The 115,343-nt window shown below is 30.3% G+C and carries 94 protein-coding genes and 1 other annotated feature (2 of these 95 running past the window's edge); of the genes, 76 read left to right on the top strand and 18 right to left on the bottom strand.

Translation table 11 applies throughout. From position 1 onward, the window contains the following. From CLPA_RS14325 to CLPA_RS14315, 3 genes are all read left to right on the top strand, one after another. Window positions 1-294, top strand: the 3' portion of a protein-coding gene (locus CLPA_RS14325; protein ID WP_003443280.1) for a nitroreductase family protein. It extends 225 nt beyond the left edge of the window; the window shows 294 of its 519 coding nt (coding positions 226-519); its start codon lies off the left edge, out of view; it ends in the stop codon at window positions 292-294. 92 nt (window positions 295-386) lie between these two features. Further along, the gene (locus CLPA_RS14320; RefSeq protein ID WP_003443278.1) at window positions 387-1,247 is read left to right on the top strand and encodes a Cof-type HAD-IIB family hydrolase; all 861 of its coding nucleotides are present in this window, start codon (window positions 387-389) and stop codon (window positions 1,245-1,247) included. 188 nt (window positions 1,248-1,435) lie between these two features. Then, window positions 1,436-2,491: an AI-2E family transporter gene (locus tag CLPA_RS14315; protein ID WP_003443273.1), complete on the top strand. Its 1,056-nt coding sequence runs from the start codon at window positions 1,436-1,438 to the stop codon at window positions 2,489-2,491. A gap of 39 nt (window positions 2,492-2,530) precedes the next feature. Here CLPA_RS14315 and CLPA_RS14310 read toward each other — a convergent pair whose 3' ends face one another. After that, on the bottom strand, window positions 2,531-3,286 hold the full coding sequence (locus CLPA_RS14310) for a BclA C-terminal domain-containing protein (RefSeq protein ID WP_003443271.1): 756 nt from the start codon (window positions 3,284-3,286) through the stop codon (window positions 2,531-2,533). Window positions 3,287-3,417: 131 nt separating this feature from the next. Here CLPA_RS14310 and CLPA_RS14305 point away from each other — a divergent pair, with 131 nt between their 5' ends. The 4 genes from CLPA_RS14305 (at window position 3,418) to ilvN (ending at window position 7,892) form a co-directional block, all read left to right on the top strand. Next, window positions 3,418-3,879 carry a hypothetical protein gene (locus CLPA_RS14305; RefSeq protein ID WP_003443270.1) on the top strand — a complete coding sequence of 154 codons (462 nt, stop codon included), beginning with the start codon at window positions 3,418-3,420 and terminating at the stop codon, window positions 3,877-3,879. Window positions 3,880-4,092: 213 nt separating this feature from the next. Beyond that, window positions 4,093-5,457, top strand: a complete 1,365-nt coding sequence (locus CLPA_RS14300; RefSeq protein WP_003443269.1) for an ATP-binding protein — start codon at window positions 4,093-4,095, stop codon at window positions 5,455-5,457. A gap of 183 nt (window positions 5,458-5,640) precedes the next feature. Next, window positions 5,641-5,885: a binding site (T-box leader), on the top strand. 54 nt (window positions 5,886-5,939) lie between these two features. Beyond that, entirely contained in the window at window positions 5,940-7,613 is a 1,674-nt protein-coding gene (ilvB, locus tag CLPA_RS14295) for a biosynthetic-type acetolactate synthase large subunit (RefSeq protein WP_003443265.1), read from the top strand. 3 nt (window positions 7,614-7,616) lie between these two features. Then, a complete protein-coding gene (gene ilvN, locus CLPA_RS14290) occupies window positions 7,617-7,892 on the top strand; it encodes an acetolactate synthase small subunit (protein ID WP_003443264.1) in 276 nt (91 codons plus the stop codon). 104 nt (window positions 7,893-7,996) lie between these two features. On the opposite strand, the gene CLPA_RS14285 is transcribed toward ilvN, so the two are convergent. After that, window positions 7,997-8,419, bottom strand: coding sequence for a universal stress protein (locus CLPA_RS14285; RefSeq protein WP_003443262.1), 423 nt, complete (start codon window positions 8,417-8,419; stop codon window positions 7,997-7,999). Window positions 8,420-8,939: 520 nt separating this feature from the next. Between CLPA_RS14285 and CLPA_RS14280 the strand changes: the two genes are divergently transcribed. The 6 genes from CLPA_RS14280 (at window position 8,940) to CLPA_RS14255 (ending at window position 29,004) form a co-directional block, all read left to right on the top strand. After that, window positions 8,940-9,647, top strand: coding sequence for a thioesterase II family protein (locus CLPA_RS14280; protein WP_003443260.1), 708 nt, complete (start codon window positions 8,940-8,942; stop codon window positions 9,645-9,647). Window positions 9,648-9,728: 81 nt separating this feature from the next. Continuing rightward, window positions 9,729-15,602, top strand: a complete 5,874-nt coding sequence (locus CLPA_RS14275) for a non-ribosomal peptide synthetase (protein WP_003443258.1) — start codon at window positions 9,729-9,731, stop codon at window positions 15,600-15,602. A gap of 95 nt (window positions 15,603-15,697) precedes the next feature. Then, on the top strand, window positions 15,698-16,858 hold the full coding sequence (locus tag CLPA_RS14270) for an MFS transporter (RefSeq protein WP_003443256.1): 1,161 nt from the start codon (window positions 15,698-15,700) through the stop codon (window positions 16,856-16,858). Between the two features lie 73 nt (window positions 16,859-16,931). Continuing rightward, window positions 16,932-26,255: a type I polyketide synthase gene (locus tag CLPA_RS14265; RefSeq protein ID WP_003443254.1), complete on the top strand. Its 9,324-nt coding sequence runs from the start codon at window positions 16,932-16,934 to the stop codon at window positions 26,253-26,255. 124 nt (window positions 26,256-26,379) lie between these two features. After that, a complete protein-coding gene (locus CLPA_RS14260) occupies window positions 26,380-28,131 on the top strand; it encodes an AMP-binding protein (protein ID WP_003443252.1) in 1,752 nt (583 codons plus the stop codon). 168 nt (window positions 28,132-28,299) lie between these two features. Further along, on the top strand, window positions 28,300-29,004 hold the full coding sequence (locus CLPA_RS14255) for a 4'-phosphopantetheinyl transferase family protein (RefSeq protein WP_003443250.1): 705 nt from the start codon (window positions 28,300-28,302) through the stop codon (window positions 29,002-29,004). A gap of 135 nt (window positions 29,005-29,139) precedes the next feature. On the opposite strand, the gene CLPA_RS14250 is transcribed toward CLPA_RS14255, so the two are convergent. From CLPA_RS14250 to CLPA_RS14240, 3 genes are all read right to left on the bottom strand, one after another. After that, window positions 29,140-30,666: a sensor histidine kinase gene (locus tag CLPA_RS14250; protein WP_003443248.1), complete on the bottom strand. Its 1,527-nt coding sequence runs from the start codon at window positions 30,664-30,666 to the stop codon at window positions 29,140-29,142. A gap of 2 nt (window positions 30,667-30,668) precedes the next feature. Beyond that, a complete protein-coding gene (locus CLPA_RS14245; protein WP_003443247.1) occupies window positions 30,669-31,352 on the bottom strand; it encodes a response regulator transcription factor in 684 nt (227 codons plus the stop codon). A gap of 131 nt (window positions 31,353-31,483) precedes the next feature. Next, window positions 31,484-31,942 carry a DUF4342 domain-containing protein gene (locus tag CLPA_RS14240; protein ID WP_003443245.1) on the bottom strand — a complete coding sequence of 153 codons (459 nt, stop codon included), beginning with the start codon at window positions 31,940-31,942 and terminating at the stop codon, window positions 31,484-31,486. 192 nt (window positions 31,943-32,134) lie between these two features. On the opposite strand from CLPA_RS14240, the gene CLPA_RS14235 reads away from it, so the two are divergent. The 7 genes from CLPA_RS14235 (at window position 32,135) to CLPA_RS14205 (ending at window position 38,422) form a co-directional block, all read left to right on the top strand. Next, window positions 32,135-32,545 carry a DUF1284 domain-containing protein gene (locus CLPA_RS14235; protein WP_003443242.1) on the top strand — a complete coding sequence of 137 codons (411 nt, stop codon included), beginning with the start codon at window positions 32,135-32,137 and terminating at the stop codon, window positions 32,543-32,545. 47 nt (window positions 32,546-32,592) lie between these two features. Continuing rightward, window positions 32,593-33,696, top strand: coding sequence for a sensor histidine kinase (locus CLPA_RS14230; RefSeq protein WP_003443240.1), 1,104 nt, complete (start codon window positions 32,593-32,595; stop codon window positions 33,694-33,696). A 37-nt stretch (window positions 33,697-33,733) separates the two neighbouring features. Then, on the top strand, window positions 33,734-34,354 hold the full coding sequence (locus tag CLPA_RS14225; RefSeq protein ID WP_003443239.1) for a response regulator transcription factor: 621 nt from the start codon (window positions 33,734-33,736) through the stop codon (window positions 34,352-34,354). Between the two features lie 271 nt (window positions 34,355-34,625). Beyond that, window positions 34,626-35,144 carry a hypothetical protein gene (locus tag CLPA_RS14220; RefSeq protein ID WP_003443238.1) on the top strand — a complete coding sequence of 173 codons (519 nt, stop codon included), beginning with the start codon at window positions 34,626-34,628 and terminating at the stop codon, window positions 35,142-35,144. A gap of 65 nt (window positions 35,145-35,209) precedes the next feature. Continuing rightward, window positions 35,210-36,145: an ABC transporter ATP-binding protein gene (locus CLPA_RS14215; protein ID WP_003443235.1), complete on the top strand. Its 936-nt coding sequence runs from the start codon at window positions 35,210-35,212 to the stop codon at window positions 36,143-36,145. Window positions 36,146-36,156: 11 nt separating this feature from the next. Next, window positions 36,157-37,275, top strand: coding sequence for an ABC transporter permease (locus CLPA_RS14210; RefSeq protein ID WP_003443233.1), 1,119 nt, complete (start codon window positions 36,157-36,159; stop codon window positions 37,273-37,275). A 1-nt stretch (window position 37,276) separates the two neighbouring features. Next, window positions 37,277-38,422 carry an ABC transporter permease gene (locus CLPA_RS14205; RefSeq protein ID WP_003443231.1) on the top strand — a complete coding sequence of 382 codons (1,146 nt, stop codon included), beginning with the start codon at window positions 37,277-37,279 and terminating at the stop codon, window positions 38,420-38,422. Window positions 38,423-38,705: 283 nt separating this feature from the next. Here CLPA_RS14205 and gpmA read toward each other — a convergent pair whose 3' ends face one another. Continuing rightward, window positions 38,706-39,521 carry a 2,3-diphosphoglycerate-dependent phosphoglycerate mutase gene (gpmA, locus tag CLPA_RS14200; RefSeq protein ID WP_003443229.1) on the bottom strand — a complete coding sequence of 272 codons (816 nt, stop codon included), beginning with the start codon at window positions 39,519-39,521 and terminating at the stop codon, window positions 38,706-38,708. A gap of 815 nt (window positions 39,522-40,336) precedes the next feature. Here gpmA and CLPA_RS14195 point away from each other — a divergent pair. The 3 genes from CLPA_RS14195 (at window position 40,337) to CLPA_RS14185 (ending at window position 48,075) form a co-directional block, all read left to right on the top strand. Beyond that, window positions 40,337-41,554: a DNA polymerase Y family protein gene (locus CLPA_RS14195; protein WP_003443227.1), complete on the top strand. Its 1,218-nt coding sequence runs from the start codon at window positions 40,337-40,339 to the stop codon at window positions 41,552-41,554. Window positions 41,555-41,644: 90 nt separating this feature from the next. Continuing rightward, on the top strand, window positions 41,645-46,924 hold the full coding sequence (locus CLPA_RS14190; protein WP_003443226.1) for a lamin tail domain-containing protein: 5,280 nt from the start codon (window positions 41,645-41,647) through the stop codon (window positions 46,922-46,924). Window positions 46,925-47,019: 95 nt separating this feature from the next. Beyond that, the gene (locus tag CLPA_RS14185) at window positions 47,020-48,075 is read left to right on the top strand and encodes a cohesin domain-containing protein (RefSeq protein WP_003443224.1); all 1,056 of its coding nucleotides are present in this window, start codon (window positions 47,020-47,022) and stop codon (window positions 48,073-48,075) included. A gap of 118 nt (window positions 48,076-48,193) precedes the next feature. Here CLPA_RS14185 and cls read toward each other — a convergent pair whose 3' ends face one another. Then, window positions 48,194-49,660 (bottom strand): cardiolipin synthase, encoded by a 1,467-nt coding sequence (cls, locus tag CLPA_RS14180; RefSeq protein ID WP_003443221.1) that lies wholly within the window; start codon window positions 49,658-49,660, stop codon window positions 48,194-48,196. Window positions 49,661-50,096: 436 nt separating this feature from the next. Beyond that, on the bottom strand, window positions 50,097-50,777 hold the full coding sequence (locus CLPA_RS14175) for a Crp/Fnr family transcriptional regulator (protein WP_003443219.1): 681 nt from the start codon (window positions 50,775-50,777) through the stop codon (window positions 50,097-50,099). 274 nt (window positions 50,778-51,051) lie between these two features. Between CLPA_RS14175 and CLPA_RS14170 the strand changes: the two genes are divergently transcribed. Beyond that, window positions 51,052-51,798 (top strand): ATP-binding protein, encoded by a 747-nt coding sequence (locus tag CLPA_RS14170; RefSeq protein WP_003443217.1) that lies wholly within the window; start codon window positions 51,052-51,054, stop codon window positions 51,796-51,798. A 158-nt stretch (window positions 51,799-51,956) separates the two neighbouring features. Here CLPA_RS14170 and CLPA_RS14165 read toward each other — a convergent pair whose 3' ends face one another. Continuing rightward, a complete protein-coding gene (locus CLPA_RS14165; RefSeq protein ID WP_003443215.1) occupies window positions 51,957-52,244 on the bottom strand; it encodes a hypothetical protein in 288 nt (95 codons plus the stop codon). A gap of 28 nt (window positions 52,245-52,272) precedes the next feature. Then, a complete protein-coding gene (locus tag CLPA_RS14160; RefSeq protein ID WP_003443213.1) occupies window positions 52,273-53,022 on the bottom strand; it encodes a YdcF family protein in 750 nt (249 codons plus the stop codon). Between the two features lie 289 nt (window positions 53,023-53,311). Here CLPA_RS14160 and CLPA_RS14155 point away from each other — a divergent pair, with 289 nt between their 5' ends. The 21 genes from CLPA_RS14155 to CLPA_RS14055 all read left to right on the top strand — a co-directional run bounded on the left by CLPA_RS14155 (window position 53,312) and on the right by CLPA_RS14055 (window position 72,562). After that, window positions 53,312-53,638, top strand: a complete 327-nt coding sequence (locus tag CLPA_RS14155; RefSeq protein ID WP_003443211.1) for a hypothetical protein — start codon at window positions 53,312-53,314, stop codon at window positions 53,636-53,638. A gap of 172 nt (window positions 53,639-53,810) precedes the next feature. After that, the gene (locus CLPA_RS14150) at window positions 53,811-53,999 is read left to right on the top strand and encodes a hypothetical protein (RefSeq protein ID WP_003443210.1); all 189 of its coding nucleotides are present in this window, start codon (window positions 53,811-53,813) and stop codon (window positions 53,997-53,999) included. Between the two features lie 45 nt (window positions 54,000-54,044). Beyond that, the gene (locus CLPA_RS14145) at window positions 54,045-54,401 is read left to right on the top strand and encodes a hypothetical protein (protein ID WP_003443209.1); all 357 of its coding nucleotides are present in this window, start codon (window positions 54,045-54,047) and stop codon (window positions 54,399-54,401) included. Window positions 54,402-54,593: 192 nt separating this feature from the next. Beyond that, window positions 54,594-54,953 (top strand): hypothetical protein, encoded by a 360-nt coding sequence (locus tag CLPA_RS14140; RefSeq protein ID WP_003443208.1) that lies wholly within the window; start codon window positions 54,594-54,596, stop codon window positions 54,951-54,953. Between the two features lie 42 nt (window positions 54,954-54,995). Then, window positions 54,996-55,382, top strand: coding sequence for a hypothetical protein (locus tag CLPA_RS14135; RefSeq protein ID WP_003443207.1), 387 nt, complete (start codon window positions 54,996-54,998; stop codon window positions 55,380-55,382). 121 nt (window positions 55,383-55,503) lie between these two features. Next, complete coding sequence (locus CLPA_RS14130; protein ID WP_003443206.1) at window positions 55,504-55,800, top strand: hypothetical protein; 297 nt, start codon at window positions 55,504-55,506, stop codon at window positions 55,798-55,800. A gap of 51 nt (window positions 55,801-55,851) precedes the next feature. After that, window positions 55,852-56,085 (top strand): hypothetical protein, encoded by a 234-nt coding sequence (locus CLPA_RS14125; RefSeq protein WP_003443205.1) that lies wholly within the window; start codon window positions 55,852-55,854, stop codon window positions 56,083-56,085. 98 nt (window positions 56,086-56,183) lie between these two features. Beyond that, complete coding sequence (locus CLPA_RS14120) at window positions 56,184-56,408, top strand: hypothetical protein (RefSeq protein ID WP_003443203.1); 225 nt, start codon at window positions 56,184-56,186, stop codon at window positions 56,406-56,408. Window positions 56,409-56,702: 294 nt separating this feature from the next. After that, the gene (locus tag CLPA_RS14115) at window positions 56,703-57,368 is read left to right on the top strand and encodes an HAD family hydrolase (protein WP_003443201.1); all 666 of its coding nucleotides are present in this window, start codon (window positions 56,703-56,705) and stop codon (window positions 57,366-57,368) included. A 124-nt stretch (window positions 57,369-57,492) separates the two neighbouring features. Next, window positions 57,493-57,774 carry a DUF503 domain-containing protein gene (locus CLPA_RS14110; RefSeq protein WP_003443200.1) on the top strand — a complete coding sequence of 94 codons (282 nt, stop codon included), beginning with the start codon at window positions 57,493-57,495 and terminating at the stop codon, window positions 57,772-57,774. A 408-nt stretch (window positions 57,775-58,182) separates the two neighbouring features. Then, the gene (locus tag CLPA_RS14105) at window positions 58,183-59,004 is read left to right on the top strand and encodes an SDR family oxidoreductase (RefSeq protein WP_003443199.1); all 822 of its coding nucleotides are present in this window, start codon (window positions 58,183-58,185) and stop codon (window positions 59,002-59,004) included. 31 nt (window positions 59,005-59,035) lie between these two features. Beyond that, window positions 59,036-59,461, top strand: coding sequence for a PTS sugar transporter subunit IIA (locus CLPA_RS14100; RefSeq protein WP_003443198.1), 426 nt, complete (start codon window positions 59,036-59,038; stop codon window positions 59,459-59,461). A 1-nt stretch (window position 59,462) separates the two neighbouring features. Beyond that, window positions 59,463-59,936: a mannose/fructose/sorbose PTS transporter subunit IIB gene (locus tag CLPA_RS14095; RefSeq protein WP_003443197.1), complete on the top strand. Its 474-nt coding sequence runs from the start codon at window positions 59,463-59,465 to the stop codon at window positions 59,934-59,936. 29 nt (window positions 59,937-59,965) lie between these two features. Continuing rightward, window positions 59,966-60,799 carry a PTS mannose/fructose/sorbose transporter subunit IIC gene (locus CLPA_RS14090; protein ID WP_003443196.1) on the top strand — a complete coding sequence of 278 codons (834 nt, stop codon included), beginning with the start codon at window positions 59,966-59,968 and terminating at the stop codon, window positions 60,797-60,799. A 29-nt stretch (window positions 60,800-60,828) separates the two neighbouring features. Continuing rightward, window positions 60,829-61,668 (top strand): PTS system mannose/fructose/sorbose family transporter subunit IID, encoded by an 840-nt coding sequence (locus CLPA_RS14085; protein ID WP_003443195.1) that lies wholly within the window; start codon window positions 60,829-60,831, stop codon window positions 61,666-61,668. Between the two features lie 196 nt (window positions 61,669-61,864). Beyond that, the gene (locus tag CLPA_RS14080) at window positions 61,865-63,127 is read left to right on the top strand and encodes a zinc-binding dehydrogenase (protein WP_003443194.1); all 1,263 of its coding nucleotides are present in this window, start codon (window positions 61,865-61,867) and stop codon (window positions 63,125-63,127) included. A gap of 203 nt (window positions 63,128-63,330) precedes the next feature. Next, the gene (locus CLPA_RS14075; protein WP_003443193.1) at window positions 63,331-64,182 is read left to right on the top strand and encodes a MurR/RpiR family transcriptional regulator; all 852 of its coding nucleotides are present in this window, start codon (window positions 63,331-63,333) and stop codon (window positions 64,180-64,182) included. Between the two features lie 239 nt (window positions 64,183-64,421). Beyond that, complete coding sequence (locus CLPA_RS14070; RefSeq protein WP_003443192.1) at window positions 64,422-65,396, top strand: sugar-binding transcriptional regulator; 975 nt, start codon at window positions 64,422-64,424, stop codon at window positions 65,394-65,396. A gap of 436 nt (window positions 65,397-65,832) precedes the next feature. Continuing rightward, the gene (gene adhE / locus CLPA_RS14065) at window positions 65,833-68,439 is read left to right on the top strand and encodes a bifunctional acetaldehyde-CoA/alcohol dehydrogenase (RefSeq protein WP_003443191.1); all 2,607 of its coding nucleotides are present in this window, start codon (window positions 65,833-65,835) and stop codon (window positions 68,437-68,439) included. A 508-nt stretch (window positions 68,440-68,947) separates the two neighbouring features. After that, a complete protein-coding gene (glmS, locus tag CLPA_RS14060; RefSeq protein ID WP_003443189.1) occupies window positions 68,948-70,777 on the top strand; it encodes a glutamine--fructose-6-phosphate transaminase (isomerizing) in 1,830 nt (609 codons plus the stop codon). Between the two features lie 444 nt (window positions 70,778-71,221). Then, window positions 71,222-72,562 carry a WD40/YVTN/BNR-like repeat-containing protein gene (locus CLPA_RS14055; protein WP_236900346.1) on the top strand — a complete coding sequence of 447 codons (1,341 nt, stop codon included), beginning with the start codon at window positions 71,222-71,224 and terminating at the stop codon, window positions 72,560-72,562. A 186-nt stretch (window positions 72,563-72,748) separates the two neighbouring features. Here CLPA_RS14055 and gatB read toward each other — a convergent pair whose 3' ends face one another. The 3 genes from gatB to gatC form a co-directional block, all read right to left on the bottom strand. Then, on the bottom strand, window positions 72,749-74,179 hold the full coding sequence (gene gatB / locus CLPA_RS14050) for an Asp-tRNA(Asn)/Glu-tRNA(Gln) amidotransferase subunit GatB (protein ID WP_003443175.1): 1,431 nt from the start codon (window positions 74,177-74,179) through the stop codon (window positions 72,749-72,751). 155 nt (window positions 74,180-74,334) lie between these two features. Beyond that, window positions 74,335-75,792 carry an Asp-tRNA(Asn)/Glu-tRNA(Gln) amidotransferase subunit GatA gene (gene gatA / locus CLPA_RS14045; RefSeq protein ID WP_003443173.1) on the bottom strand — a complete coding sequence of 486 codons (1,458 nt, stop codon included), beginning with the start codon at window positions 75,790-75,792 and terminating at the stop codon, window positions 74,335-74,337. Between the two features lie 26 nt (window positions 75,793-75,818). Then, window positions 75,819-76,106, bottom strand: a complete 288-nt coding sequence (gatC, locus tag CLPA_RS14040) for an Asp-tRNA(Asn)/Glu-tRNA(Gln) amidotransferase subunit GatC (protein WP_003443172.1) — start codon at window positions 76,104-76,106, stop codon at window positions 75,819-75,821. Window positions 76,107-76,334: 228 nt separating this feature from the next. Here gatC and CLPA_RS14035 point away from each other — a divergent pair, with 228 nt between their 5' ends. The 13 genes from CLPA_RS14035 to CLPA_RS13975 all read left to right on the top strand — a co-directional run bounded on the left by CLPA_RS14035 (window position 76,335) and on the right by CLPA_RS13975 (window position 90,778). Then, window positions 76,335-77,006, top strand: coding sequence for a TetR/AcrR family transcriptional regulator (locus CLPA_RS14035; protein WP_236900345.1), 672 nt, complete (start codon window positions 76,335-76,337; stop codon window positions 77,004-77,006). Window positions 77,007-77,160: 154 nt separating this feature from the next. Next, a complete protein-coding gene (locus CLPA_RS14030; protein ID WP_143756586.1) occupies window positions 77,161-78,642 on the top strand; it encodes an SMI1/KNR4 family protein in 1,482 nt (493 codons plus the stop codon). Between the two features lie 92 nt (window positions 78,643-78,734). Continuing rightward, a complete protein-coding gene (locus CLPA_RS14025; protein WP_003443158.1) occupies window positions 78,735-79,268 on the top strand; it encodes an AEC family transporter in 534 nt (177 codons plus the stop codon). 394 nt (window positions 79,269-79,662) lie between these two features. Continuing rightward, on the top strand, window positions 79,663-81,477 hold the full coding sequence (locus CLPA_RS14020; protein ID WP_003443133.1) for a PTS mannitol transporter subunit IIBC: 1,815 nt from the start codon (window positions 79,663-79,665) through the stop codon (window positions 81,475-81,477). A gap of 90 nt (window positions 81,478-81,567) precedes the next feature. Further along, window positions 81,568-83,619 carry a BglG family transcription antiterminator gene (locus CLPA_RS14015; protein WP_003443132.1) on the top strand — a complete coding sequence of 684 codons (2,052 nt, stop codon included), beginning with the start codon at window positions 81,568-81,570 and terminating at the stop codon, window positions 83,617-83,619. Next, window positions 83,616-84,056, top strand: a complete 441-nt coding sequence (locus tag CLPA_RS14010; protein ID WP_003443131.1) for a PTS mannitol transporter subunit IIA — start codon at window positions 83,616-83,618, stop codon at window positions 84,054-84,056. Before CLPA_RS14015 ends, CLPA_RS14010 begins: the two co-directional genes overlap by 4 nt. Window position 84,057: 1 nt before the next feature. Next, complete coding sequence (locus tag CLPA_RS14005) at window positions 84,058-85,212, top strand: mannitol-1-phosphate 5-dehydrogenase (protein ID WP_003443130.1); 1,155 nt, start codon at window positions 84,058-84,060, stop codon at window positions 85,210-85,212. 258 nt (window positions 85,213-85,470) lie between these two features. Continuing rightward, window positions 85,471-86,826 (top strand): glucose-6-phosphate isomerase, encoded by a 1,356-nt coding sequence (locus tag CLPA_RS14000; RefSeq protein WP_003443129.1) that lies wholly within the window; start codon window positions 85,471-85,473, stop codon window positions 86,824-86,826. A 401-nt stretch (window positions 86,827-87,227) separates the two neighbouring features. Beyond that, window positions 87,228-88,049: an SDR family oxidoreductase gene (locus tag CLPA_RS13995; protein ID WP_003443128.1), complete on the top strand. Its 822-nt coding sequence runs from the start codon at window positions 87,228-87,230 to the stop codon at window positions 88,047-88,049. A 249-nt stretch (window positions 88,050-88,298) separates the two neighbouring features. Next, window positions 88,299-88,676: a transcriptional regulator GutM gene (locus tag CLPA_RS13990; RefSeq protein ID WP_003443127.1), complete on the top strand. Its 378-nt coding sequence runs from the start codon at window positions 88,299-88,301 to the stop codon at window positions 88,674-88,676. Between the two features lie 44 nt (window positions 88,677-88,720). Next, window positions 88,721-89,266 (top strand): PTS glucitol/sorbitol transporter subunit IIC, encoded by a 546-nt coding sequence (gene srlA / locus CLPA_RS13985; RefSeq protein ID WP_003443126.1) that lies wholly within the window; start codon window positions 88,721-88,723, stop codon window positions 89,264-89,266. A gap of 23 nt (window positions 89,267-89,289) precedes the next feature. Then, window positions 89,290-90,300: a PTS glucitol/sorbitol transporter subunit IIB gene (gene srlE / locus CLPA_RS13980; RefSeq protein ID WP_003443125.1), complete on the top strand. Its 1,011-nt coding sequence runs from the start codon at window positions 89,290-89,292 to the stop codon at window positions 90,298-90,300. 115 nt (window positions 90,301-90,415) lie between these two features. Next, window positions 90,416-90,778: a PTS glucitol/sorbitol transporter subunit IIA gene (locus CLPA_RS13975; protein ID WP_003443124.1), complete on the top strand. Its 363-nt coding sequence runs from the start codon at window positions 90,416-90,418 to the stop codon at window positions 90,776-90,778. Between the two features lie 75 nt (window positions 90,779-90,853). On the opposite strand, the gene CLPA_RS13970 is transcribed toward CLPA_RS13975, so the two are convergent. Both CLPA_RS13970 and CLPA_RS13965 read right to left on the bottom strand, forming a co-directional pair. Next, a complete protein-coding gene (locus CLPA_RS13970) occupies window positions 90,854-92,659 on the bottom strand; it encodes a MutS family DNA mismatch repair protein (protein WP_003443122.1) in 1,806 nt (601 codons plus the stop codon). 13 nt (window positions 92,660-92,672) lie between these two features. Beyond that, on the bottom strand, window positions 92,673-93,299 hold the full coding sequence (locus CLPA_RS13965) for a RusA family crossover junction endodeoxyribonuclease (protein ID WP_003443121.1): 627 nt from the start codon (window positions 93,297-93,299) through the stop codon (window positions 92,673-92,675). A 327-nt stretch (window positions 93,300-93,626) separates the two neighbouring features. Between CLPA_RS13965 and CLPA_RS13960 the strand changes: the two genes are divergently transcribed. The 4 genes from CLPA_RS13960 (at window position 93,627) to CLPA_RS13945 (ending at window position 96,724) form a co-directional block, all read left to right on the top strand. Continuing rightward, on the top strand, window positions 93,627-94,340 hold the full coding sequence (locus tag CLPA_RS13960) for a nuclease-related domain-containing protein (RefSeq protein ID WP_003443120.1): 714 nt from the start codon (window positions 93,627-93,629) through the stop codon (window positions 94,338-94,340). Between the two features lies 1 nt (window position 94,341). Then, complete coding sequence (tsaD, locus tag CLPA_RS13955) at window positions 94,342-95,364, top strand: tRNA (adenosine(37)-N6)-threonylcarbamoyltransferase complex transferase subunit TsaD (protein WP_003443119.1); 1,023 nt, start codon at window positions 94,342-94,344, stop codon at window positions 95,362-95,364. Next, window positions 95,361-96,242 carry a YitT family protein gene (locus tag CLPA_RS13950; protein ID WP_003443118.1) on the top strand — a complete coding sequence of 294 codons (882 nt, stop codon included), beginning with the start codon at window positions 95,361-95,363 and terminating at the stop codon, window positions 96,240-96,242. Before tsaD ends, CLPA_RS13950 begins: the two co-directional genes overlap by 4 nt. Before the next feature lie 146 nt (window positions 96,243-96,388). After that, complete coding sequence (locus CLPA_RS13945) at window positions 96,389-96,724, top strand: single-stranded DNA-binding protein (RefSeq protein ID WP_003443117.1); 336 nt, start codon at window positions 96,389-96,391, stop codon at window positions 96,722-96,724. Window positions 96,725-96,845: 121 nt separating this feature from the next. Here CLPA_RS13945 and CLPA_RS13940 read toward each other — a convergent pair whose 3' ends face one another. Then, entirely contained in the window at window positions 96,846-98,672 is a 1,827-nt protein-coding gene (locus tag CLPA_RS13940) for a carbon starvation CstA family protein (RefSeq protein WP_003443116.1), read from the bottom strand. Window positions 98,673-98,914: 242 nt separating this feature from the next. Between CLPA_RS13940 and CLPA_RS13935 the strand changes: the two genes are divergently transcribed. Next, a complete protein-coding gene (locus CLPA_RS13935; RefSeq protein WP_003443114.1) occupies window positions 98,915-100,600 on the top strand; it encodes a LytS/YhcK type 5TM receptor domain-containing protein in 1,686 nt (561 codons plus the stop codon). Continuing rightward, window positions 100,593-101,363: a LytR/AlgR family response regulator transcription factor gene (locus CLPA_RS13930; RefSeq protein ID WP_003443112.1), complete on the top strand. Its 771-nt coding sequence runs from the start codon at window positions 100,593-100,595 to the stop codon at window positions 101,361-101,363. Before CLPA_RS13935 ends, CLPA_RS13930 begins: the two co-directional genes overlap by 8 nt. A gap of 24 nt (window positions 101,364-101,387) precedes the next feature. Here the strand turns inward: CLPA_RS13930 and abc-f are convergent, their stop codons facing one another. Further along, window positions 101,388-103,301 carry a ribosomal protection-like ABC-F family protein gene (gene abc-f, locus CLPA_RS13925; RefSeq protein ID WP_003443110.1) on the bottom strand — a complete coding sequence of 638 codons (1,914 nt, stop codon included), beginning with the start codon at window positions 103,299-103,301 and terminating at the stop codon, window positions 101,388-101,390. 183 nt (window positions 103,302-103,484) lie between these two features. On the opposite strand from abc-f, the gene CLPA_RS13920 reads away from it, so the two are divergent. The 10 genes from CLPA_RS13920 (at window position 103,485) to CLPA_RS13875 (ending at window position 113,737) form a co-directional block, all read left to right on the top strand. Then, complete coding sequence (locus CLPA_RS13920) at window positions 103,485-104,117, top strand: redox-sensing transcriptional repressor Rex (protein WP_003443108.1); 633 nt, start codon at window positions 103,485-103,487, stop codon at window positions 104,115-104,117. A 399-nt stretch (window positions 104,118-104,516) separates the two neighbouring features. Further along, complete coding sequence (locus CLPA_RS13915; RefSeq protein WP_003443106.1) at window positions 104,517-105,305, top strand: short-chain-enoyl-CoA hydratase; 789 nt, start codon at window positions 104,517-104,519, stop codon at window positions 105,303-105,305. A 15-nt stretch (window positions 105,306-105,320) separates the two neighbouring features. Then, entirely contained in the window at window positions 105,321-106,460 is a 1,140-nt protein-coding gene (locus CLPA_RS13910) for an acyl-CoA dehydrogenase (protein ID WP_003443104.1), read from the top strand. Between the two features lie 18 nt (window positions 106,461-106,478). After that, complete coding sequence (locus CLPA_RS13905) at window positions 106,479-107,261, top strand: electron transfer flavoprotein subunit beta/FixA family protein (protein ID WP_003443102.1); 783 nt, start codon at window positions 106,479-106,481, stop codon at window positions 107,259-107,261. 22 nt (window positions 107,262-107,283) lie between these two features. Further along, window positions 107,284-108,297 carry an electron transfer flavoprotein subunit alpha/FixB family protein gene (locus CLPA_RS13900; RefSeq protein ID WP_003443099.1) on the top strand — a complete coding sequence of 338 codons (1,014 nt, stop codon included), beginning with the start codon at window positions 107,284-107,286 and terminating at the stop codon, window positions 108,295-108,297. Window positions 108,298-108,428: 131 nt separating this feature from the next. Further along, window positions 108,429-109,277, top strand: a complete 849-nt coding sequence (locus CLPA_RS13895) for a 3-hydroxybutyryl-CoA dehydrogenase (RefSeq protein WP_003443095.1) — start codon at window positions 108,429-108,431, stop codon at window positions 109,275-109,277. A 442-nt stretch (window positions 109,278-109,719) separates the two neighbouring features. Beyond that, on the top strand, window positions 109,720-110,625 hold the full coding sequence (locus CLPA_RS13890; protein ID WP_003443093.1) for a sulfide/dihydroorotate dehydrogenase-like FAD/NAD-binding protein: 906 nt from the start codon (window positions 109,720-109,722) through the stop codon (window positions 110,623-110,625). Then, the gene (gltA, locus tag CLPA_RS13885; protein WP_003443091.1) at window positions 110,618-112,000 is read left to right on the top strand and encodes an NADPH-dependent glutamate synthase; all 1,383 of its coding nucleotides are present in this window, start codon (window positions 110,618-110,620) and stop codon (window positions 111,998-112,000) included. The genes CLPA_RS13890 and gltA overlap by 8 nt, the downstream gene beginning before the upstream one ends. Window positions 112,001-112,403: 403 nt before the next feature. Then, the gene (locus CLPA_RS13880) at window positions 112,404-112,817 is read left to right on the top strand and encodes a C-GCAxxG-C-C family (seleno)protein (protein WP_034829926.1); all 414 of its coding nucleotides are present in this window, start codon (window positions 112,404-112,406) and stop codon (window positions 112,815-112,817) included. A 41-nt stretch (window positions 112,818-112,858) separates the two neighbouring features. Beyond that, window positions 112,859-113,737 carry a DNA-3-methyladenine glycosylase family protein gene (locus tag CLPA_RS13875; RefSeq protein WP_003443086.1) on the top strand — a complete coding sequence of 293 codons (879 nt, stop codon included), beginning with the start codon at window positions 112,859-112,861 and terminating at the stop codon, window positions 113,735-113,737. A gap of 82 nt (window positions 113,738-113,819) precedes the next feature. On the opposite strand, the gene CLPA_RS13870 is transcribed toward CLPA_RS13875, so the two are convergent. Then, window positions 113,820-114,488, bottom strand: a complete 669-nt coding sequence (locus tag CLPA_RS13870; protein WP_003443084.1) for a TIGR01906 family membrane protein — start codon at window positions 114,486-114,488, stop codon at window positions 113,820-113,822. A gap of 371 nt (window positions 114,489-114,859) precedes the next feature. Between CLPA_RS13870 and CLPA_RS13865 the strand changes: the two genes are divergently transcribed. Together CLPA_RS13865 and groL are read left to right on the top strand one after the other, a co-directional pair. Continuing rightward, window positions 114,860-115,147, top strand: coding sequence for a co-chaperone GroES (locus tag CLPA_RS13865; protein WP_003443081.1), 288 nt, complete (start codon window positions 114,860-114,862; stop codon window positions 115,145-115,147). Between the two features lie 46 nt (window positions 115,148-115,193). Beyond that, window positions 115,194-115,343 carry the beginning of a chaperonin GroEL gene (gene groL / locus CLPA_RS13860; RefSeq protein WP_003443077.1) on the top strand. It continues 1,482 nt past the right edge of the window, so only the first 150 of its 1,632 coding nucleotides appear in the window; its start codon is at window positions 115,194-115,196; its stop codon lies beyond the right edge, outside the window.

The raw sequence follows: 115,343 nt of genomic DNA, 5'->3' as shown, positions 1-115,343 counted from the left end.
GAAGATCATGATGTAAGCTGGAAAAGACCTTATGATAATAAGGATGTTGCAGAAACGGACGTTGCCATAGTTTCAACTCATTTGGTTCTTCAAGCTACCGAATTAGGATTGGGTACCATATGGGTATGCTATTTTGATCCTAAAATAATAAGAGAAGAGTTTAATATACCAAATAATGTAGAAGCAGTAAATATAATAGGTATTGGTTATGCAGATGAGGAGCCTGCTTCTCCAGAAAGACATAAAGCAGCTAGAAAACCTTTAGAGAAAACTATAATTAAAGAGTCTTTTTAAAAAATGTAACCAGTGGTTTCAATTAAATCGCTGGTTATAATAAAATTTATAACATAATTTTATTATTTTCTAAAATAAAGTACATATGAAAAATGAGATTATCTCATGAAATTTATTTTGAATTAATAGATAGAAATGGAGAATTTATGGATACAAGATTTAAAAATTATTTATTGATTTCAGATATGGATGGAACACTTATAAATACCAGAGGAGAAATATCAAGGGAAAATATTTCCGCTATAAATAATTTTGTAAAAAAGGGTGGAATATTTACTATTGCTACAGGAAGAACTATGGAATCTGCAGGAAGGTATTTAAAACAACTGCAGGTGAATGCACCAATAGTACTATATAATGGAGCAAAGATTTATGATTATAAAAAAGAAAAGACTCTATGTGAAATATCTTTGGAGGAACCTGTAAAGGAGATAATCAGAAAAGTTAAATATGATGATAGCTCTCTTGGACTTGAAATTTACTGTGAAGAAAATGTTTATATATATAACCCCTGTAGATTTACTGAGAGATTTTCTAAAAAAGGCTATGAGATATACTACAATATTGAAGATATATGGGATAAAAACTGGACCAAGATATTAATACTGGGAGAAGAAAATCAATTGGATGTTATGGAGATAGACTTTATAGATACTTTTGGTGATGTGAACCTTATAAGAAGTGGAGAAAATTTTTTAGAGATAATTCCTAAAAATACATCTAAAGGACATGGACTAATTGAGCTCTGTAAAATATTAAGGACTGACTTAAGTAATACTATTGCAGTAGGGGATAATATGAATGATGCAGAGCTACTTAAAGAGGCTGGTTATGGTTTCTGCGTTGCCAACGGGAATAAAAAACTTAGGGATATAGTCAAATACAAATGCCCATCTAATGATGAAGCTCCTATAAAATATATAGTAGAATGGATCGAAAGAACTTTATTGTAAATCACTTGGATAGATGAAAGCTTTTCTCAGATCTAAATATAATAGGAATTATTTTTTCCTAAATGTTTAAAATAAGATTATGTATATCAGCTAAGGCATATTCAAATAAATAACTAGTCAGTATGTAGCCTATTTGACTTACTATTTATTTTCACATGCCTTATTTTAAGCTTTTAGGGAGTGATAAGATGAAGAAAAAGATAATTTATTATTTGATAATTATAAATCTTACATTATTAGCCTTTAATTCTCTGGGAAAGATAAGTTTTATAAAAAGATTTATAGGAATTATAGATAAAGCTTTTTTAATACCATTATTTATTTCTGTGCTTATATATTATATTATAAGACCTTTAAATAATGTATTTATTAAGAAAGGATTAAATAATGGAAAAGCAAGTCTTTTGACTTTAGTTATTTTTGTATTTATTTTAAGCGGAATATTCTATTATTTTACTAATTATGCCTATATTCAATTTCAACAGGTTACAAATTACCTATGGACCATAATAAATGACAGAAAAAGTATAAATGGAGTTATAAAATGGCTTAATAACTTTATAAATGTAAGTGAAATATATAACTTGCTTACTCTTATGGTTAAACATTATGTTCAGGGAATAGGACATAATTTTAAAAAAATTGTGAGTTACTTTATGAATGCTTTTTCCATGGTTTTTCTCATAATTATCATAGTGTTTTATATGCTTAAAGATGGACACAAGATTAAGGAAAATATAATAAAGTTTATTCCAGAGAAATATAAGTCTATTTCGGATAAACTATGTAATGATTGTGATGATATATTGAGTCATTATGTCACAGGTCAGGCAAAGGTGGCTGCAGCACTGTCAACAATGATATTTATAGGGTATATATTTATAAAAATGCCCAACGCTTCTCTTCTTTCAGGTATAACTTTTATTCTTGCATTTATACCCTTTGTTGGATTTTTTATATCTATGATAATTCCTATAGTAATAGCTTTAAGCATGGGATTTTCTATGCTCTTAAAGCTTCTGATTGTATTTGTAGTAGTTCAAACCTTAAAGGGTAGAGTAGTAGTTCCAGCTATAATGGCAAGGAGTATGAAGATACATCCGTTAACGGATATATTTTTGGTTATTGCAGCTATTACTATGCTTGGACCTTTTGCAGCATTTGCAATAGTTCCCGTTTATGCCATAATAAAAAATATAGTTATTGTAATAAAAACAAATAGAAGAACTCTGAAAAAAAGATAAACAGAGTTCTTTGTTTCAGAGTTGTATTCAATACTATATTTATTGATTTAATTTCTCTATAATTATACTTGCATTTTTACCAGCATTTAAATGTAAATCTAAATGGGAAACTTCTATTTTAACTGTATGATTATCATTTTTTAAGTTAAGAATTTCATGGCTTATAAGGGGAGTACCAGGTTTTGTTAAGGTAACGGGAATCACAACGGGATTATCATCCATAATTATACCTGCACTTCCAAGCGGTGAGGAGTCAGATGTATATAGTATAAATTCTATTTTATAGATTCCAGATGAATTTATTTTAAATTCATCATTTTTAATCTGAGTAATATTGTGTCCAAAGTTTATGGATAAGTTATTAAAAGGTATTGAACTGCCAACAGGTATTTTAAGTTCTTCTTCACTAGTGTTATTATATGCAAATACAGTAGTAGAATCCAAATGCCTAGGCAATAATGCGGTATTGGAATTACTTGCTTTAGATGTTGAATTATCATTAGATAATGGATTATTTATAACATAAGTATCTGAATTTTCTCTAGTAGAAAAATTAATTTTTTTATTATTAACTTTATTTAAAGCATATACATTATCAGTTGTCTTATTTTTTTCTGAAGTACTATGTCTTGTCACAAAGGTATTAGTACTTTTCCTATAAATATTATCAAAATATATATAATTTTTTTTAGTTTTATCTCTATTTATTACTAGGTGAGATTCTGCATTAAGAGATTTATTTAAATTTGGTCTTACAGATCTCCTTAAATGCCTAAATTGTCTATAAAGTCTCATAGGATAATTCCTCCTAATTTTACAATGCTTATTTTATACTTAATATATTTTATGTTATTTTTTAAAAGGGTGTTACCTTTTTATTTAATATGCATATACTGTAGTGTAATCAAAAAAACAGGAGTGTAGTTATGTATTATACCTATAACAGATATCAGGAACCGGAGGAGCCAGATGATATAAATGGTGAACAGTTCAATGATGCTTATGATGATTCTTTTCAGTACATTGAAGAACCAGTATATTATCCTTATAGAGATATACCACCTGAGCCTTTCGATTATTACCAATATGATTCAAGACAATTTAATCCAAGTGCACCTCCAGGACCACCACCATCTTCTATTCCAGCACAGCCACAGCAATTTTCAACTGGCGGCCCTGGGGGACCACAGACTTTTGCGGTAGATCCTGGTGCAATAAGACCTTGTCTTTTCAGATTTGTATATATTTGGCCTAGAAGGGGACCGGGTTTTTGGGCATGGCTTACCTTTATAGGAAGAAGGTCTGCTTCTGGTTTTAGATGGAATGGACGTCGATGGATATATTTTGGAATAGACTTAAGGGATATAAGAAGTTTTCAATGCTTCTAATAAGTAAACACATAATTATATAGAAGTAATTTTTTTTACAAATCAAAGGGGCTGTATTCAATACGCTTTACGTATTGAGGAAGCCCTTTAATTTTACATATATACTGTATTTGATTTTTTTATTTATATGGAGTATCATATAAAATAGGCTAAAATAGGTACTATTTATTGGGATTATTTAAATTATAATTATATTTGCCTAGGAGGACTTTTATGGAAAACACAACTTTTTCAGTAGATTTCGAAATGAAAAGTGCAAAATTGGCACTGGATTCTATTTGTATTTACAGGAAATTATTAGATGATGATGTTATAAGCAGCTTAAGATTACTTCTTGATTATATAAATATGGGTAAAGGTGAATTATCCTGTTTCACTAATTTGTACAGTAATTTCTTTTTTTATTTAGCAAAAAATGGTGCAAACTCTTTAGAGGAATATGTAGTTGATAAAATTATTTTTGATGAAAATTCTTTTTCATTGAAAGCACAAATTAAAATTGCAGAAAAAGATGAAAATTTAATGGAAAGAGCAGCTGCAAATGATTTGGCAAATCTTCAGCTTATTGCCAGATTAAATCCCTGTAGCATCAAGAATGAAATTATAAGATGTTTTGAAAATAGTGATTTTAAATACATAGTAGAAAGACTTCCAGAGTGGAAGGTTGAGGGGGATACTTCCTTAGATAATTCTCCTGAACATGTAAAAAAAATAAAGAACGTATTTTATTCAAGCAGTAAATGGAAAGAGTGTATAGTAGAACTTAGAAAATTCCATGAAAATTATGGCTGTGGCATTTTTGCAATGTATAGGGCCTTTGTTTGGGAAAGAGAAAATAATATTGGCTATTGTAAGGGAATTGAACATCCAGATCCTATTTCTCTTTCTGATCTTATTGGATATGAGAAGGAACGTTCTCTTGTACTCGAAAATACGGAACAGTTTTTAAAGGGATTTTCTGCTAACAATGCATTGCTTCATGGAGATAGGGGGACTGGAAAGTCTTCTACAGTGAAAGCTGTATTAAACAAATACTATACAGAAGGATTGCGTATGATTGAAGTGCCTAAAGCCTATCTTACAGATTTTCCTTATATAATAAGGGATTTAAAGGATAGACCTCAAAAATTTATCATATTTGTAGATGATTTGGTATTTGCAGATGATGAGCAAAGCTATACTGCACTTAAAGCTATGCTGGAAGGCGGACTTGAAAATAAATCGTCAAACATGATAATATATGCAACTTCTAATAGACGACATCTTGTAAAAGAATATTTTGATGAAAGACCAGGAATACAGGCATCTTCTTCAGAAGTTCATGCTAGTGACAGTGTACAGGAAAAGCTTTCTCTTGCAGATAGATTTGGTATAAATATTGTGTTCTCATCTCCAACTAAAAATGAATATCTTAATATTGTTGATGGAATAGCTGAAAAGAGAAAGCTTAAAATTGATAAAGAATTGCTGCATAGTGAAGCTTTAAAATGGGAAATTTGGTATAATGGACGTTCAGCTAGAACTGCAAGACAGTTTATAGACTGGATAGAAGGAAAGTTAGCTATGAATGAAATTTAACAATTTCATTATAATTTAAGAATTATATAAATTTTTTTTAATATAGTATCATCTATATAATATTTATATAAAAATTTTATTGTATTTATTATGAAAATAACATACTATTAATTTTAACTTTAATGAAAAGTACTTGACATTATTAAAATTAAGTAATAAAATTTGTAACAATACAAAATATACTTAAAAGCATTGAAGGGGAAGAGTATATATTATTCTTACATTAAAGAGAGGGAATTTAGGTGAAAGTTTCCCATGATAGGATATATAGAAGGTAGCCCTGGAGCATCAAATAGAAATCTAAAGAGAGTAGAATTTGACGAAAGCCCTATCGTTAAAAAGGGAAAAGTATGTAATATACTTTTTTGAGTGTGTACGGATGTACGAAAAAAGGTGGTACCGCGGAGATTATTAACTTCGTCCTTAGTTGGACGGAGTTTTTTATATTTGAATTTATTCTTATTTATGGAGGTATATTTATTATGAAGTTAACTGGGGCGGATATAACCATAAAATTATTAGAGAAGTGTGGAATTGATGTAATAGCAGGAATTCCAGGGGGGACCAATCTTCCACTATATGATTCTCTATTTAAAAGTGATATTAAACATGTTTTAGCAAGGCATGAACAAGGAGCTGCGTTTATAGCTCAGGGTATAGCACGTTCTACTGGAAAGGCAGCAGTATGTTTTGCAACATCAGGTCCAGGAGCTACAAATTTGTTAACAGCTATTGCTGATGCCAAACTGGATTCTGTTCCTATTATTGCTATAACTGGCCAAGTACCTTATTCTTACATGGGAACTGATTCTTTTCAGGAAGTAGACATTTATGGATTAACAATACCTATAACAAAGCATAATTTTTTAGTGAGATCTGTAGAACAATTGTTTCATGTTATACCTGAAGCTTTCAGAATAGCTGAAAGTGGACGCCAAGGTCCTGTGCTTGTTGATATACCAAAGGACATACAAAATACTGAATTTGAATTTGATGAATGGCCTGATATAGAAAGATTTTCTGAAAAATGTGATTTTGATATAGATGAGTCTTTAATAAAAAAAGCGGCAAAAATGATAAATGAAGCTGAAAGACCTATTCTATATGTAGGCGGAGGAATAACTAATTCAGATTGTGGAAAAGACCTGCATAAGTTTGCAGAGAAAAATAATATACCAGTTACTTCAACACTGATGGGACTTGGAAATTTTCCTATAGATAATCCCCTTTTTTTGGGGATGCTAGGGATGCATGGAGCCAGATATACTAATTTGCTGTTAAACAAGGCAGATTTACTTTTAGCCTTTGGAGTAAGATTTGATGACAGGGCCATAGGAAATGTAAATAAATTTTGTCCTGATGCTGAAATAATTCATGTGGATATAGATGATGCGGAAATTGATAAAATTAAGAAATCACATCTTTCAATTTGTGGAGATGTACAATCGGTATTAAATAAAATTATTACTTTAATTGAAAAAAATGAAAGAAAAGATTGGCTTGGTTATATTGAAGATTTAAAAAGAGAAAAGCCTATGGTTTTTCCTAGTAAAGATAAATATTTTCATCCAATAAATATAATTAAAAATATAAGTGGATTAGTTGAAAAGGATACTATTATTACAACGGATGTAGGTCAGCATCAAATGTGGACTGCTCAAGCTTATCCAATAACTGCACCTAGAACCTTTTTAACCTCTGGCGGTCTTGGAACTATGGGATTTGGGCTTCCTACAGCTATAGGGGCTGCTATTGCAAATCCTGATAAACAGGTAGTCTGTTTTTCGGGAGACGGATCTTTTTTAATGAATATTCAAGAACTGGCTACTTTAGCAGATTTGAATTTAAACATAAAAATAATAATACTTAATAATGGTCATTTGGGTCTTGTAAGACAGCAACAGCAGTTATTCTATAATGAACATTATATGGCATCAAAGTTTATCACAAGACCAGATTTTGCAAAAATAAGTGAAGGATTTGGCATAAAGGGATATAATATTAAAAATGATGATGAAAATTTGATGGAAATTCTTAAGGACATATTTGCTGAAGATGGTCCAGTTTTAGTTAACATACCTATAGATAATTTTGAAAATGTATTTCCAATGATACCACCAGGGGGAGGTATCTCAGAAATGGTAGGTGGTGAATAGATTATGAAGTATAATGAGAATTACGTAATTGAACTTATAGTAAATAATCATCCGGGAGTTATGTCACATATAGTAGGGCTTTTTTCCAGAAGAGCTTTTAACCTTGAAGGAATATTATGTTTAAGGATAGATGAGGGTAATACCAGCCGAATGTATCTTCTTGTTAAAAATGATGATCGTACAGAACAAATTTTGAAGCAGCTTGAAAAATTATATGATGTTATAAGAGTTTCTCTTCATACAGAGGAAGAGTGCCCAGTATTTAACACACTGCATTAATGGATTTGGTTAATTTTGTGATAAATCAATACAATAAATAAAAAACTGTCTATAATATATAAATTGCATTATAGACAGTTTTTTTATTTCTATAATATTTTCTTTTATTCCGGAACTACAACAAGAAGGGAATGAGTAATTTCTTGAAGAACCTTTCTAGTTACAGAACCTATTAATCTGGCTAATCCCTTTTTAGAAGATTTAGTCATAACTATTATATCAAATTTTTCTTCTCTTGCTTTTCTGAGTATTTCATCTGCGGCATATCCAAAAGTACTGGTAGTTTTAACATCATAGCCTTGAAGACGGGCTTTAGCCTTCTCAAGAGTTGCTTTACTCTCTTGTTGGGTATTAGTTACTACAGTATCTGACAACATCATGTCATTTATAATAACTATTTCTAGAACATTTAAAAGAGTTATAGTAACATCTTCTTTTCTAAAAAGTTCTTTTACATAATCAATAGAATGCAGGCTTCTCTCAGTACCATCTAGTGGAATTAGAATTTTTTTCTTATTTTCAGCCATATAACACACTTCCTTTTTTAATACTTGATTCTAATTAAGATACACAATAGAATCAAATAATTTTTTAGAGTAAAGTAAATTACTTTACTATGTAATATGCCCAGTGGCTATATTTTAGAATAATTATTAATTTTACTTTTTAAGGCTTGTATATAAAGAATTAAAAAGGTTAAATATTATCCCTTAATATAATTATATACCTTATAGGGTATAAATCAAGAATTTAAGTAACATTTAGAACATGATGAGATTTTTCATAAATTTACTAGTATTATTATGTGTTGATATTTTACTAATGTTAAAAATAAAATTACACAATTATAACAATAAATAACATTAATTAAAAGTAAATGGATAGAGTGTATGTAAATAATTATATATAATCTTAATAAATAGTAAATATTTTAATATAAATTATGGTTTTACTAAAATATATATTAATGCTACTATACAGTGATTTTGCTGAAAGTATAGTAGAGAATATTAAGCGGCCATTTTTTATATTTAGTAAGGTGATTATATGAGTAAAATAAAGTTGTTTTGTATACCCCATGCAGGGGGATCAGCTGCAGCCTATTCAAAATGGCAGAATTATATAGATCCAGCTATTGAAGTTTGTCCTGTAGAATTGGCTGGAAGGGGAAGGAGATTTAATGAAGGGTGCTATAAAGATATTAGTGAAGCTGTAGAGGATATATACAATATTATAAAAGAAGACTTAAATCAAGAATATGCATTCTTGGGACACAGTATGGGAAGCTTAATAGCTTATGAACTAACTCGTTATATTATAAAATTAAAAGGCAGAACACCTGAGCATATATTTTTTTCTGGAAGGAAGGCTCCTGACGTTTTATATGAAAATAATTCTATTCACAAATTATCAGATGAGAAACTAAAAAATAAATCATTAGAGTTTTCTGGAACGCCCAGGGAAGTATTAAGAAATGAATATATGTGCAGAGCTTTTCTTAAAGTTTTAAGACAGGACTTTAAAATCTGTGAAACATATACTTATAAAAATGAAAAGCTAAAACTTAATTGTAATATCAGCATTTTAAATGGAGATAAGGATAACATAAATATAAATCACATTGCCCTTTGGAAAAAACATACTTCTAGATCATGTCATATATATTCTTTTAAAGGAGGACATTTTTATATAGAGGATAACATGGAAAGAATAGCATCCATTATAAATTCAACTTTACTGCAATCAATAAATTGAAAGTTCAGCATAGAGTAGCCTGTACAGGGCTAGTGACAGATAATACAGAGTATATTTAAAATTTGAGAGGTGATTAATATAATGAATGGTCAATTGAGTAAAACTGCACAGGATATTCTACATATAATTTCAAATATTACAGGACATAATCCAAAGGATCTGGAAAAAGATATGTATCTTGAAGGTGATTTGGGCTTTGATTCAATAAAAATGGTAACTCTAATGAATGAACTTATGAAATTAATACCTGAAAATCAAGTTGAGGATTTCATGAAAAAAAATCCTGTAAATTCTTTAATGATTTTAGACACTATAGGAGATATAATAGAAGTTTTTGAAATATGGAATTCTACTGGAGAAAATATCAGCAGAGAAGTTAAGGAAATAATAGAGAAACAGGAATATTTGCAAAGAGGACACAAAGGAGATGGAAAAAGTCTTGAAATATTAAATGCACAATATCCTTTTTTAGCATCTTATTTTGCAGTAGGAACTATAACAATATGTAATGGTGTAAGGTTAAAGGGGAATCTTAATATAAATTATTTGTGGGAAAGCTGGAGAGAACTTATAAATAAACATAGTATACTGCAGGCATACTTTAAGGCGGCACCAGAGGCAAAGTCCTTTAAGGAATATAAGTTTTTACTGTCAGATTATATTGTACCACCAGAAATTTCTGTTCATGATATAAGAAATTTTAATCAATGTGAACAAGAACAATATATGGGTAGTAAATTTGAAGAAATAATAAATGAAAGAATCAATATTTTTAAATGGCCTCTTCATAATATTAAAGTTATTCAAATTAAGAATTTTGAGTATGAAATAATATTCTCTAACAGCCATCTCATTTCTGATGGGCTTGGAAATCAGCAAATAATAAGGGAACTTCTTGAAATATATAGAGGCAAGGTGCTGGGAATAGAATTTCATTTTGAAAAAGAAATATCCTCCTCATACTATAATGAAATAACTGAAAAAATCAATTTTTGGAAAGATAATAAGGAAATAAATCAATTTCACAAATATTTGAAAAATCAGGGTAAAAGCAAATATTTTTTTAATCCCAATGGTAGTAGAAAAGCAGATAATAATTTTGCTAAAGTAAAAAGTATAAAATACAGTATTGACAATAAAACTATGAACAGAATTTTTGCAGCTATAAAAAAATGGAGAGTATCCTTATTCACACTAATTGTCAGTGCCTATTTAAAAACAATCAAAGAACATTCAAAAGAAGATAGAAATATAATACTAAATTTACCTACAGGGGGAAAAGTATATCCTAGTGTTGACGCATCAGAAATGATTGGATGTTTTGCCCAGAATTTAGCCTTAAGTTTTGATGCTTTGGACATAGATGGGCACTCCATAGAAAGATTTGTAAAAAACGTAGATTTGGAAATAAAGAACGCATTGTCAGCTGGATTTGACAGAGCACAGACCTGTGAAGCAGCAGAGGAAATAAAAAACAAAGAAATGCTAAGGCAAGGAGAAATGTCATCTATTATTGCGGGCTTTATAAGAGGAAGTCTAAAATCTAATTTATATTTATCCTTTGTGGGAAATACAAAGATAGAAAGCAAGTATGGGAATATAGAAGTATATGATTATGAATCATATACCTCTACCAATGCAGGGGCTATTGACAATCTTATAGAGATATTTCAAGGAAGACTTTTCATATCTTCCAATTATGACAGCTGTTTATTTAACAGGGAAGATATAGATAAATTCATAAATAATTTTATAAATAATATTGAAATTATAGCATTTTATGAAGTTAAGGAAATAAAAAATGTTAATAATATGACAAGTTATAAATCTAATATAATTGATGAAGTTTGTAATGTATTTAATGAGGTGTGTTCTTCAAAAATTTCTAGCAGTGATATGGATAGGGATTTGGAAGCAGAATTGGGAATGGATTCATTACAGCGTATACGTATTATTACAAGATTAATCAAGAATTATAGAGGTACAGATAGAAATTCTCTGTTTGAATGCAGAAGTTTGAGAGAAATAATTTTAAATATACATAAAGATATGAACTTTCAGCAAAATATTGTCTCTTATAAGAGTTCAAAATCAAATGATAATATAGAAGAAAGCGTTAATATACCTTATATGAAAATAGCAAAGCAGTGTAAAGCAACCCCCAATACTATTGCTATAAGTTATGAGGAACAGTCAGTTACCTATGGAGAATTGGACATACTATCTAATAAAATTGCCAATTATTTGAGAACACAGGGAATTACAAAGGGAGCTCTGGTTGGGATTATGGTTTTACCTGGACCTAATATGCTAATAGGTATGCTTGGAATACTTAAGTCAGGAGCGGCTTATGTACCTATAGATGCGGCTTACCCTTCAGAGCGCATTAAGTATATACTTAACCATGCAAAAATACAGATACTTCTTACAGAACAGGAGCTAAAAGAAGAGCTTACAAGTGTACTCAAAGATAATAACAGTGTTCAGGGAATTGTGTTTTTAGATGAAGGTGAAATTATAAAGGATAAGGTAAGTTTTGTACAGATAGAAAAATATATATGGGAAGAGGCTTCAGAAAAAGTTCCTGAATATATAAATAATCCTGAGGATTTAATGCTTATTATCTATACATCAGGTTCCACTGGAAATCCTAAAGGCGTTATGCTGAGCCATGAAGGTTATATGAATAGGCTTCTTTGGCATCAAAAGATGTTTAATTTGAAGGTTGGAGAAAAAGTTGCTCAGAAAACCTCTTGCTGTTTTGACATATCTGTTTGGGAATTGTTCTGGCCCTTGATGTATGGTGGTACTGTATGCCCTGTAAGAAAGGATATTGTAAAGAATCCATGGAGATTAGCTGAATGGATCATGGAAAACAGAATTAATGTCATGCATTTTGTGCCATCTTTGTTCGGTGAGTTTATTCATGCTATAGAGTATGACAATTATGAATTTAATGATTTGAGATGGCTTATTTACAGTGGTGAAGCATTGCCTATGTCTTTTATGCAAAAGTGGATAGATAAATATGGAATGAGAATTGGATTGGCTAATTTATACGGGCCTACAGAAGCGTCTATTGATGTAACCTGCCATTTAATAGAAAAAAGGCCGGGAGCTGATGGTGAAACAAGTATTCCTATAGGTAAATCAGTTGATAATGTATATATACTTAATCTTGATGAAAATATGAGAGAACTTCCCCAGGGAGAAATTGGTGAACTTTGGATTGGAGGTATACAGCTTGCAAAAGGATATCTTAATAATCCTGAAAAAACTTCTGAATTCTTTAAACCAAATCCATTTAAATATATACCAGGAGAATATCTATATAGAACTGGTGATTTAACCTCTAAAAATACTAAGGGAGAGTATGAATATCATGGACGCATAGATAGTCAAGTAAAAATAAGAGGGTTTAGAGTAGAGTTAGGAGAGATAGAAGCTATTATTCACAGCCATCCTGGAGTAAAGGAAGGGGCAGTAATAGCTGCAGACTATGGAAATGGAAATAAAAAACTCATAGGTTTTATAGTTGGAAATAAAGTAGAGGATATTGATATAAAATCATTTGTAGGCAGTAAACTTCCAAAGCACATGGTACCTCATGAGATAAGAATTATAGATAATTTACCTAAAACACCAAATGGCAAAACTGACAGAAAAGCCTTGATAAACTTGTGTAATAGTTATTCTAATCCATATATTTCTTTTTCAAATGAAGATAGAATTAGCTCTGATATTTCCATCAATGAAATGGAGTATAGAAATGAAAGTGAAAAAAATAATGAGAGATTTAAGTATAATGAATTAAATGTGGAATCAACTATTACAAGAACAGATGCAGGAAAAATATTGCCTTTAGCACCTGCTCAAAAGTGGCTTATGGAGTATTTTGAATATCCTTATCAATGGGCAGGTTTCACAAGATTTACCTTTAATCAACCCTTGGATTTTAAGGACTTTAACAGAGCACTTACAATACTTACAAAAAAGCATGAAATACTTAGATGTGAACTTGTAAGGCAAAAAAATAAATGGGTGCAGAAAATTCTTTCAGAGGATCTAACAGCAGAGGCTGATTTTTACGATGGATCAAAGCTTTCAAAGAACCATAGAGATAAAAATATAGAAGGGATGATAGTAAAAACCGTTGAGAAATTAAAAGTTGATAAATGGCCCTTATGGAAGGTAATAGTAGTTAAAATATCTGAAATCTCCTATGATATATCCGTGATTGGTCATCATCTTATATCGGATATAATTACCAATGGAATATTATTTCAGGATATTTGGAGGATATATGCTTCAATTATTTCAGGAAAATCCTTATTGAAAAAAGAGGAAAGTAGAAAATCCTATATAGATTTTGTTGAAGCTATGGATATAGAAAAACGAACTAATGGTGAAAGGTTCATTGGTTACTGGAAAAATAAATTTTCAACAGAAGATTGTCAGTTCAATATACCTTTTGATTGCAATAAAGGACCTAATGATGAATCATCCTCTGTTACGGAAAAATTCAATCTGGGTAAAGAATTATCTTCAATACTTCTTGGAAAGGCAAAGAAATATTTTAATGCCAATGTGTATTCAATACTGCTGGCACCTTTATATAGGGTTTTAAGTAAAACCTATAACAGTTCAAATGTAATTATAAGTCATAGAGTTAACGGAAGAGATTTTAGTAATGATTACTTCTTTGAAACTGCGGGAGATTTTGCAGTGAATTTTCCACTTGGAGTTAAGGTAGAAGAAAGAGATGAAATAAAAACTTTAGTAGAGAAAATAAAAAATCAATTTGATGAAGTTCCTTTGAAAGGAGTAAGCTATGATCTTATTTCAGAAAATCTGCCTTTTTATATGTATCCTGATTTTAAGTTAACTCCTATTAGGGCAAATTATCTGGGAAATAGGAAAATTCCTGTATTTAAATCCATTGAATTTGCGAGGGAGAATATGGATAGAAGATTTTCTCTACCTCATCAAAAGAGAACAGCTCTATTGGAAATTTTCTTCTCCATAGTTGATGGAAATTTGGTGGTAGAACTTGAATATTCGGATAATCTATTTAATGCACTGACTATTAAGAAATTAGGAAACAGGTATATTTCTGATTTAGAAATAATGCTTTCGGAAGTTTCTTTGGATTTTGAAAAAAATGTAGGAGAATTTATTAAAAACAATACTAAAGGACAGCTTTCAAATAAAGTTGCAGTTATAACTGGAGGAGGAACTGGTATAGGAAGAGCCATTGCTTTAAATATGGCAAAGGAAGAAGCTGCTGTAATTATAACAGGAAGAACTGGCTCAAAGCTTCAGCAGGTTGTAAAAGAAATCAGAAGCTTTGGCGGAGAAGCCTATGCTGTAGAAGCAAATATAACCAATCTTCAAGAAATAAAAAGTATGATAAATTCATTAATAGACAGATTCGGTAAAATAGATATTCTTGTAAATAATGCAGGTATTACAAAAATGTCTTCTCTAGTAGATACTGATCCAGAAGAGTGGAGAGAAATAATAAATACAAATTTATTTGGTACTTACAATCTTTGTTATGCTGTGACACCTTTTATGATTAAGGAAAGAGGCGGGAAAATAATAAATATAGGCTCAGATTCTTCCTTGATAGGATATCCTCTTATGACTGCCTATGCCGCTTCTAAGCATGGAGTTCTAGGGCTTACTAAAGCTCTTTCTGAGGAATTAAAGCTCTACAACATTCAGGTTAATGCAGTTTGTCCTGCATTAGTAGATACGGGTATGATACCGTCAGCTCTCAAATCAAAGGCTATAGCACCGGAGAAAGTAGCAGGAGTAGTTATGTTTTTAGCTTCAGAGAATGCAGATTGTATAAATGGAGAGAATATTCAGGTATATGGAAAACAAGATATGCATTGGTTTGGCTCACAGCAGATGAGTATGCTTCAAGGAATTTTAGACTACAGGAAATAATCATAGAATACAAAAGTTAGGCTTGATGAGAATATAAACTCTCATCAAGTGATATTCGCTGATTGAACATTGCTTATAATCAGGAGGTATTTCTAATGAGTGAAAATATGAAAATAGATAAAATATTTAACAATAATAAATGGGTGATATATCTAATGGCACTGCTTATTGGAAGTGCCATAGGTATAATAATCCCCCTTACCTCTACTCATATGTTAAAAAACAATGTAAGTGAGCTGCTTATTGGAATTATTGCTTCCATATATTTTTTAGCAGTAGCTTTAGGAACTGTATTTATAAATAAAAAGATGAAAAATAAAGATCTCAGAAAGCTTATTGCGGTAGGATTAATTATAAGTTCAGTATGTACTATACTTTTCCCGTTTATTTCTGGAGGTATATTGTGGCTTATTCTTATGGCGGTAATGGGATTTGGCGTTAGTTTTCATCTGGTAGGAACTCAGACAGCTCTTCATAGTTTTGCAAATGATTCTATAAGAGGATTGGTAAGCGGAATTTATACATTATTCTTTGCTTTTGGTTTTGCATTAGGGACTATAGGTGGACCTAAGCTTTATGAAATGAATATATATATGTCTTTTGCAGCAGGAGCATTGTCCCTTATCATAGCAGCTTTCATTGTAATTCTTAAGATAAAAGTTAAGCTTTTTATATATGGAGAGTCAAAGGGAGACATAATAAAAAGAATATCTCTTTCACTTCAGGGGGCTTTTTCCTATGGCTTTATAGAAAATACTATTGCCTCTATGTATCCAATTTTTCTTTTTAAATATAATTTTACTCTTTCACAAATGGGATATGCACTGGGAATGTTTGTAATTGGAGGCATAGTAGGAACAATACCCATAAGCTATACTAGCGATAGGATAGGAAGAGAAAAGGGACTTATAATAGGAGTAATTATATCCTTAATAGGTTTTATGGGAATAATTGAATTTGATGGATTTACTTATAAATTGTTTTTTTCTTTTATATGCGGAATTGGCATAGGGGCCATATATCCTGTTTCTATGGCTATTGGGATACAAGGATTGAATAAAGAGGAGATAATATCAGCTGCTTCTGATTTTACTTTTTTCTATAGTTTTGGCTGTGCAGCAGGACCTGCCGTATCTTCCCTTGCTATGGATAGATTAGGTAATAACTATCTATTTAGTTTAAGCGTAATACTTTTAATTGCACTTTTACCTCATTTATTTTTAAGGGTAAATAGATCACAAGTGCAGGAAACTTAATGTTTTTATTAAAAAGATAATTTTATTATCTACAATATAAGTTTTAATTTTATAAATTTTGGGGGAAAAAGAGATGAGTAAAAAAGAAAACATTAAAGATGATGTTAAATTGTCAATTTTAAAGGGGAAACCTATAGAGAACATATACTATAATAAAGGTAATCTTGCAAATCTACTTATTGAAGCAGCTAAAAGTAAAATTAATAATGGTATTGTATTTGTAGAGGAGGATGGAAGAGAAGTCTATCTTTCCTATAAGGATATTTTAGACAAAGCCTATAATGCATTGGGTATTTTACAAAGGTTAGGAATTAAAAAAGGTGAATATGCTATATTTGTCATAGATGAAAGTATAGATTTTGTAGTGAATTTTTGGGGGTGTATTTTAGGTGGAATAATACCTGTTCCCCTTACCCATCCAACGGTTTTTACTAGAGGGAATGCAGTTTCAGAGAAGATAGCAGCTATATGGAAACAGCTTAAAGAACCAGTACTTATTATAGATGGAAAGATGAAAGAAAATTATAATTCTTTTAAAAAAAGTTTTGATCTTAAATCTATGAAAATTATTAATACTGATGAAACAAAAACAGGAGATAAGAAGGGCACTATTAATCTTGGAGAGGTTAATTCACCGGCATTTATACAATTCAGTTCGGGAAGTACAAATACTCCAAAAGGAGTAGTATTAACCCATGAAAATATATTGATAAATGTAGAATCTATGGTAAAGGGAGTAAGACTATGTGCTGAAGATACCATAGTTAGCTGGATGCCCTTCAGTCATGATATGGGACTAATTGGCTTTCATATTGCAGAGGTGGCTGTATCAGCAAAAATTATCAATATACCTACCTTAAGTTTCATTAAAAATCCTATTTTGTGGATGGATTTAATTTCAAAGCATAAGGGAACAGTAACCTGTTCTCCTAGTTTTGGCTATAAACTACTGCTGAGCAGAATGAAAGAAGAAAATTTAAAATTCTGGAATTTAACTTCTTTAAGACTTATTATAAATGGTGCGGAACCAATTTCTACCTCTTTAGTAAAGATATTTTTAGACAAACTTTCTGTATGTGGTTTAAGGAGAAGTAGTATGATTCAAGCCTATGGTATGGCAGAGGCGTCTTTAACTATAACTCTTTCGCCTTTAGATAAAGATCCAATGCATCATAATTTAAGCAGAAAAATTATGGGAATAGAATTGAAAGCAGTAATAAACAAAAGTGACAACAGTGATTCGATTCTAATTGCAGATTTAGGTTATGTAGTAGATGGAATGGAACTTAGAATTATAAACTTTACAGGTGAAATTGTTCCTGAAAAAATAATAGGAGAAATTCAAATTAAAGGAAGAAATATAACTCCAGGATATTTGAATAATTCAGAGCTTAACAGTGAAGTTTTTAATAATGGATGGTTCAGCACAGGGGATATGGGATTTGTAGTGAATAATCGTCTTAGTATCACAGGTAGAATGAAGGATATTATATTTGTAAATGGTCAAAATTTTTATGCTCATGATTTGGAAAATAGAATTGAATCACTGGAAGAAGTAGAACCTGGCAAAATAGCCATATGTGCCTGGCAGGACGAAAAAGAGAAGAGTGAAAAAGTAGCACTTTTTTCAGGACTATCTGGTGAAGCTGAATTCCACTGTAAAATTATTGCCTTTGTAAATGAAATTATGGGAATGAATATAGATTATTTGGTTTTAGTTAAGGATATTCCAAAGACAGCTAGTGGAAAAATAAAGCGTTTTGCATTACTAGAAAACTTCAAGAATGAGCAGTATACAGATAGTACTTATACTGCCAAAGAGTTGTTGATTAATGAAAATTTAAATGATAGGAATAAAAATAAAATATTAGAGAAAGAAGGTATAGAACAAGATACCTATTTAAATATAATAAGGAATATTTGGGGGAAAGTGCTGGAGATTAATCCGGAAAGCATTCCTTTTAACAGACCATTTCTTACACTTGGAGGCAATTCAATTAAGGCAATACAACTGTTAAATTATCTTGAAGAGGAATTTAGTATAACTTTAAGTCATGACATATTGATTAAATGTTCTACTATAAATGAAATGAAGGAATATCTTCTTAATTTCATAAACAGTAACAATTCAGAAAATTTATTAAAAGAAGATGAGAAAAGAGAAATAACTTTGAAGAAATACAACAGGTTAGAAAGTGAAGATATAGCAGTAATATCTTTAGCATGTCGTTTCCCCGAAGCAAAAAATCCAGAAGAATTCTGGAATAATTTAGAAAAAGGAAAAAACAGTATCAGCGAAATACCTTACGATAGATGGAATATAGATAAATACTATGATAAAGATAAGAAGCATGGTAAAACCTACTGTAAAACAGGTGGATTTATAGATAATCCTTATGCTTTTGATGATGAATTTTTTAATATTTCCAGTGAAGAAGCAGAAATTATGGATCCTCAGCAGCGCATTATGCTGGAGCTTGTATATGAGGTATTTGAAAATGCAGGTTATTCAAAAGAGTCAGTAAATAGCAGAAACATAGGAATATTTGTAGGTACGGGTATAAATAATTATTTTGAATATCATCTTAATACATTGAATATGAATAATATAAGGGAATTTACGAGCTTTAATAGCTTTTCAGAGTATGAAAAAAAATCTTTTATGGAAGAGTGGGAAAATAATTTTGGATATACAAAAGAGCATCCTAATTTATTAGTAGACAATATTTTAAATATGGTAGCGGCAAGAGCCTCTCAGGAATTTAATTTAAAGGGACCAAGCCTTACTGTAGACACGGCCTGCTCCTCTGCTCTAGTTACAATTCACATGGCCTGTGATGCTTTAAGAAAAAGTGAATGCGAAATGGCTGTAGCTGGAGGCATAAATCTTTTATTAACTCCTACACCTTACATATATTTCAGTAGTGCAGGGGCTTTATCAAAAACTGGTGAATCAAAGGTATTTGATTCTGGAGCAGACGGTTTTGTACCAGGAGAAGGAGGTGGATTAGTACTTCTAAAACCCCTTAGCAGAGCAATAGATGATAAAGATGAAATTTTAGCAGTTATAAAGGGCAGTGCAGTAAATAATGATGGTCACTCTATAGGTGTTATGGCTCCAAACCCTGATGGACAGAAAAGAGTAATTGAAGCTCTCTATAAAAGAGAAAATATAGATCCTAGAGAAATACAGTATGTGGAGGCCCATGGTACAGGTACTAAAATAGGAGATTCAAGTGAGGTTAGAGCAATTGCACAGGCTTTTAATGAATGGAAACTGGAAAATCAATCCATTGCAATTGGTTCTGTAAAAGCCAATATTGGACATCTATTAAATGCAGCAGGAATTGCCAGCTTTATAAAGGTGGTTTTAGCATTAAAGAACAAAATTATACCTCCAAATGTAAATTTAAATGAGCCTAATCCAATGATTAAATTTTCAGAAACCCCCTTTTATTTTACCCAAAATTCAAAGAAGTGGAAATCAAGTGAAAGTGGAAAAAGAAGAGCGGCTATTAATTCTTTTGGATTCGGAGGTACAAATTGTCATATGCTTTTGGAAGGGGTTCCTGAAGAAATGAAAAGTTCTTCACAAGAAGAAAAAACTATTTCTAAACAGGTTTTATGCTTAACAGCTCATACAGAAAAGGCTTTAAATGATAAGATATGGAATTTATCTGTATTTTTGAAACAAAATATCAACTATACTCTAGAAGATATATGTTATACAGAAAATATGAAAAATGCATCTTTAAAGTATAGAGACAGCATTGCTGCGAATTCTGTGAAAGATTTAATTGAAAAGCTTGATAAGCATATAGGGATAAAGACTCCGATAGAAAAATCACCTAAAATAGCATTGATGTTTACAGGACAGGGTTGTCAGTATGTGGGAATGGCAAAAGAGTTATATAGCTTTATCCCTAAGTTTAAAAAATATGTTGATATGTGTTCAGAAGCTTTTTATCCTTATCTTGGTGAAAAAATAACTGATCTTATATATGGTGATGAAGCAGATGAAAAAATACTGGCACAGACTAATATAACTCAGCCTGTAGTTTTTACTCTGGATTATTCTCTTGGAAGATTTATTATGGAGCTTGGAGTTAAGCCTTACTGTGTGCTTGGACACAGTATAGGAGAATGGGTTGCTGCATGTATTGCAGGAGTTGTGGAGCTTAAAGATGCAGCAAAGATAGTTTCTACCAGAGGAAAGCTTATGAATAGTTTAAAAATACCTGGAGCTATGGCAGCAGTATTTGTTACTGGAGATAAGCTTGAAGCTTTAATCAATAGTTTTAATAAGGAGGTTTGGATAGCTGCCTATAATGGGAATCATCAGGTTATTTCCGGAGTTTCTAAAAGTGTAGATGAATTTATAAGTATTCTTGAAAAAAATAATATAGTATGTAAAAGGTTAAAGGTATCTCAAGCCTTTCATACACCGCTTATGGAATCTATACTTAAGGAATTTCAAGAGGAAATTGAGGGCATAGAGTTTAAAAAACCATCTATACCCATAGTGTCAAATATAACTGCTGCCTTTATAGATAAGCCTTTTGACACGGAATATTGGCTTAAGCATATATTAAGTTCTGTTAAATTTGAGCAAAGCATTAAATTCATTAGAGACAAGGGAGTAAATACTTTTATAGAAGCTGGTCCGGATAAGACTTTAACCAGTATGACAAAGGGAGTGTTAATTGGAGAAGATTTTAATATTTTACCTACGGTTAATCGAAAAAAGGACAATTGGGAAGTTTTTCTTGGGACTCTTGGAAATCTATATTCTGCAGGAGTAAAAATAAATTGGGAAGTTTTCTATAAAAATTTCTCTTACAAAAGAATTCATCTGCCTTCATATCCTTTTCAAAGAAAAATCTATGGACCTAAGTTTGGAAATAGAAATTTAGCAGATAGATGGTTTTATAGATGGCATTGGCAGGAGGCAGCAGAGATACCTGAGAAAAAAATAGATCCTGGTGCAGTAATAATTTTTAGTGACTCTAAGGGTATAGGAAATGAAATTTCAAGAAGATTTAATCAGGAAAGAAATCCAATTTATTTTGTAGAAGCAGGAGAAGAATTTAAATATGAGGGAAAGAATAAATTTATTGTAAATCCAGATAAAAAAGAAGACTACATAAATATTATAAAAAATTTACCTCATAATTTGTCTGCCATTATACACCTTTGGAATTTGCCTTACAGTGATTTTAATGAAGAAGACCTTGTCCTTTCAAAAGATAAATTGCTTCAGGAAAGTGTATATAGCATATTTAATATTGCTCAGGCAGCTAAAGCAGAAAGAGAAGAGAATATAAATTTAATTGTAGTTACGGATAGAGCACAGTTAATTAATAAGAGGGATACTATTCTAGGGCCGCATCAGAGTATAGCAGCAGTACTAGCACAAAGTATAGATGAAGATAATACAGATATTACTTCTAAAATAGTAGATATAGATATTAATGAATATGTAAGTGCTGTAGAAGCGGCAGACAGACTTTTTCATGAATTCAATAGTAAATCAGATTCAGAGAGAATTTCAGTAATACGAGAAAATAAAAGCTTTATTCGTAAATTAGACACATTTAAACCTTCCATAGAAAAGGTGAAGATAAATTCAGGGGAGACTTATTTAATAACAGGAGGAACAAGCTCTCTAGGAGGAGACCTGGCAAAGGAATTGGCGAAACAGGCCAATATAAATTTAATACTTACGGGAAGAACTGCTCTTCCTAAAAGACAATATTGGGAAGAAAAATGTAGTGAGGATATTAGAGAAAAAATTAATTTAATATGTGATTTGGAAAAGCTAGGAGCAGAAGTTATGTATGTTTCGGTAGATGTAACTGATAAAGATAAAATGAAAGATCTAATAAATGCAATTGATAATAAGTATGGAAGTATACAGGGAGTAATTCATGCAGCGGGAGTACTTGACCATTCTTCCTTCAAATTGTTGAATAAGAATACAGAAATACTTAAAAAAGTATTTGCCCCAAAGTTTCAGGGAACTATTATAACAGATTTAGTTACACGGAAAGAACCTTTAAAATTTTTTGTTATGATATCCTCAGTGTCTGCTTCTAAAAAGAAATGGTCACAGGGACTAGGGGAATATGCTGCGGCAAACTCCTATTTGAATGCTTACAGCAATTATAGAAATGGTATAGGAGCAGAAGGTAAAACGATAGTTGTAAATTATTCTCTTTGGGATAATAAGGGTATGGGAGCTGTTTTTGGAGAAACGGCAGGAAATGCTGTAAAGGCTCAAGGGTTAAAACCTCTTTCTCCAAAAAAGGCAGCACAGATATTTATTGAAGCAATTTCTGTATCAGGAGAAAGCAATGTTCATGTAATGGATTTGATAAAAGAGAGTATAGTAAAAAAACCTGAGAATAAAATCATAGAAGATATAGCTCTTTCAACTGCGGAAGAAGTATCCTATTTAGCAGTTAAGGAAGTAAAAGAAATTGTCTATAAAATTATAGGAGAACAGCTGGATATTTCAGTAGACGAACTTGATATTGGAATGAATTTTTTGGAACTTGGTATGGATTCTGTAGGAGCCATAAAAGTAATAGAAAAATTAAGTAAAGAATTAAAAGTGCAGCTGTACCCTACAATTATATTTGAGTATCAGACACCAGAGACTCTGGCAAATCATATAGAAAAATCATATTTTAAAGATGTTAAAGTTACTAATTTGGAGGATATTCAGGAAACAGAAGATACTAAAATAGGAGATATAGCTATTATAGGTATGTCACTTAGAATACCCGGGGCAGATAATTTAGAGGAATACTGGGATATTTTAGATAATGGGAAAGTAACCCTAGGGCAGATTCCAGAAGAAAGATGGTCTATTGAAGAAGAATACAATGAGAATAAGGACTCCTTAAATACTTCCTATTCTAAATATGGAGGCTTTATAAATAAGGCCTATGACTTTGATCCTGTATTCTTTGGAATTTCACCAAAGGAAGCAGAGGTAATGGATCCGCAGCAAAGAGTATTTTTGGAGGTTGCCTTTGAAGCATTACAGGAAGCAGGATATGCTGGAAAATACAGAACAGAAAATGTAGGGGTATTTGTAGGGGCGGAACAAAATAATTACATGGAGCATTTTTCAAATTACAGAAACTATAAAATATTAAAAGAAAAATTTGAAAAAAGTACTTGGTTTAATAATATGACTTATAAGGAAAAGAAGAATATAATAAATACTCTTATAAATGTATTGAAGCCATCAGAATTAAGGGCAGATGCAGTACCTGGAAATGGATTAAATGAAATAGCCGCAAGGGTAAGCCATTGCCTCAATCTTATGGGACCTAGTCTTGTAATTAATACTGCATGTTCTTCTTCTTTGGTAGCTTTGCATATGGCTTGTGAAAGTATAAAGAGAAAAGAAAGTGATATGGCCATTGTGGGTGGAGTAAATTTAAACTTAAGCTCTGTACCATTTATATCCATGAGCAGATTGAGCGCCATATCTCCTTCAGGGGAATGTCGTCCTTTTGATAAAGATGCAGATGGAATGGTTCTATCAGAAGGAGTAAGTGCCATAGTTATAAAATCTGCTAAAGAGGCATTGGAGGATGGAGATAATATTTATGCAGTTATAAAGGGATCTGCTATTAACAACGATGGACATTCTCAAGGAATAACTGCACCAAGACCGATGGGACAGGCTAAAGCTGTAGAAAATGCCTATAGAAACTCGGAAATCAATCCTGAAACCATATCCTATATAGAGGCTCATGGAACAGGTACTCCTCTTGGAGATCCTATAGAAATTCAGGGACTTACCAGCGCCTTCAGGCTGTTTACAGATAAAAGGAAATTTTGCGGCATAGGTTCCGTAAAGTCTTCTATAGGTCATATGCTTGCAGCTTCAGGTTTGGTTAGTCTTATTAAAGTAGTGCTTTCTATGAAAAATAGAAAATTGCCAGCTACTGTTAATTATAAAAATCCAAATACAAATATTAATTTTAATGAAACACCTTTTTTTATAGTAGGTGGAGAAAGCAGTGTATGGCAGCCAGTAGGTGAGAATCCTCTAAGAGCGGGAGTAAATGCCTTTGGGTTTGGGGGTACAAATGCACATATTATTCTTGAAGAAGCACCTGTAAGTGAACAGTCAAAATTGAAACCTAATAATGTGAAGACGCATATGCTTCAGCTTACAGGAAAAAGTGAAACTGTAATAGAGAATACTGCAAGAAGATTAAAGCTATATATAGAACTAAATCCACAAGTAAACCTATCTTCTATATGTGCTACTATGAACAGTAGCCAAAAGCAAATGAAACATAGAAGTGTTTTTATAGCGGAGTCTAGAGAAAAATTATTGACATTACTGGATTATGCAGTACAGGGAAAGCAGCAAGTGGATATTTACAGTGGGAAAGCTAATCCTAAGAGAGGAAATATATGTTATTTGTTGCTGGATGGAAGTATCCATATAAATGAGGATGAAGTTGAAATTTTAAAAAACAGATTTCAGATATTTAATAGAAGCTATAGTGAATGTGAGGGAGAACTAAAAACTATACAAACTACAAAAGAAATAGATGGTACTGTAAAGAAAAGAATAGAAGCATTTTCTCTTGAATATGCGCTGGTATGTATTTTTAAAGATCTAAAGATTGATATTGAAAGTATAATTGCAAAGGGGTTTGGGATATTAAGCAGTCTTGTATTAACGGGAAATTTAAGTGTAAAAGAGGCTTTGAACCTTATAGTAAGCAATTTTAATCTGGACAAAGTATATGATGTGGATAATAAAAGAAAGACATATTTTAACTGTGATGTAATAACCAATTTTGAAGCATTTAAGGATAGTGAAGAAAAGCTTACTGTTATAAAAGATGTATTAGATGAGAATAGAATATATAAGAAATTGAATCAAATAGTAAAGAAAAATGAAGTGATAATATGTATAGATAGCAGTGAAAGTATAAAAGAGGAGATTTCTGAATTAAATACTGAAGGAATTTTACTGCAGTTATGCAATGAAGTTGATAACAAAAACTTTGAGAAAGAAATATTAATACTATTGGCTAAACTATATATCTGTGGTGCAGATTATAATCCTAGAAATATCTATCCACCAAAGGTACTTAAAGTTTCTCTGCCATCTTATCCTTTTGAAAATTGTACCTATAAGGCAGAATTTAAGGAAGATATGGATAGATATGATGAATTTTATAATAAAAATATTATTATTGAAGAGGAATCCTATTATGACAGAATGACAGATTATAAAGAAGTATTAGATTCTTCAGATGATTCTAGATTAATAAAGATTACGGGCAGAAGTGAACTCAGCATAAATGAAAAGCAGATATCTTATGAAAGGCTCAGCAGGGATTTTAATTTTAAGTAAATTAGGCTATTTTCATAAATAATCTACATTTTAAAAGTTCCAAATAAATTATTGTGTATCTGCATAAACAATTATAAATATAATAATTGTTTATGCAGACAAATTAAGATGAGGGGTGAAAAGTTTGGGGAATATATTAACTTTGGCTGAGGGATTAATTAAATCTGCTGCCAGTAATTGTGAAAGGGGAATTTTTTTAATAAATGGAGAGGACAAAGAAGAATTTATTTCTTATAAACAGCTATATATAGGGTCGCTTAAGATATTGTATAATCTGCAGAGGGAAGGATTAAAGCCTGGAGATGAACTTATAATTCAAATTAAAGACACAGATAACAAATTATTTGTATATATATTTTGGGCATGCATATTGGGAAAGATAATACCTGTTCCCGTCAGTGTAACCCATAGAGAAAATGCTTTCAAAGTTTTAAAGATATTTAGGCAATTAAAGAATCCAAAGGCAATTGTAAATGAAAGATGTCTTGAGGACTTGAAAAAGTTTGTTATAGGCACAAGCTTTGAAAATACTCTACAGGAAATTGATGAAAGCTCAATTTCTGTGGATACAATAACTAAGGAAAATGGTATAGGTAAAATAGAGGTTATAGGCCAGGAGGATATAGCTTTTATACAATTTTCCTCTGGCTCTACTGGGGACCCTAAGGGAGTTGTTTTAACTCATAAAAATTTAGTTACTAATATAGGTGATATTATTGAAGGATTTAGAGGCACTGAAAAAGACAGTGCTTACAGCTGGATGCCCTTAACTCACGATATGGGAATAATAGGTCTTCATATGCTGCCCTTAATTCTTAATATCAATCAGTATTTAATGCCAACTTCTTTATTTGTAAAAAATCCAGTGTTATGGATAAAGAAAATTAATGAACACAGAGTAACAATTACCGCAGCTTCAAATTTTGGCTTTAGGTATTTTCTAGATAAGCTTAAGGATACCATATATACTGATTGGAATTTAAGCTGTATAAGAAAGTTATTTAATGGGGCAGAGCCTATAGCCGTAGATATAATTAATGAATTTTTGTATAAATTGTCACCTTATCATTTAAAAAGAGACGCTATGTATACTGTATATGGTATGGCAGATGCCAGTTTAGCCGTAGCTTTTCCTCCAGTAGATGAGGAATTCTCCTGTATATATGTGAGAAGGGATTCACTTAATATAGGCAATCAAGTTATTGAATTAAAGGCTAATGAAGAATCGGATATAAGTATGGAGCTTGTAGTGGAAGGCTATAGTGTAAAGCACTGTAATATAAGAATAGTAGATGATAATAGAAATGTTTTAGAAGAGGGAAGACTTGGAAATATTCAAATCAGTGGAGACAATGTAACAAAAGAGTACTATAACAATCCTGAGCTTACGGAAAAAATTATAAGTAAAGATGGTTGGCTTTCCACTGGGGACTTAGGTTTCATAAAGGATGGAAGAATTGTTGTTGTAGGAAGGTCAAGGGATGTAATTACAATAAATGGAGTAACTTATTATCCACATTATATCGAAAAGAAATGTGAAGATATAGAAGGTATTTCTACAGGGAGAATAGTTGCTTGTGCTCTAAAGGATAGATTTATTAAAGAAGATAAATTGATTATATTTTTACTCTTCAAGAGAAAAATAGAGGACTTTATAGATTTTGCAGAAGGAGTGAAGACAGTAATAGAAGAAAAGATTAATATAAACGTAGATGAAGTTATTCCAGTAAGATCTATTCCCAAAACTACCAGTGGAAAGATACAGAGATTTAAACTTATAGACAAGTACAGAAAAGGTGAATTTCAAGAGCATATTCATAAAGTAGCAGAAGTTATGGAGAGAAAAATAATAGATACCATTGTCTCTAGGGATTAAATCATTATGGAAGTTGTAAAATAAATTAATATATTAAATTCATTTTATAAGAAAATAAATAACTAGAGAGCTATTTGAATTTGAAATAAAATCAGAAGGCTATAGTGTAAATTTAAGGCAATATTGGCAATAATATATTTGTAAAAGTAATTGTAAGAGGAGAAAAAAATGTTTGAAATATATGCTGTGAATATTAGAGATTTTAAAGATGAAAAAATACTTGATGAATTTTTTAAATATATATCTGCTGAAAAAATACAGAGATTATTAAGATTTAGAATATCTGAAGATAAAAAAAGAGGAATGGTAAGTGATCTGTTAGTAAGATACTTAATATGTAATAAACTAAAGATAAAGAATCATGAAATAAATTTTACTGTTAACAAGTTCGGAAAACCCTTTCTTAAGGATTATATAGGTTTAGAGTATAATATATCACACTCCAATGAGTTAGTGGTATGTGCTATAGGGAACTATGGTGTTGGTATAGATATAGAATACATAAAGGATATAGATCTTAATACAGCAAATTATGTCTTTTCAACTGAGGAATATGAAGAATATAATAATGTTTCATTAAATAAAAAGCTGGATTATTTTTATTCTATTTGGACACTTAAAGAAAGTCTTATAAAGGCAAAGGGTATGGGATTACATATACCAATGAACTCTTTTACTTTAACGAGAAATTCTAATAAGGAGTTATACTGCTTATATAATAATTCTAAATATTATTTTAAGGAATATAGCATTCCAGAATATAAACTATCCATATGTTCCAAGATGAAAGCTTTTCCAAAAGATATTCAATTTTATAGTTCTAGTGAATTCCTTAGTTTTTTTGAGCCTGCATTAAAAAAACAATTATTATAATTAATTTTTATGAAAAATATTCAAAATAGTTTATTTTATAAATGTATATTAAGGTTTTATAGTATTTATACAAATTAATTAACAGGTAAGGCTTTATAAATACTATAAAACAAAGCTATAAAATTTATGATATAATTAAAGTTTAATTATAGGTAAATGCAGGGCTATTTTAGTTCCTGCACTAAGTTCACTACGTACATCTATTGAACCCTTATGAGCTAGTATAATCCATTTTGCTATGGAGAGACCAAGACCGGTTCCTCCAGTTTTTTTTGTCCTGGATTTATCTGCTCTGTAAAATCTGTTAAATATATTTGGAAGATCTTCCTTTGAAATACCTATTCCTGTATCTTTAATTGTAATTATAAGTTCACTTTTTAGTTGATAAGAATCTATTGATATTATTCCATTCTCTGGAGTATATTTTATGCTATTGTCTATAAATATTCTCAAGGCCTCTTTAATTAATTTAGGATCTGCGTTAACTAATAATCTATCATTAATTGTATTTTTTATTTCATGGTCGTTATCAATTAATTTTGTCTCTTTTATCACTTCATCAATCAATTCATTTATATAAAAGGTTTCTATTTCTATTTTCTGAGTATTTTTATCACTTCTAGATAAAAATAAAAGTTTTTCAATTAACACCTTCATATTTTCTGCCTCAGTTTTAATGGATTCTATGGATTCTTCAAGAACTGCTTTATCCCCTTTTCCCCATCTTGACAATAGATTTGAATAACCTTGTATTACTGAGATTGGTGTTCTAAGTTCATGAGAAGCATCTGAAACAAATTGATTTTGAGCTTCATAGGAAGCTTCTATTCTGTCAAGCATTCTGTTGAAGGTTTTCGCTAGATCCTTTAATTCATCCTGAGAGCCACTTACATCAAGTCGGGTGTTTAAGGCATTTACTGTGATGTTTTTTACAGTTTTTGTCATGGTATCTACAGGCTTAAGTAACCTTTTACTGGTTTTAGCCCCAATAGCACTTATTATTACAATAAAAACTGAATTAATAAATAATAAGATAAAAAATAAAATTAACAAGCTGAGAATTTCTTTATATAAATTATATCTAATCTGAATATAAATATCTTCTGAATTCAAAATAACCTTATTATTTGAAATTAAATATATATAAGAGGATTTTAAATTAGTAGTATTATTTATATTAGAAGGCAAAGATAATAAATAGTTTTCATTTAAATTATAAACTCCTGAAATATTGTCTTTCTTATAAAAAGTTATAGAATTAGTATCTTTTTCTGTAGTATATATAATTTTATAATCAGCATTAAAGATAGTTATATATACATTGTCTAGATTAGAAAGCTGATCAATGGAAGTTTTGGAGATTCCTTTGCTATTCATTATATCAGATGAAATTATTTTAAAATTTCTATATATTATATCCTCTGAATTTTTACCCATATATATTGTAAAGGCTATTAATAAGCTTGTGCTTAACAATAAAAGCATTAATGCAAAAATTGAAGCATAGGTGGCAGTTATTTTAAAAGTTATGGAAAATCGGAGCTTTTTAATTATTAATTTTCTCAATTCATCAAATAATCTGATACAGGCTTTAAATATAGTTACATATATCCATATAGTAAACTTAAGAAATTGTATAAATAATTCTAGAATTTTCTTCATAGTTAATCATCCTTTAACAGGTAGCCTACTCCTCTAACCGTATGAATTAATTTTTTATGATATCTATCATCAATTTTGCTCCTTAAGTATCTTATATATACATCTACTACATTAGTATCTCCTACATAATCATATCCCCATACTGTATCCATTAGCTTTTCTCTGGTGAGTACAATATTTTTGTTTTTCAAAAGATATTGTAGAAGATCAAATTCTCTTTTGGTTAAATCTATAGAATTATCCTTAAAGGATACAGTGTATTTTTCAAGATCCATTTTAAGACTTCCTGCAGTTAAAATCTTTGATACTTTTGGTGCTGAGGGTTTTAATTTTAAACAGCGTCTTATTCTTGCAAGAAGCTCCTCTATGGCAAAGGGCTTTGTTACATAATCATTAGCGCCCATATCAAGTCCCATGACTTTATCAATAACTTCATCTTTAGCTGTAAGCATTATTACAGGAATTTCAGTGGACTGCCTTAGTTTTCTCAGAACTTCTATGCCATTCATGGAAGGGAGCATTATATCCAGAAGTATTAAGTCAAAAGTTTCACTTAAAGCTTTATTCAAACCCTCTCTTCCATCATGACACTGCTCAACTGAATAGCCTTCATATTTTAGTTCCAGTTCCAGAAATCTTGCAATTTTTAATTCATCTTCTACTATAAGAATTTTTTCACCTGACATGATTTCCCTCCAAGTTATACTTAAGATATTTTAATTATACAGTAAATGTTGATAGATAGTATAGAGAGAACATATTTTGTTTTGTGATTTAATACTTAATAGGAGAAAAGACGAAAAATTTCTCACTATAATTAATTAGATGTTTTAGAATTACCATCCTCATTAAACTTTTTCTTTGCATCATCTACTACATTAGATATTTTATCTAATGTTTCATTAACTTTTGAAGGTTCTCCATCTTTTCCCTTAAATTTAAATCTGTGTCCGGTAATTAAAGCGAGTATTAGTGCTCCTAAAGTGACATAAGGTGCAACTACAGTAACTATTACTACTATAGTTACAGGTAAACTTAATATTACGTCCTCTTTTTTTCTGATAATAAATTTTGTAACATTACCTTTTTTAATAAGCTTTTTAATAGCTGCAAAAAAACCAGTATCTTCATTATTTTTAACTTTACTCTGTTTTTCCAGATATATTAAAGCCTCAACTAAATCTCCATTACACTTTTCAAGGGCGTCCTTTGCTTCCTCATAGTTTACGTTAGCTCTCTTTCTAAGTTCATCAATTAATTCTACATTAAATGTCATTTTAATTCCTCCTTTAATTTATAGCATTTGTTAATAAATAACTAGTTCATAAATCTAAATATTTTCTAGATTTAACTTGTTATTTTTACTATGCTTAATCTATACTTTTATTATAGAAAGGGAAGATTAGAGAAAAATTAGTGAAAGATTAGAATTAGATTAGAAATTAGTCAAGAATATAGGAGAAAAGTTATGAATAAAAGAATATTAAATATAAGAGCACATCATTTCCTATGTATGCAGGGATTTCAGGGCTATGGCTACAGCAGTAAATTTGTAATTCATATGAGTGAAATAGTAAATTACATAAGGGAAAATTTAGATTGTAAAATAAGGCTCATTAATAGTTGTGATGATATCTGTAGTGCATGTTTTAAAAATAGGTATAATCAGTGTATTGATAAAGAAGTTTATAATATGGATAATATAGTACTTACCAAATTAGAACTTGGTAATGGTGACATAATAAGAGCTAAAGAGGGATTTGATATAGTAAATGATAGATTAAACACTGAAGAAGATGTAAAAGATATATGTAGAGATTGCAGATGGACAGAAAAGTGTTTGTGGCATTTAAAACATATAGAAAAAATCGATCTATAAGCTTGGATAGATGCTTAAATTATATATTTAAAGGGGTTTATATTTCAATGGAACATTGGATTAGTGCAACCAAACTTGTAATTTTATTTTATTGTGTTATGGAATATGCTGTGAATGGAAATAAATCCATCCCTCAGGTGGTTTTATTTATTTTAATTTATATATCAGCTAACTCTATTATCTATTTAGTGAGGGAAAATAAATTAAAAAAGACACTGCTATTTTTACTTATTATAATTATAGTAAGATATTTATATTATCTTGACCCTATATTTACATTACTTTTACCTATAAGTATATTTGAATTATTTTTTGACTTAACAGATATAGTATTTATTCCCATACTTATAACCTTAATCCCTGTGTATTTTCTCAATCCTTATATGAAAATAGATTATGTTACTTTAAGTCTTATAAGTTTTATAGTATATTTTTCATGTTACAAATACACTAAAAGGATACAATATATATTAAGTGAAAATGATAATATGAGAGAAAAGTTGCATATCTTGTCTATAAGGTTAAATAAGAATTCAGATTATGAAAGTCAGATAAGATATCTATCAAGACTTGAGGAGAGAAATAAACTTTCCCAGGAAATACATGATAAAATAGGCCATGCTTTGTCAGGAAGTATAATACAGCTGGAAGCAGCAAAATTATTTTTGGGAAAGGATAATTTAAAATCGGAAGAAATAATTCAGAGAGTTATAGGTATATTGCGAAATGGAACCGAGAGTATAAGATTGTCTTTAAAGAATATAAAACCTCCTAGGGAGCAAATAGGTATTAATAGATTAAAAATTTTACTTGACGAATTTTCAGTAAATAATAATATAAAGACTACTTTAGTTCATTCAGAAAATTTAGATAGAATATCTATACTGCAATGGAAGGTAATATATGATAATGTAGGTGAGGCACTTACCAATGCTTTAAAGTATTCTAAGGCATCTCTAATTTCAATAAATATACAGATACTTCCCAAATTTATAAAAGCTGAAATAAAGGATAATGGAGTAGGGGCAGATAATGTACAAAAAAGCCTTGGCATAACGGGAATGGAGGAGAGATGCAGTAGTCTCGGAGGAAAACTTATAGTAGATGGATCTAAAGGCTTTTCTGTAATAAGCCTATTACCTGTACAGTAGTTTGTTATTAAATTTATATAGAGAGGGTGATTTAGAAGTGTCAATTAAACTTATAATAGCTGATGATGATGCCATAGTAAGGGAAGGTTTTAAAATGATTCTTAGTATGGATAAAGATTATGAAATTCTTTATTGTGCAGAAAATGGAGAAGAAGCCGCAAAGTATTGCATAAAAAATAAAGTAGATGTAGCTCTTTTAGATGTAAGAATGCCTGTGAAAAATGGAGTAGAGGCCACCAGAGAAATTTGCGGTAATACAGATACAAAGGTTCTTATTCTTACTACTTTTGATGATGACGAGTTTATAAAGGATGCTATTAAAAATGGGGCTAAAGGATATCTTTTAAAGAGCAATACACCAGAGAGAATAAAGGATGCCATAAGGATGGTACAAGGCGGTCATACTGTCATTCAGGATATAATATTTGATAAGATAAAAGAAGAAATTGGAAATAGTAAAGAAAATAAATTGAATAAAACTCTATTTTCAAAAAGGGAAATAGAGATAATTGAAAGCATATCAAGAGGATTATCCAACAAAGAAATAGCAAAGGAATTATATATATCTGAAGGAACAGTGGCAAACTATATAACTTCCATATTGAACAAAACTGGACTTGAACACAGAACTCAAATAGCAATTTATTATCTTACCTAGGTGAACTATTTTAATGTTTTTGCTTACTGAATATAAACAAGGATCAAGCCCTTTGATAAATATAAAATTTAGAGTATGAGTTTTCTCACATATAAAAAGTGAATATTATCATATTAAAGTAGTGAGCTTATGTACTATTTATAGGTTCACTATTTTTTTATAATTATATTGTAAATAGAAATTATAAATTTAATAGGTCAATGCATTATGTTTAGTGAAAATTATACTGATTACAAGAAGGATTAAAATATTAAAGGAGGAGGAATTATTCATGAGAAAGTATAACACTTGGACCATTTTATTAATTATAATCGTAGTTGTTATTATAGCACCACATTTATTAAAATTTGTATTTTCAGCAGTCTTTGTATTAATAGTTGTTGCCTTTATATTATTTATATTAAAAAAGTATGGTAATGAAAATGGATATAACAAAATGGACAGAATGTTTATGAGTGGAGAAGTGAAAGCCACAGATCTCCATAATAAATATGATTTTACCTTTTCCAGTGTCATATTGGACTGTGCTGAATTAGTAACACCACTGCAGAATAAAAATATGAAAGTTGATGTAACCTTTTCTAAATGTGTAATAAAAATTAATCCCAATGTACCAGCTCTAATAAGAATAGATAGCAGCTTTGCCAATGTAACACTTCCTAATAATACAAGGATTACTTTTGGTGAACAGAGTTATGAAGCAGCAGGATATAAAAGAGGATTACCTTATTTTTATATAAAGGTTGATGTAGCTTTTAGTGATGTGAAAATTATAGAAAATACTAATTAAAAGGACTTTAAATAATTAGATGTTTATAAAAATTTTTAAAATAATCTATATAAGGAGTGGATTCTATGAAAGTAGTAAAAATTGAAAATTTGGTGAAAAAGTTTGGAAATACTGCAGCAGTAGATAAAATTACATTAGATATTGAAGAAGGTGAGATATATGGACTTTTAGGTCCCAATGGGGCTGGAAAGAGTACAACTATAAATATGATCTGCGGACTGCTTTCACCTAATGAAGGCACCATAGAAATACTGGAAAAAGATATAAGAAAAAATAAAATATTTGCCAAGAAAAATATAGGAATAGTTCCTCAGGATATAGCTATATATGAAGATCTTACAGCTTATGAAAATGTTAAGTTCTTTTCAGGACTTTATGGCTTTAGAGGAAGTGAACTGAAAGCAAGAGTAGAAGAGGCACTTGAATTTGTGGGACTTATGGATAAGGCAAAAAGTTTTCCAGGGAGCTTTTCTGGAGGGATGAAAAGAAGACTTAATATTGCCTGTGCCATTGCTCACAGACCTAAGGTTATAATAATGGATGAGCCTACCGTTGGAATTGACCCTCAGTCAAGAAATCATATACTTCAGTCCGTTAAAAAATTGAATGAAATGGGAAGTACTATTGTATATACAAGTCATTACATGGAAGAAATAGAGGAAATCTGTACAAGGATTGGTATAGTAGATCATGGTAAACTCATAGCTGAGGGAACAAAGGAGGAACTTAAAAGCAGTATTTCTGATACAAATACAGTTTGGGTAACTGTACAGTCCCTAAACAATTTTGATGTAGATGAATTAAACAGTATTAATGGTGTTGTAAGTGTGGAATTGGATGATAATGTTGTTAAAATAAGCAGCTCTCAAGATATAAATAATTTGGATAAGATAATTTGGTTTTTTACTGACAAGGGAATTCATATAAGAAATGTAGAAACAAAGACTCCGGATTTGGAAACAGTATTTCTTACCCTTACGGGTAGAAAGCTTAGAGATTAGGGGGAAAATTTATGAGTGTTTTAATTATAGCTTTTAAAAGCATAAAGCAGACCTTTAGAAATAAAAAGGCACTTGCCATGGGACTTTTATTTCCTATAGTATTAATTTTCATATTGGGTACTGTATTATCAGCTGCTTTTAGTGATTCTAGTACTTTTAAAAATATAAGTGTAGCATATATAAAACAGGACAATGGGGATCTCTCTAAAGGATTTGATAATTTTATAGATAAAGGCAATTCTATTGGAATAAAATATTCAAAGGTTAACACGGAAGAAAAAGGAATAAAAGCAGTTAAAAATGGAAACTTTACTGCTTTTATTGAGATAAATAATAATGGAATCAAATTATATAAAAGTGATTTGGCTGGTATACAAGGCAGCGTTTTAGAATCAATTATGCAGTCTTTTCTTCAAAGATACGGAGCTGTAATAGAGATAGCAAAAGTTAATCCAAGTGCTTTAGAGGAAATTAATAATAATGCCAGCTATGAAGGATTAGTTAAAAATATTTCATTGAATGACAAGACAAAACCAGAAGCTATGGATTATTATGCAGTAACCATGCTTACCCTTATAATACTTTATTCTTCAATGAATGGAATGCAGTCAATAGTTGGAGAAAGAACAGGAAAAACACAGGATCGTTTGTTTTGTGCTCCTATAAGTAAATATAATATATTAATAGGTAAAATACTTGGAAATATTATTTACTCAGCAGTGCAGATTGCAATAATTATAGCCTTTAGTAAATTTGTATTTCATGCTTATTGGGGAGATCATCTTGGTACAATATTTGTTATAGCTTTAGCAGAATCTGTAATGACTGTAAGTATTGGGGCAGGTCTTTCTTTTATAATAAAAGATACCGGAGCATTAAGCGGACTATTAAGTATGTTAAGTACAATACTTGCATTTTTAGGAGGGGGATATTTTCCTTTAGATGGTATGGGTAAAAGTATGCAGATGGTAGCTAATATTTCTCCAATAAAATGGATTAATGAAGCCATGTTTAAGGTTATATACAGCAATGATTTCAGTTCTGTGGGTATAGCAATATTTATAAGTTTGTTAATATCAGTTATTTTTATAGCAATTTCATCTCTTGGATATAGAAAGGAGGCAGTGTAGTATGAAAAATTTAATTTGGCTTGCTATGAACAATTTAAAAGTAACTTTTGGGAAGAAGAAAAGTATATTCACATATTTTATTATGCCTGTAGTTTTTATATTGATTCCAATGGTTTTATATAATAATATAGGAAGCAGTTCTATTAAAATAGGAGTTGCAGATAAGGATAAAAGTGCACTATCAAGTGATTTTGCAAAAGCCATTGGGAAACAGAATAGTCTCAAGCTCACCAATATAAACCATGAAAATCCAAAGGGAGATATAGCAGCAGGAAAGGTAGATTGTGTTATTACTATTCCACAGGGATTTGAAGAAAGTATATATAATAATTCTTTAAAAAAGCCTGAAATATTATCTCTTAAAGGAGAATCTTCTACAGCATGGATAAATAATTATTCAAACATATATTTAAGAAATCTTTTAGATATATGGAAAGCATCTAAGGAAAATAAACAGGCATTTAATAAAATGTATGATGGTCTTAAGGGAAGCGGTCTATCTTTTAAATCTTCAAGTGTACAGGATACTTCAAGAGGTAAGGGAATGACTTCACAAAGCATTGGATTTCTAATTATGTTTATGATGATAGGGGCAGGTTCTTTTACTGAAATTATTCTTAAGGAAAAGAAAAATAGAACTTATTTTAGAATATGTTCAGCACCTGTAAGCTCTAGGATATATATACTTGGCAATGTGATTTCTAGTTTTATAATTGTTGCAATTCAGGCATTTATTACTTTGGTTGCTATGACAAAACTTTTTAAGATTCAAACCTATGTACCATTTTGGCAGATGTATGTAATACTATTGAGTTTTGGGTTTGTAGCCATTGGTCTTGGAATACTTTTAGTGGCTTTTTCCAAGGATTCAACACAGTCAAATACATTAATGACATTAATAATAACACCAAGCTGCATGATTAGCGGATGCTTTTTTCCTGTGGACTTTATGCCTGAAGCCGCAAGAAAAATTGCAGATTTTCTACCTCAAAGATGGGTAATATCAGCTATAGAGAAACTTCAAACCAATAGCAGCTTTTCAAGTATATATCTTAATCTTATAATAATACTTGGTTTTGCTTTTACCTTCTTTATAGTAGCTGCCTATAGATTCAGCAGAGATGAAAATATAAAGAATTTTGTTTAGAGTAGAATAAATATTTTTAGATAATTAAACTATACCACATATAATCAGATTTTTTCTGTGTATATGTGGTATAGTTTATTTTTGGATTCTGTCACTGTCAACTTTCAACTATCCATTTAACAGCTATATTTACAACCATCACTTTCCCTATTTAATATTTGTTCTTTGAACTTTATACTTTAGATAGCTCACTATCTGCGGAACCTGTTTCCTTGCTCAATTCAAAATATCCGTCGCATATTTGACTTACTATTTATTTTCATATGCCTTATTTAATATAAAATTAGTGGCTGTGCTGTATTTTTTGTTTTTCTGCTACATCAGTTAAATCTTTAAAAGTATCCTCTTTTGTTTTTGCATCAACTACAGGCACATCTAAGGAAATTTGAATTTCAGGTAATTCGCCAGTAAGGCCTAAATAATAGTTTCTTATAGGTTTTAAATTATCATTCAACTCATAAACTAAAGGCGTACCTGTTGGAATATTTAAATTTATTATTCCGTTTGCTGGTATTTTATCCAGGTATTTTACCAAAGCTCTTAAGGTATTACCATGAGCAGCTATTATAACCTTTTTATTCTTTTTTATTTCAGGGACAATAACCTTATGCCAATATTCAAGTACTCTTTTTTCTGTATCCTCGAGATTTTCTGTAAGAGGAATTTCATTTTCTCTTAAATCTTTGTATTTACCTTCATTTCCAGCATACCTTTTATCAGTTTTATCTAAAGCAGGCGGTCTTACATCTACAGAACGTCTCCAGATATGAACCTGATCATCACCATATTTCTTAGCAGTTTCAGCTTTATTCAGCCCCTGAAGATCACCATAATGCCTTTCATTAAGTTTCCAGCATTTATTTACAGGAATCCACATAAGATTCATTTCATCCAATATGATATCGAGAGTCTTTATTGCTCTTTTTAAAACGGAGGTATAGGCAATATCAAAAGTATATCCATTATTTTTTAATATTTTTCCAGCTGTTCTGGCTTCTTCAACACCTTGAGGGGATAGATCTACATCTGCCCAGCCAGTAAATCTGTTTTCCTTATTCCATTCACTTTGACCATGTCTTATTAAAACTAACTTTATCATAAAATCACTTCCTTTTTCTAATAGAGACAATTTTACAATTAATCTATTTGTAAAATTAAATTTATGTGCATACTGCTTCATTTGTTAATTCTTTAAATTTATAATTTATTAATATATAGATACTCAACTTGAAATATAAATTTAAATTTTTTTATATCAAGCTACTCAGATTATCTATGGTTATCAGCATTTGATTATGAATTTGGATAATCTATAGTATAATTATTTATCTCTATTTATATTATAGTAATTTGTAGATATTTATGGTATGTGATATTAATAATGAATTTCATTATTATTGATAGTTTTTATAATATGTAATGCTTTTTTTCTAAGTTTTTCTAGCATTGAATGTATATTTTATTTGTAATTATATTTAAGCTGTGCTGCATATAAGCAATTAACTATTATAAGTGTTGTTCTTATTAAATTTATCTCTAGAATTTTTCAAAATAGAAAACCCATTATTATCAATGGATTAATAGATTATATATAAATTTAAAGTTCAAATATATTGTAAGAATTTTTAGCAGATTTTATTCTTAAAATTCTTTATTTAAAACGTATGTTCGTATATAATATAGTTAATAATATAAAATATAGTAATTATTTATATAAAAGAAGAAAAATATAGATATTCAACTTGAAATATAAATTTTAATTTTTTAGATCAGGATATTCAGATTATTTATACTGATTAATATTTAATTATGAAATTGGATATCTATAAATTGTTTTAAATGTTAATATGCGGATTTTAGCTAATAAATAATTCATGAAACTGAATTTTGTGTAAAGGAGAAGTAATTTTAATTATGGGGAATAGGAAAAATAGAATCATATTTCATATTGATGTAAATTCTGCTTTTTTATCCTGGAGTTCAGTTTATAATCTTCAACAGGGTGAAGCTGTAGATTTTAGAGAAATACCTGCTGTTATTGGAGGAGATTCAAAAAGTCGACATGGTGTAGTGCTGGCAAAGTCCATTTCAGCAAAAAAATATAATATAAAAACAGGAGAATCTATATTTTCAGCAAAGAAGAAATGTCCTCAGTTGAAAGTAATTCCTCCTGAACACCATTTATATAGAAAGTACAGTAATGCTATGATGGACATATTAAAAACATATACTCCAATGATAGAAAAGTTTTCTATAGATGAATGTTTTATGGATCTTACCGGTATAAAAAAAGCTTATGAAGACCCTGAAAATTTTGCCCTTAGCATAAAAGAAAGTATAAAAAAAGAGCTTGGATTTACTGTCAATATAGGTATATCTAGCAACAAACTTTTGGCTAAGATGGCTTCTGATTTTGAAAAGCCGGATAGAATACATACACTTTATCCAGATGAAATCCAGAAGAAGATGTGGCCGCTTCCTGTAGAAAATTTATTTATGGTAGGAAGAGCAGCGGTACCTAGGCTTCATAAATTACATATAAAAACCATAGGAGAACTTGCTAATTGTGATTTGAAGCTTTTGAAAAATGAATTTAAAAATTATGGTGCTTTGATCTGGAATTACGCAAGAGGTATTGAAAATTCAGAGGTTAAGGACAATTCTTTCATAAAAGCTAAAAGTATAGGAAATTCTACTACTCTTTCAGCGGATATAGAGGATAGAGTTTCTGCTCATAAGATCTTGTTAGCATTATGTGAAACTGTTTCTATGAGACTTAGGAGTTCCAAAAGTATCTGTAAAGTAGTAACTGTAGTAATAAAGAATAGTGATTTTATAAGCTATTCCAAACAAAAACAACTTTATAATGCTACAGATTCTACAAAAGACATTACAAAAGCAGCTTATGAAATTTTTGACAAGGTATGGAGAGGAGATAAGATAAGGCTGCTGGGAGTATCCGTATCTCACTTATCTCCTAATGAATTATATCAAACATCTTTATTTGACAGTGAAGGTAAAATGAAAAATGAAAAATTGGATAGGACTTTGGATAGTATAAGATCTAAATACGGCTCTAATTCTATTATGAGAGGAGTGTTTGTTAAATCTAAAGTTAAGACGATTAAGTAATTTTAACAAAAGCATAATAGTTCTCTAACATTAAGTAAGTAAAATTTCTAATGTTAACAAAAAAATAAGAATTAAAAAAGGAGGACAAAAATGCTTAAACAAAAAATTGCACTATTTTTAACGGCAGCTTTAACTTTTAATTCTATAAATTTCCCAATAAAAGCTCTAGCAGCAGACCGTGAATCTTCACTGCTTATTACGGAATTAATGCCAAATACTAAAAATGTAAACAGTGCCGATGCTTATGAGTTCATAGAATTGTATAACAATTCAGAGAGTGCTATCAATGCCAAAGACTATAAGCTTATCTATGATTATCAAAACTCAACTCCTAGTCTTACCTGGGATATTAATGCGGATGTGCAGATCCCAGCGAAAACAGCTTTTATAGTTTGGGTAGACAATGGCTCAAATTCAAGTCTTACTACAGATGATTTTAAAAGTACGTTTAATATTCCTTCCACAGTTGATGATAAATATATAATTAAGATGCCTTGTGGAGGTGGAATGGCTAATACAAGTCCGCGTACTATACATGTACAAAAAGATGATGGTACAGAAATAAGTTCAGCTGCATATGTAAAAGAAGATGCAAGCAATGATACTAAAAGTGCACATTATAAGTACAGTGGAAGTTCTAATGCAGCATCAGAAAAAATTGTAGGTGTACCTTCACCTCTAGCACTTAGTTCTGAAGAAGGGGTAACTATTCATAAGGACGTAACTGCACCTATAATAAATCATACAAAAATTGGAGATGTAAGTGATGTAACAAAAGATGTTACAATTAATGCATCTATAGCAGATGATACAAAAGTGGCAGCAGCTAAGCTTTATTATAAAAATGAAAAAGATACTGATTTCAAGAGTGCTGACATGTCTGGTGATGGAAAAGATAATTTTAGCGGCATAATTCCATCATCAGAACTTACAGCAAAAACTATTACATATTATATTGAAGCTTCGGATGGAACTAATACAAGGAAAACAGATCAATATACTATATCAATTAATCAGGGAACAGGAGAGGATCAAAAGCAGCCTCCACTGCTTATAACAGAATTATTACCAGATTCTAAAACCAATATAAATGGGTCAGATGCTTATGAGTTCATAGAAATTTATAATAATAGTGATAAGGATATCAATTTAAAGGATTACAAAATTGTGTATAATTATCCTGATAATGGTACCAACGCTTTGTGGCCAAGTACTCCTGAGGATGTAGTAATACCGGTTGGTAAACCACTAGTTCTGTGGATTATAAATGGAAATAACAACTCATTGACTGTAGAGGATTTTAATAAGTACTTCAATACTTCCTTAGTTGATAACAAAGATATCGTACGAATATATTCAGCGGGTATGGCAAATTCAGGAGCACGTGGGATTAAAATAGATACTAATACAGGATTAGATTTAGATAAAGCACTTTACAATATGAAGGGTGCTGATGATACAGACCCTGATCAGGGAATACAGTATAGCTATAATTCGAAGGATCCTTCTGATTTGGTTATGACCAGAAAAGTCAGTGCTACTCCAGGAACTGTGATTCCATCACAAGTGCCAACTAATAGACTTCATGTGACAGAAGATAGTGAGCTGCCTTCTATTAAAGATAATTCAGCTGCAATAATTGACCCTGCTGTGGATTTTGATTTTAACGTTGATATGTCCGATAATACAAGTGTTAAGACTGCAATACTTTATTTAAAAAGTAATGTGGACAGTGACTATACAAAGTATAATCTTACAGTTAGCAGTGATGGAAAATTCCATAAAATTTTAAGTTCAACAGATGTAATTGGAAAAAAGTATTTTGACTACTATTTTGAAGCATCAGATGGAGTAAATACCACAAGAACTAGTGCAAGACATTTAACACTTAAAAATGCAGTAACAGAATCTCTCCGTTTAAATGTGGATAATACTTTTATTGTTAAAGGTACTGTACCTATAAGGGCCAGTGAAGACACGTATCCATCTTCAGCAAAATTAATAATAAATGGACAAGATGTAACTTCACTATCTAAACCTGGACTAGAGAAGGAGCCCGTTTTTGCCTTTGATGTTACTCAAACAGACACATGGTTTAAAAATGGTGTAACAATAGGAAATGATATACTCAGTATATTTGATGATGGAACCTATTCCAATTGGAAGACAATGAGTATACCTGTTAGTAATTCATATTTTCAGCAGGGAAAGCAATTTACAATAAATATAAACGCAGGTACAAAATCTAGTCCGCTTGAACATTATGATGGAGAAAATAATGATGATTTTCAAGTTAAAAATGTTAGGCTAATACTTCCAGATGGACGTGAATTTAGGTGTTCAGGTTACGAAGACCCAAACAAGCTTATTAATATGGGAGATAGTGCAGGAAAATTGGAAATATTAGAGTGCAATTTTAATATACCGGATGATGCATATAAAGCTGTGGAATATCAATGGGATACAACAAAAATTCCAGATGGAAATTATTCCATTTCAGCAGTGGATGGCAGTAATAGTAAAGCTGCCAATGTTAAAGTTGATAATACTGCTGCTGAAATTACAACTAATATGACAGAAAAGCAGTATAAAGGAAATTTTAATATTGAAGCATCAGCTGTGGATGCTACTTCAGGACTTAAATCACTTAATGCAACTTTGGATGGAGAAAAAATAACACTGCCTTATAATACTTCGTCAGTTACTCTTAAAAACGGTAATCATATATTGAAGTTAGAGGCAGAAGATAATGTAGGAAATATTTCTAAGAAAACTGTTAATTTTACAACACCTGTAGAAAATCCGGATAAACCTGAATTACTTTCACCTGCAGATGGAACTAAACTTGGTGGTAATAATACTATTTTAAAAGCAAAGGTCTCTGATCCAACTCAAGATGATATGACAGTAAAATTCAAAAAAGGCTACAAGTATACTGCAGCTGATAAGGATATAACTGTGAAATCTGGTACTGTAGACTATCATCCAGTTGATGGAAGTATAGTTACAGGCAGTGCTCTTGATTTATTGAAAAATGATGATGGACAGAAGCTTATAAATAAATCCACAGACAAGTTTCCATATCACATGTTTGAGGTAAAAGTTCCAGAGGATGCTGGGAAGGATGCTATAGCAAATGTATCTTGGAAGGGATCTTCTAATGCGGGCAGCAAGCTGGCTATGTATGTATGGAATTACACTGATAATACCTGGAAACCAGTTGCATCTCGTTTAGTAACAGATAATAATGAATTTGAATTAAATGCAGATGTGAATGTAAAAGACAGAGTTTCTAAGGGTACTATGAAAGTGCTTATACAGGAATACATGACTGTTGGTACACAAACTGTCATAGACAAAAATACACAGACAAATCCAAATATACCTACAGGCAATGTAAATGACACTCCTAGATCTAATTATGACTTTACTCTTGCCTGGGAAACAGATACTCAGTATTACAATGCAACCTGGTATCAATATCAATTGGATATACACAATTGGCTGCTTGCTAATAAGGACAGGATGAATATTAAGTATTTATTCCATACTGGTGATATAGTTGATGATTCTACTGTAGGAAATCAATGGCAAAACGCTGATAATGCCTATAAAATGCTTGATAAGGCAGGATTTCCTTATGGAGTTTTAGCTGGGAATCATGATGTAGGACAGAAAAACAATGACTTTACTGAATACAGTAAATATTTTGGTGAAGACAGATATAAGAATAATCCTTGGTATGGGGGCGGTTACCAAAATAATAGAGGTCATTATGATTTAATATCTGCAGGTGGAATAGATTTCATAATGATTTATATGAGCTGGGCTCCTGGAGATGATGAAATTGCCTGGGTAAATAGTGTACTTAAGCAATATCCTAATCGTAAAGCTATACTTAATTTTCATGAATATCTAGAAGTAACTGGAGGCCTTGGACCGATTCCTCAGAGAATTCAAAATGAAATTGTAAAACCAAATCCTAATGTTTGTATGGTATTTTCAGGACATTATCATAGTGCAAATCAAGTGGTAACTCAATATGACGACAATGGTGATGGAGTTCCGGATCGTAAGGTTCATCAAATATTGTTTGATTATCAAGGACTTACTGAAGGCGGATTGGGATATCTTAGACTTTTGCATTTTGATTTGGAGGATAAGAAAATAATATTCCGTACTTATTCTCCATCATTGGACGACTATGATGCCAATGTTTCCGATTTTCCTGTAACTAATGAAGAATTTGAAGTACCTTTTGAGGATTTAGAGATAAGCCCTAAAGAAAAGGAAGTATCTACAGATTATATGAAGGTCAACTTGTACACAAATAATGAAATTGGTGAAGTTAAAAATGTAAAAAGCGGTAGTGAGGTAACAACTCAGTGGAACAATGTTCCTCAAACTTCTACTGGATGGTATACAGAAGCAACAGATGTTTTTGGAGGAGTTTCAAGATCAGAAGTGAACTATGTAACAGGTTCAGAAAAATTGGCAAAGTTACAAGAGGTAACTATAGCTGTGAAGAATACAACATTAAATAGGACAAGGACATCACAGCTTGATATTATAGGTAAGCTTAATGACGGCAGCAATGCAGATCTATCAAAAGCAACAGTGCAGTATACAAGCAGTAATCCATCTATAGTATCTGTGAATAATAAAGGATTAGTAACAGCTAATAAGATAGGAAGTGCTGATATAACAGCAATAGTTACTTTGGATGGTGTAATAGTTCAGTCAAATGCAGTGACAATAACCGTAAATGAATTAAATATGGATTCTGTAAATCTTGGGATAATTACAGATAAGACACTAGTTGGAGTAGGAGAAGAGGTTCAGGTTAAATTAAATGCTAAGGGAGCCAAAAATTTATATGGTCTTGACAGCATATTCAGCTATGATACAAATCTATTTCAACTAGAAAGTGTAACTGTAGACAAAGATTTTGCGGCAGACAGTAGTAAGGCCTATATAGATTATAAGGATGATAATGGTAAGGTGAGAATAGTAACCAGCTTAACAGGAGCATCTCAGGGTATAACAGGAGATGTAAATGTGGTAGATATTAAGCTTAAAGCTAAAAACAAAGATGCAAAAACATCCTTTATAATAGCAAAAGGAGCAAAAGTATCTGATGGTAATGGAGCTCTATTTACAACTGCAGAAGATGCATCAGGCGAAGTTGTTGTAGCCAATGCTGATGTAACTGGAGGAGGATTTGCCATAAATGATCTTGTACTTGTAGCAAAAGCCTTTGGAATTACCTCAAAAGATCCAGGATATAATGAGTCACTTGATATGAACAAGGATGGAATTATAGACATAGTGGATATTTCCTATGTAGCTAAGAAAGTTCTTGGATTATAAGATTAAATAAAAAATATAATTTTAATAGGTATACCAGTCAAAATTAATGGCTGGTATATCATCTATTTGGTAATGATTTGCATAAGGAGGATAAAATGATAAAAAAAATAGGATATCTAATAATAACCTTTATATTAATAATAGTTGGTATGTCTACATTTTTAACATCCAAAGTATATGCTCAGGGCAGTACAAAGATCGTTCTTTCCACTGATAAGTCAAGCTATAATGTAGGAGATACAGTAAGAGTTACTGTACAGGCACATAATGCTGTAGATTTGTTTGGGGTACAGTTTACCTTTCACTATGATCCAAGCATGCTTTCAATGGAAGAAAATGATTTCACATTTTCAAATGGGTATGCAGTATTTGGTGGAAGTACAGTAGATAAGAAAAAAGGTGTAGTAACCTATCCTGTAATTAATAAGAATCCATCTCCTGATAATAAGAGTAGTGTTACTGTTGGATATGCAAATTTTAAAGCAACTAAAGAGGGACCTGTAACACTTAATATGGACAATATAAAGTCTGTAAATACTCAATCTGTTGAAATTAATTACAATACTCAAACACAATCGGTTTTTAATGTTGCTAAGGCACCGAGTAATTCAGATAGTGGTAGTAATAGCAGTAATAATAGTAATACGAACCAAGGAAATAATAATAATGAAAATGGTAATAATGGACATTCCGGTGAAAATGTAAATCAGTCTGGAAACTATAATAGCAGTAACGCCAACACAAATTCAGGTAGCAGCAGTAATAACGGTAATATTAGTAATAACAAAAGTGATTCTAATGGTGGTAACAGTGGAAGTATAAGTAATAATGGGGGCAGTATCAGTAATGATCAGGTGACTGTAGCATCTAGTAGTAGTGGAGATCCGGCTGCAGATGGAAATACAGCTTCTCAAGAGCAAAATGGAAATAGCACAAATAAGAATTCATCTTTAAATAGTACAACAGATACTACAGAGAATGGTTCTCAAGAAGGAAATGCTGGAAAGAAGACATCAAATATTAAGTCTAATTCTGGTTTAAATAATATTTTACTGATAGTAGTGATAGCAGTAATTATTATAGTTGCTGCAGTTGCCTTTTTAAATAGAGAAAAGTTAAAGGATATTTTTTATAAGCTAAATAGAAAATAAAAAATTAATTTTTAAATAAAATTATAGAGAATACCAGCCAAGAATAATGGCTGGTTTATTTTTATATAGTATGTGCAATATTTATTTTTCTAGAGGAAAAAGGTTTAAGAGTGTTATTTTATAATAGCGGTGAAAAAAGTCTGCTTATTGCTTGTGAAATTCTTGTGAAGATACTCCGGGAATCATACTGCTTTTTAGTCACAAGTTTAGAAATTTTCATGTCATCTTCAAATATATCTATACATTTTAATAAAAAAGGTCTATTATAAACAAAAAGATTTACTTCAAAATCCAAGGCAAAACTTCTTATATCTATATTTGCAGTACCTAATGAACAGACATCCTCATCTATAAGTATCATTTTAGCATGGAGAAAACCAGAATATAAATAAACTTTTATGCCATAATCTAATAGGTCATTTATATAAGAAGTAGTGGCATTGTATACAAATTTTTTATCTGGCATTTCAGGAATCATGATTCTCACATCAATATTACACATGGCTGCGGTTTGCAATGCTTCTAAAAATGGTCCATCGGGAATAAAATAGGGAGTTTGAATATATATTCTCTTTTTAGCAGATGATATCATTTTTATAAAACTTCTCTTTATCTGTTCTTTGTTTGAATCTGGTCCGCTGGAAACTACTTGTACTCCTATAGATCCATTATCATTACTAACCATTGGTGGAAATAGGCGCTTTATAAAGGATTTTTCATGAGTTTCCCTTTCATTGGAAGCATAGTACCAATCTGTTAAAAATATTTCCTGTAGAAAGTAAACTGAACTACCAGTAACTCTTAAATGAGTATCTCTCCAGGGAAGCTTACGTCTGCCGCAGTTCATGTATTCATCACCTATATTCATTCCGCCTACATAACCTATTTTCCCATCAATTACAACTATCTTTCTATGATTTCTATAGTTTAAACTTATATGATGACCAAGAGTTATAGGAAAAAATTTACATACCTTTCCTCCAGCATTTATTAATTTCTTAAACATATTAAAAGGTGTAAGAATACTTCCTACCTGGTCATAGAGAATACGAACATCAACACCGGCTTTAGCCCTTTCAGTAAGAAGATCAACTATTTTTTCTCCTATTTTATCATTTCTTATTATGAAATATAGAATATTTATAGTATCCTTAGCATTTTTAAGGTCTTCTATAAGGGATTTATATTTATCTGCACCATCAGTAAATATAGAGATATCATTATCTTGTGAATAGATACTTTTATTTGCATTAATATTTAACTTTATAATATCAATATATTTAATTGTATTTTTATCTGTAAAAACTACATTTTCACTGTTTATTAGATATTTTTCTCTTATTAAATACTTATTGTAAAGAGCTTCAAAGTCCTTTTTTATTCTAGTGATTTTATTGTTTAAATGTATATTTCTCCCAAAGATTAAATATACTATAAAACCTATTAAAGGTAAAAAATTTATTATAAGTATCCATACGGCGGCAATCATGGATTGTTTTCTCTCTATATAAAGTGTTGCTATAACACAAAAAATATTAGCTAAATATATACATATTACTAGATAAAGTAATATTGAAAAAATCAAGATTTCACCTCCTTATAAGGATGAGAATAGTTCTATTTTTTCTTTATTTACAAATAGATTCATACATTTTTATGTGTAAATTTAGTATTACCATTTATTCGATAACTAGACAAGGTAATATTATATTAAAACTAAAAATAATGGCTAATTATCAATTAAATAAATTACAAATTTCTATAAATTAAGACTTATTAGTATTAAAAAATATTATAAAATTTGTATAATATTTTTTAATGGGAATAGTTACTATATAGATTATATATACTAATTGGAGAAATAGCAATTTATTGATTTTAAATTCAAATATAATGTAAGTGAATAGCTAATAAGAAGTGATTTATTATAAATAAGAATATATAGTATAAGTAAAACTAATACATTGAAGAGAAAAATATAATTGAAATTTATTGTTAGAAAATTTTATCACAAAATATGATTAATTCATCAGTATATCCTCCATAGCTTCTAAATTTAAAATTTTAAAGGTATTCTTATGAAAATCTATAAGTCCATCTTTTTTCATATTTACAAGTTCTCTGGAAAGAGATGGACGTGGAATACCCAATTCTTCTGCCATTTGTTTTCTTGAAGAAGAAATTTGAAATATATTTTTTTTGTCTATATAATAGTTTTCAAGCAGTAAGCTGGTAATCTTCTGTCTTAATGTTTCATAGGATAGATTTTTTAGTTTTTTGTTAAGCATTAATATTTTGTTAGATAATAGACCCATGAAATTATTTAAGATCAAGTTATCCATTTTACAAAGAGTTACAATATCTTTTTTTGATATAAATAATATTTTGCAGTTACCAGAAGCTATAATTGTGGAAGGGTATTTATTCATATCTGAAAATATTATAACCTCACCAAAAATATCTCCGCTTAAAAATTTTGCAATGGCAATAGTTTTACCAGAGGCAAAAAATTTCTTGATTTCTATAGAGCCGTTAAGAACTATACCAATACTGGAACAGCTGTCACCCTCCATAGCTATAGTCTCATCCTTTGAATAGGAATATACTTTATAGTCTATTTTATCTAAAAGTACTTTAATAGACTCTCCATGAAAATTTTTGAATATAACACAGTTTCTCAGGACATCAGTTAAGTTATCCATTATAAATCAATCCAATCAATAAATTTTATTTTATTTAGTAACTTAAGTTACAGACTTTATAGTAATATGCTACTATAATATACTCATAAGCACAAGTTAATTAATTTGTTAAATTCGTATTAGTGGCAAAAGATAAAACAAACTAAAAAGTATAAAATCCAAAGAACAAATATCAAATATGGAAAGTGCTGGTAGTAGATAAAATTTCAACTGAAAAAAGTGTTTTGTGCTTTTTTCTTAATTATAAATAATAAAAATTCGGAGGTTATATAAAATGGAAAGAAAAATAGTTAAAATACATGAGGAAAAATGCAATGGATGCGGAATATGTGTAAAAGCCTGTCATGAGGGAGCTATACAAATTATTAATGGAAAGGCAAAGCTTATAAGTGACGAATACTGTGATGGCTTAGGAGATTGCTTACCAGGCTGTCCAGAAGGAGCTATTGAAATAATAGAAAGAGAAGCTGTTGATTACAGTGAAGAGGCAGTGCAAAAGTTAAAGAAGGAAAAGGCTGAAAAGAAAAATGAGGTACAATCTATACCTTGTGGATGTCCTGGAACTGTAGCAAAAGCCATAGTTAGAAAGGCCTCTGCAGCTACAAATGTAAAAATCAAAGAAAATATTGCTGCGGAGAGTGCTGTTAATGTTTCAGAACTAAGACAGTGGCCCGTACAGTTAAAACTTATAAATACAAGAGCACCATATTTAAAGGAAGCTGATCTTCTAGTAGCAGCAGATTGTACAGCCTATGCCTATGCTGATTTTCATAAGGATTTTATAAAGGATCATATTACAGTTATAGGATGTCCTAAATTAGATGATGTTAAATATTATGAGGAAAAATTGGCAGAAATTTTGAAAATGAATGACATTAAAAGTATAACAGTTGTAAGAATGGAAGTACCTTGCTGTGGAGGAATTGTCAATGCTGTAAAAACAGCTATGTTGAATTCACAGACAATTGTACCTTATAGAGAAGTTATTATAGGAACAGAAGGAAATATAATATCGAGATAAAATAAGTTAAGCTTATAGTTAAAGAAAAAACAAGATAATAAATTCTTATCTTATCACTAGTTTCTGCTGGAGATAGTACAATAAAATTGAATAAGATGTATTTATATTTGAAAGTTTGTTTCACAATGATATTTATGAATTGTGAGACAAACTTTTAATTACATATCCGAAAATATATTATTGTTTAAAATATTCCATTGGTCATCGGTAAGCCATCCTTGTTTATTATTTTTAAGTTCTGCTATAACAAAGCTTTCATCATCAGTGTCAAAGGAGTCATAAATCATATCAGTTATATCTTCAGTAGAAAAATCGGATTTTATAAACCAGACAGAGGAATGAGGAAAATGCCAAGAAAAGCTGGAACAGTTTTCAATCACATCCATAAAATTTCCGAAATCCTTTGAATTTTTATTGATACTTGTAATTACTACATAAGAAGCCATACAATACCTCCTTGTATTCTTTTTAAATTCAGAAGTAAGAAGCTAATATCCCTATAAATTCTTTTACAGACAAACTTAATTTTACCATAGAATCACTGGAAGGTATAAAATCGTTTAGTTCCAGATCCTCATTGATATTAGTTTGATAGTCCGTTGGAAAAGGCAATACTACAACATTAGATTTTTTAAACTGCATAGCTGCTCTTTGCATATGAAAAGCTGAAGTTACCAATATAGGCTTTTTATAATTATTGCTATTGAGAATTTCTTTGGTGAATTTAACATTTTGTTCAGTATTTATACTTTTGTTTTCCACTATTATTTTATTTTCAGGCACTCCCATGCTCATTAATATGTTTTTGGATATTTCTGATTCTGTACCAGTAGATTTATATACTTTACCACCAGAAACTATTATGGGAATATTTAACTTCTTGTATAGTTGAATACTTGTTAAAAGTCTATTTGCTGCAAATCCAGACAGATGTCCGTTAAAACCCAGATTAGGGGTATCCAAAGTAGAACCGCCTCCAAGCATTATAATTACATCCCCACTGGGATTCGCAGGTACTTTATATCTATTCTCCAATAATCTTATTGCAGAATTACCTGCTATGGGAATAGTACATATATAGAAAGCAATAGATAAAATTAATAGTTTTTTGCCTAAATTAACTTTGTATCTAAATAATTTAAAGCTGAATATTATGAGTAATAATACAAAGATTCCAGGGGGAAGAATGAAGGTTGAATATAAGAATTTTATAAAGTAAACCAAATAAAAAATCACTCCTTGTACATAAATAAAATGTTTATCCATCTATATAATAAGCTAATTAGTAAAGTAAAATAACAGCTATAGATTTTTATACAATTAACTTAGTATTTAGTATAAGGTAATATTCTATTGATAATTATTTCTGCATAATAACTAAAAAATCCTTCTTAAGTATTAATAATTATTTTTAAAGTACAAGTTATATGTGTCAATTAATAATAGCAGGAATAATATATAGTAGGCAAAAGAACAAAAGATAAAAAAATTATATATAGGAGGATGTGATTTTATGAGTTCTAAATGTAGTAGTGATTTCTTAGGCGCAGGGAAAAAAAATAACAAACTTATAATTATAATATTAATATTTGTTTTGTTTTGCTTCTGCGGAGGAGGTAATCAAGGGTGCTCTTATTATCCAGTAGATAATTGTTGCAGAAGAAGGAGAAGACGCCCTGGATCTGGAGTTGCCGGTACTTCATTAATTCCAATATTGGTAATTCTTGCTTTGGTACTTGGTATTGGTAATAAAGGTGGAAATACAAATATAATTAAAGTTAATACAGATCCATCAGCTGTCAGAGGTACAGATGAAGACTATTCATATTGTGATTACTAATTAAGGAATTTGTAAAAATAGATGGCAATTGCTGATTTGTTCATATCATAGTAATTAAATAAAGCCTTATGGTAGTAAGTTACTATCATAAGGACTGTTTATTATATTCTATAGAAATTGTTATTTTAGATGACTGATATTTGACTGTATATCCTGGAGGAGAGGTAATATAATGTTTGAAAACTGTTGTAATTTAAATACACTTACAATACTGATATTAATAATTCTCCAATTTGGGAAAAAAGGAGAAAAGTCAAGTTCTGGGGAAAGTAAGCAGTTAATAGATAATGATATACTATTTATAATTACATTATTATTTTTATGCTGTTATAAATCCCGTATGAGAAATAGTTTTTATTAATTTATTGGAGTGAATTATACTCATCTACATTTAAGAGGTGATAGTATGTCAATTAATGAAGATGAACCTATAGAGGGGGAAGAAGTTATAGATGGGAAAAATGAAGGATTTGGAAATATAGACTTTGAGAATTTATCAGGGATATTAAAAAATGTTGATATAAGTCAAATAATGAATCTATTAGGATCTATAGATATGAATCAAATATCTTCACTGTTAGGATCCTTTTCAGGTGGCGGTGGAAGAGGTGATGCTTCACCAGAATATGAAGCTTCTCCTTTTTATGGAAGAGGGAGAGAATATGAAGTTTTAAATGCAATAAAACCTATGGTAAGTGCTGAAAGAGGCGATCTTATAGATATAATATTGCAAATTTACACTATAAGTAGAATATTAAAATAGTATATTTATGTGAAAATTAATACGCAAAATTTAAAATGATTTTGATAATAGGAAGATTATTTTGTTAGTACTGAATTGAATTTATTCTCGGTACTAATTTTTTTTGGATTTTGTGACGAGCATAAGAGCAAATTTATAAGTTTAGAATAATATATTATAGAACCTTTTAAAGATATGAAAGGAGGAAGTTTTATGGGAATAGGAGATCTGCTTGGCAATTCAGGTGGTGGATCTAATAAGCTAATAGTATGGGCATTGGTTTTAATTGTTATATTTGGTTTTGGTAAAGGCAAAAAATTTGGCAATTTTAATTTCCAAAATCAATCAAATTTTGCACAAAAGTCCTCAAAAGGTAAATATGCTTCGGCACATAATAAGAAAAAACATGTAACATCGGAAGCTTTTAATAGTAATCAATTTTTTAATTTTGGCAAGAATAAAGGATTTGGAAAAATGCTGGGAGGTAATGCCTTATTTATTGTAGTAATAGTTGCAGTAATTTTCTTTTGCAAAGAAAAAGAAGAGAAATTTAGGGAAACCAGTACAGATTAAAAATAAATCTTTATAAAAATATATATCTGAGGAGGGAATTGTATGTCAAGGCATAGAAGTCATCATAAGCGTGTGAGATCAAAGGATAGCAATAACAATGCTGTCAATAACAGTAATACTGGTTCTTTTAATTTTGGCAATATAGCTCAGCTTCTAAGTAATATAGATATTAACCAGGTTTCATCATTATTAGGGAAAATGAATAATACAGAAAGACAGACAAATGTTGTTGAAAATATAAATACTGAAGAAAACTATAATAATGATAATGTTACTAGTGATGAAAGTATCGATGAACCTAGGAAGCAAAAAAGTACAAGTAGAGAGGAAATAATAAGGTCTATAAATACACTGGTAAACTCTGATAAGGCAGAATTATTAAAGGTTGTAATGGAGATATATGGCTCAAACAAGACGAAAACTAAATAGAAAACATAAATTAAAATATAATTTATGATATCACACTTTTTAAAATAATGAATAGTATATATTAGAAAACAAAAGATGGAAAATATGATACGATGCATTATTAGCCAGAGGAGGGTTATTAATGAGTAGAAGATATGAAGATAATTGTGGATACTATCCAAATGCAGGATATGGAAATGTAGGTTTCCCAGGAGGTTTATTTGGGAGCAAAGGTTGTGCTTGCAGTTTACCTACTTTGATAATATTAATTTTAATAATACTTCAATTCAGTAAGAAAGGTAAAAGAACAAGTTCTTGCTCAAGCTCAAGCTCAAGTTCATATTCTTCAGGACATGGAAAATTAATAGATAATGGCATATTATTTATAATTGCTTTATTCTATTTGTCCTGTGCAAATCCTTGTAAAAGAGGTTACTAATTGCTTAATAGGATGAGCTTATGCTCATCCTTTAAATAAAGAGGTGATATAATGTCTAGCAGGAAGTCAGATCACCATAGCGAGAAAAGTTCTAAGCAGGCAAATTCAAATTTAGATGCTAATGAAGTTCAGGATATGATTAAAAATGTAGATATGAGAGAAGTACAACAGGCACTAAAAAATGTTGATATGAATGAAATACAAAATGCATTAAAAAATGTAGACTTTAGACAGCTTGCTTTTATAATTAACCTTATAAATTCACTATCAAAGAATAAAAAATAGTACACTATTTTAAAAATAATGAATAATATATATTAGCAAACAAAAGATGGAAAAGGGTGTTACATTAACCATAGCCCAAAAAAAAGGGGGGTATAATCATGAGTAAATGTAAAAAACATGAAGATCATGTGCAGGTGGTAGTTCCATCAGCACCAATAGGAGGAGTAAGCGGCTGTGCTTGTAGTTTACCATTGTTAGTATTATTAATATTGATAATACTTCAATTCTCCAAAAAAGGATCTGGCAAAAAAATAGATAAAGGCATATTATTTATAATTGCTTTATTCTATCTATCTTGTGCAAATCCTTGCAAAGGTTACTAAAAAATAAGAGGGCTTATGGCCCTCTTTTATTAATTTCTATAAAAAACATTAACGAATATATTAATAATTATGATACAATAATTTTGCTGTATAGGTTTACTAAGATTTATATGCTGATTAAAATATGATAAATAAAATTTGAGTTTGCTTGGATGAATAAAAAATCAATTAAAATTAGCCTGTGTAAAGGTTAAAAGTCTATCAGAAATCATTTATTTAAAAAAATTATTTGTGTGATTTCAGTTGATACAGTAAAATATGTAGTAAATAATTTAATTTTTGGGGGAGATACTTATGTTAAAATTAGTAATTTTTGATATGGATGGAGTTTTAATTGACAGTGAACCTGATCACTTGAAAATACATGAAAAAATACTGGAAGGTTTAGGTTTAGATCCAGTAACTGTTGGTCATTCACAGTACATTGGATCTACTACTAATTATAAATGGAATGATATAAAAAATAAATATAATTTAAGTCTATCTGTTGAAGAATTAGTTCATATGAACAGACAAAAATATTTTGAATATATAACAGCTAAAGATACAATAATAAAACCAATAATTGGAGTTGATGAACTGGTAAAAAATATACATAATCATAAATTGGAATTGGCCGTTGCATCATCATCGCCTATAAATGTCATAGAAAGAATTGTAGAAGTCATAGGTATAGATGAGTGTTTTGACCTATTGGTAAGTGGAGATTTTGTTGAGAGAAGTAAACCTAGTCCAGACATATTTTTATACGCTGCTGAAAAACTTAAAATAAATCCTGAAGATTGCTTGGTAATTGAAGATTCACACAATGGTTCTATAGCCGCTAAAAAAGCTGGAATGAAATGTATTGGATATAGAAATATCAATTCAGGAAATCAGGATTTATCAGCAGCAGATTTTATAATAGATTCTTTTAAGGATCTAAAATTGGAGCAGTTAGAAGGCTTATTTTTGAAATAAAAATTATTATGGAGTATAATTTTACATTTAAAACTAGTTACTATAATTTTTATTTTTCATAAGTGAAGATAGTAGTAAAAGTTTTAGATAAATAATAGCTTGCTACAAATTGGAGGAGATATTTATGATTATTGGTACTGCAACAGTAAAACTTGGAGCTAATTGGGTACATTCTTTAAAGGAGAAGAGAATGATAGTAAAAAGTATAATTGGAAAAGTGAAAAATAAATTTAATGTATCTATAGCAGAAGTAGATAATCAAGATTATCACCAAACTATAAGTTTAGGTATTGCCTGTGTCAGTAGTGAGAGAAAGCATGCGGATGAAATGATTCAACATGTAATAAATTTTATTGAGGGCAATACGGAGGCTGTATTGGAAGATATAAATGTGGAGATATTGTAGGAATTTAGTTTTTAAATATAGATATCATAAGTTTTATATCTAAAAAGAAAATTTTATATAATAAAATATTAATGATGATTGGAAAATTTGTCATATAAAATAATCATTGTTTACAAAAAGATATTATAAATAGGGATAGTGTGAGTAGTTATTAATACTTGCATTATCCTTTTTTATTTTTTTATGATAAATAAGTTCTATATTTACAGTTCGGAAAATAAAATTTTATATATAAATATTTAAAGAAATAAAATTTATTTTTTTATAAAAGTATATTGACGAAATAAAATTTTTGTAATATGATATAACCATGATAAGAAATAAAATTTCTTTAAAATGTACAATGCAAAAATTATATTTTGCATTGTAAAGTATAATTTTCAATATAAATAAGAGGGAGATGTAATTATGAATAATTCATGGTTAGGATTAGAAGGTAAAACAGCTATTGTTACAGGGGGAGCATCTGGAATAGGAAAAGCAGTGGTTCAGGAGTTTTTGGATAATGGAGTTAATGTAGTAGTAGGAGACATGAGTTCTAATGTACCTAATTTTGAGATAGGGGAAAATAGTGGGAAAGTATTGTATATAAAAACAGATGTAACAGATTTTAATAGTGTTAGTGAAATGGTTGCTAAGGCAAAAGAAAGCTTCGGAGGAATTGATATTTTAGTAAACAATGCAGGAATTAATATACCAAGATTATTAGTTGACGATAATGATCCAAAGGGAAAATACGAATTGGATGAGTACATTTTTGATAAAATTGTAAACGTTAATCAGAAAGGTGCATTCTTTTGTGCACAAGCAGTAGCAAGAGAGCTAGTGAAAAAAGGAAGCGGGGTAATAATAAATATGTCTTCAGAAAGCGGACTTGAAGGATCGGAAGGACAGAGCATCTATGCAGCAACTAAAAATGCTGTGAATTCCTTTACAAGGTCTTGGGCGAAGGAATTGGGAAAAAAAGGAATAAGGGTGGTTGGTATAGCACCAGGAATTCTTGAAGCAACTGGTCTAAGAACAATAGAATATGAAACAGCTCTGGCATACACTCGTGGTATTACCGTAGAAAATTTAAGAGAAGGATATAGTAAAACATCTACAACGCCACTTGGAAGGTCAGGAAAATTAACTGAGGTTGCAGATTTAGTATGCTATGTTGCTTCTGATAGAGCTAGTTATATTCATGGAGTAACTTATAATATAGCAGGGGGAAAAACTAGAGGTTAAAATTAATTATTTTATATTGGAGGAATGTGAAATGATACCTATTATTATAGCTGCTCATGGGAGATTAGCAGAAGAATTAATAAATTCAGCTGAAATGATTTTTGGTAAACAGGAAAATGTAGAAACGATATTATTTGCACCAGGGGAAAATACGGAAAATTTAAAGAAAAAGTATAGAGAAAAAATGGAAAAATTCAGAGACTCAAAAGAGATATTAATTATAGTAGATTTATTTGGAGGAAGCCCATATAATGCAGCTTTTGAAATTGCAATTATAAATAAAAATATTGATATTTTAACGGGGGCAAGTTTACCAATGGTATTGGAGATTTTATCTATTAGAGACAATGAGGATATTAAAATTAAGGATATTATAAGTTCTATAAATGATAGTTCAAATTCATATATTCGTTCTTGTAAACAATTACAAGAAGCCATAAGTGAGGAGGAGTTATAATATGAAAATTAATTTAGTTAGGATAGATGATAGATTGATTCATGGACAAGTGGCTACAGTATGGGCAAAGGAAGCAAAGGCAGAGAGAATAATTATCTGCAGTGACCAAGTAGCAAATGATACGGTTAGAAAATCTTTATTACTTCAGGTAGCACCACCAGGAATTAAGGTAAATGTTCTTGGAATTGATAAGGCTATTCGTGTTTATAAGAATCCTAAATATGAAAATGATCAAGTGTTCTATTTGTTTACATGCCCTAAAGATATTTTAAAAATGGTCGAAGGCGGGGTAGATATTAAAAGTGTAAACATTGGAGGAATGGCATTTAAAGAAGGTAAAAAACAAATAACTAAGGCTGTTTCAGTGGATGACTCAGATAGAGAAGCTTTTAAAAAATTAAATGACTTGGGAATTGAGCTGGAAATTAGAACAGTAGCTACAGATTCTAAAGTTAATATTATGGATAAATTATAAAATTCACAATAAAAATAGGGGGGCTTATTATGGAAATAGGTGCAGTTCAAGTTATATTAATATTTATTGTATCCTGTATTGTGGGAATGGGAAGTGTTTTAGATTCATTCCAAACCCATCGTCCTATTATTGCGTGTACGTTAATAGGATTAGTATTAGGAGATGTTAAAACTGGAATTATATTAGGCGGAACGCTAGAACTTATAGCCCTTGGATGGATGAATGTAGGAGCGGCACAGTCACCTGATTCAGCCTTGGCAAGTATAATTTCTGCAATACTAGTAATAGTAGGAAATCAATCAATTTCCGCAGGAATAGCTGTGGCACTTCCAGTTGCAGCTGCCGGACAAGTTTTGACAGTATTTGCAAGAACTATTACCGTTGCTTTTCAGCATGCAGCTGATAAATATGCAGCAGAAGGTAATTTTAGGGGAATAGATATATGCCATGTTTCTGCATTAATAATTCAGGCGTTACGTGTAGCAATTCCAGCATTAATAGTTTCACTTTTTGTAAGTCCAGAAGGTGTAAGTAATCTTTTAGGAATGATACCTCCTGTAGTTACAGGTGGATTGCAGGTAGCTAGTGGATTTATAGTAGCCGTTGGATATGCTATGGTTTTAAACATGATGGGCTCAAAGCACCTAATGCCATTTTTTTATCTTGGATTTGTAGTAGCAGGATTTACTACCTTCAATTTAGTCTCTTTTGGAGTTATAGGAGCAATAGCAGCAATTATATATATTCAGCTGAATCCTAAATTTTCTGTTCCTAAATTTAGTGGAAATGCAAATGCCGTTGAATCGGCTGGAGGAACAAAAATTTCAATGGATGATGAATTAGACGATGAATTGGATGATTAAAATATAAATAAGAATGGGGGTAAATCAATATGGATAATGAGAATAATAATGAAAAAAAACTTACAAAAATGGATCGCGTAAATATGTTTATACGTAGTAATTTACAGCAAGCATCATTTAATTATGAAAGAATTCATGGACTAGGTTTTTGTTTTGATATGGTTCCTGCCATAAAAAGGCTATATTCTACTAAGGAAGAAAGAATAAAGGCTTTAAAGTCACATTTAGTATTTTTCAATGTTACACCAGGACTTGTAGGACCAATTTTAGGGATAACTGCTGCAATGGAAGAAACTAAGGCTAATGGAGCAGACATAGAAGAATCATCAATAAATAGTTTAAAAGTTGGATTAATGGGTCCTTTAGCAGGAGTAGGAGATCCTATAATGTGGGGAACTTTACGTCCTATTATGGCAGCACTTGGAGCATCTATGGCTTTATCGGGAAGTATATTAGGTCCACTTATATTTTTTATTGGCTTTAACGCTGTTAGACTGGCACTATTATGGTTTGGACTTGAATATGGCTACAGAAAAGGATTGGATGTAGTAAAGGACTTGGCTGGAAATACATTACAAAAAATGACAGAAGGTGCTTCAATTCTTGGATTATTTGTTATGGGTGCATTGGTTTCAAAATGGACTAAAATCAATGTACCGTTAGTGGTATCAAAGACTACAGGATCAGATGGTAAGCAAGTAATAACAACTGTACAAACTATTTTGGACCAATTATTACCTGGCCTTCTTGCACTAATACTTACATTAGTAATATGTAAGTTACTTAAAAAGAAAATCAGTCCAATAGCATTAATATTTATATTGTTCGCTGTAGGGATAGTTGGTTATTGGTTAGGCATATTAAGTTAATTTTTACAGATATCCAATTTAAAATATAGATTTATGCTTTAAAAATACAAGTTTTAAAAGACATTTGTAGTTAGAAAGATTTAATTAAGAAATTGGATATCTATAATAATGAATAGATTATATATCATTAAAAAAACTAGATGCGACTAAATTCATTAAAAAATATAAATGAATAATTAAAGGAGTGGATTTATAAATGAAAACTAAGGCAGTTAGGTTATATGGAAAAGAAAATTTAAAACTAGAAGAATTTGAATTGCCAGAAATTAAAGAGGACGAAATTATAGCAGAAGTAATTAGTGATAGTTTATGTATGTCAAGCTATAAAGAAGCAGAACTAGGTAAAGATCATAAAAAAGTACCTAATGATGTAAGTGAAAATCCAATAATTATAGGGCATGAATTTTGTGGAAAAATTTTAAAAGTAGGACAAAAGTGGGCTCACAAATATAAAGAGGACGATAAATTTGTAATACAACCCAATCTTGGAGTAGAAGGAGGACTGGCACCTGGATATTCATATAAATATGTAGGGGGAGATGCTACTAAAATTCTCATTCCAAACGTAGTAATGGAAAATGACTGTTTACTTGAGTATAATGGAAAATCATATTTTGAAGGCTCTTTAGTTGAACCATTATCTTGTGTTATTGGTGCTTTTAATGCTAATTTTCATATGGCAGCAGGAGAAGATTATGAGCACAAGATGGGGATTCGTGAAGGTGGGAACATGATATTACTAGGAGCCACTGGACCCATGGGATTTTTAGCTATAGACCTTGCTATACATGGTCCTAAAAAACCTAAGAATCTTGTTATTACAGGAATTGTCCGGGAGAAAATAGACTTAGCAAGTAAGTTATACACAGTGGAAGAAGCAAAAAAACAGGGTATAAACCTAAAATATGTTAATACTAGTGATATAGAAAATGATGTAGAATATTTAAGAGGACTTACAAAAAATAATTATGGTTACGATGATGTATTTGTTTTTGCACCTGTAAAATCTTTAGCAAAATCTGCTTCGGGATTATTAGCTTATGATGGTTGCTTGAATTTCTTTGCTGGTCCAGTAGATAATAAATTTTCAGCTGAATTTAATTTCTATGATGTTCATTATAATTCAACACATGTGGTAGGTACTAGCGGAGGAAATACAAAGGATATGAAACAAGCACTTAGATTGATTGAAAATGGAGATGTAAATGTAGCAAAGATTGCTACACATATCCTTGGACTGAATGATGTGGCAAAAACTACATTAAATCTTCCAAACATACCTGGTGGTAAAAAGGTAGTATATACTCATAAATCATTAGAATTAACAGAAATAGAAAATATGAAGAATATAAATAATGATAATTTTATAAAAGAATTGAACAAAATAGTAGATAATCATGGTGGATTATGGAATGCAGAAGCTGAGGAATATTTAATAAAATATGCTCCAGAAATATAAAAAAATATTATCCATTAATAAATTTATATAATTTAATAAGAAAGCAGACTAAAACTAATTTTGGTCTGCTTTTTTATTAAACAAATTATTAAGGAATTTATTAATATAGAAAAATGTTTTATCTTATGGTATTGACGAAAAAAATACTTTGTTTATTATTAAATTAAGCATAGGAATAAATTAAGTAAAGGAGCAATAAGAAATTGTTCAATAAAGAAGGAAATGTATTAGATAAAATTTTTATGGTATATGAAAATCTATACGAAGCAGAAAAGAAAATTGCAGATTATGTTATAGAAAATCAACAAAAAGTTATAGATATGACAGTTTCAGAGTTGTCATCTGAAAGTGGTGTAAGTGAAGCCACAATAATAAGGTTTTGTAAAAAATGCAATTTCAAGGGGTTTCATCATTTGAAAATGGAGATTGCAAAAGAGATGGTAACTTCAGAAGAGAAGAAGGTATCAAATGACTTGAGTACAAAGAATATAGGTCAATCACTTCAGAATATACTGGCAAATAAAATTGAAGAGTTAAGGCAAACTATATCCATGATGGATGAAAACAATATGAGAGAAATATTAGACATAATAAGTAAGGCTAGAATCGTCCAATTTGCGGCATTAGGGAATACTATACCTGTAATTTTGGATGGAGCATATAAATTTAGTCAGATAGGAATACCTACTGTGGCAAATACTATCTGGGAAAATCAACTTGCTTTTGCATATACACTAACTGCAGAAGATGTAGTTATAGCTGTATCAAATTCCGGGTCATCTAAGAGACTTATAACTCTAGTTGAAGTGGCAAATGAGAAACAAGCTAAAACAATTTGTATAACAAATCATGAAAATTCTCCTTTAGCTAATAAGTGTAAATATAAAATAAATACGGCCACTAGAGAAAAGTTATTTTTTGATGAATTTAGTTTCACAAGAATATCAGCCATGGTTGTAGTGGAAATATTATTTTTACTGTTGGTTTCAGAAAAAGGAGATGCTTATAATCGTCTCAGTGAACATGAAGGGTCTATGGCAGATGATAAAATTTAAATTTTGATAATTAATATGGATGATTTTCAAGTCTTATAAATTTTTATCCCTTTTAATATAGATACATTTAGTTATTAAAAAGCAGCGATATTATACAACAAAATTGAAATGTATCCACAAATGTGCAAAAGTATATTATAATAAAAGCAGCTAATATTTTTTATATACCTATTAGATGTCAGATAGGGAATATAAAACATGATGAATTGAATATTTTATTTAAGAAAGTGGTGAGATATATGTCAAAATGGGATGAAACAAGAATGTTAGTAAAAATATCACAATTGTATTATATAGATAATATGACACAGAGTGAAATATCTAAAAAATTAGGCATTTATAGGACTACTATAAGCAGGCTTTTGAAAAAAGCTAGAGAGGATGGCATAGTAAGTATTACTATAAAAAGTGATTATAACCAATGTTTTGAATTAGAAAAAGATATAGAAAAGACTTTTGAATTGAAAGAGGCCTGTATAGTTCCATCAGAACCAAAACAAACGAACACTGTTAAAGCTCAGGCACTTGGATATGCAGCAGCAGAGTACTTAAAAAGAATAAGCAAAGATGGAGATGCTATAGGATTTGCTTGGGGAACGACTTTAGCCTCTATGGCAAGAGAACTTACAAATTGCAAGCCTATATCAGCTAATATTATCCCTTTAGTTGGTGGGTTTAGTGACAGCGACAGTGAAAATCATGTGAGCACAATAGTATCTAAGGTTGCAAATGAGTTTAAAGCAAAAGCTCATTATCTCTATGCACCAGCTATAACTTCAGATAAAACTATAAAAGATGCAATAGTAAAGGATATAAATTATCAAAATATATCTCGACTTTGGGAGATAATAAACATAGCTTTTGTTGGAATAGGAGCTTTAAATAAGTCTTCTAATGTACTATGGAATAGTGAATATAGAAATAATACTATAAATATAAATAACGATAATGCCATAGGAGAGATATGCTCAAGATTTTATGATGTAAATGGAAATATAGTTGATAGTGAGCTCAATGACAGAACTGTTGCTATAGAGTTAGATAAATTAACGACATTGAAATATTCTGTTGGGGTGGCAGAATCCCATGAGAAGGTTCCAGCAATACTAAGCGCTCTAAAAGCAAAATTTATTAATGTATTAATTACTACAGATGAGACTGCTAAATTACTTTTAGAATTGGACAGCCAGATTAAAAAGAGTAAAAGTTTATAAAAACAATGTTTTATAAATAAGAACATATCTTTTGATTTATGGATATAAAATGGAAGATATGTTCTTATGATTATTAAAACATAATTAAATGCTGATAATCATGAATACTCTGAACAGTTTGATCTAAAAAATCTAAATTTTAATGTCATACTATTAACAAATTATTTAAATTGTTATAAATATAATTATATAACAAATAATATTGTTAAAAATTTAACTACATATAATGAAAATATAGCACTAAAATCGTTTTAAATTATTAAATATAAAATAAATAGCTATATTTTGGTATAAAAATTGTTTGACAATTAACAAACAATAATGCATAATATATTTATAGTCACTGGTGCTATAATATAAAATAATTTAATTGATGTTGAAAAAATACATACAATTAATATTACAGCAATCTAAAAATAAGAAAGAGGTGTAACTTATGAAAGTTAGTAGTATTGATGAATTAAATGTAAGATTAGAGGAAATGAGAGAGGCCCAGAGAAAATTTTCAACTTTTACGCAAAAACAGGTGGATGAAATTTTCAGACAGGCAGCTATGGCGGCATTGGATGCAAGAATACCACTGGCAAAAATGACAGTGGAAGAAACAGGTATGGGACTTGTAGAAGATAAAGTTATAAAAAATCATTTTGCAGCTGAATATATATATAATCAGTATAAAGATGAAAAAACCTGTGGTGTTATAGAGGAAGATGAATCCTATGGAATAACTAAAATTGCAGAACCTATAGGTATTGTAGCGGCAGTTATACCTACCACTAATCCAACCTCAACAGCAATATTTAAGACATTGATATCACTAAAAACTAGAAATGCCATAATGTTATCACCACATCCAAGAGCAAAGAATTCAACTATAGAGGCAGCTAAAATAATATCAGAGGCAGCAATAAAAGCCGGTGCACCAAAAGGTATAATAGGATGGATAGATGAACCATCTATTGAGCTTACTCAAATATTAATGCAGAAGGCAGATATAACCTTGGCTACCGGAGGACCTTCTATGGTTAAATCAGCTTATTCTTCAGGTAAGCCGGCTATAGGTGTGGGCCCTGGAAATACTCCTGTTATAATTGATGAAAGCGCTCATATAAAGATGGCTGTAAGTTCAATAATACTTTCAAAGACTTTTGATAATGGTGTTATCTGTGCCTCTGAGCAGTCTGTAATCGTTTTGGATTCCATATATGATGAAGTTAAAAAAGAATTTGCAGAAAGAGGAGCCTATATAATTAAACCAGATGAAATAGATAAAGTAAGAAATACAATTTTTATAAATGGAAGTATAAATTCAAAAATAGTAGGACAGTCAGCATACAAAATAGCTGAAATGTCAGGAATTAAGATCCCTGAAACTGCAAGAATTCTCATAGGAGAAGTAACATCTTTAACAGAAGAAGAACCTTTTGCTCATGAAAAGCTATCTACAGTATTAGCTATGTACAGAGCCAAGGATTTCGACGATGCACTTGAAAAGGCTGTAACTCTTGTTAATTTAGGAGGTCTTGGTCATACTTCAGGAATATATGCCAATGTAATAAAGGCAAAAGATAAGATAGATAAATTCAGCAGTGCTATGAAAACTGTTAGAACATTTATAAATATACCTACAGCCCAGGGTGCAAGTGGAGACTTATATAACTTTAAAATAGCTCCGTCCTTTACATTAGGATGCGGTTCCTGGGGAGGAAATTCTGTATCAGAAAATGTTGGACCTAAACATCTGCTAAATATAAAACGTGTAGCTGAAAGGAGAGAAAATATGCTTTGGTTCAGAGTACCAGAAAAAATTTACTTCAAATTTGGATCTCTGCAATTTGCACTGAGAGAGTTAAAAGATTTAAATAAAAAAAGAGCATTTATAGTTACAGACAAGGTACTTCATGATCTTGGATATGTAGATTCCATTACCAAAGTACTTGAAGAAATAGGTGTTGAATTTAAAGTGTTTACAGAAGTAGAACCAGATCCAACTCTTTTCACAGCTAGAAAAGGCACAGAAGAGATGATGGATTTTAAACCAGACACTATAATATCTCTTGGAGGAGGATCTGCTATGGATGCAGCTAAAATAATGTGGGTAATGTATGAGCATCCTGAAGTAAGATTTGAAGACCTTGCCATGAGATTTATGGATATAAGAAAGAGAATATATAATTTCCCAAAACTTGGAGAAAAGGCTATGATGATAGCTGTGGCAACTTCTGCTGGAACAGGATCAGAAGTTACCCCTTTTGCAGTAATAACAGATGAAAAAACAGGAGTTAAATATCCGTTGGCAGATTATGAACTTACTCCAGATATGGCTATAGTAGATGCAGAACTTATGATGAATATGCCAAAAGGTCTTACTGCAGCTTCCGGTATAGATGCACTAATACATGGAATAGAGGCTTATACTTCAGTTTTAGCATCAGAATACACCAATGGATTAGCCTTGGAAGCTATAAGACTTATATTTAAATATTTGCCTTTAGCTTATTCAGAAGGTACTACCAATGAAAAGGCAAGAGAAAAAATGGCTCATGCATCTACTATGGCAGGAATGGCTTTTGCCAATGCCTTCCTTGGGGTATGCCACTCCATGGCACATAAACTGGGAGCAGAGCATCACATAGCCCATGGAACTGCCAATGCACTGTTAATTGAAGAAGTTATAAGATTTAATGCGGTAGATAATCCAGTAAAACAGGCAGCTTATCCTCAATATAAATATCCAAATGCAAAATGGAGATATGGAAAAATTGCAGATTATTTAGGATTAGGAGGAAGCACTGATGATGAGAAGGTAGAACTTTTAATTAAGGCAATACATGAATTAAAAGAGAAAATAAATCTGCCAATGACAATTAGAGAAGCAGGAGTTTCAGAAAAGAAATTTTATGCAACTCTTGATAAAATGTGTGAACTTGCCTTTGATGATCAGTGTACAGGAGCTAACCCAAGATATCCATTAATAAGTGAGATTAAGCAGATGTTTATCAATGCTTTTGATAAAGAGCCGATAAGTGTTGAAGAAAAATAGATATACAAGTCGAATTTTTGTTTTAGATTGGAGGAGTATTATTTAATACTCCTCCAATCTATTATTTCATTTAAAATTTATCATACATTAAAAGAAATAAATTAAGTGTAATATTAAATGTTTTTATAATTTATAAGATATAGTATTGTTATAGTTAATATATTTTATATAGTAGTTGTCAATGTGATGGAATATATTTTGAACTTTTATTATAATAATATATTGTTAATAAAATTGAATCTTAGTTGCACAAGATTTGGTTTTATGTATAATATATTAGTGTAAGGCTTTTAAATTGTAAATTAAGCGCCAGAACTTGAGAATGATGGAAAAAAATAAGCTGTTTGCTAATTTCTCAAGTTGACGAGGACAAGGAGTATCGAAATTTCGGCGGATACCTTGCGGTAGGGCACTACCGGAAATATTGACAAATCCAGAAAGTGATTTTTGGGACAAAGCAATAAGGTGCCTGAAAGCCTTCTAAAAATTGAGAGGAAGGTATAGTTTTATGTGTGGAATAGTTGGTTATGTAGGAGAAAAGAATGCAGAATCTATTTTGGTAAACGGTTTAAGAAAATTGGAGTATAGAGGATATGATTCAGCAGGAGTAGCAATTATTAACGACAAAGGTGAAATGAATCTGTCTAAAAGTAAGGGGAGACTATCTGGGCTTGAAGAAAAATTGAAACAAAACCCCTTACAAGGCAGTGTGGGAATAGGTCATACAAGATGGGCTACTCATGGAGAACCATCAGATACAAATTGTCATCCACATACTAATCAGAAAAAGACAATTAGTGTAGTGCACAATGGTATAATTGAAAATTATCTAGAGATTAAAGAATTTCTTACTTCAAAAGGATATGAATTTTATTCAGAAACTGATACAGAAGTAATTCCTAATTTAATTGATTACTACTACAAAGGTAATCTTTTAGAAGCAGTTATGGAAGCCACTTCTAAAATTGAAGGAAGTTATGCACTGGGAATTATGTCAGTTGAAGAACCCGGAAAGGTAGTTGCTGTAAGAAAAGACAGTCCTCTTATAGTAGGTATTGGTAAAGGTGAATATTTCATTGCTTCTGATGTTCCTGCAATTCTAAATCATACAAGAGATATAGTATATTTAAATGATAAAGAATTTGTTGAAATGACAAAGGATGAAATCAAATTCTATTCTAAAGCAGGCAAAGAATTAAAGAAAGATATTCATCATGTAACATGGAATGCGGATGCTGCTGAAAAAGGTGGATTTGAGCATTTCATGATAAAAGAAATTCATGAACAGCCAAAAGCAATAAAAGATACAATGGCATCAAGAATTGTACCAGGTAAATCAATAAGTATAGACAATATTGCATTAACAAAAGGACAGATACAAAATATAGAAAAAATATATATAGTAGCTTGTGGAACTGCATATCATGCAGGTATTATAGGAAAATATGTAATAGAAAAAATGGCAAGAATACCTGTAGAGGTAGATATTGCATCTGAATTCAGATATAGAAATCCAATTTTGTCTGATAAGACATTGCTGATTGTAATGAGCCAATCAGGAGAAACAGCAGATACTTTAGCTGCATTAAGAGAAGCTAAAGCTAAAGGCGTAAGAGTATTAGCTATTACAAATGTAGTAGGAAGTTCTGTAGCCAGAGAAGCTGATGATGTTTTATACACTTGGGCAGGACCTGAAATTGCTGTGGCATCTACAAAGGCTTATACTACTCAGCTTATAACGATGTATATACTAGGATTATTCCTGGCAGAAAATAAAAATACCATGACTAGTGAAGAAATTGAAGATATAAAAAATAGTATGTTAACTCTACCTGAAAAGGCAGAAGAAGTACTAAAACAAAAAGAAGTACTGCAAAAGTTTGCTGAAAGCACTTATATGCAAAAAGATATGTTCTTTTTGGGAAGAGGAATAGATTATGCAGTGGCAATGGAGGGTGCATTAAAGGTAAAGGAAATTTCCTATATACACTCAGAAGCCTATGCTGGCGGAGAATTAAAACATGGAACAATAGCTCTTATAGAAGAAGGAACTATAGTAATTGCACTGGCTACTCAAAATGATTTATATGAGAAGATGTTAAGCAATGTTAAAGAGATAACTACAAGAGGAGCCAAGGTTCTTGGATTAACAGTCGAAGGCAATGAAAGCATAGAGAAAACTGTGGATTCAGCACTATACGTTCCAAAAGTAAATAGTATTTTATTACCTGTAATCACAGTTATATCATTACAATTATTGGCATATTATATTGCAGCAGCTAAAGGGTGCGATATTGATAAACCTAGAAATCTTGCCAAGTCAGTTACGGTGGAATAGGGTTAGTCATATATTAAACAACGATTAATAGATAATAATGTCATTCAATAAAACCAGGCAGAAATGAGAGAAAAATCTCATGTTTCTTGTCTGGTTTATTTATATGCCTCATAAAAAACAATATATTTCACAGACCAATTGAATCACAGGAGTTTTACAGGGGAATAGGGTTCACTGAAGCATTAGAATATGATGAAAAATGTGTTAAAAAAGCCAAGTGATTGTCAGTTGTAATATACTCTGTAATGGAATCTTATAATAAAAAATAAGATTAGGTAAAGGGGAAAAAATGAAAAAATACAAACAAGTTACAAAAAAGGATTAATCTTATCAATAATAACCTGCTCGATATTTATATTAGCATATTGGATTTTATTTTATGAGTTATATAAATTGTGTATGTTTGGAAGAGTTAATAATAATATAACCGTATTATCTGGTTGTATGTTGTTTTTTCTAGTATGGGTTATAATTCTAATAATTAGGATTGTTAAAAAACCATCAGCTTCAGCACAATATAGTGTAGATTCATATAAGGTATATTCACGTTGTAAAATTATATGGATTTGTACAGTTACAATAATTTTACTTTTAATAACATGTTATTATGGATTTAAAATATATCATAATACAATAAATTATAATGGAAAGCTATCATGGTTTCTAAGAGATTTAAAAAGTAAAAGAACTGTAAAGTTTAAAGATGATAATATATACAAAAATGGTATAGAAGGGATTTTTAAAGATATTAATAAAAAAGTGGATATACCTAAAAATCTATATGTTGCAACTAGCTTTAGTCTTAAGTTTGATTCTTATGGTAAAATTACATCCTTTGATACATATATCTATGGAAAAAATACTAGAGGTAAGTTAGAAAGCTATTTAATTACTTATGACAGCAATAAGTCAGAGAATATAACTATATATTTAAATGGTTATGTGAATGCAGATTATAGTAATAATAAACTTTTAGAACCGTTAATTAAAACAATGAAGGTAATACCCCTTAAGAAAATAGTGACAAACTGGCCTGAAAATCAGTTTGGTATACTTTATTATGGTAAACGAAGCTTTGGATATAATACAAATGGTGTTATTTATATTGATTCAAAGGGAAATATAAATTCAGCTGTTAATACGTATTCTGAAGTAGTAGGATATACTGTGTCTGTATATGTACCAGGTAAAGAGAGTAGATACACTCCTGTTAGATATAACTTAACAGATGGTTTAGGCAATATTAAAACATCGGATACTCTAAGAGAAAATAAAAAGATTTCTGATGAATCAAATAACGACCAAGATAAATTTTACTTATCAAAGTTAGTTGGATATCGTTTAAAAATAACGGCAGCTGCGGCGGGAAGCAGATCTTATTCTTTAGAGGGGACTACTGATGCTGGAGGCACATGGAATACTATAAATAAAGATCCATTTTCAGGAATGACTGGAGTTTCGGCAGGAATAACTTTCCTTAATAATAAACTTGGATTTATTTGCTTATCCCATAACGGCGGCAGGAATGGAGAGTTATATTGTACAGAAGATGGAGGAGTATCCTATACAAAGGTGAATTTCCCAGAGGTAAAAATAACATTAAGTAGCGGCAAAACATATAATCCCTTTGATTTACCTAGAATGCCTTATGAGGAAGATGGAATTCTAAATGTCTTAGTGGGACAAGGATCTGATGGAGATTATAATGGAGGTTCCAAAGGTTTGTACCAATCAAAGGATAATGGAATAACCTGGAAGTATGTAAAAGAATCAGAAAAAAAGTAAATGGGCAGATGCTGATAGCGATTTAAAAAATCGCTAATTCAACAGCCAAAAAAAACTTTTACCTGACTAACTTGGCGTAAGTCTCCTACTTCTTAAAATGGGAGTTCCACTTCAAGTAAGCCATGCATTTGCAGTTCTAAAATTCAGATGGGGTAAAAGAATCCCCACCTGAATTAAGAACTTGCTTCAATATTTTTTTATTTCTTCATTCATTAGTTTATTTACAATTTGAGGATTAGCTTTTCCTTTTGTCTCTTTCATTACTATACCTACAAGGAAACCAAGTACTTTATTTTTACCCTTTTTATAATCTTCAATAGATTTAGCATTACTATCTAATACTTTCTTAACCACCTCTAATATAGCATCTGTATCACTATTTTGTATTAACCCTTTTTCCTCTACAATTGTTTTAGGTGACTTACCTGTGTTAAACATATCTACTATGACTTTTTTAGCAATAGCATTTGAAATTGTACCAGCATTAATAAGAGTTATAAGCTCTGCCAATTGTTCAGGGGTAAATTTTAAATCTTCAATCCAAATATCATTTTCTTTCATTATTTTTGAAATATCTCCCATTAGCCAATTTGATGTAGACTTAGCATCGCCGCTAATTTCTGCTACTTTTTCAAAGAAATCTGCCATTGACATTGTAAGAGTTAATACTCCTGCATCATACTTAGGAATTTTGAATTGTTGTATAAATCTTTGTTCCTTTTCATATGGAAGTTCTGGTATAGTTTTTCTTATTTCTTCAATCCATTCATCATCTATATTTAGAGTTACAAGATCTCCTTCTGGGAAATATCTATAATCATTAGCATATTCTTTACTTCTCATTACTACGGTAATATTATTTGTATCATCCCATCTTCTTGTTTCCTGAGTTAATGGTTCTCCTGCTTCAATAGTTTTTATATGTCTATCTACTTCGTAGCTTATGGCTTTTTCTAATGCTTTAAAAGAATTCATATTTTTAATTTCTGTTCTTACACCAAAAATATCAGAACCCTTTTTCATAACAGAAACGTTAGCATCACATCTTAAAGATCCTTCTTCCATTTTACAGTCAGAAACACCTATACAGGTCAGAATACTCTTTAATCTTTCAAGGTATTGAACTGCTTCCTTTGGACTTCTAAGGTCTGGTTTTGAAACTATTTCTGTAAGAGGAACACCTGATCTATTAAAATCTACTAAAGTTCCGACTGTAGTATGCAGTAGTTTAGCAGCATCTTCTTCAATATGTATTCTTTCTATTTCTATTTTCTTTGTACTTCCATCTTCTAATTCTATTTCTATAAATCCATCTCTACAAATAGGAAGTTCATCCTGTGTTATCTGATAATTTTTAGGACAGTCTGGGTAAAAAATACTTTTTCTATCCATTCTTCCATACTTAGTAATAGAACAGTTTAAAGCAAGGCCTGCCTTTATAGCATATTCCACAACCTCTTTATTTAAATGTGGCAGTGAACCTGGAAGTCCCATACACACAGGGCAAACGTGAGTATTTGGTTGTCCTCCAAATTCTGTTGTACATCCACAATATATTTTAGTTTCTGTTGAAAGTTCTGTATGAACCTCTAAACCTATAACAACTTCGTATTCCATTGTAGTTATCCTCCCTTACTCAATTGCAGCACTTTTTTTATCCGATGACTACCATCCGTAATATACTCCCATCGCACTCTGTGGAAGTGGGAGATAACGGCTGATACGTCCCTGGATAAGGATTTATAAGTTTCAGATGGAGAAAAAAACTCCATCTAAAACAAAGAACTCTGTTTATGCCATTCTGTTGAAGCTTCATAGCTGTATGCTAAATTAAATAATGTATCTTCTCTAAAATAGTTTCCTATAAACTGAAGTCCAACAGGAAGATTATTTACAAAGCCACAGGGTACAGATATTGCTGGGTTACCTGCAATATTTACAGGTACAGTATAAATATCTGATAAGTACATAGAAAGAACATCTTTAGTTTTTTCTCCAAATTTAAAAGCAGTAGTTGGTGATGTAGGACAAACCACAGCATCAAACTCTTTCAGTACTCTATCAAAATCTTGTTTAATTAAATTTCTAGCCTTTAGAGCCTTTTTATAGTAAGCATCATAATAACCGGCTGAAAGCACATAAGTTCCAAGCATTATTCTTCTTTTTACTTCTCTTCCAAAACCTTCACTTCTAGATTTAAAGTATATATCTATTGCATCTTTAGCTTCTTTAGATCTGTGACCAAATTTTATACCATCAAATCTAGCAAGGTTTGAAGATGCCTCTGCAGAGGATATTATATAGTATGTAGCAAGAGCATATTCAGATAGAGGAAGTGAACATTCTTTAACTTCAGCACCACTATCTCGTAATACTTTAATTGCTTCATCAATTGTTTTTCTTACCCCGTCATCTAAGCCTTCACCAAAATATTCTACTGGTATACCAATCTTTCTACCCTTTAAATCCTTTGTAAGACTCTTTGTATAATCTTGAACCGGGATATTTACTGTTGTGAAATCTTTATTGTCTATACCTGCAATATTTTGAGTTAAAAGTGCACAATCTTCTACATCTCTTCCTATTGTTCCAACTTGATCTAGCGTTGACCCAAATGCCACAACCCCATATCTTGATATTCTTCCATAAGTAGGTTTAAGTCCTACAACAGAGCAAAAAGAAGCTGGCTGTCTAACAGACCCTCCTGTTTCTGTTCCAAGAGAAAGGGGAGTTTCAAAAGCAGCAACAGCAGCTGCTGAGGCACCAGAGGAACCACCAGGAACATAGTCTTTATTCCATGGATTTACAACTTTCTTAAAGGCACTGTTTTCATTAGATGAACCCATAGCAAACTCATCCATGTTCAGTTTACCAAGTATGATTCCGTTGTTCCCTCTAATTTTTTTAATTACAGTAGCATCATAAGGTGATGTGTAACCTTGTAAAATTTTTGAAGCACAAGTGTTTTGCATTCCTTTTACACTTATATTATCTTTAATAGCAACAGGAACTCCACCTAAACCTTCTAATATTTCTCCTTTTGCTATTTTTTCATCTAGAGTTTTTGCACAATTTATAGCTTCCTCTTCTGCTTTGTATAGATATGCACCTATTTTTTCGTCAGTTTTATGTATTCTATTTAAAAATTCCTTTGAGACTTCCTCTACTTTAATTTCTTTGTTTTTTATCATGCTTTTTAGCTCATGAGCTTTAAGCTTATGCAATTTCATTAAAAAACCTCCCTAATTTAAAACTACTATTCTATTATTTTAGGAACAACTACATATTCTTCTAATTTATCTGGTGCGTTACTTAACAATGAACTAAGCTCCATAGAAGGTTCTATCTCATCTTCCCTAAATTTATTTTCAATATAATATGGATTTACTATGATTTCCACATCATCTGTGTCTAATTCATTTAATTTTTCCACATACCCAAGTACACTATTTAAATCTCCAATTAGGTTTTCTTTTTCTTCTTCAGAAAAACTTAATCTTGATAGTTCTGAAACATATTCAACATCTTTTTTTGAAACGGACATACTATTCATCTCTTTCTTTTAAATTATTATTAATTAACTAATATACTGTATTTTTGATTAATCTTTATATATAGGTTTTTAGTTACAGTTTAAAAATATGATATATGTATCATATTTTATTTGAATGTTATCATAATGATATATATATGTCAATAAGAATATGATGTTTTTATCATATTTTGTTGACCAAATTAAAATTCTAATTTATAATGAATTTGCACAAATAGAATGAGAAAAACAATAAAAAAACATTCATCTATAAATTATAAAAGGGAGGATACTATGGCTAAATCAGAAACTAGAGAACCACGTCAGACACGTGCCATAGAAAAGAAAAAGAAAATTGTGCAGGTAGCTTTTAAGCTATTTTGTGAAAAGGGATTCCATCATACCAATACCAATGAAATCGCAAAAGAAGCTGGTGTTTCCACTGGAATAGTCTATCATTATTTTAAAGATAAGAAAGCAATCTTTTTAGCAGTTATGGATCAGGTCATTCCAAAGTTTGACGATGATATGATAAAACAATTACATTTATCCAAAGATAGAAAAGAATTAGAAGCTTTTTTGTCTGACATTATTGACAAGGATGTTCAGCTTCACGAAATATCTAGGGTGGCGCATGAAGAATTTCATGCTATGCGCCATTCTGATCCGGATGTGGCAGAATATATGAATAATTTTAATAATCAGTTTTTATCTTCAATTGCTGGAGCCTTACCATCACTTGGTTTTTCCATTTCTCATCCGCAGGAAAAAGTAGATATGATATATCACATGATAGACCAGTACTCTGATTCAATAGTGTTAAATAAACGTGAGAAAATAAATTATGATGTTATGAAAAAGCTTCTTATAGAAACTATATTTAATTTATTAGATTTAGATGTTTTTGATTAAATTATCAAGGTAATTAAGCTTATTTATAAAGTAAGGTATTAATAAAATTAATTTAAATTTATATATTTACAGGAGAAAATTCTATAGGATTATTTAGCTTTTTTATAAAAATTTTAAAGAAATAAAAGAACTAGGGTAAATTGAGAGAGGGTGTATGATGATTAATGAACTAAGTACATATATACCAGATATTGAAGAATTACTAGATCCAGCTGCTGATAATGCAAAAATAGATAAATTAGAAAGTATTAGCGGTAAAAAGATTCCAGAGGATTTTAGAAAGCTTTACTTGTCACATAATGGGGAAGGTAAAAAAATTTTTGGATTAATGGCAGGTTTTAGATGGATGGACATAGATTCAGTTATTAGGGAATGGAGTTCACTACAAGAATCAGCCTATGATATTACATCAGATAAAGTTGGCTTAATTGAGGAAGGTAATTTTAAAAAGGGTTGGATACCTTTTGCAGAAGATTGTGGAGGATCTTTTTTAGTAATGGATTTAGAACCAGGGGTCAAAGGCAACTACGGGCAAATCATCACTATAGACCGAAATTTAGATATTTCTTATGTGATTTCTGAAAGTTTGTCAATGTTTTTTGAATTTATTGAGAATAGTTTGAAAGAGGGAAAATTGAATACTTTCCAAGATGAAAGTATAAAAGTAATACAATGGAAAAATGGACATCTATTTGATGATATAATGACTTTGACAGGAAAAACAGCAGAAAAAAGTACTGTACCTATTAGTGGCTTTTGGGCTGAATATTTTAAAAATGACATTGTAGATCAAAGCATTTCTACTGAAATATTGTCCCAAAAGACGATGATATTTATGGACAATGATATAGCTAAAAAATTTGGAGAAATATCACTAGATATTCTAAAGAATATGATTAATTTAAAGGAATTGATTATACATGCTGATGAGGTAAGAAGTTTTGAGCCTCTTAAAGATATATCCTCTTTGAAAAAGCTTGTAATTGGAAGTAAGTCCTTTAAAGATTCTGATTTAGAGTATATAACTAATATTGAGGAGTTAAAGGAATTAACCTTAGTAAAACTTAAATTAAGTGATATACATATATTGAAGCAGATAAAAACTTTAAAAACTCTAAGGTTACGTAAAATAGATGTATCTAATATAAATTCTATAGGATATTTGAAACAGCTAAAAGAATTAAGTTTAGAAGATATGAAAACTGGTGACTTATCTTACATTTCAGAGCTTAATAAATTAACGAAATTAGAACTGAAAAAAATAAATATTCCTAATTTGAGATTTCTAAAAAATTTAAAAAAGTTAACTGCTTTTGAAACTGATAGAAAAGCGGTGGATGAATATAATATAGGGAATTTTAAAGAAATGGAGAAATTAAAGGAACTAATTTATCCAATTAGAGATATGAAAATTATAAAAAATTGCATAAATCTAAGAACAATCGGGGTAGATGCATCAAAACTTGAAAATTTAGAATACATTAGGGGATTAAATATAACTAGTATAACTATATTTAATGCAACATCAGAAGAAAATGCACAAGCTGTAGTGTCTGAATTTAAAAAGTATTGTAAACTTCAATCCTATGGTTGGCAACAGACATGGAAATCTAAGAATACTTATAATATTCTATAAAAGCAAATTATTAGAGGTAAAGGATATACTGTTTAATGAGTAAGAACTTGGATTTTTAATTTATAAACTTTAATGAAAGAAGGAATATACAAGTGTATATTGTTCTTAAAAATGTAGTTATTTTATTTGTACTGATTTTTCTTGGGTACTTCCTGGGGAAAAAAGAAATTATACATAATCATTGTGCGCCAGACTTATCTAATTTTTTAGTAAAAGTAACTTTACCTGCTACGGTATTTTGTTCTATGATACGACCTTTCGAAAAAAATCTGCTCTCTGATAGTATATGGATATTTGTCATTGTGATTATATTCCACCTGCTATGTATGTCAATTGGTTTTGCAGTGATAAAAGTATGCAGAATTCCATTATTACAAAGAGGAGTCTGGATTTTTGTATGCATGTTTTCAAATAATGGATTTATGGGTTTCCCGCTTGCTGAGTCCATTTATGGAAATAGCGGCTTGTTTTTGATGGCCATTGCAAATGTTGTATCTAACTTTTTGATTTTTTATCTTGGCGTAAAGTTGCTTACAGGTGCACAATCAGTAGGGAAATTAAGTGGACGACAATTATTTTACAATATCATAGAGATACACAAACAGCAGCCCAGGCAATTTTTATGACTACTTTACTGAGCCTTGTTACAATTCCATTGATAATGCATTTGGTTTAGGAATAAATAAGAGAATATATTGATAATATATTAAAAAGTTATGGAAAGCAGATACAATAATTTGCTTTCTCTTATTTTTATATAAAAATTGTATATAAGTATTACTTTACTATAGATATGCAACTTGAAATATAAATTTAAATTTTTTATATCAGGTTATTGATGATTATTAATATTTAATTATGAATGATCTATACTATAATATCAATTTCAATATTGTCATTGAAAACCTATAACAAAATTGAAGTTATTTGAATTGAAAACGACTACAGCAGGAGGTATTATAATATCAAGGAGAGAAATTACAGATAAAGAAAAAATTTTAGATTTAGGAGGTATAAACGATGGCAGAATTGGCAAAAGAAAGTTCATCAATAAAGGGAAGTGTTCAAAAATTTGGTGCATTTCTAAGTGGTATGGTTTTACCAAATATAGGAGCATTTATTGCCTGGGGATTAATTACGGCTTTATTCATACCAACGGGATGGTTTCCAAATGAAGCTTTAGCAAAACTTGTAGATCCTATGGTGAAATATATGTTACCGCTACTAATTGGATATCAAGGTGGAAAGCTTGTATATGATACTAGAGGCGGTGTAGTGGGCGCAATAGCTACAGCGGGAATTATAATTGGAGCTAGTATACCAATGTTTTTAGGAGCTATGATTATGGGACCTCTTGGAGGTTTTGTAATAAAGAAATTTGATAAACTTGTAGAAGGAAAAGTACCAACAGGATTTGAGATGTTAGTTAATAATTTCTCAGCAGGCATTTTAGGTGGACTTCTATCACTAGCAGCTTTTCAGTTTATAGAGCCATTGGTGGCAGGAGTATCCATAGGACTTGGCATGGGAGCAAAAATAATTACCCAGCATGGATTACTTCCACTAATAGCCATTATAGTGGAACCAGCTAAAATATTATTTTTAAACAATGCAATTAACCATGGAGTTTTCTCACCTCTAGGAATACAAGAGGTAAGTGCGGCAGGAAAGTCAATATTTTTCCTTCTTGAACCTGAACCAGGTCCAGGACTTGGTGTACTATTAGCTTATTGTCTATATAGTAAGGGGGCTGCTAAACAATCTGCACCGGGAGCAGCAATAATTCACTTTTTAGGTGGGATACATGAAATATATTTCCCATATGTACTAATGAAGCCAGCTCTACTGTTAGCTGTAATAGCAGGAGGTATGTCAGCTGATTTAATATTTGTATTATTACATGCAGGATTAGTTGCAACACCATCGCCAGGAAGTATATTTGCATTACTGGCTTTATCACCAAAAGGAGGTCAGCTTTCAGTTGTGGCAGGGGTTGCGGTAGGTGCAGTGGTTTCTTTCCTAGTATCTTCTGTAATACTTAAAAGAAGTAAACAAAAGGAAGAAGGCAGTGATTTTGATGAAGCTCAAGCTAAGATGAAGGAAATGAAACTTTCAAGTAAAGGTCAGAGTACTATACCTTCAACTAATGATGGCAACGTAGCAGCAATTAGTGCAGATATAAGATTAATTGTATTTGCCTGTGATGCTGGAATGGGTTCTTCAGCTATGGGAGAATCTATACTAAGAAAAGCTTTAAAGGATGCTGGTATTACTGATATAGATGTTAAACATTCATCTGTAGACAGTATACCTGCAGGAGCTGACGTAGTTTTTACACAGGAAAATCTATTGGAGAGAGCAAAAAAATCTGCTGAATCTTCCAGAATAATTACTATTAAAAATTTTTTAGACCGCTCAAAATATGATGAATTTATTAATGAGCTAAAACTTTCAGATAAAGGTGAAAATCCTTCACAGCTAACTAGTGAAAATATTGCAGCAGCTGTTAGTACAGAGGTAAAATTAATTGTATTTGCCTGTGATGCTGGAATGGGTTCTTCAGCCATGGGAGAATCTATACTGAGAAAAGCTTTAAAGGATGCTGGTATTACTAATATAGATGTTAAACATTCATCTGTAGACAGTATACCTGCAGGAGCTGACGTGGTTTTTACACAGGAAAATCTATTGGAGAGAGCAAAAAAATCTGCTGAATCTTCCAGAATAATTACAATCAAAAATTTCTTGGATCGTTCCAAATACGATGAATTTATTAATGAATTGAAGCAAGTTCTTAATTCAGGTGGGGATTCTTTTACACCATCTGAATTTTAGAACTGCAAATGCATGGCTTATTTGGCGTTTAACTCCCACTTGAAGTACGCCAAGTTAGTCAGGTTAAAAAATTAAAAACAGGTGATTTATATGGAAGGCATTACCACTAGACAACAATTTACACTAAATAAAATATTAAATGAGGAAACAATTAGTTTAGATGATCTTCATAAACAATTGGAGATAAGTGAAAGAACTATTCTTAGAGAAATTAGTTCTATCAATAAGTTTCTTAGAAAATATCATTTAAGTATATATTATGACAATAATTCATCTTTAATTGTATCAGGAAATAAAGAAAAAATTCAAGAGCTTAAAGAATCGCTCAGCTCAGTTCCACTACAATGGCTTATTAATAGAGAACAGAGACAGATAATAATTGCCTGCGAACTGTTAGTTAATAAAGAACCAGTAAAGGCATCCTATTACAGTAATAAGTTTAATGTAGTGCTTGGAAGTATAAGTCTTGATTTAGATGGTATTGCAAAGTGGGCCGTATCTAAAAAATTATGCCTTATTAGAAACAGAAATATAGGTATTATTATTGAAGGATCTGAATGGAACAAAAGAAATGCATTAATTGATTTGATTTTTAAATACAGGCCCTATGAGGAATTGCTTGCTTTTCTGTATGAACAAAAATTTGACCAAAATATAAAACTTTTGTTTAATATGATTTTTGGGGAAAATATAACTGATTTAGGACGAAAAATTTTAGCAAGTGTAGATCTATCACAATTTGATTTAAATGATATAAAATATTTAAAATTATTTATTCAAATGCTATTGGCTATAAAGAAAGAAGAAAATAAAGACGAAATACATCTACCGGACAAATTAAAGAAAGACACAATGATGTTAAGAGACTATAAAAAAATTCAAAATTTTAACAAGATACTAAAAGAAAATAATGTAAATTTAATTGAAGATGAATTAATTTATATGTGGTTTAATTTAACAGATTATAAATCTTTGTTTAATAAGGATGATGGTTCTTCTTATATAGATTATGAAGTAATATCAAAAGAAATTATTCAAGGAATCTCCTCAAAAATAAATGTATCTATAGAAAATGACAAACAACTTATAAAAGACTTGTCACAGCATTTCAGACGAACTTTTAATGCGTTAAATTTAGGATTAAAAGTAATAAATCCCCTTACCAATGAGATAGAGCAGCATTATTCTGAACTCTTTAATGTTGTAAATAATGTTTCCCGGTTAGTATTTTCAAGATATAATCTTAAAATTCCAAAGGAAGAGGTTGGATATATAACCTTGCATATAGATGTTGCATTGCAAAGAAAACAGAGTTTATTAAAAAAACTCAATGTATTAATTGTATGTCCGTCAGGTATTGGATCTGCGAGGATATTGGAAAGTAAGATAAAGTTTATATTCCCTGATATTGGTAATATATCTATAAAAGCTCTGCATCACATAGATAAATATATAGAAGACAGAGAATATGATTTGATTTTATTTACTGTACCAATTAAATTAGCACCTGAGATAAAAAAAGTAATTGTAGTATCACCTTTTATGATAAAAGAAGATATAGAAAAAATTAATGAATTTATTTTAAATTTAAAAGTCACTAATGAAACTAACAATGATGAACTTATTGATATGCAATTAAGTACAGTAACAGATAATGAATATGAGACAGCAAATACAATAATTAAAAATTTACAGGTAGAGACTACAAAGGCAAATACTATTGAAAATTTAGTAGATTTTGTGGTAGATGATATCAAAAATTTAGGTTTAATAAAAGATAAAGAAGTGTTAAGAAATGCTATTTTAAAAAGAGAAGAGAAAGGAAATATAGTGGTACAGGGAACAAATGTAGCTCTGCTGCATACTAGAATTCAAGAGCTAACAGTTCCTTTTGTAGGAGTTTATCATGTGAAAGAACCAATTATCAGCCAAGGTATAGGTTTTTCTAAAGAAAGTGTAAATACTTTTCTTGTAATGATTGCAAGAAATGAAGAAAGCAATTATATACTTCAATTTTTAGGCAGGATAAGTATTGCATTGATTGAAAATAAAGAATTTATAGAAAATTTAAAATCCAGTAATTTAATAGACATCAGAAAACAATTAATAAATATAGGAAATGATGAGGGGGAGTTAAAATGATAAAAACAGTTTTAGGAGTAGAAAATATTCAATTAAATGTAAATTCAGAATCAAAGAATGAGGCTATAGAAAGAGTAGGAAAACTTTTGGTGGAAAATGGTTATGTAAAGGAAAATTATATTGAGGGTATGAAAGCTAGAGAGGAAGAAGTAACTACTTATATGGGAAATGGTGTGGCTATACCTCATGGTATGAATGAATACAAAAAACAAATATTGGATTCAGGTATAGTAATTGCACAGTATCCTAAAGGAGTTGACTTTGGTTCTGGTAATATTGCCTATGTAGTAATAGGCATAGCTGGAAAAGGTGATGAGCACATGGAGATATTATCTAAAATAGCCTTAACAATTCAGTATGAAGAAAATGTTGAAAAGCTTAGAAATGCAAAGACAGCAGAAGAAATTATATCAATTATAAATGAGGGGGAAATGTAATATGAAAGCAGTTCATTTTGGAGCAGGTAATATAGGAAGAGGATTTATTGGGTACTTACTATCAAAGTCAGATTATGATATTACTTTTGTTGATATATCAGATTTTCTAGTAGACAACATAAATAAATACAGAAAATATAAGGTTATAACTTTAAGTGATTCTAAGAGTGAAGAAGAAATTGATAATGTTAAGGCTGTAAGTTTAAATGATAGTGAAAAGTTGGAACAAATCATTTTGGAAACTGATTTGATTACTACTTCTATTGGTGCCAATAATCTAAAGAGTACAGGCAAATTATTAAGCAACCTTTTAGTGAAAAGGTTTAAACAAGGAAAAAATAAGCCATTAGATATAATTGCATGTGAAAATGCACTATTTGCCACTAATATTTTAAAGGAATCAATATTAGATGGAGTTAGTGAGGATTTTAAGAACTATGTAGAAAAATATGTTGGATTTCCTAATAGCGCAGTAGACAGAATTGTTCCAAATGTAAAAATAAAGAAAGAATTGCCTATAGATGTGGCTGTAGAAGATTTCTATGAATGGGATATTGAAAAAAATAGTGTTAAAATTAATAAAAATATTAAAGGGGCAGATTATGTAGAAAATCTAGAGCCTTATCTGGAAAGAAAATTATTTTTGTTAAATGGAGCTCATGCAGCTACTGCCTATATAGGATATCTAAGAGGATATAAATATATACACGAAGCTATAAAAGATAAATTTATAAGAAATATTGCCATAGGATTCCACAAAGAGGCTATACAGGCATTGAGCAAGAAACACAATTTGAATATAGAAGATTTAAACAGATATTCTGAAAAGTTAATAAAGAGATTTGAAAACTTTTATCTTCAAGATGAATTGTATCGTGTAGGTCGTGACCCTGTAAGAAAATTATCTTCAAAGGATAGACTTATAACACCACTTAAGCTTTGTTATAACCTGAATATGAAATATGATAACATTTTGTATGGAATAGCAGCAGGATTTTTATTCAATTACAATAAAGATGAGAAAGCTAAAGAGATACAGGAGAGTATATCTGAAAAGGGAATTGATAATACAATTTGTGATGTAACCGGATTAAAAGAGGAGGATCTTTTAGTAAATAAAATAGAGGATAAGTATAAAGAATTAGTAGCGTTATAGTATAAGTAAATTTTTATTTCTATTAATCTATAGATAATAGAAATAATGAACTGCCAATGAAAAATGAAATGATTTTTTATTGACAGTTTATTTATTTATCTAATCATATAAATATTATTGAAATAGAAAATAAGGTAAGGTATAATGAAAACGAATGTATCACAAAATTTTATATATGCACAAATGTGAAAATATAAAATTTTTTAAGGATGAGCTAAAAATTAATCACTACCAATCAAAATAAAAGGGGGATGTAATATGAATAAGACATTATCTTTAAATTTAACAAATGTTTCTTCTTTTTTAAAGGAACATGAAATTCAGTATTTACAGCCAATTGTAACAGAAGCACATAAAATGCTCCACAGTAAAACAGCCCAAGGAAATGATTTTTTGGGGTGGATCGATCTTCCTGTTAATTATGACAAGAAAGAATTTCAAAGAATAAAAAAATCAGCAGAAAAAATAAGAAATGATTCAGATGTACTTATAGTAATAGGAATTGGAGGATCATATTTAGGGGCTAGAGCTGCTATAGAAATGCTGTTACATACTTTTTATAATAGTGTTTCAAAGGATAAGAGGAAAGCTCCTAATATATATTTTGTGGGAAATAATATAAGCTCCACATATATGGTAGACTTACTGGAAACTATTGAGGGAAAAGATGTTTCTGTTAATGTCATATCAAAATCTGGTACTACTACTGAACCAGCTATAGCTTTTAGAATTTTTAAAGATTATTTGGAAAAAAAGTATGGAAAAGAAGGTGCTAAAGAAAGAATATATGCCACTACCGATAGGGCAAGAGGCGCTTTAAAATTTTTGGCAGATACAGAAGGATATGAAACTTTTGTAATTCCGGATGATGTTGGAGGAAGATTTACTGTTTTAACACCGGTGGGCTTACTTCCTATTGCTGCTGCAGGTATAGATATAGAAGAAATGATGAAGGGGGCAGCTACTGCAAGGGAAGCATATAGTATACCAGAATTAGAGAAAAATGATGCTTATAGATATTCAGTAACAAGAAATGCTTTATATAGAAAAGGCAAAACTACAGAGATATTGGTTAACTATGAACCATGTCTGCATTACTTTGGTGAATGGTGGAAACAGTTATATGGTGAAAGTGAAGGAAAAGATGGAAAGGGAATATTCCCAGCAGCAGTTGATTTTTCAACAGATTTACATTCCATGGGACAATATATTCAAGATGGACTTAGAAATATATATGAAACTGTAATCAATGTTGAAAATCCCAGAAAAAATATTGCAATTAATGAAAGTACTGATAATGTAGATGGATTAAATTTTCTAGCTGGAGAGACAATGGATTATGTGAACAAAAAAGCCTTTGAAGGTACTGTTTTAGCACATAATGATGGTGGTGTGCCTAATATAGTAATTAATGTTCCAGAGTTGACTGCATATTATTTTGGATATCTTGTATATTTCTTCGAAAAGGCTTGTGGTATGAGTGGATATTTATCAGGGATAAACCCATTTGATCAGCCAGGGGTAGAAGCTTATAAGAAAAATATGTTTGCACTTCTTGGAAAACCTGGATATGAATCTATGAGGGAAAAATTAGAAGAAAGATTAAATAAATAAATTATATTTGCTTTAAATAGAGATCAGTTATTAAATATATAATTTTAATTGCAATTTATATTATAATTTTATATTAAAATTGTGTGATAATAGTATCCTAATTAAATTTTTATTTCGTAAAATAAAAAATGCGTTTGTATATGTTATAAAACATGTGCAGATGCATTTTTTATTATATTTTTTGGTGATAGTTAAAAAATATATAAAAGACAATTTTGTTATATTAATTTTAATGATATTAAATTTTGCAAAAAAATAAAAAATTATAAAAATGCTATTGAAAATGTATACATATGGAGTTATAATAGCACTAAAGATAAACAAATGACTTATATATGCACAAATGTGATAAATAAATTTGCTGATCTTTATAAATTAAATTGTTAGGGGGATGTATAATTATGTCAAAAACATGGCTTGAATTAGAAAATAAAACAGTGATTGTTACAGGAGGAGCATCAGGAATAGGTAAGGCAGTTGTTGAAGAATTTTTAAATAATAGTGCAAATGTAGTAGTAGCAGATATGAGTTCAAAGGTACCAGAATTCGAGATAAAAGAAAATAGTGGAAAAGCACTATATGTAAAAACAGATGTAGCAAGCTTTGAAAGTGTCAATGAAATGGTTTCTAAATCAAAAGAACACTTTGGTAAAATTGATATTTTAGTAAATAATGCAGGAATTAATATTCCAAGATTATTAGTAGACGATAAAGAACCTCAGGGAAAATATGAATTAAGTGAATCTGTCTTTGATAAAATTGTAAATGTCAATCAAAAAGGTGTATTTTTCTGTACTCAAGCAGTGGTTAGAGATATGCTTAAGGAGGGTTCAGGGGTGATAATAAATATGTCCTCGGAAAGCGGACTTGAAGGATCAGAAGGTCAAAGTATTTATGCAGCAACTAAAAATGCTGTAAATTCTTTTACTAGATCTTGGGCAAAAGAATTGGGCAAAAAAGGGATAAGAGTTGTAGGCGTAGCACCTGGTATACTTGAAGCTACAGGCCTTAGAACGATAGAGTATGAAACAGCACTAGCTTATACACGCAGTATTACAGTAGATGATTTGAGAGCTGGATATAGTAAAACATCCACAACACCACTTGGAAGATCAGGAAAATTAAGCGAAGTTGCAGATTTAGTTTGCTATCTTGCTTCTGACAGAGCAAGTTATATTCATGGAGTAACCTATAATATAGCAGGGGGTAAAACTAGAGGCTAATAAGAAAAATGATAAAAAATTTAAATTTGTATTGAAAAGTTTTACAATGAGCTATATAATTACAATATAACAATTGAGTAAAATATGAACATAAGTGCAATTTATGTTTTTTATCATTATAATAAAAGTAAACGTTTAAAAAGAATAGACAAATACCATTCGTATTAAAGTAAATTACAGAGGTATAACAGGTATATAAGTATTTTAAAATGCTAAAATTGCTAAAATATAAAGATGAGGTGATAGAAAATGTGGTTAATATTTGTAGCAGTAGTGGCAGCATGGATAGGACAAATGATTCTTGGAATTTACCAAATAAAATATTTTAATAGATATTTTAAAGAGATGCGAAAGTTAGGAAAAGTAGTTATTGGTAAAAATAAAGGAAAAGTAAGAGCCGGTGTTATTGTGTTAATGGCTATAGATGAAAATTCTAATATCATAAAAGCCAAAAAAATGCAAGGGATATCTGTATTTGCTAGAATGAGATCTTTAAAAATTATTGAGAATATGAATCTACTTAAAATTGATATTAGTAATTTAAAAGGGATGGATAAATGGACTATTAAGGCTGTAGATAATGGAATAGAAAGTTATAAAAATTATCTTTTAGAGGGAGAGAACTAATTTAAATATTTATCTATAAGGATTAAATAGGAGGTCGAAGTATTATGGAAATTTTAACAAACTTAGCCCAAGGATTTATAGGATTATTTCAAGAAGGGGGAAAAAACTTTGTTGGAATGGTTACTGGAATTGTTCCAACACTAATTATGCTTCTCGTTGCAATGAACGCAATTATTAGATTTGTTGGTGAAAAAAGAATTGAAAAATTAGCCAGGGCATCAGCAAAAAATCCTATTACCAGATATCTTATATTACCAGTGATAGGTACATTCTTCTTTTGTAATCCAATGACTTTATCACTAGGGAAATTTTTGCCAGAGAGATACAAACCAAGTTATTATGCAGCAGCTTCTTTTTCCTGCCATACAATGAATGGATTATTTCCACATGTAGATCCAAGTGAATTGTTTGTATTCTTAGGTATAGCAGCAGGTATAACTAAATTAGGATTACCAACAACAGATTTGGCATTAAGATATTTTCTAGTTGGTGTAATTACGAATTTTTTTAGAGGATGGATAACAGATTTTACAACATCAATTGTTGAAAGACAGCAAAAAGTAAAATTAAAAGATACTCTATCATTTTAGATTTACAGAGGAGGAAATAGGAAATGAGTGAATATAAATCAATAATAGTAAAAGCTGGATCCGGTGGATTTGGGGGACCTCTAATTATAACACCAACGGATAAGAAGAATAAAGTAGTTTACATTACAGGAGGTCATACACCGGAAGTAGCGACTAAAGCAGCAGAATTATTGGAATGTGAATTAGTAGATGGATTTAAAACAAAGGTGTCAGATGATGAAATTGCTTGTGTTGTAATTGATTGTGGAGGTACTTTAAGATGTGGGATATATCCTCAAAAGAGAATACCTACATTAAATATAATGCCATCAGGTCCAAGTGGACCTTTAGCACAGCATATTAAAGCGGATATATATGTTTCTTCAGTAAAACCTGAAACTATAGAGATATACGAAGGAGATACTGAAACGGCTGTATCACAAAGTAAAATAGTACAAGAAGAAACTAAGGAAGATAAAAAAAGTAAATATGATACAAATAAAAAGATTTCACAACAATCCGGCAATGGTTTGATGGGTAGAATAGGAATGGCTGTAGGTTCTTTAGTTGGAGTATTAAATCAAGCTGGGCGTGAAACTATAGATACTGTAATAAAAACTATCCTTCCATTTATGGCATTTGTATGTATGCTTATAGGTATAATAGTAAAATCGGGAATAGGAGATGTATTTGCTAAATTTTTGTCACCTCTAGCAGGAACAGTGCCTGGACTTGTAATAATGTCACTTGTATGTTCATTCCCATTTCTATCTCCATTTTTAGGACCTGGAGCAGTTATAGCTCAAGTTATAGGAACTTTAGTTGGTGTTGAAATAGGTAAGGGAAATATACCGCCACAATTGGCTTTGCCAGCATTATTTGCAATTAATTCACAAGCAGGTTGTGATTTTGTACCTGTTGGACTTGGACTTGCAGAAGCAGAAGCAGAAACTGTAGAGGTAGGAGTTCCTTCAGTGCTATATTCCAGATTTTTAACTGGTCCCACAACGGTATTGATAGCATGGCTTGCAAGTTTTGGATTATATGTAAAATAATTTTTAAAATTAGAATCATAATTACATGAAATTAAATAATAAAAAGATTTATAATGATCGATAGGTAAATGTTTACAATGAAATTATTAGTTTTATAATATGGGGGGTATGTAAAATGAGTTTAGTATATAATACTAAAGTAACAAGTATTGGACCATTAGTAGAAGGATTTTATCCTGAAAAAATGATAATATTGTTTAAGGATAATGCTCCAGATGAGTTGGCAGATTATTGTGTAATGCATAGTATAAATGATTTGAAAGAAGACATTAAAGAAGGATATACTTTAAAAATAGATGGAATAGATTATAAAATAACTGCTGTAGGTGATGTAGTAAATAAAAATTTAAGAGATCTTGGTCATATATGCCTTAAATTTGATGGTAGCACAAAGGCAGCATTGGAAGGAACCTTATATTTAGAAGATAAAGAAATAAAAGAAGTTTCACTGGGAAGTGAAATTCAGATATTGGCATAATAAATAACTTAAAGGAGATGGTGCATTTCGGAAAACATCTCCTTTAAAGTTATTTATGTATATTGATTTTATTTACTATTCATATATATCAATACCTACCATTTTCATAAGATACTTTGCATTAGTGCTATTACAGCGTCCTTCTCTAAGCTTGTAATCAAAATGTATTTTATTTTCACTGTAACTTTCTGAAAAATGATAATTCTTAATTTTGGTTTCATTATTATATTCAAGGTCACATAGTTCAAAATCATGGGTGGATATTAAGCCGCATACCCAGGGTTTATCAAGGCTTTTCAGCACACTTCTTGCTCCAATGATTCTATCTTTGGAATTGGTACCTCTAAATATTTCATCTATAAGAAAAATCATAGATTTCTTTTTTGGAAGGTTATCAATTATTTTTTTGATACGCATAAGCTCTACATAGAAAGTAGAAGAGCCTTCCATTAAATTGTCATTTATCCTCATGGAAGTAAAGATATCCATAAGGGAACATTCCATAGATTTCCCGCAAATAGGGGCTCCAGCATAGGCTAAAACAAGGTTAATTCCTATAGTTCTCAAAAAAGTGGTTTTACCTGACATATTTGAACCTGTAACAATAAATATGTTATCCTTCATGGATACGCTGTTATTGACACGAGATTCACTGTTAATTAAAGGATGACCTAAATCTTCAGTTTTTACTACCAAATTTTCTCTTGTAAAGTTTGGAAAGCTGTATTCTGTATCTAGATGAGTGAGTACTGATAAACTAGAAATAGCTTCAAAATCAGCTAAAGTATCTAGATATTTAGATATAAGTTTACCATATTTAACTTTCCAGTTTTCAAGAGCAAATAGACATCTAAAATCCCAAAAAACTAATAAATTTAGAACAAAGTAAATTAAGAAATTATGTTTTAGGTTTATGTTATTAATAATTGTAGTCAACTCTCCCATAATCTTTGAGGAGGATTTGTCTTTAAAAAATAGATTGTCTTTTAATTTGTTTAGGTACTTATCGTTAAAGTTTTCATTTTCTATAAGTTTAAGAGCATTGGCATAAGAGTGCAAATCATCATTAAAACCTTCTACAGAATCTAAAGTGGAAGATATATTTGTATAGCTGATAAAGTTCATAATAGCATGTATTATAAAAATAACAGCTATTACATAATAAAATGGCTTTATATTAAATATAAAAGTTACAGTACAAAACAATATAGAAAAAATAGGCATAAAATTTACTAAAGGTTTAATATATGAATTTTTAAACAAACTATCTGTATTTTCTGCATAGTTTAAAAGTGAAGAAGGCTCTTTCATATTTTTTTTATTAGAATTATTTTCTGATTCAAGTTCTTGACAGAATTCAATTTTATCTGATAGCTCTTTAACGGCATTTTGGCGTTTAATTATATTGGCTGAATCCCTATTTTCAGTTTTATTAAGAAGATTGATTAATTTTTTTCTGCCTAAAAAAGTATTAGTGGTATTAATTAATTGGAATAAAGAACTCTTTCCAAATATATCTAAATCTGATGCATAAGGATGATTTAGATATAATGCATTCTCACCTAAGTCCTGAAATTTTGCCCAATTTCCATCTATTCTATCTACATATTTTTTATTAATAGATATGAGATTTTTTATTTTATTCAATTTGGAAGATATATTACTGTGAGATTTTATTAAAAATACAAAGATTATTAGTGAGACAATAGTTCCTATAAAAGAATATATACTTACGTTTTTTATAAGAAGATATATGTATACCAAAGTAACTATAAAAGCCAATAGTCTTAGACTGCCAATAATATTATAATTTTTACGGCACTTTATTTCTTCAGTTTCAAAAGACTTAATGCGGCTCATAAATATTTCTTTATTATTCATAAATTTACTCCTTTTAAAATAATTTTTTAAAGCAGGATTTACATATAAGCATTTTGCCATTATTTGCAGAAATACAATTACAGGGATTTATTTCTTTATTACATAAGGCACATATAGTTTTTCCAGAAGATGCTTTTTTATTATTCATATTGGAAGTTCCAAAACTTCTTTTTTTATTGGGTGGAGGAGAATAGATAATAGGCTCATCTGGAATATCCTTTTTTACTACATCATAATCTATGCAGTAGTTACTTTCTCCGAATAATTCCAATTCAAATCTTGGATTTTCGGCATCATAAAATTCTTCAATTATAAGTCTTCTTATTTGAGCATCATTTATTATAAGACCGCTTTTTTCTATACCGTCAAATATACTTTTTGTTATGTTGTTTGTGTCAGGATGCCTTTTTTTACTTTTATAATAGACCTTCAAAACTGCAATTAGAGCTTCTGACAATGTAACATTTGGATTTTGTAGTCTTGCTGCATAGGCTATTTGTTCTTCATAAAGGGCATATCTGTCGTGATATCTTCCAGAATTAAAAGGTAAAATAGCCCTTCCCTGTACATTAAATAATTTAAAATTTGATTTTGAAATGGGAGACCCATTTACTATTACTTTTGCATGACAATTGTTCATTAATTACTCCCCTAGATATAGTTTATACAAAGATTAATAAATACAAGATTATATAATTATCCAATAAAATTACTTTAAACAAAGAATATAATAATTTTTATAATTTAATAATTGTACAAAATTATTATAGCATATTTAAATAATGATAAGAATATATGTTCGAAATTTATGTGGATTTTAGATTAATAGTAAAATTATCAATAATCTATTATATTTTTATGCTTAACGGTGCATTTTATTTGAATTTGCGTTATAATCTTATTTGGTTTGTTATTAGAAAATTAATATAAATAAATCCCATTTATAATTATATAATAGGAGAAAAATATGGCAATTATAAAAAGTAAAGAAACTTCATTAAACATTAAGTGGATTAAAAATTTAATTTTTCAAATTGTTGCCTTTTTGACATGTATAGCTTCTGTGTATGCTTATGTTTATTATAAGAATATCTATATATCTTTAATAATTTTTGTTGTAGCTTTTATAGGTATTATTCATTTTCACAATAGAAGCAAAATATATAAGTATGGTATTCAAGGAGAAAAGGCAGTATCAAAATTATTATGCAATTTAAGCAATAAATATATAGTATACAATGACATTATAATAGGTGGGAAAGAAAAAGGGGCACAAATAGATCATTTGGTGTTATCCACTTATGGGATATTTTGCATTGAAACAAAAAATATGACTGGAACAATCATTGGGGGAGAAGAAGATAGCGAATGGATTCAGATAAAGATAGGAAAAGGAGGGACTAAATACGAAAAGAGATTTTATAATCCCTGCAGACAGTCTAGAGGACATGTGAACGCCATTAAGAATTTTTTTAGACATTCAGATTTTAAGGTTATGCCAATTTATTCTATCGTTGTTTTTAATAATAATAAATATATAAATTTGAAAGTACAGGGAGGTTCAACTACTGTACTTAAATCTGAGAATTTAATTCAATTTATAGAGAGTAAAAGAGAAGTTTTAATAACTTCTGATAAACTAAAAGGAATAGGAAAATTCATAGATAAAGGAAGGTGGTAGTATGGATAAATATATAAAAATACTTGCTATTGAGAGCAGTTGTGATGAAACTTCTGCAGCAGTAGTAGTAAATGGAAGAAAGGTATTGTCAAATATAATATCTTCACAGATAGATATACATACTAAATTTGGTGGAGTTGTACCAGAAGTAGCTTCACGAAAACATATTGAAGTAATAAGTGCAGTAGTGGAAGAGGCCTTAAAAAAAGCAGAAATTTCTTTTGAGGATATTGATGCCATAGGGGTTACTTATGGACCGGGATTAGTAGGAGCATTGCTGGTTGGAGTACAATATGCAAAGGGATTAGCCTATTCTTTAGGTAAGCCACTTGTAGGAGTTAATCACATAGAGGGTCATATAAGCGCAAATTTTATTCAGTATGAAAATTTAGAGCCCCCTTTTGTGTGTCTTGTAGTGTCCGGTGGTCATACTTTTATAGTTTACATGAAAAATTATGGTGATTTTGAGGTTATGGGACAAACAAGGGATGATGCTGCAGGAGAGGCCTATGACAAGGTGGCAAGAGCCATAGGACTTGGATATCCTGGAGGCCCTAAAATAGATAAACTTTCTAAAGAGGGAAATGAGAATGCAATTAAGTTTCCTAGAGCAAATTTTCATGAAAAATCTTTGGATTTCTCCTTCAGTGGAGTTAAATCAGCAGTGCTTAATTATCTTAATAAGATGGAAATGAAGAAGGAAAAAATAAATAAAGCCGATGTAGCAGCCTCCTTTCAAAAGGCAGTGGTAGATTTTTTGGTAGATAATGCTATGAAAGCCTGTGAAATAAAAAAGGTGAACAGGATAGCTATCGCAGGAGGAGTAGCATCAAATTCTGCTCTTAGAAAAGTTATGATAGAAGAAGGAAAAAGAAAAAATATTAATATATTGTTTCCAGAACCAGTGCTTTGTACTGATAATGCGGCTATGATAGGCAGTGCAGCCTATTTTGAATATATTAAAGGAGTTACTGCACCTTTAGATTTTAATGCGGTACCAAATTTGAAACTTGGTGAGAGATGATAAATAGTATATGGGAGGAAGGATTTTTGACAAAGAACCAGTTTGTGACAATTAAAAGTATATTTTTAATACTACTAGGTAGTTTTATTTCTGCCATAGCAGTAAATATGTTTTTTATACCCTTTAAACTTTTAAGTGGAGGTATTGGTGGTATTTCTCTTATCATACAATATCTCAGCGGTATTCCAGCAGGATACTTTATAATATTGCTTAACATACCTTTGTTTATATTGAGTATAAAAGAAATAGACAGGGAATTTACCATATTAACTATATTGGGAACTTTAGCTCAATCTACTTTCTTGATATTAACTAGGAATATTTCTGGTTATTTTCACTTAAATGATATTTTACTATCTGGTATCTATGGAGGAGTTCTCCAGGGAATAGCCATGGGAATAATATTTGGAAACCACGGTTCTTTGGCAGGATCAGATATAATTTCTGTAATCATGAGAAAAAGATATGATTATGATGTGGGAAAAATAAATTTTATTATAAATCTATTAATAATATGTGTTGGTTCTGTATTTTTTGGATTGGAAAAAGGATTATATACGCTAATGTCTATGTATATAGTTTCCTATACAGTAGACAAGGCTATCAAAGGCTTTGATAGAAGAAAACTGATGTTTATAATAACAGAGAAGGATGAAGAAATAAATGAGAAAATTAAAAGTGATCTTAACAGGTCTTCTACCATTTTTTATGCAGAAGGTTACTATACAAAGAAACAAATTAAGGTAATATATTGTATAGTTTCTCTATCACAGGTGCCAAAATTGAAACATATAGTAAATGAAATAGATCCTCATGCATTTATGTCAATACTCGATGCTGCTGAAGTGCATGGAAAAGGCTTTAAAAATACATTTTAGTTGTGTTCAATAGATTTTTTATGTTTAACAATTAGGATAATTAAATAATAATTTAATTAAAATAGAAAATGATTGAGAAATTTTGTATACGAATTTAAAATATGTCCATAATGTAGATATTAATTTAAATATTATGGAGGAAGAGTATGAATAAAGTTTTATTGGTAGGAAGATTGGTAAGGGATCCTGAATTAAAACATATCGAATCAAATGGAAGAGAAGTATGCAATTTTACAGTGGCAGTAAACAGAAACTTTATAAATGCAAAAGGGGAGAGAGAAGCTGACTTTGTTCCAGTAGTGGTTTGGGGTAAGACCGCAGAACTTGTATGCAATTATATGAAAAAGGGAAGACTTCTTAGTATTAGCGGAAGACTCCAGATAAGAAGTTATGAAACAAAAGATGGAAATAGAAAATATGTAACAGAAGTAATAGGAGAAGAAGTACTATTTTTAGATTCTAAAAAGGAAAGTGCAAGTTAAATAAAAATGAGAACTAACAGAAAATTTTCCGTTAGTTCTCATTTTTATTCTTATTTATAGATGGCAAATAGTATATATATTTAAAAATTTTTAATTATGAGACTATATTATAAAATAAATATTATTTAGTAGAAGTATCTATTCCTATATTAACATTTTCTTTTACAGTAGTCTTTTTTGGAGAATCATATTTATGAGATTTTAAATCAGAAATCCAGCTCTTTATGCTTTCATATAATATGACTGCCAGTATAACTATGAGAATTATAGATAATACTGTAAGGGTAGTTTTGTGGTTTGGAATGTAATTGCCAATTATATTTTCAAAGGATGCCGTCAAAGTAGCTACACTTATAAATATCATAGGTATTATTGTTATAAGTATATATTTTTTCTTTTTCATTTTTATTAATACCGAGGTACCTATAGCAAAGGTTATAGCAGCCAGACTTTGATTTGCTACACCAAATAAAGGCCAAATGGTTGATATATTTCCTGTATATAATAAATATCCCCAGCAGAAAGTCATAATGAAACTGAATAATATAGTATTGAACCAAGAATCTTGTTTTTTAAAAGGTTTGTAAAATTTACCGAATAAATCCTGAAATAGATATCTTCCTATTCTGGTACCTGAATCTATAGTTGTAAGAATGAATAAAGCTTCAAACATTATGCAGAAATGATACCAGTAAGACATTAAAGCTTTTAAACCTGGAATTTTATAAAATACATAGGACATACCTACTGCAAGAGATACGGAACCACCAGGCCTTCCTGCCAGATTTTCTCCTACCAGTTGTGATAGCATAGGTAATTCTTTTGGAATCATATTAAGTTTTGCGAATAGGGCAGGTGCAGAGTTTATAGCGAAATAATCAGCTGTTGGAAGACAAGTAGCAGCAATAAGTGCAATTAAAGCTACAAAGGATTCTATGACCATTGAACCATATCCTACAGGCAATATGTCTTTTTCATTTGCAATAAGTTTTGGTGAAGTACCTGTACTTATAAGACAATGGAATCCAGAGAGGGCACCGCAGGCTATGGTTATAAATATGAAAGGAAATACTTTCCCGGGAACTATGGGACCGCCGCCATTAACAAAAGGCGTAAATGCAGGCATTTGTATGATTGGTCTGACCAGTATAATACCAAGCACAAGTATTAATATAACGCCAACCTTCATATAAGTACTTAGGTAACCTCTTGGCAGTAGTAACAGCCATACTGGAAGAACAGCTCCGCAAAAACCATATATAGCGAGAATAAGTGATATCTGTTTTACATTGAAAGTAAAAAATGGAGCGATGATTGAAGTTTGAATAGTTGGTCCAAGAATAACTCCTATTAATATAAGTGCCATACCTATTATAGTAGCTTCACCTATTTTACCAGGACGTATGAATTTAAGATAAATACCTATAAATATTGAAGCTGGAATGGTAAAACCAACTGTAAAAGTTCCCCAAGGACTGTTGGCAAGAGAATTTACTATTGGAAGTCCAAGTCCAGCCATGGTTATTATTAATATAAAAATAACTGAAATAGATGTAATAAAACCCATTCTGGTACCTAGATTTTTTCTTGCAATTTCAGCAATTGTCTGCCCATCTTGTCTTACTGATGCAAATAAGATAACTAAATCATGTACAGCTCCAGCGAGGACACCACCAATTAAAATCCAAAGTGTACCTGGAAGATAACCGAATTGAGCTGCAAGAACTGGTCCTATAAGTGGTCCCGCACCAGCAATTGCCGCAAAATGCTGACCTAGAAGAACCCATTTGTTAGTAGGCAGATAGTCATGTCCATCTTCAAATTTTTTAGCTGGCACTTCTCTGTTTTTGTCTAGTACAAGGACTTTTGCTGCTATCCAGCAGCCATAAAATCTGTAACCTAGGACTAATATTAATGCACCTATGATTACTAAAACTATAGAATTCATATGAATACCCCTTTCTTTAATAAATTCATATTAAAATCGTTTACAATATTATAATACTTTAGGAGCATAGATTTTAACACTTAAATAGACTAAAGTGTTAAAAAAGAACAGTAAACGGTTAAAATTAAAGCCCAATTGGTATTTAATTTTATGTTAACAATAAATTAAATTAGGTATATAATTAAATTATTATATTAATTGGTATAATTTACATGAGCACTGTGATATTAGGAGTGGTGGTTTTGATATATATTAAATTACTGGAAAATATGTCTCTTATTGTACTGTTTGCTTATATGTACAATCAATCCAATCTTTTAAAAAAATTAATAGAAAAAAATTCAAGAAGGAGAAATAAGATTTTTGTAATTCTATTTTTTGCTTTATTAGGTGTTATAGGTAATTATACGGGAATAGATATAGGTCCCTATGCAAAACATGAAATTAATATATCCAAAGGAAATTTAGGAATTTATGATGCTATAGCAAATACAAGACCTATAGCCTCCATAGTATCGGGATATATTTATGGACCTTTTATTGGAATGATGGTGGGGATTATTTCAGGTACTCATAGATATTTCTTAGGAGGATTTACTGCTTTTGCCTGTGGAATATCTACTGTAGTGGAGGGGATTATAGCCGGAATTATAGGTAATAAAGTAAAAAATAAAAATTTTAACATAAGATATGCCTGCATAGCAGCAGTAATTGCAGAAGCTTTTCAAATGCTTATAATTTTAATATTATCATATCCTTTTTATAGCGCTGTGAATTTAGTTAAAGCTATAGCCGTACCTATGATATTAATAAATTCTATGGGAACTATTATCTTTATAAGTACAATAAAAAGTGCTAAGGAGGACTGCAATAGAATTGCTGCTATAGAGGCACAAAAGGCTTTGAATATAGCAAGAAAAACTTTAAAGTATATGAGAAAAGGTCTTAATACTGATACAGCAAAGAAAGTTTCTAATATAATATACGAAACTACTAATATAGATGGAATATTTATAGGTAATAAAGAGGGAATATTAACTTGCTCAGGTGAAGATATAAATAAAAAATTTTTAATAGACATATTAAAAGGCTATTATAAATCTCCAAGTTACAAAACTATAAAAATAGACAATATGTTTTTCATATGTTCGCCTTTTAAAATAGATAATTCGGATTTTGAAGGAGTACTGGGGCTTGGAATGAAATCTAAAAAAAATATTACTGTCTATTTTACAGAGTTTGCAGAAGAGCTAAGTGAATTATTGTCAAATCAAATAGAATTATATAAATTGAACAAGCTAGCGGAGGAAGCATCAACAGCAAAATTTAGAATTCTTCGTGCTCAAATAGAGCCACATTTTTTATTCAATGCTTTGAATACCATTTCATCTTTTTGCAGAACTAATCCATTAAAAGCTAGAGACCTTATATTAAATCTATCTAATTATTTTAGAAAGACATTGAAGCGGCAAGAAGATTTTGTTCATCTAAAAGAAGAAGTGGATTTTATTCAATCTTATTTTTCTATTGAAAAGGCAAGATTTGGAGATAGATTAAAACTATTTATTGATATACCAGACAAAATTATGGATGCTAAAGTACCTTCGTTTATATTACAGCCAATTGTGGAGAATGCAGTAAAACATGGAATATTACCTAAAATGGAAGGAGGAAGTATATATTTAAGAGTTTCTCTGGAAGGTAGTGAAATAAATTTTTCTATAGAAGATACAGGTATTGGAATGGATGAAGAAAGACTAAGGGAAGTTCTCATAAATTGGCCTGGTATAGGTCTTAAAAACGTTAATGAAAGATTAAAATTATTGTATGGACAAGAATCTGCATTAAGTATAGAAACTCATTTGAATAGTGGAACAAAAATTAATTTTATCATACCCATTAAAGAGGAGGAAGTAGTGAATGGATAAAATAAAATGTATTATTGTAGAGGATGAAATACCAGCTGCGGAGGAACTTAATTATATAATATCAAAGAATGATAATATACTTGTGAATAGAATTGTACATGATGGTAAAAGTGCTGTGGAAATTGTAAAAAATGAAGGACCAGATGCAGTTTTTTTAGATATAAATATACCAGGAAGAACTGGAACAGAAGTAGCGGATATAATAAAAAATTTTAATGACTCTATAGATATAATATTTGTTACTGCCTATGAAAAGTATGCATTAAAGGCTTTCAAACTCTATGCTTTGGATTATGTGCTTAAACCTTTTGATGAAGAGAGAATAAAAATTACTATAGATAGGCTTATAGATAAGAGAAGCAAAAAAAATATGGAAAGTGAAAAAATACCCTATATGCTCAATAAGCTAATAGATAAAATAGATAAAGATAAAAAGATATTGAAAAAAATACCCTGTGAAAGTAATGGAAAGACAATTTTAGTAGATGCATCGGATATATATTATTGTTATATAGAGGAGGATAGAACTTATGTAAAAACCAGAAAGGAGAAATATATTGTTATGTCAAATCTATATCAATTACAAGAGAAAACAAGTTTTTTCAGATGCCATAGAAGCTATCTTGTAAATATGGATAATGTAAAGGAATTCTATTCTTGGTTTAATGGTACTTATAAACTTGTTATGGATGATGAGAAGAAATCAGAAATACCTATAAGTAGAAATAATGTAAAAAAACTTAAAGAATATTTTGGTTTTTAATGATGCATTATACCAGTGGGAAAATTACAGGTAATTTTCCCACTGGTTGTATAAATCTTCTAATTTATTTTTAGTATCCAAAAGTTCTTTATTTATTTTTTCACTTTTTTCAGGATTTGAATAAACTTCTTCGGTACATAATTTATTTTCAAGTAGTGATATTTTACTTTCAACATCAGTTATTTCTTCTTCAATATTTTTTAGCTTAAGTTTTTCTTCTTTTTTAGATTTTTCTTCTTCTCTTTTTTTCTTTTTCTCCAGATTTATTTGAGTTTTTGTTTTACCAAAAACTGTTTTCTCCTCTTCAAATCTAGTAGGATTTCTCTTCTTTTCTATATAATAAGTGTAATTACCTAAGTACTCTTTTACTCCATTTATTTCAAGTTCGTAGATTTTAGAAACAACCTTATTTAAAAAATATCTATCATGAGAAATTACAAGGATAGTACCGTCATAACCTAAAAGAGCTTCTTCTAGAGCTTCACGGGATACTATATCAAGGTGGTTTGTAGGCTCATCTAGAAGAAGAAAATTACTTTTAGACAACATCAATTTTAAAAGATTAATTCTACATTTTTCTCCACCACTAAGATTATGTATTTTCTTAAAAACGTCATCACCAGTAAATAAAAAAGCAGCTAAGGCATTTCTAAGTTCTGTGGTAGTCATATTGGGAAAATCATCCCATACTTCATCTAGAATAGTTTTTTCATCGTTCAAATCAGACTGTTCCTGATCATAATATCCTATGAATACATTTTTACCTAAAACCTTTATACCGGTATCGCTTTTAATATTATCCATCAATATGTTAAAAAGAGTAGTTTTACCTCTTCCATTTTCACCTATAAGAGCTGTTTTTTCTCCACGTTTTATATCCAGATTTAAAGATTTAAATAGCTGTTTTTCACCGAAACTTTTTGATAAATTTTCGATGTGAAGTACATCATTACCACTTTTGATTAAAGTTTCAAAATTAATTCTTGATGCTCTTCCATCTTTATCGGGGGCTTTTATTCTTTCAATTTTATCTAAAGATTTTTGCCTGCTTTCAGCTGCTTTTATACTTTTTTCTCTATTAAAAGATCTATATTTTTCAATTATTTCTTCTTGCCTTTTTATTTCAGCCTGTTGTAATTTATAAGCTTTTAATTGAACTTCATAATTTTTCTTTTTTAAATCTAATGCTTGGGTATAATTTCCGGAATATACATTCACGTGGCCAGATATCATTTCCAAGGTTTTTTCAGTTATAGCATCTAAAAAATATCTGTCATGAGATATTAAAATTACAGTACCCTTATAAGCTATAAGATACTGTTCGAGCCATTCAATGGCATCTAAATCCAAATGATTAGTTGGCTCATCCAAGAGAAGAATATCTGGTTTTGTGAGTAGAAGTTTACAAAGAGCTACTCTTGTTTTTTGACCACCACTTAAAAGATTTATAATTTTATCATAATTTTCTGAGGAAAATCCAAGTCCATTTAAAACTCTATTTATTTCGCCTTTATAGGTATAACCTCCTTTAGTGTCATAAAGTTCTGTTAAAGTGGTATAATCCTTTATTATTTTGTTATGATATTCTTCATTTTCAATATCATAAGGTTCATTCATCTTTGATTCCAGGTTATTTAATTTTTTTTCAATATCCAATAATTCTTTAAATACAGATAGAAGTTCATCATATACTGTATTTGATTCATCTAAAGACAGATGCTGAGAAAGATATCCTACTCTTTTATTTTTATCTATGAATAGTTCGCCGCTGTCTTGATCTAGTTGATTTGTTAAGATTTTAAATAAAGTAGATTTTCCAGCGCCATTTGCCCCTATAAGACCTACTTTTTCACCTTCATTTATAGTAAAGTTTACATCTTCTAAAATTATATCTATTCCATAGCCTTTAGTTATATTTTTTGTACTTAAAACTATCATAATTTAATCACCAGCCTAATATTAAGTGTATAACTATTATTTTACTATTTTAATTTAAAAAATTACAGTATATTTTAATTTTTATATAAGTATTGTGTAATTTTTATCAAAAAACAAGTGTAAAATTACTGATATGTGGTAGAATATAATAAGTATATATTTCAGAGGTAAGGGGTGCAACAGTTGGAAAAGAAAAAAAATATATCTATGGCAGTAATAAAAAGACTTCCTAAGTATCATAGATATCTAAACGAATTAGTTAATAATGAAGTTGATAGAATCTCATCTAAAGAATTAAGTGAAAAAATAGGTTTCACAGCTTCGCAGATAAGGCAAGATTTAAACTGTTTTGGAGATTTTGGGCAACAGGGATACGGATATAATGTAAAAGATTTACACTATCAAATTTGCAATATACTTGGAATTACAAAGGACTATGAAACTATAATAGTAGGTGCAGGAAATATTGGTCAAGCTATAGCTAATTATACAAATTTTCAAAAAATGGGCTTCAAGACAAATGCTATTTTTGATATAAATCCAAAATTATTTGGACTTAAAATAAGAGATATAGAAATATATGATATTGATTATCTAGAACCGTTTTTACAAAAAAATCCAATAGACATAGCTACTATTTCTGTTCCGCCTAAAAATGCACAAAGTGTATGTGATATATTAGTCAAAAATGGAGTTAAAGGAATATGGAATTTTGCACCAGTTGATCTTATAGCTCCAGCGGATGTAATGGTAGAAAATGTACATTTAAGTGAAAGTTTACTTACATTGACTTGCCTAATGAATAAGACAATATAAAGATTTCACATTCATATTTAATACTGCTAAAATACAAAAGCTATTATTATAAGTTTTTAATTTATGTAAAAAATTACTTGTTATAAGATTCTATAACAATGTTAACGTATCCTACAATAACAAGATATACTATATTAACATAAAAATCAATAGTTTAAATGTTAATTAACGTAAAAAATTATTAAAATTAAAATCATTTATCTATATTATAGAGCTGAATTCTTATAAATTTAACAAAAAAATTATAGGAATTTAGCTCTATAATGGTTATAACTTAATTTTTTTATTGAAAACTAATTGAATTCAGTATATAATTAAAGGCGAAGTGTAAATTTAGTGTATTTTTAATCTCCATTGTTAGAATATTAACAATGCATTAAAATTGTAGGAGGATTAGGCATGGATTTTAATAATATTATCCTTGAAAAAGAGGAAAAAATTGCCGTAGTTACAATTAATAGACCTAAAGCTCTTAATGCTTTGAACAGTGAAACGTTAACTGAGCTTGATTCTGTAATTGATGAAATTGACAAAGATAATGAAATTTTAGCAGTGGTATTAACGGGAGCGGGAAAATCCTTCGTAGCTGGAGCCGATATATCAGAAATGAAAGACATGAATGTAGTAGAAGGAAGAAAATTTGGAATACTAGGTAATAAGGTGTTCAGAAAACTTGAAAATTTAGAAAAGCCAGTAATAGCAGCCCTTAATGGATTTACATTGGGTGGTGGTTGTGAAATTGCTATGTCTTGCGATATAAGAATAGCTTCTACTAAGGCAAAATTTGGACAGCCAGAGGTACAGCTTGGAATAACTCCAGGTTTTGGCGGTACTCAAAGATTAGCTAGATTAATAGGCCCAGGAGCTGCAAAGGAACTTATATATACTGGAAAAATTATAAATGCTGAAGAGGCCTATAGATTAGGACTTGTTAATAGAGTTATAGAACCAGAAACTTTATTAGATGAAGCAAAACAATTGGCAAATACTATAGCAGCCAATGCACCTATAGCTGTTAAGTTGGCTAAATCAGCAATAAATAGAGGAATTCAAACTGATATTGATACAGGTGTGTCAATTGAATCAGAAGTATTTGGAGCTTGTTTCTCTACAGAAGATCAAAAAGAAGGTATGAATACATTCTTGAATGATAAAAAATATTTAACTGGTAATTTTAAGAATAAATAAGAGGAGGTAAGTTACATGAATTTTTCATTGACTAAAGAACAAGAATTAGTAAGACAGATGGTAAGAGAATTTGCTGAAACTGATGTTAAACCAATAGCCGCAGAGATTGATGAAACAGAAAGATTCCCTATGGAAAATGTAAAGAAAATGGCTAAGTATGGTATGATGGGTATACCTTTTTCTAGAGAATATGGTGGAGCTGGTGGAGATACGTTATCTTATATACTAGCTGTAGAAGAATTATCTAAAGTATGCGGTACTACTGGAGTTATACTTTCAGCACATACTTCACTTTGTGCATCACTAATTGATCAATTTGGTACACCAGCTCAAAAGGAAAAATATTTAACACCACTTGCAAAGGGTGAAAAAATAGGAGCATTTGGTTTAACTGAACCAAATGCAGGAACAGATGCAGCTGGACAACAAACTGTAGCTGTAATTGATGGTGACAATTATATAATTAATGGTTCAAAAATATTCATAACAAATGGTGGAGTAGCAGACATATTTGTTATATTTGCCATGACAGATAGAAGCAAGGGAACAAGAGGAATATCAGCATTTATAATTGAAAAAGGCTTTAAGGGATTCTCAATCGGTAAAGTTGAAGATAAACTTGGAATAAGAGCTTCATCTACAACAGAACTTATATTTGAAGATATGGTAGTACCAAAGGAAAACATGATTGGTAAAGAAGGAAAAGGATTCGGCGTAGCAATGAAAACTCTTGATGGAGGAAGAATTGGTATAGCTGCTCAGGCTCTTGGTATTGCTGAAGGCGCTTTTAATGAAGCTAAGGAATATATGAAGGAAAGAAAACAGTTTGGAAGAGAATTGTATAAATTCCAAGGACTTTCTTGGATGATGGCAGATATGGAAGTTGCTATAGAATCAGCTAGACTTTTGGTTTATAAGGCGGCTTGGAAAAAAGATCAGAAACTACCATATACTGTTGATGCTGCTAGAGCAAAGCTTCATGCTGCAAATGTAGCAATGGATGTAACAACTAAAGCTGTTCAATTATTCGGTGGATATGGATATACTAAAGATTATCCTGTAGAAAGAATGATGAGAGATGCTAAGATAACTGAAATATATGAAGGAACTTCACAGGTTCAGCAATTAGTTATTTCAGGAAACATTTTTAGATAATAAGGAGGTTTATAGGCGATGAATATAGTTGTTTGTTTAAAACAAGTTCCAGATACAACTGAAGTTAAAATAGATCCTAAGACAGGAACACTTATAAGAGAAGGAGTTCCATCAATAATAAATCCAGATGATAAAAATGCATTAGAAGAAGCATTAGTAATAAAAGAAAATACTGGTGCTAAGGTTATCGTGTTAAGTATGGGACCTCCACAAGCTCAAACTGCTTTAAGAGAAGCTATGGCTATGGGAGCGGACGAAGCAATACTTATATCTGATAGAGCCTTTGCAGGAGCTGATACTTTAGCTACATCAAATGCCCTTGCAGGAGCACTTAGAAAACTTGATTATGATGTGGTGTTTGCTGGAAGACAAGCAATAGATGGAGATACAGCACAGGTTGGACCAGAAATAGCTGAACATCTTGGAATTCCACAGATAACTTATGTAGAAAAAGTTGATGTAACTGGAGATAAAGAGTTAACAGTAAGAAAAGCTTGGGAAGATGGATATGAAGTAGTTAAGGTTAATACACCAGTATTACTTACTGCTATAAAAGAATTAAATGAACCAAGATATATGGATGTTAAAAATATATTTGGATTATTTGATAAAGAAATAACAGTATGGAGTGCAGATGATATAGATGTAGATAAATCCCTTCTTGGACTTAAAGGATCACCTACAAAAGTTAAGAGATCAGCAACTAAGGAGACTAAGGGCCAAGGAGAAATTGTTAATAAGCCAGTTAAAGAAGCAGTTAGTTATGCAGTTTCAAAATTACAAGAAAAACACTATATTTAAAGTGATGTAGGAGGGATTTAAAATGAATATAGCAGATTATAAAGGCGGCGTATGGGTCTTTGCTGAACAGAGAGACGGAGAACTTCAAAAAGTTTCATTAGAGCTTTTGGGAAAAGGCCGTGAAATGGCAGATAAATTAAATACAGAATTAGTTGCAGTATTACTTGGATATAATACTGATGATATAGCAAAAGAATTGTTAGCTTATGGTGCTGATAAGGTAATAGCAGCAGATGATAAGCTTTTATCACACTTCTCAACTGATGCATATGCAAAGGTTATTTGCGAATTATCAAATGAAAGAAAACCTGAGATAATATTCATAGGTGCTACTTATATAGGAAGAGATTTAGGACCTAGAATAGCAGCTAGACTTACAACTGGATTAACAGCTGACTGTACAGCTCTTGACATAGATGCTGAAAACAATAATTTATTAGCTACAAGACCAGCTTTTGGTGGAAATCTTATGGCTACAATTGTATGTGCTGACCACAGACCTCAAATGGCTACTGTAAGACCAGGAGTATTTTCTAAACTTGATAAAGATTCATCTAAAGAAAATACTTCAAAAATTGAAAAAGTTACAGTTAATTTAACAGAAGACGATATAAGAACAAAAGTCCAAGAAGTTGTAAAATTAGCTAAAGATGCAGAAGATATATCAGAAGCAGAAGTTATAGTTGCTGGTGGTAGAGGTGTTGGAAGTAAAGAAAACTTCGAAAAACTTCAGGAATTAGCAGATGCTTTTGGCGGAACAGTTGCAGCTTCAAGAGCAGCTATAGAAAAAGATTGGATTGACAAATCAGTTCAAGTTGGTCAAACTGGAAAAACTGTAAGACCTAAGCTTTACATAGCTTGTGGTATTTCAGGAGCTATTCAGCATCTTGCTGGAATGCAGGATAGTGACTACATTGTAGCTATTAATAGAGATGAAAATGCACCAATAATGCAGGTGGCAGATCTTGCAATAGTTGGAGATTTAAACAAAGTTGTTCCAGAATTGATATCACAAGTAAAAGCTGTCGCAAAATAAGCTTTTCTAGAATAACTTTTCTCCATAGAGGAAATCTTAAACTTGATAAATCATATACCTAAATAATTTTATATGTAAATAAAAAGTTATTTAGGTATCAAAATGTATATTTATTTAGGAGGTTACATGACATGAAAAAAGTGTGTGTACTTGGTGCAGGAACAATGGGAGCTGGAATAGCTCAAGCCTTTGCAGCAAAAGGTTTTGAAGTTGTTCTTAGAGATATAAAGGATGAATTCGTTGAAAGAGGAATAAAAGGAATAGACAAAAATCTTTCAAGATCCGTTACAAAGGGAAAAATCACTGAAGAAGCAAAAACTGAAATACTTACAAGAATAACTGGAACAGTTGACCTAAATCAGGCAGCTGATTGCGATCTTGTAGTTGAAGCAGCAGTTGAAAATATGAAAATCAAGCAGGAAATTTTTAAAGAGTTAGATGCTATTTGTAAGCCAGAAACTATATTGGCTTCAAATACTTCATCTCTTTCAATTACAGAAGTGGCAGCTGCAACTAATAGACCAGATAAAGTTATTGGTATGCATTTCTTCAATCCAGCTCCAATCATGAAGCTTATTGAAATAATAAAGGGAATGGCTACTTCACAGGAAACTTTTGATGCTATAAAAGAATTAAGCGTTGCAATTGGTAAGGAACCAGTAGAAGTTGCAGAAGCTCCAGGATTTGTTGTAAATAGAATATTAATACCAATGATAAATGAAGCTGTTGGTATATTTGCAGAAGGAATAGCTTCAGCAGAAGATATAGATACAGCTATGAAACTTGGTGCTAACCATCCAATGGGACCTTTAGCTTTAGGAGATTTAATTGGTCTCGATGTGTGCTTAGCAATAATGGATGTACTTTATAAGGAAACAGGAGACTCTAAATACAGAGCTCATTCCTTACTTAGAAAGTATGTAAGAGCAGGATGGCTTGGAAGAAAATCTGGAAGAGGTTTCTTCGACTACGCAAAATAGAATTGCAGAATAAAAAAAGCTATTTCACCGTGCAGATATTGCATAGCGAAATAGCTTTTTATTTTTGTATTTATTGAGTAGTTTAAGATGAAAAATTGTTGAATAAATAGATGATAATATTAGTGAAATTATTTATATATTTGCTGTACAAGTTGTATATCACAAATTATAAATATCATACATTAAATATTTGACTTGATGATAAATATTGTTTAAAATATATATTAAACTGCTTAATTTAAATAATAGTTTATAAATTTAATAAGTTAGTTTCAGTGTAAATTTTAATAAATATAAGTGTTAATTGAAAATTGAGATTATTAATTCAAATTTTTATAAAATGAAATTTAATTTATGTTCATAAAACAATAGAAATATATGATTATATATTTGTTATAAAAGTTTTATAAAATCTTATTGCAATATATAAATGGAGGGTAAAATGTTTAAAATATTAGATGTCAGTAAAGATGTTAACGATATATATAGCATGAAAATAATGGCACCAAGGGTGGCAAAGTCTATAAAACCAGGTCAGTTTATAATCCTTAGAATTGATGAAAAGGGAGAAAGAATACCTTTCTCTATTTGTGATTATAATATTGAAGAACAATCAATAACTATTATCTTTAAAAATAGTGAAGAAGCATCCGTAAAACAGCTTTCAAATTTAAAAATTGGAGATAGTATATTAGATTTAGCAGGACCTATAGGACAGGCATCTTTTTTTGTGCATGAAAATGTAGATGATCTTAAAGAAAAAAACATATTATTTGTAACAGATGAATTGTCAGCTGCAAGAGTGTATCCAGCTCTTTCATGGCTATATAAGAATAATGTAGCAAGTGATGTTTTGGTGGCTTTTAACAGTTATAAAAATATAATATTTGAAGATAAAATTGAAGATATAGCTAAAAATTTGATTATTTCTACGGAAGATGGAAGTAAGGGAATTAAGGGAACTATTTCAACTGTCTTAAAAAATATTTTAGATGAAGATAAAAAATATGATTTGATTATATCTATAGGTAGTACGGAATTTATGGAAAAGGTTTGTTCTGTTACTAAAGATTATGGTATAAAAACTATAGTTAGTTTAACTACATTAATGTTGGATGGTATTGGAATGTGTGGAGGATGTAGACTTACTATAGCAGGAAATATTAAATTTGCCTGTCAAGATGGACCAGAGTTTGATGGTCATCTTGTAGATTTTGAAGAAGTTAAGAGAAGAGAAAATTTCTATAGCAGCTATGAAGCTAAATTACAGTATAGAAAAGAGCACGGAGTTTGTAATCATAGTGAAAATGAAGTCACTATAGGGGTAGAGGAGGATATTCATGAGTAAATTACAGAGAACACCTGCTGGAGAACAGGATGTAAATACTAGAATAAAAAATTTTAATGAAGTTTGTTTAGGATATACAGAAGAAGATGCTATAAAAGAAGCTAACAGATGTCTTCAATGTAAAAATCCTAGATGTGTGGGTAAATGTCCTGTGAATAATAAAATACCCCAATTTATAAAATGTATAAGAGAAAAAGATTTTAAAAAGGCAGCAAGCATAATTGCTGAAACAAGTTCTCTGCCAGCAGTATGTGGAAGAGTTTGTCCTCAAGAGCTTCAATGTGAAGGAGGATGTGTACTTGGCATAAAGGGTGAACCAATATCCATAGGAAACCTTGAAAGATTTGTAGCTGACTGGTCTAGAGAAAATAATATACAGCTGAATGAAAAAGCCCAAAGTAATGGTAAAAAGGTAGCTGTTATAGGCAGTGGTCCAGCTGGAATAGCCTGTGCAGGTGATTTGGCAAAACTAGGCTATGAAGTTACTATATTCGAAGCTCTTCATGAGGCAGGAGGAGTTTTGGCCTGGGGAATACCAGAGTTTGTACTGCCTAAGGATGATGTAGTTAAGCCAGAAATAGATAATCTTAAAAAATTGGGAGTTAAAATAGAAACAAATGTTATTATAGGAAGAACTATAACTATAGACGAACTTTTAAAAGAAGAAGGTTTTGAAGCTGTATTTATTGGAACTGGAGCAGCAGTTCCAAACTTTATGTGGATACCTGGTGAAAATCTTAATGGAGTACTTGCTGCAAATGAGTTCTTAACTAAAAATAATCTTATGAAAGATTATAGAGAAGATTATATGACACCTACTGTAATAGGAAAGAAAGTAGCTGTAGTAGGTGGAGGAAATGTAGCTATGGATGCTGTAAGGGCCGCTTTAAGACTTGGGGCAGAATCTCATCTCATATATAGAAGATCAGAAGAGGAACTGCCTTCAAGAGCAGAAGAAGTAAAATATGCTAAAAAGGAAGGCATTAAATTTCATCTTTTAACTAATCCAGTTGGAATTTTAGGAGATTCTAATGGATGGGTAAAAGGTATAAAATGTGTTAAAATGGAGCTGGGAGAACCAGATGAATCTGGTAGAAGAAGACCTGCAGCAGTTGAAAACTCAGAGTTCATTTTAGATGTAGATATGGTAATTATGGCTATAGGATCAGGTGCTGATCCGTTAATTAATGATACTACAGAAGGCCTTGAACATGATAAGAAAAATCGTATAATAATTGATGAAGAAACTGGGCGTACCTCAAGAGAAAGAATTTATGCTGGTGGAGATGTGGTAACTGGTCCAGCTACTGTAATATTAGCAATGAGTGCAGGAAAAAAGGCAGCCAAAGCTATTCATGAGGATTTAAGTAAATAATTATATATTACTAGTAAATTGAATTTATTTCTTAAGTGTTTTTACTGAAATATTTTGTATCATAGATATCCAATTTAAAATACAAATTTTAAGTTTTTTAAATAAAGCTATTCAGCTTATTCATGTTTATCAATATTTAACCTGACTAACTTGGCGTAAGTCTCCCTCGCACTCTGTACAGCCCTCGCACCAAATTAAAATTTGGGCTCTCTGCTTTTCCTAAAGTGGGAGTTCAACGCCAAGTAAGCCATGCATTCGCAGTTCTAAAATTCAGATGGGGTAAAAGAATCCCCACCTGAATTAAGAACTTGCTTCAATTATGAAATTGGATATCTATAATTAATAATATAATTTATGCTATATTGATTTTTATATGGTATACATAGAGAAATAAGGTGTTAATTTGTTGATTGATTATGTTAAAAAATATTATGATAAAGAATATAATTTAAATTGTGCGGAAACAATAATTTATGCAGCAAATGAAAATTATAATCTTAATTTAGATAAAAATACACTAAAATCCATGGCAGCTTTTGGTGGTGGAATGGCAATAGGTAGCGTATGTGGTGCTATAACAGGAGCTTTAGCTGTGCTTGGTATTATTTTTGTTAGAGATAAGGCTCACGAAAGCTCTAAAATAAAGGAATTATCTATGGAGTTTTTTAATAGATTTCAAAGTGTTTTTCATGAAAAAAATTGTATAGAACTTAAAGAAAAATTTGCAAATTATGAAGAACGTTGTAGTAAAATGGTATATACTGCTGCTGAAATTTTGGAGCAATTAATAGAAGAATACAGAGTAAAAAATATTTAATAAATATTCAGATTATATTTTTACTGAAAAGAGGATATACTATGGATTTTAAAAGCATTGAAAGTAATGAGGATTATGTAATAATTAGAGAGATCAGAAACTTTGAATTAGATCATGTATTTGAATGTGGACAATGTTTTAGATGGAATAAGACAAAAGAAGGTACTTTTACTGGAGTTGCTTTTGATAGAGTAATTGAAGTGGAAAGAAAAGGTAATGATTTAATAATACATAATACTACAGAAAAAGAATTTAATGATATATGGATAAAGTATTTTGATCTTGAAAGAGATTATAATGAAATTAAAGAGGAGCTGAGTAAAGATCCTCTTCTTAAGAAATCAGTAAATTTTGGAAGTGGCATAAGAATTTTAAAGCAAGAGCCTTTTGAAATACTTATATCTTTTATTATTTCTGCAAATAATAGGATACCTATGATAAAAAGGGCTATAAAAGCTATAAGTAAAAAATGGGGAAAGAAAATACAATATAAAGGTGAAACCTATTATACTTTTCCAAAAGTAGAAGATTTACAGGATAAGACAATAGAAGACTTTGAAGAATGTGGAACAGGTTTCAGGGCAAAGTATATAAAGGATACCTGTGAAAGAGTTTATGAAAGTAATAATATTTTAGAAAAAATATATAGCTGTGATGATAATCAGTGTCACATTGAGCTGCAGAAGTTCATGGGAGTAGGTCCTAAAGTAGCTGATTGCATAATGTTGTTTTCAATGCAGAAATATTCTGCATTCCCTGTAGATGTATGGGTTAAAAGAGCTATGATGCATTTTTATGTAGCTCCGGATGTTTCATTAAAAAAAATAAGAGATTTTGGAAGAAATAAATTTGGAATGCTGTCAGGATTTGCTCAACAGTATTTGTTCTACTATGCTCGCGAAAATAATATAACTGTTTAGAGGATATTAAAAAGTAACAAAATCTAGGGATGTTTATTAAATATTCCTAGATTTTGTTATTTGCTTAAATTAATAGATTTTTTTATATATACTTTAATGTATTTTTAAACTTTGATTTTCTATGTAAAAATCTATATATCACATATAGTATAAATCCAAATAGCATTGATAAAAATACTATTAATATAAGACAGTGCATAAAAAATGATTCAGGAAGAATTAAAATTACAGGATCTGCGCTAGGATCAAATAACCAAAAATCATTTCTGAATAATATTTTATGAAAGCTATCAAAATAATCTGTAAAACCTGTCATGAGAATAGGGGCTAGTATTAACGGAAAAACCATTAAACTTATACCTGATACTTTCAAATATAAATATATCTTATTTTTTATGCTTATAATAACAGAAATAATAATAAATATTATAGAAAAGTACAGAAAATAATTTAAATTTGAGAAAATCCTATGTACTTCAAAAAAATGTGTTTTTCCGTTAACTGATGAGTCAAGTGTTGGAAGAATAAAGTCTGATGGATTGGATTGGTTCAAAAAGTCAATTAAATAATTATAGTTAGTTTTAATAGTGCTGACGTCTATGCCAGAACTTTTTTCTATGTCTAAGTTTACTATATCATAATAATAAAGCGACTTAAAATTAGAAACTATTTTAGTAAAAAATGCAATTGTAGCTAGAAATATAATTATTGACATAACTAATTGAAGTATAAAAATTTTTTTATTAGACATATTTATCTCCTACTATGTATTAATTAATAAAGAACTTATTTTGTTTACAATTATAATTATAATTGTTTATATGTATTTTTAATATAGATTTATTAAAATATTTGTTAAAATTACATGAAAATAAAGGATTTTTATACTTTTATATTTGAACTATAGACATATAAAGAAAATAGGAGTAATTAAGTAAAATATGGATATAGTAAGAGATAATTAAATATAATTGACTATATTACCTGTATTAGTGCTAACATGAAATTTGCTTATATAAATGCTATTAATTATTATAATAATTGTATTAGCACTCAAGTGTAATGAGTGCTAACAGGTAAAAATAATAATATATTTTTTAATAAATTGAGGAGGGTTTAAAGATGAAAATTAGACCACTTGGAGACAGAGTTGTTATTAAAAGATTAGAAGCAGAAGCAACAACAAAGAGCGGAATTGTTTTGCCAGGATCTGCTAAAGAAAAGCCAGAAATTGCACAGGTTGTAGCAGTAGGACCTGGTGGGTATGTAGATGGAAAAGAAGTTAAAATGGAATTGAAAGCTGATGACAAAGTATTTTTCTCAAAATATAGTGGAAATGAAGTTAAGCTTGATGGAGAAGAATATTTAATTGTAAAACAAGATGACATACTTGGAATAGTTGAAGATTAATCATTAAGATAGAAATTAGATTTTAATATTGTTTGGAGGGATTTATATGGCTAAAAGCATATTATTAGGTGAAGAAGGCAGAAGATCTATGCAGGCAGGTGTAGACAAACTTGCGAATACAGTTAAGGTAACACTTGGACCAAAAGGCAGAAACGTAGTTTTAGATAAAAAATTTGGATCACCACTTATAACTAAT

The sequence above is a fragment of the Clostridium pasteurianum DSM 525 = ATCC 6013 genome, assembly GCF_000807255.1.
Lineage (GTDB): Bacteria > Bacillota > Clostridia > Clostridiales > Clostridiaceae > Clostridium_I > Clostridium_I pasteurianum.
This window is presented reverse-complemented; position numbering and strand designations above follow the sequence as displayed.

What these genes read in the sequence shown, in the direction of transcription:
- CLPA_RS14305 (WP_003443270.1), top strand. Translation starts at nt 3,418, where the DNA reads ATGTATTATACCTATAACAGATATCAGGAACCGGAGGAGCCAGATGAT.
- CLPA_RS14230 (WP_003443240.1), top strand. Translation starts at nt 32,593, where the DNA reads ATGGAACATTGGATTAGTGCAACCAAACTTGTAATTTTATTTTATTGT.
- CLPA_RS14145 (WP_003443209.1), top strand. Translation starts at nt 54,045, where the DNA reads ATGTCAATTAATGAAGATGAACCTATAGAGGGGGAAGAAGTTATAGAT.
- CLPA_RS13995 (WP_003443128.1), top strand. Translation starts at nt 87,228, where the DNA reads ATGTCAAAAACATGGCTTGAATTAGAAAATAAAACAGTGATTGTTACA.
- CLPA_RS14070 (WP_003443192.1), top strand. Translation starts at nt 64,422, where the DNA reads ATGTCAAAATGGGATGAAACAAGAATGTTAGTAAAAATATCACAATTG.
- CLPA_RS13870 (WP_003443084.1), bottom strand. Translation starts at nt 114,488, where the DNA reads ATGTCTAATAAAAAAATTTTTATACTTCAATTAGTTATGTCAATAATT.
- abc-f (WP_003443110.1), bottom strand. Translation starts at nt 103,301, where the DNA reads ATGATAGTTTTAAGTACAAAAAATATAACTAAAGGCTATGGAATAGAT.
- CLPA_RS14155 (WP_003443211.1), top strand. Translation starts at nt 53,312, where the DNA reads ATGAGTTCTAAATGTAGTAGTGATTTCTTAGGCGCAGGGAAAAAAAAT.
- CLPA_RS14110 (WP_003443200.1), top strand. Translation starts at nt 57,493, where the DNA reads ATGATTATTGGTACTGCAACAGTAAAACTTGGAGCTAATTGGGTACAT.
- CLPA_RS13915 (WP_003443106.1), top strand. Translation starts at nt 104,517, where the DNA reads ATGGATTTTAATAATATTATCCTTGAAAAAGAGGAAAAAATTGCCGTA.
- CLPA_RS13895 (WP_003443095.1), top strand. Translation starts at nt 108,429, where the DNA reads ATGAAAAAAGTGTGTGTACTTGGTGCAGGAACAATGGGAGCTGGAATA.
- CLPA_RS14280 (WP_003443260.1), top strand. Translation starts at nt 8,940, where the DNA reads ATGAGTAAAATAAAGTTGTTTTGTATACCCCATGCAGGGGGATCAGCT.
- CLPA_RS14090 (WP_003443196.1), top strand. Translation starts at nt 59,966, where the DNA reads ATGGAAATAGGTGCAGTTCAAGTTATATTAATATTTATTGTATCCTGT.
- CLPA_RS13960 (WP_003443120.1), top strand. Translation starts at nt 93,627, where the DNA reads ATGGCAATTATAAAAAGTAAAGAAACTTCATTAAACATTAAGTGGATT.
- CLPA_RS13875 (WP_003443086.1), top strand. Translation starts at nt 112,859, where the DNA reads ATGGATTTTAAAAGCATTGAAAGTAATGAGGATTATGTAATAATTAGA.
- CLPA_RS14100 (WP_003443198.1), top strand. Translation starts at nt 59,036, where the DNA reads ATGATACCTATTATTATAGCTGCTCATGGGAGATTAGCAGAAGAATTA.
- CLPA_RS14015 (WP_003443132.1), top strand. Translation starts at nt 81,568, where the DNA reads ATGGAAGGCATTACCACTAGACAACAATTTACACTAAATAAAATATTA.
- CLPA_RS14020 (WP_003443133.1), top strand. Translation starts at nt 79,663, where the DNA reads ATGGCAGAATTGGCAAAAGAAAGTTCATCAATAAAGGGAAGTGTTCAA.
- glmS (WP_003443189.1), top strand. Translation starts at nt 68,948, where the DNA reads ATGTGTGGAATAGTTGGTTATGTAGGAGAAAAGAATGCAGAATCTATT.
- CLPA_RS14285 (WP_003443262.1), bottom strand. Translation starts at nt 8,419, where the DNA reads ATGGCTGAAAATAAGAAAAAAATTCTAATTCCACTAGATGGTACTGAG.
- CLPA_RS14085 (WP_003443195.1), top strand. Translation starts at nt 60,829, where the DNA reads ATGGATAATGAGAATAATAATGAAAAAAAACTTACAAAAATGGATCGC.
- CLPA_RS14010 (WP_003443131.1), top strand. Translation starts at nt 83,616, where the DNA reads ATGATAAAAACAGTTTTAGGAGTAGAAAATATTCAATTAAATGTAAAT.
- CLPA_RS14185 (WP_003443224.1), top strand. Translation starts at nt 47,020, where the DNA reads ATGATAAAAAAAATAGGATATCTAATAATAACCTTTATATTAATAATA.
- CLPA_RS13950 (WP_003443118.1), top strand. Translation starts at nt 95,361, where the DNA reads ATGATAAATAGTATATGGGAGGAAGGATTTTTGACAAAGAACCAGTTT.
- CLPA_RS14210 (WP_003443233.1), top strand. Translation starts at nt 36,157, where the DNA reads ATGAGTGTTTTAATTATAGCTTTTAAAAGCATAAAGCAGACCTTTAGA.
- CLPA_RS14115 (WP_003443201.1), top strand. Translation starts at nt 56,703, where the DNA reads ATGTTAAAATTAGTAATTTTTGATATGGATGGAGTTTTAATTGACAGT.
- CLPA_RS13905 (WP_003443102.1), top strand. Translation starts at nt 106,479, where the DNA reads ATGAATATAGTTGTTTGTTTAAAACAAGTTCCAGATACAACTGAAGTT.
- CLPA_RS13930 (WP_003443112.1), top strand. Translation starts at nt 100,593, where the DNA reads ATGGATAAAATAAAATGTATTATTGTAGAGGATGAAATACCAGCTGCG.
- CLPA_RS13900 (WP_003443099.1), top strand. Translation starts at nt 107,284, where the DNA reads ATGAATATAGCAGATTATAAAGGCGGCGTATGGGTCTTTGCTGAACAG.
- CLPA_RS14035 (WP_236900345.1), top strand. Translation starts at nt 76,335, where the DNA reads ATGAGAAAAACAATAAAAAAACATTCATCTATAAATTATAAAAGGGAG.
- ilvB (WP_003443265.1), top strand. Translation starts at nt 5,940, where the DNA reads ATGAAGTTAACTGGGGCGGATATAACCATAAAATTATTAGAGAAGTGT.
- CLPA_RS14055 (WP_236900346.1), top strand. Translation starts at nt 71,222, where the DNA reads ATGTTGTTTTTTCTAGTATGGGTTATAATTCTAATAATTAGGATTGTT.
- CLPA_RS14150 (WP_003443210.1), top strand. Translation starts at nt 53,811, where the DNA reads ATGTTTGAAAACTGTTGTAATTTAAATACACTTACAATACTGATATTA.
- CLPA_RS13865 (WP_003443081.1), top strand. Translation starts at nt 114,860, where the DNA reads ATGAAAATTAGACCACTTGGAGACAGAGTTGTTATTAAAAGATTAGAA.
- ilvN (WP_003443264.1), top strand. Translation starts at nt 7,617, where the DNA reads ATGAAGTATAATGAGAATTACGTAATTGAACTTATAGTAAATAATCAT.
- gatB (WP_003443175.1), bottom strand. Translation starts at nt 74,179, where the DNA reads ATGGAATACGAAGTTGTTATAGGTTTAGAGGTTCATACAGAACTTTCA.
- tsaD (WP_003443119.1), top strand. Translation starts at nt 94,342, where the DNA reads ATGGATAAATATATAAAAATACTTGCTATTGAGAGCAGTTGTGATGAA.
- CLPA_RS14270 (WP_003443256.1), top strand. Translation starts at nt 15,698, where the DNA reads ATGAGTGAAAATATGAAAATAGATAAAATATTTAACAATAATAAATGG.
- CLPA_RS14250 (WP_003443248.1), bottom strand. Translation starts at nt 30,666, where the DNA reads ATGAAGAAAATTCTAGAATTATTTATACAATTTCTTAAGTTTACTATA.
- CLPA_RS14080 (WP_003443194.1), top strand. Translation starts at nt 61,865, where the DNA reads ATGAAAACTAAGGCAGTTAGGTTATATGGAAAAGAAAATTTAAAACTA.
- CLPA_RS14095 (WP_003443197.1), top strand. Translation starts at nt 59,463, where the DNA reads ATGAAAATTAATTTAGTTAGGATAGATGATAGATTGATTCATGGACAA.
- gatA (WP_003443173.1), bottom strand. Translation starts at nt 75,792, where the DNA reads ATGAAATTGCATAAGCTTAAAGCTCATGAGCTAAAAAGCATGATAAAA.
- CLPA_RS13910 (WP_003443104.1), top strand. Translation starts at nt 105,321, where the DNA reads ATGAATTTTTCATTGACTAAAGAACAAGAATTAGTAAGACAGATGGTA.
- CLPA_RS14125 (WP_003443205.1), top strand. Translation starts at nt 55,852, where the DNA reads ATGTCTAGCAGGAAGTCAGATCACCATAGCGAGAAAAGTTCTAAGCAG.
- CLPA_RS13965 (WP_003443121.1), bottom strand. Translation starts at nt 93,299, where the DNA reads ATGAACAATTGTCATGCAAAAGTAATAGTAAATGGGTCTCCCATTTCA.
- CLPA_RS14275 (WP_003443258.1), top strand. Translation starts at nt 9,729, where the DNA reads ATGAATGGTCAATTGAGTAAAACTGCACAGGATATTCTACATATAATT.
- CLPA_RS14195 (WP_003443227.1), top strand. Translation starts at nt 40,337, where the DNA reads ATGGGGAATAGGAAAAATAGAATCATATTTCATATTGATGTAAATTCT.
- srlE (WP_003443125.1), top strand. Translation starts at nt 89,290, where the DNA reads ATGAGTGAATATAAATCAATAATAGTAAAAGCTGGATCCGGTGGATTT.
- CLPA_RS14310 (WP_003443271.1), bottom strand. Translation starts at nt 3,286, where the DNA reads ATGAGACTTTATAGACAATTTAGGCATTTAAGGAGATCTGTAAGACCA.
- CLPA_RS13970 (WP_003443122.1), bottom strand. Translation starts at nt 92,659, where the DNA reads ATGAATAATAAAGAAATATTTATGAGCCGCATTAAGTCTTTTGAAACT.
- CLPA_RS13940 (WP_003443116.1), bottom strand. Translation starts at nt 98,672, where the DNA reads ATGAATTCTATAGTTTTAGTAATCATAGGTGCATTAATATTAGTCCTA.
- CLPA_RS14030 (WP_143756586.1), top strand. Translation starts at nt 77,161, where the DNA reads ATGATGATTAATGAACTAAGTACATATATACCAGATATTGAAGAATTA.
- CLPA_RS14135 (WP_003443207.1), top strand. Translation starts at nt 54,996, where the DNA reads ATGTCAAGGCATAGAAGTCATCATAAGCGTGTGAGATCAAAGGATAGC.
- CLPA_RS14245 (WP_003443247.1), bottom strand. Translation starts at nt 31,352, where the DNA reads ATGTCAGGTGAAAAAATTCTTATAGTAGAAGATGAATTAAAAATTGCA.
- CLPA_RS14105 (WP_003443199.1), top strand. Translation starts at nt 58,183, where the DNA reads ATGAATAATTCATGGTTAGGATTAGAAGGTAAAACAGCTATTGTTACA.
- srlA (WP_003443126.1), top strand. Translation starts at nt 88,721, where the DNA reads ATGGAAATTTTAACAAACTTAGCCCAAGGATTTATAGGATTATTTCAA.
- CLPA_RS14255 (WP_003443250.1), top strand. Translation starts at nt 28,300, where the DNA reads ATGTTTGAAATATATGCTGTGAATATTAGAGATTTTAAAGATGAAAAA.
- CLPA_RS13890 (WP_003443093.1), top strand. Translation starts at nt 109,720, where the DNA reads ATGTTTAAAATATTAGATGTCAGTAAAGATGTTAACGATATATATAGC.
- gpmA (WP_003443229.1), bottom strand. Translation starts at nt 39,521, where the DNA reads ATGATAAAGTTAGTTTTAATAAGACATGGTCAAAGTGAATGGAATAAG.
- CLPA_RS14005 (WP_003443130.1), top strand. Translation starts at nt 84,058, where the DNA reads ATGAAAGCAGTTCATTTTGGAGCAGGTAATATAGGAAGAGGATTTATT.
- CLPA_RS14165 (WP_003443215.1), bottom strand. Translation starts at nt 52,244, where the DNA reads ATGGCTTCTTATGTAGTAATTACAAGTATCAATAAAAATTCAAAGGAT.
- CLPA_RS14240 (WP_003443245.1), bottom strand. Translation starts at nt 31,942, where the DNA reads ATGACATTTAATGTAGAATTAATTGATGAACTTAGAAAGAGAGCTAAC.
- CLPA_RS14000 (WP_003443129.1), top strand. Translation starts at nt 85,471, where the DNA reads ATGAATAAGACATTATCTTTAAATTTAACAAATGTTTCTTCTTTTTTA.
- CLPA_RS14315 (WP_003443273.1), top strand. Translation starts at nt 1,436, where the DNA reads ATGAAGAAAAAGATAATTTATTATTTGATAATTATAAATCTTACATTA.
- CLPA_RS13975 (WP_003443124.1), top strand. Translation starts at nt 90,416, where the DNA reads ATGAGTTTAGTATATAATACTAAAGTAACAAGTATTGGACCATTAGTA.
- gltA (WP_003443091.1), top strand. Translation starts at nt 110,618, where the DNA reads ATGAGTAAATTACAGAGAACACCTGCTGGAGAACAGGATGTAAATACT.
- CLPA_RS14140 (WP_003443208.1), top strand. Translation starts at nt 54,594, where the DNA reads ATGGGAATAGGAGATCTGCTTGGCAATTCAGGTGGTGGATCTAATAAG.
- CLPA_RS14320 (WP_003443278.1), top strand. Translation starts at nt 387, where the DNA reads ATGAGATTATCTCATGAAATTTATTTTGAATTAATAGATAGAAATGGA.
- gatC (WP_003443172.1), bottom strand. Translation starts at nt 76,106, where the DNA reads ATGTCCGTTTCAAAAAAAGATGTTGAATATGTTTCAGAACTATCAAGA.
- CLPA_RS14120 (WP_003443203.1), top strand. Translation starts at nt 56,184, where the DNA reads ATGAGTAAATGTAAAAAACATGAAGATCATGTGCAGGTGGTAGTTCCA.
- CLPA_RS14130 (WP_003443206.1), top strand. Translation starts at nt 55,504, where the DNA reads ATGAGTAGAAGATATGAAGATAATTGTGGATACTATCCAAATGCAGGA.
- CLPA_RS14220 (WP_003443238.1), top strand. Translation starts at nt 34,626, where the DNA reads ATGAGAAAGTATAACACTTGGACCATTTTATTAATTATAATCGTAGTT.
- CLPA_RS14170 (WP_003443217.1), top strand. Translation starts at nt 51,052, where the DNA reads ATGGAAAGAAAAATAGTTAAAATACATGAGGAAAAATGCAATGGATGC.
- adhE (WP_003443191.1), top strand. Translation starts at nt 65,833, where the DNA reads ATGAAAGTTAGTAGTATTGATGAATTAAATGTAAGATTAGAGGAAATG.
- CLPA_RS14235 (WP_003443242.1), top strand. Translation starts at nt 32,135, where the DNA reads ATGAATAAAAGAATATTAAATATAAGAGCACATCATTTCCTATGTATG.
- CLPA_RS14265 (WP_003443254.1), top strand. Translation starts at nt 16,932, where the DNA reads ATGAGTAAAAAAGAAAACATTAAAGATGATGTTAAATTGTCAATTTTA.
- CLPA_RS14175 (WP_003443219.1), bottom strand. Translation starts at nt 50,777, where the DNA reads ATGGATAACTTAACTGATGTCCTGAGAAACTGTGTTATATTCAAAAAT.
- CLPA_RS13990 (WP_003443127.1), top strand. Translation starts at nt 88,299, where the DNA reads ATGTGGTTAATATTTGTAGCAGTAGTGGCAGCATGGATAGGACAAATG.
- CLPA_RS14300 (WP_003443269.1), top strand. Translation starts at nt 4,093, where the DNA reads ATGGAAAACACAACTTTTTCAGTAGATTTCGAAATGAAAAGTGCAAAA.
- CLPA_RS14215 (WP_003443235.1), top strand. Translation starts at nt 35,210, where the DNA reads ATGAAAGTAGTAAAAATTGAAAATTTGGTGAAAAAGTTTGGAAATACT.
- CLPA_RS14190 (WP_003443226.1), top strand. Translation starts at nt 41,645, where the DNA reads ATGCTTAAACAAAAAATTGCACTATTTTTAACGGCAGCTTTAACTTTT.
- CLPA_RS13945 (WP_003443117.1), top strand. Translation starts at nt 96,389, where the DNA reads ATGAATAAAGTTTTATTGGTAGGAAGATTGGTAAGGGATCCTGAATTA.
- CLPA_RS14205 (WP_003443231.1), top strand. Translation starts at nt 37,277, where the DNA reads ATGAAAAATTTAATTTGGCTTGCTATGAACAATTTAAAAGTAACTTTT.